This is a genomic window from Sulfitobacter sp. L-8 (assembly GCF_056859255.1).
This window is the reverse complement of the sequence record NZ_JBSXOD010000042.1, coordinates 1-111844: the sequence shown is the minus strand read 5'-3', so window position 1 is coordinate 111844 and position 111844 is coordinate 1. Positions and strand designations below refer to the sequence as shown.

At 57.2% G+C, this 111844-nt stretch carries 120 protein-coding genes, 2 tRNA genes and 2 pseudogenes (1 of these 124 cut by a window edge); 40 read left to right on the top strand and 84 right to left on the bottom strand.

The window, feature by feature from the left end:
• Both AC13DE_RS06775 and AC13DE_RS06770 read left to right on the top strand, forming a co-directional pair.
• Positions 1–444, top strand: partial view of a glycosyltransferase family protein gene (locus tag AC13DE_RS06775; RefSeq protein WP_483047447.1) — the 3' portion only. Its footprint begins 696 nt before the window's first position; 444 of the gene's 1140 nt are visible here — the last part of the coding sequence; the start codon falls outside the window, past its left edge; the stop codon is at positions 442–444.
• Positions 441–1190, top strand: a complete 750-nt coding sequence (locus AC13DE_RS06770; protein WP_446313479.1) for a polysaccharide deacetylase family protein — start codon at positions 441–443, stop codon at positions 1188–1190. The genes AC13DE_RS06775 and AC13DE_RS06770 overlap by 4 nt, the downstream gene beginning before the upstream one ends.
• A gap of 83 nt (positions 1191–1273) precedes the next feature.
• On the opposite strand, the gene lepA is transcribed toward AC13DE_RS06770, so the two are convergent.
• Positions 1274–3073 (bottom strand): translation elongation factor 4, encoded by a 1800-nt coding sequence (gene lepA, locus AC13DE_RS06765; RefSeq protein WP_483047446.1) that lies wholly within the window; start codon positions 3071–3073, stop codon positions 1274–1276.
• A gap of 294 nt (positions 3074–3367) precedes the next feature.
• On the opposite strand from lepA, the gene AC13DE_RS06760 reads away from it, so the two are divergent.
• A complete protein-coding gene (locus tag AC13DE_RS06760) occupies positions 3368–3727 on the top strand; it encodes a hypothetical protein (protein ID WP_446295680.1) in 360 nt (119 codons plus the stop codon).
• Positions 3728–3810: 83 nt separating this feature from the next.
• On the opposite strand, the gene AC13DE_RS06755 is transcribed toward AC13DE_RS06760, so the two are convergent.
• From AC13DE_RS06755 to AC13DE_RS06730, 6 genes are all read right to left on the bottom strand, one after another.
• Complete coding sequence (locus AC13DE_RS06755) at positions 3811–4275, bottom strand: arsenate-mycothiol transferase ArsC (protein ID WP_446295679.1); 465 nt, start codon at positions 4273–4275, stop codon at positions 3811–3813.
• The gene (locus tag AC13DE_RS06750) at positions 4276–4755 is read right to left on the bottom strand and encodes a UPF0262 family protein (RefSeq protein WP_446295678.1); all 480 of its coding nucleotides are present in this window, start codon (positions 4753–4755) and stop codon (positions 4276–4278) included.
• Positions 4756–4843: 88 nt separating this feature from the next.
• On the bottom strand, positions 4844–6145 hold the full coding sequence (hisD, locus tag AC13DE_RS06745) for a histidinol dehydrogenase (RefSeq protein WP_483047445.1): 1302 nt from the start codon (positions 6143–6145) through the stop codon (positions 4844–4846).
• 114 nt (positions 6146–6259) lie between these two features.
• Positions 6260–6730, bottom strand: a complete 471-nt coding sequence (locus AC13DE_RS06740) for a DUF2948 family protein (protein WP_446313481.1) — start codon at positions 6728–6730, stop codon at positions 6260–6262.
• Positions 6730–7998 (bottom strand): UDP-N-acetylglucosamine 1-carboxyvinyltransferase, encoded by a 1269-nt coding sequence (gene murA, locus AC13DE_RS06735; RefSeq protein WP_483047444.1) that lies wholly within the window; start codon positions 7996–7998, stop codon positions 6730–6732. The genes AC13DE_RS06740 and murA overlap by 1 nt, the downstream gene beginning before the upstream one ends.
• 3 nt (positions 7999–8001) lie before the next feature.
• A complete protein-coding gene (locus AC13DE_RS06730) occupies positions 8002–8172 on the bottom strand; it encodes a hypothetical protein (RefSeq protein WP_483047443.1) in 171 nt (56 codons plus the stop codon).
• Positions 8173–8256: 84 nt separating this feature from the next.
• On the opposite strand from AC13DE_RS06730, the gene AC13DE_RS06725 reads away from it, so the two are divergent.
• Positions 8257–8331, top strand: a tRNA-Thr gene (locus tag AC13DE_RS06725).
• 106 nt (positions 8332–8437) lie between these two features.
• Here AC13DE_RS06725 and AC13DE_RS06720 read toward each other — a convergent pair.
• From AC13DE_RS06720 to AC13DE_RS06690, 7 genes are all read right to left on the bottom strand, one after another.
• Positions 8438–10018, bottom strand: coding sequence for an FAD/NAD(P)-binding protein (locus AC13DE_RS06720; protein ID WP_483047442.1), 1581 nt, complete (start codon positions 10016–10018; stop codon positions 8438–8440).
• Positions 10019–10263: 245 nt separating this feature from the next.
• Positions 10264–11289, bottom strand: a complete 1026-nt coding sequence (locus AC13DE_RS06715) for a c-type cytochrome (RefSeq protein WP_483047441.1) — start codon at positions 11287–11289, stop codon at positions 10264–10266.
• The gene (locus tag AC13DE_RS06710) at positions 11286–11861 is read right to left on the bottom strand and encodes a cytochrome c oxidase assembly protein (protein ID WP_446313482.1); all 576 of its coding nucleotides are present in this window, start codon (positions 11859–11861) and stop codon (positions 11286–11288) included. Before AC13DE_RS06710 ends, AC13DE_RS06715 begins: the two co-directional genes overlap by 4 nt.
• Positions 11858–12253, bottom strand: coding sequence for a hypothetical protein (locus tag AC13DE_RS06705; RefSeq protein WP_446313483.1), 396 nt, complete (start codon positions 12251–12253; stop codon positions 11858–11860). The genes AC13DE_RS06710 and AC13DE_RS06705 overlap by 4 nt, the downstream gene beginning before the upstream one ends.
• Complete coding sequence (gene ctaD / locus AC13DE_RS06700) at positions 12250–14814, bottom strand: cytochrome c oxidase subunit I (protein WP_483047440.1); 2565 nt, start codon at positions 14812–14814, stop codon at positions 12250–12252. The genes AC13DE_RS06705 and ctaD overlap by 4 nt, the downstream gene beginning before the upstream one ends.
• Complete coding sequence (locus tag AC13DE_RS06695) at positions 14811–15809, bottom strand: cytochrome c oxidase subunit II (protein ID WP_483047481.1); 999 nt, start codon at positions 15807–15809, stop codon at positions 14811–14813. Before AC13DE_RS06695 ends, ctaD begins: the two co-directional genes overlap by 4 nt.
• A 200-nt stretch (positions 15810–16009) precedes the next feature.
• On the bottom strand, positions 16010–16996 hold the full coding sequence (locus AC13DE_RS06690) for a Gfo/Idh/MocA family protein (RefSeq protein ID WP_483047439.1): 987 nt from the start codon (positions 16994–16996) through the stop codon (positions 16010–16012).
• A 231-nt stretch (positions 16997–17227) separates the two neighbouring features.
• On the opposite strand from AC13DE_RS06690, the gene AC13DE_RS06685 reads away from it, so the two are divergent.
• The 8 genes from AC13DE_RS06685 (at position 17228) to AC13DE_RS06650 (ending at position 25390) form a co-directional block, all read left to right on the top strand.
• Positions 17228–18820 carry a BCCT family transporter gene (locus AC13DE_RS06685; protein WP_483047480.1) on the top strand — a complete coding sequence of 531 codons (1593 nt, stop codon included), beginning with the start codon at positions 17228–17230 and terminating at the stop codon, positions 18818–18820.
• 364 nt (positions 18821–19184) lie between these two features.
• Positions 19185–19349 (top strand): hemin uptake protein HemP, encoded by a 165-nt coding sequence (gene hemP, locus AC13DE_RS06680; protein ID WP_446295667.1) that lies wholly within the window; start codon positions 19185–19187, stop codon positions 19347–19349.
• Positions 19346–19822: a hypothetical protein gene (locus AC13DE_RS06675; protein WP_483047438.1), complete on the top strand. Its 477-nt coding sequence runs from the start codon at positions 19346–19348 to the stop codon at positions 19820–19822. The genes hemP and AC13DE_RS06675 overlap by 4 nt, the downstream gene beginning before the upstream one ends.
• 242 nt (positions 19823–20064) lie before the next feature.
• Positions 20065–22506 carry a TonB-dependent receptor gene (locus AC13DE_RS06670; protein WP_483047437.1) on the top strand — a complete coding sequence of 814 codons (2442 nt, stop codon included), beginning with the start codon at positions 20065–20067 and terminating at the stop codon, positions 22504–22506.
• Positions 22507–22569: 63 nt separating this feature from the next.
• A complete protein-coding gene (locus AC13DE_RS06665; RefSeq protein ID WP_483047436.1) occupies positions 22570–23253 on the top strand; it encodes a Fe2+-dependent dioxygenase in 684 nt (227 codons plus the stop codon).
• A gap of 1 nt (position 23254) precedes the next feature.
• On the top strand, positions 23255–24109 hold the full coding sequence (gene exbB, locus AC13DE_RS06660; protein ID WP_446313489.1) for a tonB-system energizer ExbB: 855 nt from the start codon (positions 23255–23257) through the stop codon (positions 24107–24109).
• Between the two features lie 4 nt (positions 24110–24113).
• Positions 24114–24578, top strand: coding sequence for a TonB system transport protein ExbD (gene exbD / locus AC13DE_RS06655; protein ID WP_483047435.1), 465 nt, complete (start codon positions 24114–24116; stop codon positions 24576–24578).
• Positions 24575–25390, top strand: coding sequence for an energy transducer TonB (locus AC13DE_RS06650; protein WP_446313490.1), 816 nt, complete (start codon positions 24575–24577; stop codon positions 25388–25390). Before exbD ends, AC13DE_RS06650 begins: the two co-directional genes overlap by 4 nt.
• Here AC13DE_RS06650 and AC13DE_RS06645 read toward each other — a convergent pair.
• A complete protein-coding gene (locus tag AC13DE_RS06645; protein WP_483047434.1) occupies positions 25371–26450 on the bottom strand; it encodes an alpha-hydroxy acid oxidase in 1080 nt (359 codons plus the stop codon). The genes AC13DE_RS06650 and AC13DE_RS06645 overlap by 20 nt on opposite strands.
• Positions 26451–26721: 271 nt before the next feature.
• Here AC13DE_RS06645 and AC13DE_RS06640 point away from each other — a divergent pair, with 271 nt between their 5' ends.
• Positions 26722–27735, top strand: a complete 1014-nt coding sequence (locus AC13DE_RS06640; protein WP_483047433.1) for an Ldh family oxidoreductase — start codon at positions 26722–26724, stop codon at positions 27733–27735.
• Between the two features lie 108 nt (positions 27736–27843).
• Here the strand turns inward: AC13DE_RS06640 and AC13DE_RS06635 are convergent, their stop codons facing one another.
• The 5 genes from AC13DE_RS06635 to AC13DE_RS06615 all read right to left on the bottom strand — a co-directional run bounded on the left by AC13DE_RS06635 (position 27844) and on the right by AC13DE_RS06615 (position 34232).
• Positions 27844–29838 carry a TRAP transporter permease gene (locus AC13DE_RS06635; protein WP_446313493.1) on the bottom strand — a complete coding sequence of 665 codons (1995 nt, stop codon included), beginning with the start codon at positions 29836–29838 and terminating at the stop codon, positions 27844–27846.
• 76 nt (positions 29839–29914) lie between these two features.
• Positions 29915–31051, bottom strand: coding sequence for a TAXI family TRAP transporter solute-binding subunit (locus AC13DE_RS06630; protein ID WP_446295284.1), 1137 nt, complete (start codon positions 31049–31051; stop codon positions 29915–29917).
• A 193-nt stretch (positions 31052–31244) separates the two neighbouring features.
• On the bottom strand, positions 31245–32318 hold the full coding sequence (locus AC13DE_RS06625; protein WP_483047432.1) for a malate/lactate/ureidoglycolate dehydrogenase: 1074 nt from the start codon (positions 32316–32318) through the stop codon (positions 31245–31247).
• A 316-nt stretch (positions 32319–32634) separates the two neighbouring features.
• On the bottom strand, positions 32635–33963 hold the full coding sequence (locus tag AC13DE_RS06620; RefSeq protein ID WP_483047431.1) for an MFS transporter: 1329 nt from the start codon (positions 33961–33963) through the stop codon (positions 32635–32637).
• Complete coding sequence (locus tag AC13DE_RS06615; RefSeq protein ID WP_446313496.1) at positions 33960–34232, bottom strand: hypothetical protein; 273 nt, start codon at positions 34230–34232, stop codon at positions 33960–33962. Before AC13DE_RS06615 ends, AC13DE_RS06620 begins: the two co-directional genes overlap by 4 nt.
• A gap of 86 nt (positions 34233–34318) precedes the next feature.
• Here AC13DE_RS06615 and AC13DE_RS06610 point away from each other — a divergent pair, with 86 nt between their 5' ends.
• The 3 genes from AC13DE_RS06610 (at position 34319) to AC13DE_RS06600 (ending at position 36693) form a co-directional block, all read left to right on the top strand.
• Positions 34319–34999, top strand: a complete 681-nt coding sequence (locus tag AC13DE_RS06610; protein WP_483047430.1) for an ArsR/SmtB family transcription factor — start codon at positions 34319–34321, stop codon at positions 34997–34999.
• Positions 35000–35697: 698 nt separating this feature from the next.
• A complete protein-coding gene (locus tag AC13DE_RS06605) occupies positions 35698–36198 on the top strand; it encodes a hypothetical protein (protein WP_483047429.1) in 501 nt (166 codons plus the stop codon).
• A gap of 39 nt (positions 36199–36237) precedes the next feature.
• Complete coding sequence (locus AC13DE_RS06600; protein ID WP_483047479.1) at positions 36238–36693, top strand: DUF6236 family protein; 456 nt, start codon at positions 36238–36240, stop codon at positions 36691–36693.
• A gap of 363 nt (positions 36694–37056) precedes the next feature.
• Here AC13DE_RS06600 and AC13DE_RS06595 read toward each other — a convergent pair whose 3' ends face one another.
• The 5 genes from AC13DE_RS06595 to AC13DE_RS06575 form a co-directional block, all read right to left on the bottom strand.
• Positions 37057–37356: a hypothetical protein gene (locus tag AC13DE_RS06595; RefSeq protein ID WP_483047428.1), complete on the bottom strand. Its 300-nt coding sequence runs from the start codon at positions 37354–37356 to the stop codon at positions 37057–37059.
• Between the two features lie 213 nt (positions 37357–37569).
• Complete coding sequence (locus tag AC13DE_RS06590; protein ID WP_483047427.1) at positions 37570–38103, bottom strand: hypothetical protein; 534 nt, start codon at positions 38101–38103, stop codon at positions 37570–37572.
• A 58-nt stretch (positions 38104–38161) separates the two neighbouring features.
• A complete protein-coding gene (locus tag AC13DE_RS06585) occupies positions 38162–38329 on the bottom strand; it encodes a hypothetical protein (protein ID WP_483047426.1) in 168 nt (55 codons plus the stop codon).
• A 202-nt stretch (positions 38330–38531) separates the two neighbouring features.
• Positions 38532–38741 carry a hypothetical protein gene (locus AC13DE_RS06580; protein WP_483047425.1) on the bottom strand — a complete coding sequence of 70 codons (210 nt, stop codon included), beginning with the start codon at positions 38739–38741 and terminating at the stop codon, positions 38532–38534.
• A 337-nt stretch (positions 38742–39078) separates the two neighbouring features.
• The gene (locus AC13DE_RS06575) at positions 39079–39207 is read right to left on the bottom strand and encodes a hypothetical protein (protein ID WP_483047424.1); all 129 of its coding nucleotides are present in this window, start codon (positions 39205–39207) and stop codon (positions 39079–39081) included.
• 562 nt (positions 39208–39769) lie between these two features.
• On the opposite strand from AC13DE_RS06575, the gene AC13DE_RS06570 reads away from it, so the two are divergent.
• A complete protein-coding gene (locus AC13DE_RS06570) occupies positions 39770–40267 on the top strand; it encodes a hypothetical protein (RefSeq protein ID WP_483047423.1) in 498 nt (165 codons plus the stop codon).
• A 343-nt stretch (positions 40268–40610) separates the two neighbouring features.
• Here AC13DE_RS06570 and AC13DE_RS06565 read toward each other — a convergent pair whose 3' ends face one another.
• The 8 genes from AC13DE_RS06565 to AC13DE_RS06530 are packed head-to-tail and all read right to left on the bottom strand — an operon-like array spanning position 40611 to position 47030.
• Positions 40611–42992, bottom strand: a complete 2382-nt coding sequence (locus AC13DE_RS06565; RefSeq protein WP_483047422.1) for a hypothetical protein — start codon at positions 42990–42992, stop codon at positions 40611–40613.
• Positions 42993–43004: 12 nt separating this feature from the next.
• Positions 43005–44663 (bottom strand): terminase large subunit, encoded by a 1659-nt coding sequence (locus AC13DE_RS06560; RefSeq protein ID WP_483047421.1) that lies wholly within the window; start codon positions 44661–44663, stop codon positions 43005–43007.
• The gene (locus AC13DE_RS06555; RefSeq protein WP_483047420.1) at positions 44664–45065 is read right to left on the bottom strand and encodes a P27 family phage terminase small subunit; all 402 of its coding nucleotides are present in this window, start codon (positions 45063–45065) and stop codon (positions 44664–44666) included.
• Positions 45062–45382 carry a phage head closure protein gene (locus tag AC13DE_RS06550; RefSeq protein WP_483047419.1) on the bottom strand — a complete coding sequence of 107 codons (321 nt, stop codon included), beginning with the start codon at positions 45380–45382 and terminating at the stop codon, positions 45062–45064. Before AC13DE_RS06550 ends, AC13DE_RS06555 begins: the two co-directional genes overlap by 4 nt.
• Positions 45383–45384: 2 nt before the next feature.
• Positions 45385–45804: a DUF3168 domain-containing protein gene (locus tag AC13DE_RS06545; protein WP_483047418.1), complete on the bottom strand. Its 420-nt coding sequence runs from the start codon at positions 45802–45804 to the stop codon at positions 45385–45387.
• Positions 45801–46217, bottom strand: a complete 417-nt coding sequence (locus AC13DE_RS06540) for an HK97-gp10 family putative phage morphogenesis protein (RefSeq protein ID WP_483047417.1) — start codon at positions 46215–46217, stop codon at positions 45801–45803. Before AC13DE_RS06540 ends, AC13DE_RS06545 begins: the two co-directional genes overlap by 4 nt.
• A complete protein-coding gene (locus tag AC13DE_RS06535) occupies positions 46204–46500 on the bottom strand; it encodes a head-tail connector protein (RefSeq protein WP_483047416.1) in 297 nt (98 codons plus the stop codon). The genes AC13DE_RS06540 and AC13DE_RS06535 overlap by 14 nt, the downstream gene beginning before the upstream one ends.
• Positions 46497–47030, bottom strand: a complete 534-nt coding sequence (locus AC13DE_RS06530) for a hypothetical protein (protein ID WP_483047415.1) — start codon at positions 47028–47030, stop codon at positions 46497–46499. The genes AC13DE_RS06535 and AC13DE_RS06530 overlap by 4 nt, the downstream gene beginning before the upstream one ends.
• Before the next feature lie 86 nt (positions 47031–47116).
• Here AC13DE_RS06530 and AC13DE_RS06525 point away from each other — a divergent pair, with 86 nt between their 5' ends.
• Entirely contained in the window at positions 47117–47512 is a 396-nt protein-coding gene (locus AC13DE_RS06525) for a hypothetical protein (RefSeq protein ID WP_483047414.1), read from the top strand.
• Positions 47513–47532: 20 nt separating this feature from the next.
• Here the strand turns inward: AC13DE_RS06525 and AC13DE_RS06520 are convergent, their stop codons facing one another.
• Positions 47533–47622 (bottom strand): hypothetical protein, encoded by a 90-nt coding sequence (locus AC13DE_RS06520; RefSeq protein WP_483047478.1) that lies wholly within the window; start codon positions 47620–47622, stop codon positions 47533–47535.
• 21 nt (positions 47623–47643) lie between these two features.
• Between AC13DE_RS06520 and AC13DE_RS06515 the strand changes: the two genes are divergently transcribed.
• Positions 47644–47877 (top strand): hypothetical protein, encoded by a 234-nt coding sequence (locus tag AC13DE_RS06515; protein WP_483047485.1) that lies wholly within the window; start codon positions 47644–47646, stop codon positions 47875–47877.
• On the opposite strand, the gene AC13DE_RS06510 is transcribed toward AC13DE_RS06515, so the two are convergent.
• From AC13DE_RS06510 to AC13DE_RS06475, 8 genes are all read right to left on the bottom strand, one after another.
• On the bottom strand, positions 47868–48506 hold the full coding sequence (locus AC13DE_RS06510) for a hypothetical protein (RefSeq protein ID WP_483047413.1): 639 nt from the start codon (positions 48504–48506) through the stop codon (positions 47868–47870). The genes AC13DE_RS06515 and AC13DE_RS06510 overlap by 10 nt on opposite strands.
• A gap of 6 nt (positions 48507–48512) precedes the next feature.
• The gene (locus tag AC13DE_RS06505) at positions 48513–50084 is read right to left on the bottom strand and encodes a phage major capsid protein (RefSeq protein WP_483047412.1); all 1572 of its coding nucleotides are present in this window, start codon (positions 50082–50084) and stop codon (positions 48513–48515) included.
• Entirely contained in the window at positions 50081–50410 is a 330-nt protein-coding gene (locus tag AC13DE_RS06500) for a gene transfer agent family protein (RefSeq protein WP_483047411.1), read from the bottom strand. The genes AC13DE_RS06505 and AC13DE_RS06500 overlap by 4 nt, the downstream gene beginning before the upstream one ends.
• Positions 50407–50589, bottom strand: a complete 183-nt coding sequence (locus AC13DE_RS06495; RefSeq protein WP_483047410.1) for a hypothetical protein — start codon at positions 50587–50589, stop codon at positions 50407–50409. Before AC13DE_RS06495 ends, AC13DE_RS06500 begins: the two co-directional genes overlap by 4 nt.
• The gene (locus tag AC13DE_RS06490; protein WP_483047409.1) at positions 50586–51593 is read right to left on the bottom strand and encodes a phage portal protein; all 1008 of its coding nucleotides are present in this window, start codon (positions 51591–51593) and stop codon (positions 50586–50588) included. The genes AC13DE_RS06495 and AC13DE_RS06490 overlap by 4 nt, the downstream gene beginning before the upstream one ends.
• 90 nt (positions 51594–51683) lie before the next feature.
• Positions 51684–53249: a DUF6538 domain-containing protein gene (locus tag AC13DE_RS06485; RefSeq protein ID WP_483047408.1), complete on the bottom strand. Its 1566-nt coding sequence runs from the start codon at positions 53247–53249 to the stop codon at positions 51684–51686.
• 90 nt (positions 53250–53339) lie between these two features.
• Positions 53340–53423, bottom strand: a tRNA-Leu gene (locus AC13DE_RS06480).
• A 100-nt stretch (positions 53424–53523) separates the two neighbouring features.
• Complete coding sequence (locus AC13DE_RS06475) at positions 53524–54384, bottom strand: NAD(P)H-hydrate dehydratase (RefSeq protein WP_483047407.1); 861 nt, start codon at positions 54382–54384, stop codon at positions 53524–53526.
• 254 nt (positions 54385–54638) lie between these two features.
• Between AC13DE_RS06475 and AC13DE_RS06470 the strand changes: the two genes are divergently transcribed.
• The 4 genes from AC13DE_RS06470 to AC13DE_RS06455 all read left to right on the top strand — a co-directional run bounded on the left by AC13DE_RS06470 (position 54639) and on the right by AC13DE_RS06455 (position 57989).
• A complete protein-coding gene (locus AC13DE_RS06470) occupies positions 54639–54977 on the top strand; it encodes a P-II family nitrogen regulator (protein ID WP_446297551.1) in 339 nt (112 codons plus the stop codon).
• Positions 54978–55011: 34 nt separating this feature from the next.
• Positions 55012–56418: a type I glutamate--ammonia ligase gene (gene glnA, locus AC13DE_RS06465; protein ID WP_446313499.1), complete on the top strand. Its 1407-nt coding sequence runs from the start codon at positions 55012–55014 to the stop codon at positions 56416–56418.
• 146 nt (positions 56419–56564) lie between these two features.
• On the top strand, positions 56565–57368 hold the full coding sequence (locus tag AC13DE_RS06460) for a lytic murein transglycosylase (protein WP_483047406.1): 804 nt from the start codon (positions 56565–56567) through the stop codon (positions 57366–57368).
• 249 nt (positions 57369–57617) lie between these two features.
• A complete protein-coding gene (locus tag AC13DE_RS06455) occupies positions 57618–57989 on the top strand; it encodes a glyoxalase superfamily protein (protein ID WP_483047405.1) in 372 nt (123 codons plus the stop codon).
• Between the two features lie 11 nt (positions 57990–58000).
• On the opposite strand, the gene AC13DE_RS06450 is transcribed toward AC13DE_RS06455, so the two are convergent.
• The 15 genes and pseudogenes from AC13DE_RS06450 to yajC all read right to left on the bottom strand — a co-directional run bounded on the left by AC13DE_RS06450 (position 58001) and on the right by yajC (position 67940).
• A complete protein-coding gene (locus tag AC13DE_RS06450) occupies positions 58001–58297 on the bottom strand; it encodes a hypothetical protein (protein ID WP_483047404.1) in 297 nt (98 codons plus the stop codon).
• Positions 58297–59952: pseudogene (gene tnpC / locus AC13DE_RS06445) on the bottom strand (IS66 family transposase). Before tnpC ends, AC13DE_RS06450 begins: the two are co-directional and overlap by 1 nt.
• A 62-nt stretch (positions 59953–60014) precedes the next feature.
• Entirely contained in the window at positions 60015–60362 is a 348-nt protein-coding gene (tnpB, locus tag AC13DE_RS06440; protein WP_483047403.1) for an IS66 family insertion sequence element accessory protein TnpB, read from the bottom strand.
• Complete coding sequence (locus AC13DE_RS06435) at positions 60359–60733, bottom strand: transposase (RefSeq protein WP_483047402.1); 375 nt, start codon at positions 60731–60733, stop codon at positions 60359–60361. Before AC13DE_RS06435 ends, tnpB begins: the two co-directional genes overlap by 4 nt.
• 55 nt (positions 60734–60788) lie before the next feature.
• Entirely contained in the window at positions 60789–61010 is a 222-nt protein-coding gene (locus tag AC13DE_RS06430; RefSeq protein ID WP_483047401.1) for a hypothetical protein, read from the bottom strand.
• 141 nt (positions 61011–61151) lie between these two features.
• Positions 61152–61691 carry a DsbE family thiol:disulfide interchange protein gene (locus AC13DE_RS06425; RefSeq protein ID WP_483047400.1) on the bottom strand — a complete coding sequence of 180 codons (540 nt, stop codon included), beginning with the start codon at positions 61689–61691 and terminating at the stop codon, positions 61152–61154.
• Positions 61684–61833 (bottom strand): heme exporter protein CcmD, encoded by a 150-nt coding sequence (ccmD, locus tag AC13DE_RS06420; RefSeq protein ID WP_446297546.1) that lies wholly within the window; start codon positions 61831–61833, stop codon positions 61684–61686. Before ccmD ends, AC13DE_RS06425 begins: the two co-directional genes overlap by 8 nt.
• Positions 61833–62567: a heme ABC transporter permease gene (locus AC13DE_RS06415; RefSeq protein WP_483047399.1), complete on the bottom strand. Its 735-nt coding sequence runs from the start codon at positions 62565–62567 to the stop codon at positions 61833–61835. Before AC13DE_RS06415 ends, ccmD begins: the two co-directional genes overlap by 1 nt.
• A 52-nt stretch (positions 62568–62619) precedes the next feature.
• Positions 62620–63276, bottom strand: coding sequence for a heme exporter protein CcmB (ccmB, locus tag AC13DE_RS06410; protein WP_483047398.1), 657 nt, complete (start codon positions 63274–63276; stop codon positions 62620–62622).
• Positions 63273–63890 carry a heme ABC exporter ATP-binding protein CcmA gene (gene ccmA, locus AC13DE_RS06405; protein ID WP_483047397.1) on the bottom strand — a complete coding sequence of 206 codons (618 nt, stop codon included), beginning with the start codon at positions 63888–63890 and terminating at the stop codon, positions 63273–63275. Before ccmA ends, ccmB begins: the two co-directional genes overlap by 4 nt.
• A 1-nt stretch (position 63891) precedes the next feature.
• Positions 63892–64245, bottom strand: coding sequence for an Mth938-like domain-containing protein (locus AC13DE_RS06400; protein WP_446313505.1), 354 nt, complete (start codon positions 64243–64245; stop codon positions 63892–63894).
• Between the two features lie 4 nt (positions 64246–64249).
• Positions 64250–65005, bottom strand: coding sequence for a sulfite exporter TauE/SafE family protein (locus AC13DE_RS06395; protein WP_446297541.1), 756 nt, complete (start codon positions 65003–65005; stop codon positions 64250–64252).
• The gene (gene secF / locus AC13DE_RS06390; protein WP_446297540.1) at positions 64998–65963 is read right to left on the bottom strand and encodes a protein translocase subunit SecF; all 966 of its coding nucleotides are present in this window, start codon (positions 65961–65963) and stop codon (positions 64998–65000) included. Before secF ends, AC13DE_RS06395 begins: the two co-directional genes overlap by 8 nt.
• Positions 65964–65975: 12 nt before the next feature.
• Positions 65976–67625: a protein translocase subunit SecD gene (gene secD / locus AC13DE_RS06385; protein WP_483047396.1), complete on the bottom strand. Its 1650-nt coding sequence runs from the start codon at positions 67623–67625 to the stop codon at positions 65976–65978.
• A gap of 36 nt (positions 67626–67661) precedes the next feature.
• Positions 67662–67940: a preprotein translocase subunit YajC gene (gene yajC, locus AC13DE_RS06380; protein WP_446297538.1), complete on the bottom strand. Its 279-nt coding sequence runs from the start codon at positions 67938–67940 to the stop codon at positions 67662–67664.
• Positions 67941–68257: 317 nt separating this feature from the next.
• On the opposite strand from yajC, the gene serS reads away from it, so the two are divergent.
• Positions 68258–69550 (top strand): serine--tRNA ligase, encoded by a 1293-nt coding sequence (gene serS / locus AC13DE_RS06375; protein ID WP_483047395.1) that lies wholly within the window; start codon positions 68258–68260, stop codon positions 69548–69550.
• Positions 69551–69611: 61 nt separating this feature from the next.
• Positions 69612–70319, top strand: a complete 708-nt coding sequence (locus AC13DE_RS06370) for a hypothetical protein (RefSeq protein ID WP_483047394.1) — start codon at positions 69612–69614, stop codon at positions 70317–70319.
• Between the two features lie 65 nt (positions 70320–70384).
• On the opposite strand, the gene der is transcribed toward AC13DE_RS06370, so the two are convergent.
• The 3 genes from der to AC13DE_RS06355 are packed head-to-tail and all read right to left on the bottom strand — an operon-like array spanning position 70385 to position 74057.
• Entirely contained in the window at positions 70385–71860 is a 1476-nt protein-coding gene (gene der, locus AC13DE_RS06365; protein WP_446297535.1) for a ribosome biogenesis GTPase Der, read from the bottom strand.
• 50 nt (positions 71861–71910) lie between these two features.
• On the bottom strand, positions 71911–73287 hold the full coding sequence (locus AC13DE_RS06360) for a PQQ-binding-like beta-propeller repeat protein (protein WP_483047393.1): 1377 nt from the start codon (positions 73285–73287) through the stop codon (positions 71911–71913).
• A gap of 56 nt (positions 73288–73343) precedes the next feature.
• Complete coding sequence (locus AC13DE_RS06355; protein ID WP_483047392.1) at positions 73344–74057, bottom strand: hypothetical protein; 714 nt, start codon at positions 74055–74057, stop codon at positions 73344–73346.
• A 227-nt stretch (positions 74058–74284) separates the two neighbouring features.
• Between AC13DE_RS06355 and AC13DE_RS06350 the strand changes: the two genes are divergently transcribed.
• The 3 genes from AC13DE_RS06350 (at position 74285) to AC13DE_RS06340 (ending at position 79938) form a co-directional block, all read left to right on the top strand.
• Positions 74285–75514 carry an efflux RND transporter periplasmic adaptor subunit gene (locus tag AC13DE_RS06350; protein WP_483047391.1) on the top strand — a complete coding sequence of 410 codons (1230 nt, stop codon included), beginning with the start codon at positions 74285–74287 and terminating at the stop codon, positions 75512–75514.
• Entirely contained in the window at positions 75511–79317 is a 3807-nt protein-coding gene (locus AC13DE_RS06345; RefSeq protein ID WP_483047390.1) for an efflux RND transporter permease subunit, read from the top strand. Before AC13DE_RS06350 ends, AC13DE_RS06345 begins: the two co-directional genes overlap by 4 nt.
• A gap of 165 nt (positions 79318–79482) precedes the next feature.
• On the top strand, positions 79483–79938 hold the full coding sequence (locus AC13DE_RS06340; protein ID WP_446313512.1) for a DUF302 domain-containing protein: 456 nt from the start codon (positions 79483–79485) through the stop codon (positions 79936–79938).
• A gap of 26 nt (positions 79939–79964) precedes the next feature.
• Here AC13DE_RS06340 and AC13DE_RS06335 read toward each other — a convergent pair whose 3' ends face one another.
• Together AC13DE_RS06335 and AC13DE_RS06330 are read right to left on the bottom strand one after the other, a co-directional pair.
• A complete protein-coding gene (locus AC13DE_RS06335) occupies positions 79965–81821 on the bottom strand; it encodes an ABCB family ABC transporter ATP-binding protein/permease (RefSeq protein WP_446313513.1) in 1857 nt (618 codons plus the stop codon).
• Between the two features lie 95 nt (positions 81822–81916).
• The gene (locus AC13DE_RS06330) at positions 81917–83086 is read right to left on the bottom strand and encodes an Ig-like domain-containing protein (RefSeq protein ID WP_483047389.1); all 1170 of its coding nucleotides are present in this window, start codon (positions 83084–83086) and stop codon (positions 81917–81919) included.
• 262 nt (positions 83087–83348) lie between these two features.
• Here AC13DE_RS06330 and AC13DE_RS06325 point away from each other — a divergent pair, with 262 nt between their 5' ends.
• A complete protein-coding gene (locus AC13DE_RS06325) occupies positions 83349–83900 on the top strand; it encodes an LOG family protein (protein WP_446313025.1) in 552 nt (183 codons plus the stop codon).
• Positions 83901–84162: 262 nt separating this feature from the next.
• Here the strand turns inward: AC13DE_RS06325 and AC13DE_RS06320 are convergent, their stop codons facing one another.
• The 7 genes from AC13DE_RS06320 to AC13DE_RS06290 all read right to left on the bottom strand — a co-directional run bounded on the left by AC13DE_RS06320 (position 84163) and on the right by AC13DE_RS06290 (position 91251).
• On the bottom strand, positions 84163–84618 hold the full coding sequence (locus AC13DE_RS06320) for a host attachment family protein (RefSeq protein ID WP_446313026.1): 456 nt from the start codon (positions 84616–84618) through the stop codon (positions 84163–84165).
• 119 nt (positions 84619–84737) lie between these two features.
• The gene (locus AC13DE_RS06315) at positions 84738–85337 is read right to left on the bottom strand and encodes a superoxide dismutase (RefSeq protein ID WP_446297525.1); all 600 of its coding nucleotides are present in this window, start codon (positions 85335–85337) and stop codon (positions 84738–84740) included.
• A 205-nt stretch (positions 85338–85542) separates the two neighbouring features.
• Entirely contained in the window at positions 85543–86118 is a 576-nt protein-coding gene (locus AC13DE_RS06310; protein WP_483047388.1) for a sarcosine oxidase subunit gamma, read from the bottom strand.
• Positions 86111–89128, bottom strand: a complete 3018-nt coding sequence (locus tag AC13DE_RS06305) for a sarcosine oxidase subunit alpha family protein (RefSeq protein ID WP_483047387.1) — start codon at positions 89126–89128, stop codon at positions 86111–86113. Before AC13DE_RS06305 ends, AC13DE_RS06310 begins: the two co-directional genes overlap by 8 nt.
• A gap of 79 nt (positions 89129–89207) precedes the next feature.
• Positions 89208–89540 carry a sarcosine oxidase subunit delta gene (locus tag AC13DE_RS06300; protein WP_446313030.1) on the bottom strand — a complete coding sequence of 111 codons (333 nt, stop codon included), beginning with the start codon at positions 89538–89540 and terminating at the stop codon, positions 89208–89210.
• 93 nt (positions 89541–89633) lie between these two features.
• Positions 89634–89909, bottom strand: a complete 276-nt coding sequence (locus AC13DE_RS06295; protein WP_483047386.1) for a hypothetical protein — start codon at positions 89907–89909, stop codon at positions 89634–89636.
• Between the two features lie 97 nt (positions 89910–90006).
• Complete coding sequence (locus AC13DE_RS06290) at positions 90007–91251, bottom strand: sarcosine oxidase subunit beta family protein (RefSeq protein WP_483047385.1); 1245 nt, start codon at positions 91249–91251, stop codon at positions 90007–90009.
• 223 nt (positions 91252–91474) lie between these two features.
• On the opposite strand from AC13DE_RS06290, the gene ccmI reads away from it, so the two are divergent.
• The 3 genes from ccmI to AC13DE_RS06275 are packed head-to-tail and all read left to right on the top strand — an operon-like array spanning position 91475 to position 93433.
• A complete protein-coding gene (gene ccmI, locus AC13DE_RS06285) occupies positions 91475–92701 on the top strand; it encodes a c-type cytochrome biogenesis protein CcmI (RefSeq protein ID WP_446297554.1) in 1227 nt (408 codons plus the stop codon).
• Positions 92698–93183, top strand: a complete 486-nt coding sequence (gene ruvX, locus AC13DE_RS06280) for a Holliday junction resolvase RuvX (RefSeq protein ID WP_446297519.1) — start codon at positions 92698–92700, stop codon at positions 93181–93183. The genes ccmI and ruvX overlap by 4 nt, the downstream gene beginning before the upstream one ends.
• A gap of 10 nt (positions 93184–93193) precedes the next feature.
• On the top strand, positions 93194–93433 hold the full coding sequence (locus AC13DE_RS06275; RefSeq protein WP_446297518.1) for a DUF1289 domain-containing protein: 240 nt from the start codon (positions 93194–93196) through the stop codon (positions 93431–93433).
• 23 nt (positions 93434–93456) lie between these two features.
• Here AC13DE_RS06275 and AC13DE_RS06270 read toward each other — a convergent pair whose 3' ends face one another.
• The 3 genes from AC13DE_RS06270 to dusA form a co-directional block, all read right to left on the bottom strand.
• On the bottom strand, positions 93457–93660 hold the full coding sequence (locus AC13DE_RS06270; RefSeq protein ID WP_483047384.1) for a hypothetical protein: 204 nt from the start codon (positions 93658–93660) through the stop codon (positions 93457–93459).
• A gap of 298 nt (positions 93661–93958) precedes the next feature.
• Positions 93959–94780 carry a sulfite exporter TauE/SafE family protein gene (locus tag AC13DE_RS06265; RefSeq protein ID WP_483047383.1) on the bottom strand — a complete coding sequence of 274 codons (822 nt, stop codon included), beginning with the start codon at positions 94778–94780 and terminating at the stop codon, positions 93959–93961.
• A gap of 34 nt (positions 94781–94814) precedes the next feature.
• The gene (gene dusA, locus AC13DE_RS06260; protein WP_446297516.1) at positions 94815–95828 is read right to left on the bottom strand and encodes a tRNA dihydrouridine(20/20a) synthase DusA; all 1014 of its coding nucleotides are present in this window, start codon (positions 95826–95828) and stop codon (positions 94815–94817) included.
• A gap of 256 nt (positions 95829–96084) precedes the next feature.
• Here dusA and AC13DE_RS06255 point away from each other — a divergent pair, with 256 nt between their 5' ends.
• Together AC13DE_RS06255 and AC13DE_RS06250 are read left to right on the top strand one after the other, a co-directional pair.
• Complete coding sequence (locus AC13DE_RS06255; RefSeq protein WP_446297515.1) at positions 96085–97395, top strand: site-specific integrase; 1311 nt, start codon at positions 96085–96087, stop codon at positions 97393–97395.
• Positions 97396–97540: 145 nt separating this feature from the next.
• Positions 97541–97801, top strand: coding sequence for a pyocin activator PrtN family protein (locus AC13DE_RS06250; RefSeq protein ID WP_335754805.1), 261 nt, complete (start codon positions 97541–97543; stop codon positions 97799–97801).
• Between the two features lie 47 nt (positions 97802–97848).
• Here AC13DE_RS06250 and AC13DE_RS06245 read toward each other — a convergent pair whose 3' ends face one another.
• Positions 97849–98136 carry a helix-turn-helix domain-containing protein gene (locus tag AC13DE_RS06245; RefSeq protein ID WP_418896413.1) on the bottom strand — a complete coding sequence of 96 codons (288 nt, stop codon included), beginning with the start codon at positions 98134–98136 and terminating at the stop codon, positions 97849–97851.
• Between the two features lie 291 nt (positions 98137–98427).
• Between AC13DE_RS06245 and AC13DE_RS06240 the strand changes: the two genes are divergently transcribed.
• Positions 98428–98979: a hypothetical protein gene (locus AC13DE_RS06240; protein ID WP_335754804.1), complete on the top strand. Its 552-nt coding sequence runs from the start codon at positions 98428–98430 to the stop codon at positions 98977–98979.
• Positions 98980–99166: 187 nt separating this feature from the next.
• Positions 99167–99751 (top strand): DUF433 domain-containing protein, encoded by a 585-nt coding sequence (locus tag AC13DE_RS06235; protein ID WP_335754803.1) that lies wholly within the window; start codon positions 99167–99169, stop codon positions 99749–99751.
• A gap of 314 nt (positions 99752–100065) precedes the next feature.
• On the opposite strand, the gene AC13DE_RS06230 is transcribed toward AC13DE_RS06235, so the two are convergent.
• From AC13DE_RS06230 to AC13DE_RS06195, 8 genes are read right to left on the bottom strand one after another with little or no spacing between them, the layout of a single operon-like run.
• Complete coding sequence (locus tag AC13DE_RS06230) at positions 100066–101424, bottom strand: dihydrolipoyl dehydrogenase family protein (RefSeq protein WP_335754802.1); 1359 nt, start codon at positions 101422–101424, stop codon at positions 100066–100068.
• Positions 101425–101480: 56 nt separating this feature from the next.
• Positions 101481–102170 carry an organomercurial lyase gene (gene merB / locus AC13DE_RS06225; protein WP_483047382.1) on the bottom strand — a complete coding sequence of 230 codons (690 nt, stop codon included), beginning with the start codon at positions 102168–102170 and terminating at the stop codon, positions 101481–101483.
• A gap of 32 nt (positions 102171–102202) precedes the next feature.
• Entirely contained in the window at positions 102203–103633 is a 1431-nt protein-coding gene (merA, locus tag AC13DE_RS06220) for a mercury(II) reductase (protein WP_335754800.1), read from the bottom strand.
• Position 103634: 1 nt separating this feature from the next.
• Positions 103635–103772 carry a hypothetical protein gene (locus tag AC13DE_RS06215; RefSeq protein WP_335754799.1) on the bottom strand — a complete coding sequence of 46 codons (138 nt, stop codon included), beginning with the start codon at positions 103770–103772 and terminating at the stop codon, positions 103635–103637.
• Positions 103769–104203: a mercury resistance system transport protein MerF gene (gene merF, locus AC13DE_RS06210; protein WP_335754798.1), complete on the bottom strand. Its 435-nt coding sequence runs from the start codon at positions 104201–104203 to the stop codon at positions 103769–103771. The genes AC13DE_RS06215 and merF overlap by 4 nt, the downstream gene beginning before the upstream one ends.
• On the bottom strand, positions 104152–104406 hold the full coding sequence (locus AC13DE_RS06205) for a hypothetical protein (protein ID WP_335754797.1): 255 nt from the start codon (positions 104404–104406) through the stop codon (positions 104152–104154). The genes merF and AC13DE_RS06205 overlap by 52 nt, the downstream gene beginning before the upstream one ends.
• A gap of 17 nt (positions 104407–104423) precedes the next feature.
• Positions 104424–104729, bottom strand: coding sequence for a heavy-metal-associated domain-containing protein (locus tag AC13DE_RS06200; RefSeq protein ID WP_335754796.1), 306 nt, complete (start codon positions 104727–104729; stop codon positions 104424–104426).
• A 15-nt stretch (positions 104730–104744) separates the two neighbouring features.
• Positions 104745–105152, bottom strand: a complete 408-nt coding sequence (locus AC13DE_RS06195; RefSeq protein WP_335754795.1) for a mercuric transporter MerT family protein — start codon at positions 105150–105152, stop codon at positions 104745–104747.
• A 70-nt stretch (positions 105153–105222) separates the two neighbouring features.
• Between AC13DE_RS06195 and AC13DE_RS06190 the strand changes: the two genes are divergently transcribed.
• Together AC13DE_RS06190 and AC13DE_RS06185 are read left to right on the top strand one after the other, a co-directional pair.
• Positions 105223–105642, top strand: a complete 420-nt coding sequence (locus AC13DE_RS06190) for a MerR family transcriptional regulator (RefSeq protein WP_335754794.1) — start codon at positions 105223–105225, stop codon at positions 105640–105642.
• Between the two features lie 109 nt (positions 105643–105751).
• Positions 105752–106078 (top strand): YnfA family protein, encoded by a 327-nt coding sequence (locus tag AC13DE_RS06185; protein ID WP_335754793.1) that lies wholly within the window; start codon positions 105752–105754, stop codon positions 106076–106078.
• Between the two features lie 1226 nt (positions 106079–107304).
• On the opposite strand, the gene AC13DE_RS06180 is transcribed toward AC13DE_RS06185, so the two are convergent.
• The 3 genes from AC13DE_RS06180 to AC13DE_RS06170 all read right to left on the bottom strand — a co-directional run bounded on the left by AC13DE_RS06180 (position 107305) and on the right by AC13DE_RS06170 (position 109789).
• On the bottom strand, positions 107305–107460 hold the full coding sequence (locus AC13DE_RS06180) for a hypothetical protein (protein WP_483047381.1): 156 nt from the start codon (positions 107458–107460) through the stop codon (positions 107305–107307).
• Positions 107461–107814: 354 nt separating this feature from the next.
• Positions 107815–109002, bottom strand: a complete 1188-nt coding sequence (locus AC13DE_RS06175) for a GIY-YIG nuclease family protein (protein ID WP_335754792.1) — start codon at positions 109000–109002, stop codon at positions 107815–107817.
• Positions 108992–109789 carry a hypothetical protein gene (locus tag AC13DE_RS06170; RefSeq protein ID WP_483047380.1) on the bottom strand — a complete coding sequence of 266 codons (798 nt, stop codon included), beginning with the start codon at positions 109787–109789 and terminating at the stop codon, positions 108992–108994. The genes AC13DE_RS06175 and AC13DE_RS06170 overlap by 11 nt, the downstream gene beginning before the upstream one ends.
• 98 nt (positions 109790–109887) lie before the next feature.
• Between AC13DE_RS06170 and istA the strand changes: the two genes are divergently transcribed.
• Both istA and AC13DE_RS06160 read left to right on the top strand, forming a co-directional pair.
• Positions 109888–111420: an IS21 family transposase gene (gene istA, locus AC13DE_RS06165; RefSeq protein WP_483047379.1), complete on the top strand. Its 1533-nt coding sequence runs from the start codon at positions 109888–109890 to the stop codon at positions 111418–111420.
• Positions 111410–111706 (top strand): annotated as a pseudogene (locus AC13DE_RS06160) (ATP-binding protein); the annotation flags it as partial. The gene istA and the pseudogene AC13DE_RS06160, both read left to right, overlap by 11 nt.
• Between the last annotated feature and the right edge of the window lie 138 nt (positions 111707–111844).

Genomic DNA, 111844 nt, shown 5'->3' with positions numbered 1-111844 from the left:
AAGCGTGATCCGAAGCGCCGCTGGCGATTACTGTTGGGAGGCCGCGATGCAGCCACCAAAAGTGCGCGGCTCATGCGCACCGCCCCGGCAAATATCACGATTGAACCGGCACGCCCCGATTTCCGGCAAATGCTGTATCATGCTGCCGCCTCGGTTTCGCTTTGTGGCTACAACACTGCGCTCGATGTGCTGCAAAGCGGCGTTCGCGCGGTCTTCATCCCCTTTGATGCCGGCAACGAAGTGGAACAGGGTCTGCGCGCCGACGCATTGGCGGAATTGACGGGAATAGCAGTCCTGCGCAACGCAGAGCTTACACCGGATGCATTGCTCGGCGCACTTGACCGCGTTGTGTCTGACACCCCCCGCGCCCCCAGAACCACGGGCTTTGACGGGGCAATCGAAACCGTGCGTTGGACTGAAACCATGCGAAAGGCCATGCAATGAACATTGACTGGACCCCCCTTCGCGCGGAGCTGTCCCAATGGCGCAATCAGGACCTACCGTTAGCGATCTGGTGGCGCGATGACGATGCGGTCGCACCGACCCCCGCGCTGGACCGCCTGGCCGCGCTGGCAGAGGATCTGACCCTGCCCGTTCATATTGCGGTAATTCCAAAAGCCGCTGACCCGTCTTTGCCGTTATTCACGCGCAACAACGACATGATCGTGCCGCTGGTTCATGGCTGGCAACATGTCAGCCATGCGCCGCAAGGGGCCAAGAACGCCGAATTCGGACATCCCCGAGAAGGCGCTGGACTTGAGCTGGCAGAGGCGTTGCAGCGGATGCACGACCTGTTCGGCAAGGGTTTGCTGCCGATATTCGTACCGCCGTGGAACCGTCTAGATCCGGCTTTGTTACCCAAATTGGCGCAAACGGGCTATGTGGGCGTTTCGACATATCTGCCGCGCGACAGAAGACAGGCAGCACCGGGTCTGGTGCAGATAAACACGCATATCGATCCGATATTCTGGCGTGGGGATCGGGGTTTGGTACCACCAGAAGACCAGATTGCGCATATAGTTCGGCTGTTACAGGATCGGCGATCAGGGAAGTCCGACGCCACCGAACCTCTGGGGTTTCTGACCCATCATCTGGTTCACAACGAGGATATCTGGAATTTTACCCGTGCGTGCCTCAAGACCTTTCTGGATGCAGGTGCATTGCCCGCACATCTGCACGACCTGCCCTGAAGCGACGCCCGAAAACCTAAGGACGCCCGCGTCTGCGATACGGATATGGCAGATACGATCAGTGTCGATCCGCTCAGCCGCGCTTAGCCATCCATCTTGAGCGCGGAAATGAACGCTTCCTGGGGAATATCCACCTTGCCGAACTGGCGCATCTTCTTTTTACCGGCCTTCTGCTTGTCCAGCAGCTTGCGTTTGCGCGATGCGTCACCGCCATAGCATTTCGCGGTCACGTCCTTGCGCATCGCGCTCAGTGTTTCGCGCGCGATCACCTTGCCGCCGATGGCCGCCTGGATCGGAATCTTGAACATGTGGCGCGGGATCAGGTCTTTTAGCTTTTCGACCATCGCGCGGCCCCGCGATTCCGCGCGGTCGCGGTGCACCATCGTGGAAAGCGCATCGACGGGTTCGTCGTTCACAAGAATCGACATCTTGACCAGATTGTCTTCTCGGTATCCGATCATCTGATAGTCAAAGGAAGCGTAACCCTTGGTAACGGACTTCAGGCGGTCATAGAAATCAAACACCACTTCGTTCAATGGCAGGTCATAGACCACCATCGCGCGGCTTCCCGCATAGGTCAGATCCATCTGAATGCCGCGGCGGTCCTGACACAGCTTCAACACGTCGCCCAGATAATCATCCGGCACCAGTATCGTCGCCTTGATGCGGGGTTCTTCGATGTGATCCACGAACGTCAGGTCAACCATGTCGGCAGGGTTGTGCAGCTGCGTGACCGTTCCGTCTTTCATGTGGATATCGTAAATAACAGACGGGGCCGTGGTGATCAGGTCGATGTCATATTCGCGCTCGATCCGGTCGCGGATAACCTCGAGGTGTAGCAAACCCAGAAACCCGCAGCGGAAACCGAAACCAAGCGCGGCCGAGGTTTCCATTTCAAAGCTGAACGACGCATCATTCAGCGCCAGCTTCTCGATGCTGTCGCGCAGGTCTTCGAATTCGGCGGCATCTACGGGAAACAGGCCACAGAAAACCACCGGCTGCGCAGGCTTGAAGCCCGGCAGCGCTTTTTCGCACCCCTTTTTCTCGTGGGTGATGGTATCGCCGACGCGGGTATCGCGGACCTGCTTGATCGACGCAGTCAAAAACCCGATTTCGCCCGGGTTCAGTGAATCAATCTCGGTCATCGCGGGACGAAAAACGCCGATCCGGTCGACGTGATGCACGGACCCGTTTTGCATCATGCGGATGCGGTCGCCCTTTTTCAGCTGACCGTCCATAATCCGTACAAGGACGATAACACCCAGATAGCTGTCGTACCACGAATCCACCAACATCGCTTTCAGCGGTGCGTCCAAGCTACCCTTGGGTGCTGGCAGACGGTGCACGATCGCCTCAAGCGTTTCAACAATTCCCTGCCCGGTTTTGGCGGATACCCGAATGGCCTCGGATGCGTCGATGCCGATTACATCCTCGATCTGCTCGGCCACGCGGTCGCAATCGCTAGCTGGCAAGTCGATCTTGTTGAGAACCGGCACAATTTCATGGTCCGCGTCCAACGCATGATAGACGTTTGCAAGCGTTTGCGCCTCGACGCCTTGGGTCGAATCGACAACCAGCAACGACCCTTCGACGGCGCGCATAGACCGTGATACCTCGTAGGCAAAGTCCACGTGACCCGGCGTGTCGATCAGGTTAAGAATATATTCCTCGCCATTTTTCGCGGTGTAGTTGATCCGCACGGTCTGGGCTTTGATCGTGATTCCACGTTCACGCTCAATATCCATCGAGTCGAGCATTTGCTCTTTCATATCGCGTAGCGAAACCGTGTTGGTCTCTTGGATCAGGCGATCGGCGAGCGTGGATTTACCATGGTCGATATGCGCGACGATGGAGAAATTGCGGATGTGTGAAAGTGGTGTCATGGGAAAACGATATGGTGCGCTTTTCTGATTTGGTCAATGGGCGGAACAGTGTTGTACGGGGTTGATGAGAGTGTTTGTGCGCAAAGGCCGCCGATTGTTGCCGGCCGACCCGCATTTCTGCTGATATCGTTCGGCCGGGGAAGGTAGAACGCCATGGACAGCGGCTTGAACACGGTGGCAGGGCTTTGCATTCGTGAATTGCCCCAGCACGCGATTTCCGGCATAACGCGTACAGCAGTACGGGCACAATCAGGGGAAACCTGATGCCCGATATCGGTTAGTGAGGCATAAATAATGATCAAAAATTTGACGATGATGTTTGCGCTTGGCGCGCTGGCGGCGTGTGGCGGACCCAGAGGGTACAACCCAAGCGGCGGCTTCGGCTCTGGGGCTGTCTTGTTCGCCCAGGGACCATTGAACACCGCTTGCATGCAATCAGGGCGCAAAGAGGCCAGCAGCGCAAGATGTGGCTGCATTCAGGCCGTCGCGGACCGTGAGCTTTCAAACAGACATCAACAGCTCGGCATCAAGGTTTTTCAGGACCCCCACATTCTTCAAGAGGCGCGGCAGTCTGACAATGCGAACGACAATTCGTTCTGGGCTGCTTGGAAAGCATTCGGCCAGACCTCGGCCACGCTGTGTTCGGCCACCTAAGCAGATACGTGCACTGCCCGCCCCACCCGAGGCCTGCGCGACGAGCGGGCCCGAACGGTCGCGTCAACTAGATGAACCAGGCCTTACGTCTGGGGACGGGTGGGTTCGCCGAACCGGTCGATCAGACGGTCTTTGATCTGGTCACGGGCGGCGCGGTATTGGGCCAACTTGGCCTCTCGGGTTTCACCCAAACCAGTAGGGTCCAGGATGGGCCAGTATTCCACAATCAGATGATAATATCGGGTCAGTTCAAGCGCGCGGCGTTGGCTGGCCGGGCTCAGCGCAATAACCAAGTCGAACGAACTTAGATCGTCACCCCAGTTTTCCATTTCGTCAAAGCTACGAGAGCGGTGCCGTGACAGTTCCACATTCAGTTCCTGGCAGACCGCGATGGAAAAGCCGTCGATCTCCATATCGTTCATCACACCGACTGACTGGACATAGGTGCCTGTGCCATAGAATTTCTTCATCAAGCCTTCGGCCATCGGGGACCGCACTGCGTTGTGATCACAGCAAAACAGCACCGATTGGGGCAGCGTTTCTATCATCTATCCGCCGTAATGCAGGACGCATATCAATGTGAATAACCGTCGCGCTGTGTCCGAATCGATTTCAGCTTTACCTTCCAGGCGTTCCTGAAGAACCCGAGATCCTTCATTGTGTATGCCGCGCCTGGCCATATCAATGGTTTCGATCTGGGCCGGGGCCGATTTCTTGACGGCCTCGAAATATGATTCACAAATTTGAAAATAGTCTTTCACGACTTGCCGGAATGGCCCCAGCGACAGGTGAAATTCAGCGGCCTTTTCGGCATTTTCTGTATTTACGTCGAACACCAGCCGCTTGTCACGGATCGACAAGCCCAGATGATACGGCCCTTGGGGTATCGGTCTGTCGTCGCGGCTTGGTATGGAAAAAACGTTGGCTTCCAGCAGATCGAACATCGCGACCTTGCGCTCCTGTTCGATTTCGGGCGTGGGTGGTGGAAGGTTCGCATCGTCTAGTACGATATGCGTAATCCGGGACATGTGGGGTCTCAATTCATCTGTTAATTCCATCGACCTTAAACCCCGAAACAGGGTTGATCAATCAGGCTACGCGTGACGTGCCGTGCCGTCATTCGTTCAGCTTTTTCAGCCGAGCGGTAACCGACAAGCCGTGCGCCTCAAGGCTTTCCGAGCTGGCAAGCCGCTCGGCGGAAGGGCCAATGGCGCGCAACGCTTCGGGGGTCATCCGTGCCAGCGTCGTGCGCTTCATGAAATCAAGAACCGAAAGCCCGGAGGAAAACCGTGCGGATCGCGCCGTTGGCAAAACATGGTTCGGGCCACCAATATAATCACCGATGGCTTCGGGCGTCCATTGTCCCATAAATATCGCCCCTGCATGGGTAATCATCGCGCTGAGGCTGTCGACGTCCGAAACGCACAGCTCAAGGTGCTCTGGCGCGATACGGTTGCTTAGCATGGCAGCAGTGTGAAGATCAGGGACGACGATGATCGCGCCGTTTTCGCGCCAACTGGCACCGGCAATCGCGCGACGTTCAAGGGTTTCCAACCGTGTCGAGACGGCATCGGCCACGGCCTGCGCGAAACCCGCATCGGTGGTGATCAGGATGGATTGGGCGCTTTCGTCATGCTCCGCTTGGCTCAGCAGGTCAAGCGCGATCCAATCGGCGTCATTATCGGCATCGGCGATCACCAGTATCTCGGACGGGCCCGCTATCATGTCGATACCAACCTTGCCAAACACCCGCCGCTTGGCCGCCGCAACATAGGCGTTGCCGGGGCCGGTAATCTTGTCGACAGGAGCGATCGTTTCAGTTCCATACGCCAGCGCGGCGACCGCCTGTGCCCCCCCGATACGATAGATTTCGTCCACACCCGCAATCCGTGCCGCCAGCAACACCAGTGGGTTCAAGATACCGTCGGGTGTGGGAACGACCATTGCCAGTCGCTCGACACCGGCGACCTTTGCGGGGATCGCGTTCATCAGCACGGACGACGGATAGCTGGCCAGGCCTCCGGGCACATACAGTCCCGCAGCCGACACAGCGGTCCAGCGCCAGCCCAAAGTCGCACCGGCATCGTCCTGCCATTCGGCATCCTCGGGGAGCTGTCGCCGGTGATAGGCGCTGATCCGCGCGGCTGCGAGCTCTAGCGCGGCCCGATCTTTTGCTGACACTTCCGCCACGGCCGCGTCCACCTCTGCCTTGGTGATCCGCAGCGTTTCGGGGGTGAGTGTGATGCGATCAAACTTTGCCGTCAGCGCGATGACCGCCGCATCACCGGTTGCACGGACCTGCGCAATGATGTCGGCGACCGTATCATCCACATCGGGGCTGTCCTCGCGCTTGGCTGATAAAAGAGCCGAGAACGCCGTTTCAAAATCCGCCTGATCAAAACTAAGAAACTGGGGCATGATATTTCCTTTGCCGCCGATAGGCCGACGAACCGGCCCGAGCATGGGTTGGAAAGCGCGCACATGACGTAGCGTGCAGGGAGGCAGGCGCGAACACCTTAACCGAATGTCTCCTCAGTCCGGATGCGAGGGAAAGCTGCGCGATGGGGCCACATAAGGCTTGGTCACGTCCTTCAAGGTCACCTCGATCGCCTCCACGGTCAGACGGATCACCCCATCCCCCGCAAGCGTCAGCAGGATATCCCCCGACGGGGCGTCGCTCTCCACGAATTCGATCTGAAGCAATGACAGGATCGTGTCGGTGTCACCCTTGTTTATGCCCTGGCTGGAAACCCGCTGCACGTTATTGAACATGAGTACTGATTGCACGCGTTCGGCGGCATGGCGCGCTTTGCCCGCGTCCTCCCACCGCACACGATTCAGAAGCAGTGCAAATCGGGCACCTTTCTGGTGCCAGCGCATTTCCGTGGCGGGAAACACTGCATCCTGCGTCAGCGACGAAATCACCTTGAGGTCGTCGGCATCCAGGGCACCCAGATTCAGCGGTGCTTCGCGGCCATCTTCATACCGTGCGTCATCAGTCATTATTCTTTGATCCGTTCGATGTTTGCGCCTACACCGCGCAGCTTCGCCACAACGTGTTCGTAACCGCGATCCAAATGGTAAACGCGGCTGACCTTGGTTTCGCCTTCCGCCGCCATCCCCGCCAATATCAATGAAACGGAAGCCCGAAGATCGGTCGCCATGACAGGCGCACCCTTGAGCTTGTTCACCCCCGTCACAGTGGCGGTACCGCCGTGGACTTCGATATCGGCCCCCATGCGGATCAGTTCAGGCGCATGCATAAACCGGTTCTCAAAGATTTTCTCTTCCAGGACGGAGGTGCCTTCGGCCGTACACAACAGTGCCATCATCTGGGCCTGAAGGTCCGTAGGAAACCCCGGAAACGGTTCGGTCGTCACATTCACCGCTTTGATCTCTCCGTTTCGGCGGGCGACTTTCAGACCCGTTTCCGTTTCGGTTACATCAACACCGGCGGCGTCCAGCTTTTCGCAAAACGCAGCGACCAGATCAATCCGTCCGCCCAGAAGTTCGACTTCACCGCCGCACATGGCGGGGGCCAGCATGTAGGTTCCAAGCTCAATGCGGTCGGTGACCACGCGATGGGTCGCACCGTGCAGACGGTCAACGCCCTGTATTTCGATGCGGCTTGTTCCGTCACCGTCGATCTGTGCGCCCATTGCGCGCAAGCACTTGGCAAGATCTACGATTTCCGGTTCCCGCGCGGCGTTATTGATGACTGTGGTACCTCTGGCCAAGGTCGCTGCCATCATGATGTTTTCGGTCGCGCCGACAGATGCGAAAGGAAAGTCGATCACTGCACCCTTCAGGGACCCACCGCTGGCCTTGGCGTGCAGATATCCGTCGCGCAGGTCGATATCCGCGCCCATAAGCGCCAAGCCGTCGGTGTGGATATCCATCGGACGCGCCCCGATGGCGCAGCCACCGGGCAACGAGACTTCGGCATGACCTTCGCGGGCCAGCAAAGGTCCCAATACCAGATTGGATGCACGCATCTTACGCACGATATCGTATTCGGCGCGGGTATTGATCTGACCGTGACACGACATCGCCTGGACCTGGCCGTCCTGCATCGACGTAACTTCAGCCCCGAGAGAGCGCAGAAGCTCCGTCATGGTTCGGATATCAGACAGGCGCGGCGCGTTGGTCAACGTCAGCGGCTCTTCCGACAGCAGGGTCGCAGGCATCAGCGTAAGGCAGGCATTTTTCGCCCCGGCAATCGGAATTTGTCCCGACAGCGTGCCGCCGCCTTTGACCACTATCGAATCCATCGTTCAGTCTTCCTTGTCTTGGCCAGATTGGCCGTTGCCGGTCTGCGCTTTTGGTTTGCGCGCTCGTGCCTGCGCCTTGCGGCGGGCCATATTGGCCTTCAGCGCGGCCTTTAATCTGTCTTCCCGAAGCGCATTGGGTTTCGGGGGCTTTTGAGGGGCGGTATCCTTTGACATGTCGATTGTCTAGCGTAGCGGGACCACATGGTCCAGATTACGCTTGCACCATATTGCGAATGCGTCTAATCAGCCGCCGATAGTGCTGGAGTAGCTCAGTGGTAGAGCGCGTCATTGGTAATGACGAGGTCGGGAGTTCAATCCTCCCCTTCAGCACCATTTTTCGAAAAACGCGGCCAAAGTCAGTCGGTTTGAAAATATCACCCAGCCTCACAAGTAGCACCCGCGAGGCGTTCTTGCCGAACCCTTTGCATCCTGCGCACGGTCAACCATTGTTCACCCGTTCCAGAATGGACTGACCGGCACCGGCACCAAGCTTGGCGCAGCTTGCCAGCCCTTGCACGAACGGGCGTCGTGCCAGCAAGATCGGGAGCGCCACGCATTGAATGTAGCCCGTAGTCGGCACCAGGGGCGTGAGGTGTACCCCTGCGCCCTGCCCCATCTCCTTGACGGTCTTGTCAATCACGAGGCCCGCAAACCCCAGTTCGTTGATTCCCAATGGACGCTGGCCGCGCGCGTCGATCAACGCATCAAAACTATGACAGAACTTGCCGTTGGAAATCTTTACGCCGCTGCTGGTGTTTTCGACGTCATAGTGATTCCCCAAGGCGATGACTTCGAGCACGCCGATATCGTGCAACGCCAGCATCCGTTCAATCGAAGGGTGCGGCACGCTAGAATAGTTGTCAGCGAATACCGACCCTAGCTTCGACTTTAGCACCTCCAGATCGGCTTCGTTCAGATAGGGCGCTGCCATCTCGAAGACCTCGTGCGCCTTGAGAATGGAAATGCGCCAAGGGCATGGGGTACGATTAGCGTGACCGGCACGCGCTTCGGCCAGATTACTGCGGGCATACTCGAACGGGTCGGTCGCCATACGCGTCGAAAAATACGTATCGACGAAATCATCGACACTCATATCATCGCGTAAGACGGGGCCATCTTTGCCGACTACCGCGCGCAAATCCTTGATAAACAGCGAAAACAACCGGTCAAACAATCCTGTTTGTCCGTGTTGGCTTTCTTCCAGAACACGGTCCTCTGTCAGGGTGTTCAGCTCGGGCAGTGGAAATGGATAATAGTAATCCGCTTCGGGAAGAAGACCTTTTCGCGACAACATGGCGATGCGCGGTAAACTGTGGCCCGCACGCAAAGCCCAGCGCATGCCGTTCTTTTCCTCGATGAAATCACCATGAAGATCCGCTATCGCGACGACCGCATCGATACCGCTCAACGAGGTTCCCAGCACCCCGATATAGTCGCCGGCGATGGCGTGAACGTCCTTGATCGGCCAAAGTGGAATCAGATTGGTATCAGTGGCTTCGTCCTTTGGCAGCCGGGTCCAACTGTGCCCGGTAGCGATGACCACTTCATCAAACAGATCATCCCCCTTATCCAGAGGACTGGCCCAAAAGACGGATATGCCGTTTCGTTTGATGAGAACATCGGTAACCTTGGTGCGCCGGCGTAGTTCGATCTGGTGTCCGGCACCACGTGCACGTGACACCATCTGTGAAAGCTGGGCCTGAAAATAGCGCCCCAGAACCAGACGGCCATAGTAAGTTTTTGCGTCGATCTCTTCAGCCGATAGGCGCATGTCAGCGAGGCTCTTGCGGTCTAGATCGGCGAGCCAATCGCGAAGCGGTGTTATCACCGGTGGGATTTCAAATCCGGCGATATTGGACATCATGCTCGGCGTTGCGGTATCGCTGCTATAGGGCATGCCACTGCCAATTTCAGAACATTTTTCAAATATAACGACCCCGATGGGCGTTTTGGACGCGATCAAGGCAGCCAGCGTATATACCGCTGTTGGCCCTCCGCCGATAATGGCTATGTTTTTCACCCTGTGCGCCCCTGAACTGCTCAAGGTTGAACGTCGGAGCACCGAATTGGTTGCGCGGACACACAAAAGAAATCGTAAAGGGTGAAACATCGCAGCCTGCGCATAGGCAGGCCAACGCACGACCCTTTATACCCGACCATCCAGATCGTCCGACGAGTAGCGTCAAGGCGCGTGATACGCTCTGAAGCCCGCCCAACCACGAGATGCAGTTGCCGCACGTTCGTCGGACGGCACTTTGTTGAAAGTCACTGCCCCGCGTACCATTCGGCCAGTATCTTGATTTGCTCGTCGGTCAGATCTTGCGCCGCCTTGCGCATCTGTTCGGCGCGTTTGCCATCGTTTCTCTTTCCGTCGCGCCACAACTTCAGCTGGGTGATCAGGAACCCCCGGCTCTGGCCCGCCAATGCCGGTGAGATTGGTGCGTCAGCGGTGCGATTCGACCCATGGCAGCTACTACAGGCCGGTAGGTCTTTGGTGCCCTGATTGGCAAGAACATACCCTGCGGTCTCTTTATCCTGAGGCGATGTTTCTAAGCGGGTAGCCCCGACGTCCGTCCCAAATCTACCTGCAAGTCGATCAATCGTTTCATCCTCCATGCCAAGCGCGACCTGTTGCATAATTCCGCTTCGCCGGGTGCCATTGCGATAATGTTCAAGTGCTTCGCCAATATACTCCGGTGTCAGAATGTCCAATCTCGGCACATAGCTGTTTGTGCTGCGGCCATTTTCGCCGTGACATGCGCTGCACGATGCCGGCCCGGGGTTTGTGCCCGTCAACGCGGCCTGGTCTTGCGCGGTCAAATCGCGCACTGCTTCAAGATAGGCCACTACGGACCATACTTCGTCATCACGCTCTCTTGCGGGCCAATAGGGCATGCCGCTCATCTTGACACCTTCCCGCACAATCCAGAACATCTGCTGAGGCTCCCATCTGCTTACCGCTTCGACCACATGCGGTGGGCCGGGGTTCAGCGACTGAGCCGTCGCGGTCTGCTCCTGCCCCGGCACCGCATGGCAAAAACTACATGCGTCTTTGAAATGCAGCGCGCCCAAGGCGACCCTGTCGGGATCAGCAAGATCATCCGGAATTTCCGAGGCCGCCGGTGACCGCAGGCGCACCGATTGCTTGTAGGTGGTGTGCAGCACCCACGTCACCCCCGGCCAATGGCCCTTCCGTGCAGAAACGTTGTAAAGCCCGAAACCGACCACCGTAGCCCCGGCGAGGCCCGCCAGCACGCCTAAGGCCACGATTGTAAGTAACACCCGCTTCATGCGGCTTCCTTTCCTTGTTCAAGCACCTGCCTGACCAGCGCCAGACCCGCGATCAAATAGACAGGCGTACCGATACCGAGCATCAGCAGCCCCCCTAACTGCTGAGCGGTCAAGTCAGCTAGTCCCCCATAGGAACTCGCGTAAAGATCACGCGGGGCAAGGATGATAAGTGCCCCCAAAAGCGTCATGTGCATCGAAGTAAGCAACAGCCCGCCTGCCCCGGCAAGCGGTTGATGGGCGCGAAACGCACCGGCCCACACCAGTAGTCCGGCCAGCAAGAAACTGGCCTGTTCCGCTGCCATCCCCACTACATGCAGCTTTGCCATGCCGTAGAGATAGGGGATGTGCCACCCCCAAACGACGGCAAATTCAACCACCGTGCCGACCAGCGGTGAAACGGCGAAAACCGATGCCAATCGAGGAAACCCAAGCACCAGCAATGGCGCGACAACCGCAACCAGGCCCATATGCCGCAGCATGTGATGCGGAAAATCCGCGGCCAGCCAGCCTTGCATGGGCAAGGCCCAAAGCCCCGCCAGAACCAGCAGACCGATATAGCCCAAAGCAGTCATTGGCAGGTCTGGATCAACAGGGGCGGCAAGGAAACATAGGCAACACCGATGAACGAGATAATCGCCAGCAAGAAAGCCGCGTGTCCCAGGAACTGATGCCTGTCTTCGTTTGTGCCCGCGTCGTTCTCCCAATCTCTGTCCCGCACGATATCCCAATGCCGCCATGCTCTCCAAGCCAGCCAGATGATCGCCAGGAGGGCCACAGCGGTCACCCCCCCGAGCCCGAGCCTGAGCGCTCCTACCTGTCCACCTTTCGCGCAGACCAAGGCCGTGGCCCCGTAGGAGATCGCAAAATGCAGCGCCCACACCAATGGGGCAAAGGTAATCCGCCATACACTTGTGGTTTCGGAAGGGTAGACGGAAGTGTTTTTGATCTGCCGGATATCGGTCATGACAGCCACCCCGGGACCAGCCCCAGTATGACGGCGGTTGTCACGGCCTTCAGGGCCATAAAGTGCCAATACAGCGTCACATTGCGAAGATCGGCATCGTATTTATCCGTGAGCTTACCCCAGACGGAACCTGCCAGGCAGTAACCTTGCATGATCACTCCAGCGAGAACATGCGCGACCAACCAAATCATCAATGCCCACATGATCGCCGGATAGACATGGCTTGTCGGATCCATCTGACGCACTGCCATATACGCCGCGGCCGCACCCGCCAGCGCAAGGATCGGCGCGACCAGCAATGCGGTTCGGGCGATAATGATGCGCCCGCGTGAGTTTGCTTCGCGCGCCGCCACCGTGGAGGCCCAAGCGGCAACAAGCAACACGCCCGCAGCGACCACCCATACCCCGATGGCATGGTCAGCCCCCGCCGGCGGGAAGTCCGGTCGCGCGGTCCAGTAGAAGAAGAACCCGAATATCAGCGAAGCGAACGCCGTGGCATCACCCAGCATCGTGATCCACATCGCCCACCATCCGACGGAATCGGGACCAGAGGCGTAGGTTGGCAACCGTAGCCCAAGCCCCGCTTCGCGAAGATCGTCCTTTGGGGGGCGCGCTGTTGACGTCCACAACCAATACAGCACACAGACGATGGCGAAGGCACCCGAAATTATGGCGGGTGTGTAAATGTGAAACGTCGGGAAGATGAACGCTCCGCCAGTGAACCCCGCAGCCAGTAAGGTTATCCACGCCGGGCCGGTGACACGCTGCACATACATCGGGGTGCCGTCGATCACCGAAGTTACAATGGTTTCGCGCTGATGGTCAGGCGCGTCCTGGAGGTAAAACCGCCCCGCATCCATACGCTCCACCAGCTTGGGTTGATCCCACAGCGGATAGCGGCTGTGAATATAGGGTACCGATCGTACACCCCATGCCTCGGCTGGTACTTCGTGGCTAAACTCCAGCGTGCCCGCGCCCCAAGGGTTGCGCGGTATCTGGGGTTGGTCCTTTTTGGGGCGTAGCAAATCATAAAGGAACACCGCAAACCCCGCTGCGATCACGAATGCACCTATCGTCGAGATCAGGTTCAGCCAGCCCCACCCCGAACTCTCCGGATATGTGAATACGCGACGCGGCATCCCCTTGAGCCCGGTCAGATGCATCGGCAGGAACGTCACGTTGAACCCGGTAAAGATCAGCCAAAATGCCCAACGTCCCAGGGTTTCGGACAACAGCTTTTTGCGCAGGAACGGATAGAAATAATAAACCCCTGCGAGGACCGGAAATACCATCCCGCCAAACAGCGTGTAATGCAGGTGCGCCACGATGAAATACGTGTCGTGAACCTGCCAGTTGAACGGCACGATGGCAAGCATGACACCGGTCAGCCCCCCCGCGACAAATATCGCGAGCGCGCCTGCGATCCACAACATCGGCAGCGACATCTTTACCCGTCCCACCATCAAGGTTGCGACAAAGGCAAAAAGCTGGATGCCGGTCGGTATCACCACCGCCTCGGAGGCCGCGGAAAAGAAACCCAGCGATATCTGCGGCAAACCCGTCGTGAACATGTGGTGCACCCACAGACCAAACGACAAGAAGCCCGTGCCGACAGCGGAAAGCACGATCCAGGAATATCCCACGATAGGCCGCCGGGCCACGGTCGGCACGATCATTGACGCAATCGCGATCGAGGGTAGAAAAACGATGTACACTTCAGGATGCCCGAATATCCAGAACAGGTGCTGCCACAAAATCGGGTCGCCCCCGCGTGTCGGGTCAAAAAACGGCCAATCGAAAGACCTTTCCAGTTCGAACAGGAAATCGCCGGCAATCAGCGGCGGGAACGCGAACAGGATCATCCCGCCTACGACCATCACGTACCAGGCGTACAAGGGCATGACGTTGACCCGCATTCCCGGCGGTCGGCATTTCAGCGCCCCGACGATCAATTCCACCGCTGCGGCAATACTTGCCACTTCGATGAACGACAGGCCAAGCAACCAGATATCGGGGCCGATACCGTCCTCTTTCGTAGCCAGCGGCGGATACATGAACCATCCGGCTTTGGGCGCGGCATCGAACAGCAGCGATCCAAGCACGAAACACCCACCGATCAAGAAGCACCAATATCCATAGGCGCTAAGCCGTGGAAAGGGCATGTCGCGCGCGCCCAGAAAGGCAGGCAGCAGCAAAATACTGATGGCTTCGAACATCGGTACGGCGAAAAGGAACATCATCGCCGAACCATGCATGGTGAAAAACTGGTTGAACCGGTCCGCATCCAGGAAGGTGCTGTCGGGAAAGGCCAGTTGCACCCGCATGGCCAATGCCAGCAACCCGGCGATCAGCATGAACGTCAGCGCGGTCAGCGAATACCACGTGCCCACCTCGCTGTTGTTGACCGCAGACCAGTAACGCCACCCGGTGGGGGTTTTCCACGCCGCCCGCAGTTGGTCTGTTCCGCGCTTTTGTTCGGCTTCGGGTACTGGTTGCGCCAACATCTCCTCCGTCGGGGGAAACGGGCCTTGCGGAAGGGGCAACGAACGTCGTCCAGTCATTTCAGGCCCTCCAGATAGGCGGCAAGTGCGATCAGATCATCCTGAGACAGAAAGTCATATGTGGGCATGTCGACTTCGGGCTTCAGAGCATCGGTGTGACCAAGCCAATTCGCGAAATCGTCAATCGTAACGCCCAGTATTCCGGCCCCCAGCGACACGCGGCCACCGACATGAGTGAGGTCCGGCCCGACCAGGCCGGTGGCCGGGGTACCGCGCACGGTGTGACACGCACCGCACCCTTCGCGGGCAAAAACCTCGGCACCGCGAATTGCCGCAGGTGTTTCGGGTACAAGAGCATCTTTTGCCTGTGCATCCAGCCACTCTGCAAAGGCATCTGGGGTCATGGTCACGGCCTCGAATGCCATCAATGCGTGCGACGCTCCGCAGAATTCGGCACATTGTCCCCGGAATATCCCGACCTTTTCCGGCAGAAAGGACAGATAGGTCTCGCGACCGGGGATCATATCTGCCTTGCCACCCAACGCCGGGATCCAAAGCGCATGAATGACGTTTTGAGCGTTCAGCACCAAACCGGTGCGCTGGCCTACAGGTAGGCGCAGTTCGTTGGCAGATGTGACCCGGCTACCATCAGGCAGTTCGTATTCAACTCTCCACCACCATTGTTCTGCGGTAACATGAATCCGCATCCCGTCGGGCGCACTGCGCTGCGCCGACATCAGCGGTAGGCTGTAGATCAGCAGCCCGCCCAGCAACACCACCGGAAAGATAACACCCCCCCCGATGATCAGGGCCTCGGCGGCACGACGTGACATCGCGCGGGGGTTGATACGGGTGACATAAACGAACAGCCCGCCCACAAGCAGCCACAAAACGGCAGCCCCGACAAACAGGACAAGTGCGAGATCATAAAGCCTTCGTGCATCAGCACCAGACGGATCAAGCACGGACTGTCGCCCTTCGCATGCCGAAACAAGAAACAGCGCAGGCAGGATGAACCAGGCCCGGCGGCGGAACGTCCACTTGCACCAATGCAGCGCCGTCCGCCCCAGAGATAAGAATGATCGCCTTGTGCAATGCACAATCGTAAAAATCGTGTACATAAAGGGCCCGCCAACCGAAGAATAAAAAATGTCTGTCGAATAATTATCCAAGGTTAACGCACCTTATGGCGACCTGTCCACGCTCCGTTGAAAAGGCAGGTATTTTTCCTACCGCCGTCCAGATCGCGAAACCTTTAGGCAGTCGTGGCATCGGATTTTGTGCGGTGGCCAGCTAAGATTGCCTCGACAAGAACCTGAACGCGCAGTGCTTCGTCCAACGTGGCCAACCGGTTTGGCTTACCCGCACAGAGCAATGCCAGATCATCCAGCTGCGCCTTCAGGCTGACAGCGCGCGGGTCCGCGTCGTCCTTGTGAAGGGCGGTAAAATTACCGCCCGTGGATTGCGCATCTCGGTAGAAATCCGAGACCCGGCGGCTTGCTTTCGCACCCTTGATTGTCAGCTCTTGCCGGTCGGGTTGCGCCCCGCCTATGCTGCCCATGACCGTCACGATCTGGCCCTGCGCCGACGTGAGCCGCGCTGCGATATGAGTTTCGCATAGGTCTTGATCCAAAGGATAGTCGGGTTGGGACCACACCAGTGTCAACGGGCCGAGGATACGTTCTGAGAAGAACAGAAAATGCGAGATCACCTCGCGGGTCATGCCCCCTTCGCTGCGAAAACGCAGCCAATCCGCCGTTTGCTGCCAGCCGCGCGGCCATTGCGCATAGGTCAAGATAATGTCCGCGCCGACGAGGTCACCCAGATCGCCTGCTTTTACCGCAGAGCCGGTATCGGCAAGTGCCGCCCCCGCAGCCTGTGTGAAATTCACCGCCACAGGAACGTCAAATGCCTTGAGCCTCTCGACCATATCGCGACTTTCCGCGACATCGACACCCAACGGTTTTTCAAGGAAAATCGCCTTGCCACTCGCCGCGGCCGCCAGTGCATAGGTTTTACGGGGGATCGGTGGGCAGGCCAGATACACCAGATCTGCGGCTTGAATGGCTGCATCTGCACTGGGCACAAGGCGGGCGTCTGGTGCAAGGGTCAGTGCGGCATCGCAGGCCCCCTTGTCCGGGTCCCAGATTGCAGTGACGGTGTAGTGGGGATGTTTCTCAAGATGTTCCAGCATACGTCGGCCCATGATACCAAGGCCGATAATTGCAGTTCTGATTGTCATCCTCGATTTCCTCTTGATGCGGGCATGTGCAGGATTGGCCGTATCGTTGAAAAAGAAAAGCCAAAACCCCGTATTCGCGGCCGACGATTGGGTTTATCGCCCAAAAAGGTTCTAGGCGGTGGCGAACCGGGGGAATTTAATCTAAGCTTGTATAAATTCACATAAAACGGAGGGCATCTTGTGACAGATGTGACGACGGCGGGTATTCCTGCTCCCGACGGTGCGGCGGATATGATCGATACCGATTACGAAATCGGTCAGGACAACCATGAAGGCAGCGTAGGTCCGATTGGTTTTGACATTCACAATCCGGTTTTTGCAATCTCCGGTGTCAGCATCGTGGCATTCGTATTCTACACCCTGGCGTTGCCAGAGCAGTCCGGTGCGCTGTTCAGTTGGCTATTCTCTTCGGTGACAAAGAACTTTGATTGGTTCTTCATTTCAGTGGGTAACATATTCGTCCTGTTCTGCCTGTTTCTGATCATCACCCCGCTGGGCAAAGTCCGACTGGGCGGCTCTGACGCGACACCGGATTACACGTACCTTGGCTGGTTTTCGATGTTGTTCGCCGCCGGCATGGGCATCGGGCTGATGTTCTACGGTGTGTCGGAACCGCTGTCGCATTTCTCAAGCTCGCTTGGCGGTACGGCGTTGGGCGAAAACGGCGTGCGCACCGACTGGGCCCCCTTGGGTGCCGCGGCTGGCGATCAGGCAGAGGCCACGCGCCTGGGAATGGCCGCCACCATATACCATTGGGGCCTTCACCCCTGGGCGATTTATGCGGTGGTCGGGCTGGCCCTGGCGCTGTTCAGCTACAACAAAGGACTGCCCCTGACGATCCGATCGGCCTTCTATCCAATTCTGGGCGAACGTGTCTGGGGTTGGCCGGGTCACGTTATTGATATTCTGGCGGTTTTCGCGACGCTTTTCGGGCTGGCCACGTCACTGGGCTTTGGGGCCACTCAAGCCAACGCAGGTTTGAACGAATTGTTCGGGCTACCAGTCGGCTCGACGGCTCAGGTCCTTTTGATCACAGGTATCACGGCAATCGCCACCGTGTCGGTGATGAGGGGCCTTGATGGCGGGGTAAAGATCCTGTCGGAACTGAACATGGGGCTGGCTTTCTTGCTGTTGGCGTTTGTGCTTCTTGTCGGTCCGACATGGACGATCCTTGCAAATTTCGTGACGTCGCTTTTGGCATACGGAGAATACTTGCCCGCCCTGTCCAACCCTTTCGCGCGCGAAGACGTCAACTTTAGCCAGGGCTGGACCTCGTTCTACTGGGCGTGGTGGATCAGCTGGTCCCCTTTCGTGGGTATGTTCATTGCCCGTGTCAGCCGAGGCCGGTCGGTGCGGGAATTCATCACTTGCGTACTGCTGATTCCCAGCCTGGTCTGCGTCCTTTGGATGAGCGTGTTCGGCGGCGTAGCCATTCAGCAAGTCATACAAGACGGCTATACCACTGCACAGGACGCAGAATTGCCGCGTCAGCTGTTTGCGATGCTTGACCAGCTTCCGCTGGCGGGGATCACCTCGGCGATTGGTATCGTTCTGGTCATCGTCTTCTTCGTGACATCGTCCGATTCAGGTTCGCTGGTCATCGACACGATCACAGCCGGCGGCAAGGTGGATGCTCCGGTTCCACAGCGTGTGTTCTGGTGCATTTTCGAAGGCGCGGTTGCGATGGTGTTGCTATTGTCCATCGGTGGTTTGCAATCGCTTCAGTCAATGGTGATTTCCACAGGCCTGCCCTTTGCCATCGTCCTGCTGTTCATGTGTTACGCAATCTACAAAGGTTTGCGGTCCGAACGAAAGAACGCTTGAAACCGCCCCCCCCCGCGAGGATCGTCTTGCGGGGGTGCGACCTTTGACATCACCGGGCAACCGTCGTTCAAAGCGCCGGCAATTCTCCGCCTTTGACAGCGAAACAGACGGTCTACATGGCCGGCTTGTTATCCGACAAAAATTGTCGGGTTGACTTAACATACAGTTTCAGTCAGGAATATCTGACGTCAAGCCACCCCTCGACCCATGTGGGGAAGCCCGACACCGTTCAATGTTAGGTTTTCCAGATGACACATCCCCTCCCGTACCAACATGTCTTGCAACCTGCCCTGACCAGCGCCGGTTTTCATGCATCGTCGTTAATCGGTGCCGGAACGTCACCTCTTGCGGGTGCAGGTGCGCAATGACGTTTCATTCTCCGCCCCGTAAGCAAGCGAAGCTGGATACCCTGCCCACCTATGCCGCCAAAGACCTGACTGAAGGCGGGGATCTGGCCCAGATCGTCCTGGACGAACAAACTTACACCTTGCGCATCACACGCGCCGGCAAGCTGATTCTGACGAAATGACCCGTGGCGCTTATAAACGCGGCGGCGCATCTGTTGGTCTCATCTCGGATTTAAGCGATATCGAGGCCGCGTCGGTATTGTATTTCCGCATGTGGTTTGACGGTCCGGTCACACAGGCCCAGGTTTCAGCGGATATAATGGCGGTACTGGGTCAAACGCATGGCGAATCTGCTCTGCGGGCATTCGATCAGCTATGCAGCCTTTGTTCCAAATATGGTCGGCGCCCTTTGATGCGGCATTCAGTGATGTGCAAGTGTTTGGGATCCGACGAATCCTGTTTCGCCAATTTCATCGCAACCGCGACTGATGGTGACCACGAAGATGCGATGTTGATCGCGACCCTGTTCGTCCGGGGGGACATGGCTCCGCTCATCGCGTCGCTCGCCGCGGACTTTGGGGTGGCATTAAAGAAAATGCGGCTTGGGGCGTCTCGGGGTATGCGCGGAGTCGATGCGCGACCGACGCTCCACTAGGCTTTGCGCGGTTGAAGATAGCCACTGCCCCGCACCCTCTGCCAGGTCAGGCAGCCTGTGCAATCCGTCAACCCGACCCCGTATATCTTCACTTTTCTTTTATAAATTACATGGCGCATTTCTGAAGGTTTAATAGTTGACTGTTTTAATAAGACTTGATAGCTCGCCTTTAAATTAGGTAGCCAATCGTCCGCGACACAGCCCCCGAACAACAGCCCACAACGGGCACTTACGAGGGCCGTATGACACAGACCAGAATCCCCAACTCGCTCCGAAATCCAACAAAGACGTATAAGATCGGTATTGTGACCGCCGCCGCGATCGGCGCGGCATCCCCCGCAACACTTTATGCGCAATCGACCAGCGATCCGCTTTTACTGCCGGGAATCGAGGTGGAAACATCCGAACCGGTAGCACCGACACCAAAGCCGGTAGCAAAAAAACAACGTCGCGCCGCCCCCGCAGCGCCCCGGCGTCAGGCACCTCGTACGCAGGCACCTGTGCCGACGCCTGCGCCCGTGGCACCCGTTGCCGCGGCGGCTCCCTCCCCCAGCGGACCGGTTGCGGGTGAGAACGGTCTTTCGCCCTATGCCAACCCCGACGCCGGATATCAGGCTGTGCGTTCAGGCAATTCGTTGCTGAGCCAGCCACTGGTCGACACGCCGCGCTCGGTCACCGCGGTGACCCAACAAGTATTGCGCGACAAGAACGCTACCTCGGTACGCGAACTTGCCCGCACGACGCCCGGCATCACACTGGGCACCGGTGAAGGCGGAAATGCTTTTGGTGATGTCCTGTTTATCCGCGGATTTCAGTCATCCAACGATGTGTTCATCGACGGCATCCGCGATTCAGGCGTCGCAGTACGTGAAACATTCATGACCGAACAGGTCGAGATTACCAAAGGGCCGTCAGGGTCCATTGCGGGGCGCTCCACCACCGGTGGTTCCCTTAATCTGGTGACAAAGAAGCCCCAGGATACCGATTTTTTAGAATCCACCACCACGTTCGGTACCGCCAAACTGGCGCGTCAGGAGCTGGACTGGAACAAGGTCTGGAATGACCGTTTCAAGACCCGGATCGGATCATTGGCGCAAGTCAGCGACGTCGCCGGTCGCGACAATAGCCAGGATGACCGTCTGGGTCTGTCGGTTGCCGCAGAGTACAAGGCGACAGAAAAGCTGACCTTCAACCTGGAAGCATACCGGTTGGAGATGAAGCAGATGCCGGATTGGGGTGTCCCTTGGGATGTAAAAAACGGGGTACCCTTTACCGAACCAGGCGCAGGCCGCCCTACGCTGGATCGGTCGACCTTTTATGGCAATACCAATCGCGATTTTCAGGACGCCACACAAAGCGTGGCGACCCTGGGCGCGACCTATGAAATCAGCCCCGGCATGACCTTTTCCAACCGGACCCGCATCAGCAAAACCGAGAACGATTATATCGTGACCGGCCCGGAAGACCCCGATACCACCAACCCCGATCCATACCAATGGACGCTGGTCGCGCACCCGCAGGCCCGGTATCAGGTGAACGACGTTCTCGCCAATACCAGCGAACTGTCGTTCGGTTTCGATACCGGCAGCGCAAGTCACGATTTTGTCGCCGGCTTTGCCGTGGTTCGAGAAGAAGTCAGCCAGCAGGGCTATCTTGAGCGGACAACAAACAGCGCAGGTGTTACGACAACACGCGGGCTTTCCGACTGCACCGTCGCGATCTACAATCCTGACCCCAACAGCTGTCCGAACCCGACGACGGTGCGCGACCCCAATGCCACGCTGACCAAGGTCACGACGAAATCGTTCTATCTGAACGACACGATCACCTTTAACCCGCAATGGCAGTTGAACCTGGGCGCACGGGTAGACGACTATAGCATCAGCCGCACCACCACGGCAGCCGGGTCAACCACCTTCAGCCGCGATGACGTGATGTTCAACTGGAACGCCGGTGTTGTCTGGAAACCGCGCGAGAACGGGACCGTCTACCTTTCCTATGCGACGTCAAGCAATCCTTCGGGGCAAGAGCTTGACGCGGGTGCCGCCTATGGCGGGCTGGGGGCCGCAAACGCACCCCTTTCACCAGAGAGGAACACCGCATTAGAACTCGGAACGAAATGGCAGTTCGGTGATTTTACGGCCACCGCCGCGGTATTCCAGACCGAAAAAAACAACGCTCGCGAAACGTCGGGCGGCGGCTCCACCCCGTTGGTCATAACCGATACCGGTGAATATCGCATTCGCGGCATCGAACTGGGCATGGCCGGCAAGATGACCGAAAAGCTTAGCGTGTCCGGTGGTTTGACGTGGATGGATAGTGAGGTTCTGAGCAGCAGCAATCCCAACAACATCGGAGCAGACTTCGCCAATATTGCGCATGAACAGTTCAACCTGCTTGCCCGCTATGAATACAACGACAAATGGAGCTTTGGCGGCCAAGCCACGTGGCGTGGCCCTGTCCAAGGCGGGTTGTTTGCGGCGACAACCGGCAACAACCTTCCCAGCTTCTGGCGGTTTGATCTGATGGCCGAATACGAGATCACGGATGCCGCTTCGGTAAACTTCCGCGTCGATAACGTGTTGGATGAAACCTACTATGACGCTGTGTACCGCTCGAGTGCGCCGTTTTCCTACATCGCGCCGGGACGCTCTGCATCGGTTTCGGTCAGCATGAAGTTCTAACCCACCACCCACGTGGCAGGCGGTGTTCTATCGCCTGCCGTTTTCCAACCGAAAGGACATTTTATGTTGGTCTGCGTCGAAGATATCCTGTCTGCGCAAGAACTGTCCGATATCCGGGATGCGCTGAGCACTGCTGAATGGGATGACGGTCGCGCAACAGCAGGTGCGCAATCTGCGCAAACCAAGCGCAACCGGCAAATTCCGCTCAACAGTCCGGTGCTTCCCGATCTGCAAACGCTGGTGCTGCAAAGGCTGATGGCCAATCCTACGTGGGTTTCCGCGTCGTTGCCGCTGCATGTTCTACCGCCAATGTTCAATCGGTACGAACAATCCGAGACCTTCGGCGTTCATGTCGACAATGCCATTCGGGTCAACCCTCAGACCGGCCAGCGGCTGCGCACCGATCTGTCCTGCACCCTGTTCCTGAACGACCCTGACGACTATGACGGGGGCGATCTGGTCATCGAAGACAACTACGGCACCCAATCTGTCAAACTGCCCGCCGGGCACTGCGTTCTTTACCCATCTACATCTTTGCATCAGGTCACACCGGTGACGCGCGGTGCCCGTGTGGCATCGTTTTTCTGGGTGCAATCCATGATCCGCGACGGGGGGCAGCGTGAAATCCTGTTCGACCTTGATCAATCCATCCAAGCGCTGTCAGCAACTGCGGGGTTGAACGACGCCACCGCTGTGCGTCTGACCGGCATTTATCACAATCTTATTCGGCAATGGGCGGAAACGTGACATGAAATTTGCAGCTGTTCTGACCACCGCGATAATGACTGCCCTGCCACAGGTTGCCGCCGCCGATACCGCATCGGTGAATGTTGCGTTGATAAACTTTGCTGACCAATGGATCGGCCCTGCCCTGTCGGAACCGATGCGGGACGCGGCGCAGGGGGGCGGCCATTCACCGTTGGCCATGTTCATGGGTGCCGACATTGTCGTGAAATCGGTAATGTTCGGGTTGGCGCTTGCGTCAGTGCTTGGCTGGGCTGTCTGGGCAGGCAAGATGCTTCAAGTCTACGTGGCGAACAACCGGCTGCGCCGGTCCTACAGGCAACTGGCGCGCGCCGGTACGTTGACCGGTGCGCACCCAAAGACCTATTCAGGGCCGGTGCGGGTCATGGTTGACGCGGCACAGGCTGAAATCGAGATATCGTCCGGACTGGGGAAGGACGGTGTCAAAGAACGGATGGCCTCGGAACTGTCGCGTATCGAAGCCGGTGCCGCCCGGTCAATGCAGTCGGGCGCGATGGTGCTTGGCTCCATCGGGTCGACGGCCCCTTTCATCGGCCTGTTCGGCACCGTCTGGGGGATAATGAACAGCTTTATCGGCATTGCCGAAAGCGGCACCACCAGCCTTTCGGTTGTTGCCCCCGGTATCGCAGAGGCGCTTTTGGCGACCGCGATCGGGCTGGTTGCCGCCATTCCGGCCGTGCTGCTTTACAATCATATCACGCGGGTGGTGTCAGGGTATCGGGCACGGATCGGTGACGCAGCCGCATTGGTAGAACGCTGCCTGTCGCGCGATCTTGACCGTCGTGCCGCAGAGGCGGTACCCGCGCGGACCACCTTGCGCAATTTGGCGGCGGAGTAGAGCAATGGGTGTGCGACTGTCCGACGGCGGCGATGAACTGGCACCGAATGCTGACATCAACATCACACCATTTATCGACGTGATGCTGGTCCTGCTGATCATCTTCATGGTGGCCGCCCCCCTTTCCACCGTTGACGTAAATGTCGAACTCCCGGTGGCGACCGGCACCCCCGCTGCGCGCCCCGCTGACCCGGTGTTCGTGACGATCCACAAGGATCTGAGCCTAAGCGTCGGTGACGGCGATGTGACGCTGGCCGATCTGAACATGCAGCTCGGCATGCTGACCAAGCTCGATTTCAGCACCCGCATTTATATCAATGCAGACCGGTCGGTCCCTTACGGCGAAGTGATGGCGGTGATGAACCGCATGCGAAGCGAAGGCTACCTGAAAATCGGGTTGGTCGGTCTTGAGGACGAGGGCAGCCGAGCCCCGGGCGTCGCGCCTCCGGCGGAGAATAGCGCGAAATGAGCTTTGCCTATGCTGCTTCGCCTAAATCGGGCCTGATGCTTGGTATTGGCCTGAGCATTGGGGTTCACGGGGCCCTGATCGCATTGTGGTTGACACAAGCCGCCGCCACCGAACCCTTGCAGGACCAAGGCATTCAGGGGCGCGAGCTGATTGATCTGGCCGAGATTGAAATGATCATGGCCGCCCCTGAGACCGATCTGCCCGACGGCGACCCGGCCCAGGACAGTCAGGCAGTGATGGAAAGCCCGTCAGAGCGTATAGAGGCCAAAGCGTCCAACGACCCGCTGTTGGCCCAGGTTCCACGGGCCCCGGATGACCCGGAACTACAGTTCAAAATTGCCAATCCGGACCAAAAGGTCGAAACCGAGAAGGAAGCAAAGGAAATCCCCACCGAAGTGCCCAAGGAAACCGCGCAGGAAAGTGCGCCTCAAAGCGTCGCGGCCGCCCCCAAGGCCAGTGCGGGCCAAGACGAACAAGACCAGAGTGCCGCGCAGGAACAAGGGCTGAGCGACGCGGAACAGGCCGAGATTACCGACTGGCAAAAGTCACTGGTGCTGGCGTTGAATGCTGCCAAGGATTATCCGCGACGCGCCCGCAAAGCCCGCGCCGAAGGCACGGTATCGGTCGCGTTTTCCCTGGATCAATACGGTCGCATCAAAGCCCGCGAGGTATCGAAATCATCGGGATGGCCGGTACTGGACAAAGCGGCGCTTGATATTTTTGACCGGCTCAAGGCTTTGCCCGCGCCGCCGGCGGCAATGGGGGCCGGGCCGTTTGATCTGGCGATCCCGATCAGCTACAGGTTCCGCTGAATTCAGTCACTGCATCGGGGGTGATATCGGCGACCGTCGCACAGCCGCAAAGTGCCATCGTCACCTCGAGCTCGTCGCGCAATCGGCGCAACACCTGGCTTGCACCGCGTGCCCCGTTCACTGTCAGGCCATGCATCACGGGGCGCCCCACCAGCACTGCCTCGGCGCCCAGTGCAAGCGCTTTGAACACGTCGCTACCGCGCCTTACCCCACCATCCAGATAGACCGGCACTGCGCCTGCTACCGCCTTCGCAACGCCAGCCAGACGGGTGATTGGCGCAGGCAATGTGTCAAGAACCCGACCCCCGTGGTTTGATACGATGATACCTTGCGCGCCTGCCTCGACCAGCCGTGTCGCATCCGCCGGGCGCAGGCATCCTTTGATGATCACCGGCACCGGACTGTCCTTGATCAATCGCAGCAGGTCCGCCCACGTCGGCGCAAAGACCATCATGCCATCGAACACAACGCTTTGCCCCTCTTGCAACTGGGGGCGCGGCGGCTGGGGTAGCACGTCAAGCATGACCGGGCGCACTTCGGCCGGCAGCGCAAAGCCCGCGGCGACTTCACGGTCGCGCAAGCCGTTGATCGGCGCGTCCAGCGTCACCACAAGCGCTTCTGCACCGCAGTTTACCGCGCGGTCGACCAGCATCATCGTCGTATCGTGATTGCCCTGCATGTAAAGCTGAAACCAGCGTCGCCCCGGTATCGTCGCAATGTCTTCCGGGGGGGTACTGGTTTGGCAGCTCAGTACCATCGTCGCATCTTGGGCGGCAGCCGCCATTGCGGTTGCGGTTTCGCCGTCGGGGTGGAACAGAAGTTGGAACGCCATCGGTGCAACAATGATGGGATGTGCCGCTGCACCCCCTAAAATTCGGGTCCGGGTGTGCCCCCCGGCGCAAGGGGTCAGCAGCTTGGGCAACAACCCTATCCGTGCGAAAGCCGCACGGTTCTCGGCCACGCTGTGCTCTGCTTCCGCGCCGCCTTCGAGATAGGCAAGTGCGTCTGGCGACAGTTGCTTTGCCGCCGCGATTTCGAAATCTGATAGGGTCAAGGGCATGGCGCACGAATACCTGACAGTTTCAGTTTTACAAGTCATTTAATCGTCGCTTCTCCCGCCCGTCAGCGACGCCCGAGCCCAAGATCAGGCCCGCCTTTCCCTGTTCGATCCGCTTCACAAAGTGACAAGAGAAACCCGGTCAGCGTTCCTGCTCCCAGATTGGCGTTGGCCAGCAGGTCAGGCGGCTTTGATTTGGCCAGACCGAAGAAATACATTCAATGATTGTCGTGTGTGCTATTTTTCGACTTAATGGCCGAAACGAAAGGACCACATGGAACATTCATTTTCTCTCGACGACGTCGAAGCCCTCGCTTTTGAAACGCTCGCTGCTGCCGGTGCCGCGCGCCCGGCAGCCCGAGCGGTGGCGCGTTCCACAAGACTGGCCGAGCGCGACGGTATCCGCAGTCACGGCTTGTTGTACCTTCCGATCTACGCCGAACATCTGATGTGCGGGAAGGTTTCGGCATCGGCCACCCCATCGGTCACAACACCGCGCAGCGGTCTTGTCCATGTCGATGCCGATCACGGGTTCGCCCATACGGCAATCGACGCCGGATGGGACAAGCTGGTCGAAGCGGCGCAAAACAACGGCATCGCTGCGATGAGCGTCAAGAATTCCTATAACTGCGGGGTACTGGGGCATCACGCGGAAAGGCTTGCCACAGACGGACTGATCGGGCTGTGTTTTACCCATGCGCCCGCGTCAATTGCCCCGCCGGGCGGCAAACTACCCGTCGTGGGAACCAATCCGTTTTCCATCGCGGTACCAGGTGAAAAAGGCGAAGCGTTGCTGGTAATCGACCAATCCGCCAGCGCCATCGCCAAATCCGAGATCTTGTTACGCAGCCGCGAAGGCGTGCCGATCGAACCCGGATGGGCTCTGGATGCACAGGGGAATGAAACCCTTGATGCGGATGCCGCGCTTGCGGGATCGATGTTGCCATCTGGCGGCTACAAGGGGTTCGGCGTCGGTCTGCTGGTCGAAATCCTTGCCGCGGCACTGACCGGGGCCAATCTCAGCACCGAAGCCAGCCCGTTTTCCGGACCAAAGGGCGGTCCTCCGGGGACAGGGCAATTCTTCATTGCGATAGATCCCGCTGGTTCAGGGGAAGCCGGGTTTTGGGGGGCTATGGCGCGGCTTGCCGCGTCGATCACCGACCAACCCGGCGCTAGATTGCCGGGCAAGCGCCGCGCCGATAACCGAGCCAGGATTGAAGCCGAAGGCGTAAAAGTCAGCGATGATCTGTTGGCCCGGATCAAGACCATCGCTGCTTCACCGTCGTGACCGCCGCCGTCGGATTAGGCGGGGCATGTCGGCCACAGGCCGGTTTTCATCGTGCGATTCACCCGGATCGCGCGCGGGCGCAGCTGGATCGTGCTCAGCCCCGTTGTTTCATGCCGGACTGGGGCTCGCGGCATTTGCCCGCCATGCCATCAGTATAGGCAAGGCGCACAGGGCCATTCCGAATGTGAAGGACAATAGATAGCCAAGGTTTGCCAAGCTGTTTTGCGGCATCGCGATCAGGACACCACCGAAAAACAGCATCACCCTTAACGGCAATGCCGTGCGTCCGAGTAGCGGGCCAACGAGTATCACATAGCCTTGCAAGGCGGATGAGATCATCGCAACCCCGAGCAACGCGCAACTTAACGCAACCGTGATCTCCCATGCCGGTGCCTGACCGATCAATGCCGGGTTCAACACAAAAAAGAACGGAGCGATATAGATGACCCCGCCCAAGCGCATCGCCTCAAACCCTGTGGCGATCGGGTTGGACCCTGCCATCGTAGACGCCGCGAACGCACCTAGCGCGACGGGGGGGGTGATATAGCTGACCATCCCCCAGTAAAGAATGAACAGGTGCACCGCCAGCTGATTGAGCCCGCCCGCCTCGAGAGCTGGGGCAAGAACCACCGCAAGGAAGATGTAGCAGGCTGTGACCGTCATCCCCATGCCAAAGATGAACGCGGTGATCGCGCCCATGAGCAACAGAACCAACGTGTTGTCCCCGGCCAGAAACACCAGTTCGTTTACCAAAGTCCCCGCCAGCCCCGTCGCCGAGAACGAGCCTACGATAAGGCCAACGCCCAACAAAATCGCTGTAAGTTCAGCAAGGCCCATGCCGACGCCGACGATCATATTGCCCAAACGTTCGAGGTTCAGCCGGTGGCTTGCCCGGAACTGGTTGACCACCAGCAGCAGCACAGTCGCATAAAACGGCGCAGAGGATTCCTTGCGCAGGACAATCATCATGTACAGCAGCAGTGCGAATACAAAGATATAGGGCCAGCCTTCAGTCATCACGACCTTTAGCCGCGGCAGGTCCGGCTTTGGCAGGCCGCGCAGACCACGTTTGGCTGAATACGCGTCGATCTGGGTGAAAAGACCCCAATAGAACAGGATGCTGGGGATAGCTGCCGCCAGGGCGATCTCAACATAGGGGCGCGACAGAAATGACGCCATCACAAAGGCCGTGGCACCCATGATCGGCGGCATCAACACGCCACCGGTTGATGCGCATGCTTCGGTTGCGGCCGCCGTTCTGGCCGAAAACCCGGTTTTTCGCATTGCGGGAATGGAAACTGCGCCGGTGGTCAGGACGTTGGAGATAACCGAACCCGACATCGACCCCATGAACCCGCTGGCAAAAATCGAAACCTTTGCCGCACCGCCACGATACCCGCCGACCAGCCCCAGGGCCAGGTCGTTGAAAAATTGGCCGCCTCCGGTGCGTTGCAGTACCGCACCGAACAGGATGAACCCGATGACAACACCGCCGAATGCTTTCATTGGGATACCAAATGAGCTTTCGGCCGAATAAATGTGGTAAGCCACTGTCTGAATAAATGTGCTTTGGAAGCCCGAGAACGGATCAGGCACCTGCCCCGCGAACGTCGGGTAGAATGCAAACAGCGTGACGATGCAGAAAAGCACCAGCCCCCCCGCCCTGCGTGTCGCCTCGAGTATCAAGAGGAAGAAAACGATCGACACATATTCGGCGGTTTTAGGGGCTGCGTATTCCCATCCCTGCGACAGGTTCAACTGCGCCGTCTGAGCCAGATACCCCGTGCTTGCCAGGGCGAGTCCGAAAAGCGACCAGTCCAGCCAGGTCGGCACACCGCCCTTGCCGCCACGCATCTGAAAAATCAGGAAAGTAAGCGCCAGAAACAGGCCGCCCAATACATACAGATAGCGCCCCTCAATCAGCACGATCCCGAATAGCTGGGCGTTAAACAACTGATTTATAACCAATACCAGCGATAGCAACGTCCCGATGACAACCACCCAACGGGCGGGCCCCGCGAGGCGTTCCGCCGGCGTAGCGCCATCAATGGCGACTTGTTCCAGCCCCTTTATCACGGGGGCATTTGTCTTGGGGTCAGTCATCGGTACACTCGTGCTTGGGGTAAACATAGCGAACCAGCCGACGAGATCGCCGGCTGGTTCACGTTGGTGACAAAGGTCAGAATACGACCGAGAACCCGCCGTCTTTCAGCGCCTTGCGCCGCGCATCGGACCAGGCGGCTTCCCAATCAGCAGGAGAAGCGGCCTTGGTTTCTTCCCAAGCAGCGGCAAGGGCCTCCTGGCGTGCAATCAGTTGGTCGTTATGCGCTTGCGCTTTATCGGACCAGACACCGGCTTCTTTGAAATAGCGGATAGCGCCTTCGTGATAGGGGACGACCCATTCCATGTTCTGCTTGTCGAGAGCCCACCCCCCGATACCGGGTGAGTTACCGTCGTATTTGGGGAACAGTTCGACCATGGCTTTGGTCATATTGTAAACCAGGCCTTCGTCTGCCGCCGCCATCGCTGTCAGCACCGGATAGGCATAGCCTGCCCCTTGGTATCCATCGGTTCCGTCGATGGTCGCACCGACCGAAGCTTTATTGATCGTGAAGAAGGGCGCAATTTCCTGCATCCGCGCAAAGCCTTCGGTGTCGGCCGGGTCGATCGGTGGCCAGAACAGCCCGCGCGGGCCCGCTTCGGCTTCGTACGCCTTGCCCGAGTTGGTCGAAGCGAATGCGGCATCCACCTGACCTTCGATCAAGCCGGTCCAGCTTGCGCCGAAACCGCCGAATTCCACGCGCTCGACATCATCCCAGGTCAGGCCGCCATACGCCATATACGCTTCGGTGTTTACGTTCAGCGCCGGGGCCCCGACGATATAGGCGACGCGCTTGCCTTTCAGGTCGGCATAGGTCTTGATACCCAGATCTCCGGCAACGCCAACGGCCAGATTGATGGCCCCGCCATTATTGGCCATCAGCACACGGATCGGCTGCGGGCCCCAGTTTTCGGCACCAAAATCAAACACGCCCTCTTGCGCCATGAAGCTGCCGCCCACACCAGTCGCGGAAAACTCAACACGCCCCTGCCGCAGCGGTTCAGTGCGTGACACATCGTTCTTGCCGGGCAGTACGCGAAGGTTCACCCCCGTGGCATCCTGCAACGCAGCACCGATCGCCACCGCCTGATTATAGCCAGCCGATCCGGTATCATATGCCGTCCAGCTTAGCTGTTTGGGTAGTTCGATCTCTTGCGCCGCAACCATCGTCGTCGACAGCCCGAGCACCGCAAGGGTGGTAGTAAAATAGTTCATGGTTTCCTCCCAAAAAATTGCCAGTCCAGCGAAGATCTCTTGACGCCGGGCGCATCTGGCGGCTCGTTTTCTTACGAAACGCAGTTCCGCTCTGTGGAAAAGGATACGGAGTTTGTTTTTGCCCTGTCAACCGAAGTTAACAACTTTGGCCAATTGAATTGTGCGGCGAAGGTCCAGTTCAACCTTCGCTTTCTTATCTGTCCTCGACAATCCCGCGAAGCGCTTCGTGCGGCACGCCTACGCTTTTTGCGGTTTCGACAAGCTGCGCCACGGTTCCCGCATCAACGTATATTCCGCTGGCAAGCCTGTCCTGGGTACTGCGGCGCTCCGGGTCACCGGGAAACAGCACCCCCGGGGACCCCGGTGCGGCGGGCGACGCCTTGACCCAGTCGGTGTATTTATCGAGGTCTTCGTTGAATTCGTCGACCAGCCCAAAGACATCAGGATCAATAAGGATCGCCATCATATTATTGAAAATGCGCGCCGGAGCCTCGTGTTCGGGTGAATACGCCCCGCCCCCGCTGAACGATCCACCCAGCATGTCACCCAACAATGCCAACCCGAACCCTTTGTGCTGACCAAAGGTCGTCAACGCGCCGATGGGTTCGTCGAACATGACCGCCGGATCGTTTGTCGGTTCGCCGGCTGCGTTGATCAACGCACCCTCGGGCGCTGTTTTACCGCTAAGATGCGCGACGCGGGCCTTGCCCATGGCGATGGTGCTGGTCGCCATATCCAACAAAAACATCGGGTTTTTCGATGTGGCCGGTATCGCCGTACAATAGGGATTGGTCACAAACCGCGCGTCGCTTCCTCCGAAAGGGGCAACCAAGGGTCTTGGCGACTGTACATTGGCATAAAGAATGCAGATGAACCCTGCGTCGGCCGCCATTGCGCCCCAGTCCCCCAGGCGCCCCAAGTGGAAACTGTTGCGTAGCGACAGCACGGCGAAGTGACTGCTTTTAGCCCGATCTATGGCCAAATCCATCGCCTGCTCAGCTATCACGTGACCGAAACCCTGTTGCCCATCCACCAGCAAAAAAGGCCCCTTGTCCTTTACAACTGCAATCTCTGCATCGGGTAACAGTTCGCCTGCCTGAATACCCTCGACGTAGGCGGGCACCATGCCGACGCCGTGGCTGTCATGACCGGTGAGGTTGGCATGAACCAAACGCGTAGCAACCTTTGTCGCCGCGTCGCGGCGCGCGCCGGCATGGCTCAGAATTGATATCGCGATATCGGTAAGGTCTTCGGCGGTGATTCTCATAAGTTTTGCTTTCTATGGATACGGTCACAGGCAACAGATCGGGAAGGCCGACACGACGCCTTACCAGCCATTTCCGTGCTGAAAGCACACCAACGGACCCGAGCCGAGAAAGCTTTCGCTTCAGCGCGCGACCGACAAACCATCAGCCAGGAAATGTCGCCGGATGTTCCGCAATAAAGGCGCACATGTCCACACCGTGTGTGAGGCGCTGTTCAAATTCTGCAAAAGCGGGGTACGACATAGCCGATGACCTTGCTGGAAACAGTTTGAGCACATGAAATTCGCCCCGCTGCCATCTATATCCGCCGCCGGTATTTCAATGACCCATACCGGCGTCGAACGTCGGTGGGTGCGGTGGATCGGCGGGGTTCAGTCGTGGGTGGGTTTCCTCGGAGAGCCAGAGCACCAAACCACCCGATGCGAACATTGATATCGCCACGAACCAAAACGCCGCTTCCGCGGCACCGGTCAGGCTCGCCGTCAGGCCGAGCGCCAGAGCGCCGATCGCATAGCCAAGATCGCGCCAGAAGCGGTAGATGCCGATAGCCGAACCGCGCCATGCCGGTGGGGTGATATCGGCCACGGCCGCCGAGAGGTTGGGATACAGAAGCGCCATACCGAACCCCGCCACCCCCGCCGAGACAGACCACCAGAGCGTCCCTGTGCCAAGCACCACCATTGCGACACCAGCGCCGCAGATCCACATGCCAAGCACATTGGGCCAGAGCCGCCCGACATGGTCCGAAAGCCGGCCCGTGAACAGTTGCGATCCGCCCCAGGCAAAGCCGTAGACGCCGACGATCCATCCAATCTCAGTCAGGCTTGCACCGCGGCCTACCAGAAAAACCGGGAACAGTGCCCAGACGAGCGCATCAACGAATTTCTCGACCAGCCCTGCCTGACAGATGGCGAACAGACGCCGATCACCCCAACTCATCACTGCGAACACCTCGGATGTTGTGGGGCGTTCGGCGACGCCACGGGGATAGCGCGGCAGGTTCTGCGGCGGCGCGGCCTTGTGCGCCGCAGTTTCGGCCACGGCCCATGGAAGCGTGTCTTTCACCCAGAACACTGTCAGCACCAGCGCCGTCACAACGACCCCCATACCGAAAACAAGGAGCCCGTTCCGCGCCCCTAACCACTCGGCTGCGTAGGCAGTCAAGATGCCGGCCAGCGCCACCCCCACGTACCCTGAGAATTCATTGAGCCCCATCGTGAGACCACGTTCCTCGGCACGGGTGATGTCAAGCTTCGCGGTCTGGGTCATCGACCAGCAAAGCCCCTGATTGACCCCGAGAAGCACCGTCGCCGCGACGATCCAGCTCCAGTCCGGTGCGTACCAGATCATCACCGGGATCGGCAACGCGATGACCCAACCCCAAAGCAGTACCGGTCTACGCCCTATCCGTTCCGACCAGCGACCCGCGACAAAGTTCATCACTGCCTTTACCGCGCCAAAAGCCACCACGAATGACGCAAGCATCATAAAGGATCCGCGCTCGAGCCCGAATTCGCTCTCGGCCATGACCGGAATCACTGTACGTGTCATGCCTATCGCGAAGCCCACCAACATCACCTGAATAAGCTGATGGGTAACCTGGCCGATATTTTCCCTGACGCCGTACCGAAGATTGTCCATGTTCATGATGCAGGTCCCTTCATAGGAATACGCAGATTGACTGTGTTGCCGGAAACCGGACACCGTAGAGGCTGGTTCAGCATCCCGCCAAGCCAAACCATGCGGCGGATGTAGAACGGTGCTGTCCTAATGCCGGTATAGGTCCAGCAGATTTGTGGCTGGATTTCTCGCCGCAGACGTAGCATTGAAACGTCGCAAAGCGCCTTTGCCTTGCGGAAGGTGGACATTCTCACAGGGCTTTCGGCGGATGCAGCGCACACAGTGGTCTTGGTCATCGGTATTCGGCCTTCGGGGGTTGAGTGGCAGTCGGAAATCGCTATCATTCAATCAATCACTTGATTGATATATCGATAGGGAACACATGCTGTCAATCAGCCCCAAACACGCCCTGCTGGAAGAATATGCCCGCGTTGCGCATGCCCTGTCTGCGCCGGCACGGCTGTCGATTCTGGAACAACTGGCACAAGGAGAGCGGGGTGTGGAGGCGTTGGCCCAAAAGACCGGTTTATCCCTCGCCAACTGCTCCCAGCATCTCCAGCAGCTACGCCGCTCAGGTCTGGTCACCAGCCGCCGTGACGGAAAGGCCGTGATCTACCAGATATCGGACGCGAAGACTTTGGACCTGATGGACCTTCTGCGCATCGTTGCCGAACGAAATCTGGCACAGGTCGACCACATCCTGCGCGGCCTCGCAGGGGACGAAGACGCCCCCGAACCGGTTAGCCGCGCTGACTTGGCTATCCGGTTGGCCAAAGGCTCAGTGATCGTGCTCGACGTGCGACCGGCCGACGAGTACGCTGCTGGCCACATCCCGGGTGCTCTCAATACGACGGTAGCGGAGCTTGATCAGCTTGTTCCCAAGTTCGCGGCCGATGCCGAAATCGTTGCCTATTGCCGCGGGCCCTATTGCGTCTACGCCCACCAAGCCGTCGCTGCTTTGCGACGGCACGGGTTGGATGCGCGCCGCCTCGAGGGCGGTCTGCCGGAATGGCGCGAGGACGGAAGACCGGTTCTAACTACTCCAACGCGAGCGCAAGCATAATTCTCGCGTTCTCGCTACAGATCAGCCCGATACGCGGCCACGCAACAACCCGCATATGGCGACGATGTCTTTGGGGTGCAAAAAATGTGGCCGGCGTTTCCCAACAGGGTCCCGCCGCGGCCTTACCCATTCAATACTTGATCCAACCGATCAATGGTCCGGGGTTGAAGAGTGATAAGGGAGCGGAGTGCCATATTAAGGCGCTACATAAAATAAACGCGATTACGACAGTCAAGAAAGTGGTGCGGGTGAAGGGACTCGAACCCGACCGCGCCTAATATAAATCAATGGGTTATGAGGCATTTTGTAACCATGTAACCGACTTCGAAATGGATCAAGTGACGCTACGTCAATTACGCTTAGGCCGGTCGTGAACCACGCACGAGTTCCTTGGCACGCGCTATAGTTTCCTGCTCAAACTCTACAGTGGCAATTTCGCGCTCCAGCCGTTCGAATATCGGCAGATATACCCATCGATCTGCACGATCTGTGCCACGTTTTGTCTTGCGGTTTTGAGGCTCTCAGGCTTGGCAGGCAAGTTTCCAAAATTGGCAGTAGACAGATTGATTTAGCACAGATTTACTGAATTCAATCTGTTTTATAATATCTTATATTTTCAGTTAACTTTTTCACGAGTATTGGTCGAAAATTTTAGAGCTAAAGATCCACTAACAAAACGTTAAGTAAAGGAAAAGACGATGGGTAAAAAAAATGGCTTCCTCAGAAACACAAGTTCGCTTGTATCCCCAAGCTTCCAAAAAAGGCGAAACGCTTCGCACTCAGTATCCAATGAAGCAAAGGGTCGTTTTAATGGCACTACTTCTATAAATGCAATCACTTCTTCTTTTGGGGCGAAATTGAAAGATAATTTCAGAGGGATTATACTTTCGTCGCCTTTGGAGATAAAGGAAAACTCAGTTTTAATCAAAAATTCTAATTTGGATCCAATTGAATTGATGAGATCCATTCTTTTCTGGGATGTGGTTGCTTGGCCAGAAACAAATGGAATACGCCTTGGAAGCAATGAAGATGAAAAGTTTTTGCAGTCTGCAGAAAAATTGATTCGTCCAAGCTATCAGGTTAATGGAGAGGTCGCCACGGCGCTTGCTTTAGCTGCTACAGACGCCTTTGCTCAACTAGATAGCCGTGATCCAGGCCAATGGGCGATGTCAGACAGTCATAATTCAATCATTGTTTAAGATCAGAGATTTGAAAATGATCGAGGGCTCCTCACTCGGCTGTCTAGCGCGATCCCAATACCGCAACGCGATGTTCCACTTAGCGATATTTTGGAGTTTAGGGAAAAACGAAAAGATGAAGTAGATGACCTCAATCGAGTTCTCGATGAGTTCTATCAAACTTGGGTGAACTCTGAAGATCGAGACCATCAACTTAAATTGGCTCTGAACTCAATCGATGCCGCGTGTTCCAGTCTTATTCGCACATCAAAAGAAGTTGGGTTAAGATCACAACTATCAAGTTGGGAGATGAGTGTATCATTCACAGCACGGGATGTTTACAATGCGACAGTGGCGTATGTTGCGGCTGAGTCATTCATATTAGGCTCAACAACCGCATTGCTAGTAGGTGCATCCAGTTTTATCTCTTTTAGCAAAGATATCGGGATGAAGATTTCGAACAGAGATTTGTCCCCCTTTAGATTTGTAGCGTCAATGGAGAAAAGCATGTGGTAGCGTAATTAGTGCAACGTTTCTGCAGGGTCTACTAAATACTCTCTGGAAACATCGATCGGTAAGAGCTTTCGCAGTGTATACAAAACTAAGAACCCGCCGGATTACACCGGCGGATATCTTTGCCACGCTTTCACTTGCCTAGATGAGACAGAACGAGCTTTGCAGCACTTGCATAAGTCAGCGCTATATAGGGCAACCTCTGACTTTTCAACTTAGCGATCCGACGACCGCAGAACGGATCCGTAATCGCATTCTCGTCAGCTACCACCGCCTGTGCAGCCCTCTTCAACCGACTGCTGTCCGCCCCGACTTCATCGACATAGCATTCGAGAGATTCATTAAATTCTACCTGCGCCCCGCTTTTCATGCTGCGTTACTTTCTGTCGCCGCGAGGACATAGAGAGGGTTCTTTTCCCACATGCGGAATTCTTCGTCTGTGGCGTCTTCGCCTGGTTCCGGCGTGCGCGTTTCCTTGGCAAGCTGTTCAAAACTACTGCGAAGAATCCGCAGGTTCTGGGCCATGCTTTCCAGCCCATCAATGACCTGATCCAACTCGTAGCGAGGATCATCACAAGTCCGTAGCTCTGCAGTTATATCATCGGCAAGATCATGAGCGAGACATACGGAGTCGAAACCGTAGTAGGAGAAGTAGCGCTCCAACATGGTATCCTCGCTATCCGTTGCTTTAGACAGAGCGGACAGGCCCTCTCAGCGATATGGAGCGTCGAGGAACCTATTGAACAACTCGCTTTCAGACAGAGTTGTAAATGTAGATACGTTGGTGTTAGATTTCGTCATCTGTTCATTCCTTTTTTTGAACATTCAGCCGCAACTCGGTGCTAGTTCTCACGCCGGTGCCTTGTTGCGGTTTTGGGCTTAGATGCCCGTAACCTTCCACTGTGGGAAAGGTCTCCTGACCGGTTTATCTAACTGGTTCAGAATCTTATTGAGCTTTACGGCCTGCTTCATAGCGGCTGCTCGATCAATCTCAGTCGACTGCTCAAGTTCTTTTAGGCGCGCTTGAATCTCATTGCGTTTGTATTCGTTGACCGAATTCGCCAGCGTCACAACCGTATCTAGCATACAACTAATTATCAGCTCGGCGCGTCCGATTGCCCCCTTGGCGTCTTCAACGTGATCAGCTCCAAATATTTCAATGTCACCGAACGCTTCGAGATCAATGACATAGTCTTGCGCGTCGCGTTCGTCGTCAAATCCCGGGAACTCCATTCCGGCGAGCGCCATATACATATCGCACTCACCTATGTTCGCGTCATTTTCCGCCCACTGAGAGAAAGGCTTCCGGTAGAGACTTACCGCGATATCCTTCCCTTTTGTTTGAGCGACCTCGGCCTCCGCCTTTTTCCGCGCGCGATACGCCTTTTGCTTTTCTGCAGGTGTAAGTGCCATCAATTCCTCCTAAGATGAGTAACTATAACATAGTTACCGTTACTCTGCCAAGAAGTATTTACGCGTTCACTAAAGATTTGGGCCAAAGCCCCCCGATTTCACCGATGACCTCAGCTATTCGATCACGCAATGGGTGTGGGTGTGCCGGATCACGGTCCAGCTCAGTAAGTGCGTTCAGCAGCTCGTAATAGTCGGTATCGGGTAGGTAGATGTCAGATGTGGCCATCTCAGGCACTCCAAGGTGTTACAACACCACCAGACTCCCTGATCTGGAATCTCTGCACAAGAGAGAAAACTAATTAAATTATTTATTTTCAGATACTTAAATCCTTACTTACTTTTCAACATACGCGCAAACATGGTCGCGAACGTGAGGGTTAAGCGGCCTGCCCGAACGCAAACAGGCCGCTTACTTTACTTGGTCAAGGTTATTTGGTGGGCAGCACACCTGTGTCGTCGGTCTTATTCAACAGATCACCGATGGTGGTGCCGGACGGGCAGTTCTGCAGGTGCTTTGTGATGAGTTCACCGGCCTTGATCAGCCCGTAAAATTTTGCACGATGGATGCCGTCGGTGAGGTGTTTGAACCCCTGACGCTCAATCCCATAGGCCATGTGCGCACATTCGTTAGCGGTCATATTAATCCTTCTGAATTTTGTTTCACTCTGCGAAAAAGCTCGCAACTCATTTATAGACAGCGGCCAAGTGGGATGCGCACAATTGTGCTTTGATGATAAAACCCACCTACTCGGCCCTGCGGGCCTCCCTGCGCGGCCTTCGGCCTTGCCCGTCTCGCTTCGCTCGCCGGACGTTTTATCTGGTCTGACCGAAGGGTATTCGTGCGTATGTTCTGACTTTAATCAATATGTATTTATATGCTTACAGAGATGACTTTCCCCCCTGATCTGATCATACGTGTAAAGGACCAAGGGTTTGCCTTGGTGTGTATGACCAGATCAGGGGAAACGATGTAGCTTACGTCGAAGTGGTGAACCGAACCTTGGCCTGTCGTGACCAAACTGGGCGGCGTCCATTGTCCCAGCGATATCCGGCGTTTCCTGACCGTTCGGTCAACGCGGTCGCAATCCGAAGATTGCGCGACATGGGCGGCTTACCTTCAACCTAACCCATGTCCAGCGGTTGAGACGATTACCTCAGAGCCGCTATCTTTGCTCGTGCTATTCGGCAATGCCGGGGAGCAACCTTACCGGCTTGCGTCCATCATCTAAGACGGGGAGCATCCGGGGATACAACCTGCGACCTATGGCTGGTCGGCTCTCCGCGCCGTCTCGTATTCGGTGTTCTGGAGGTTCTTTAGCAGGGCCATAACATTTTCCTGTTCAGCGTGACTGGCTGACTAGGTAGGCTTGGCGCTGGTCTGATCGTCATTGAAATTAGAAGATCGACTCTAGCTGGCAGGTGCTTTCGTGGGACAAAATATCACAGCTAATGATAACTGCCTACCTTATTCTTGCGTATACTAGCTATTATTGCGCGTCTGCGTCCTCATAGCCTTCTAATCAATACACAGTTTATTTCGACACCTAGCATCACGTTATGACCTGAGAACGCGATGTAACTTGATCGATGCTTTCGCGCCATGCCAGTTGTAGCACTCAAGCATTCAGGTATAGGTTGCACCGGACTGAACTAGCATGGGGGCCTAATGCCGTTTGTTCTTGATGTTTTCCACGATCAACCCTTCGAGATGCGCATTCTCAAGAATGACTTGGAAATCATAGCAATCAACCCTCTCGGACATGACGCGCTGAGCGATGTGCTTTACAGCGCTCACGTTGCGCTTGTCAGACTCGAGCCCTTCACAGGTGACTTTACAGCTGAGCTCATGTTTGACATCGTAGAAACCACTCCAGATGGTTCGAGATACATAGATAATGGGCTGGAAACGAAGAGTTTTCTCTCAGATCAAGACCGGCGAATTACACTCAGTGTAGTTTGTGAAATGACCGCCCACATCGTGAAGCAACAAGATCCTCACGTAATTGTGATGACGACCTCTCAAACCAACTTGCCAGATAAGGCGTTATCTAAATATCAATATCTTTGCGATGCTATACGATCTGTTGGATATGTCGGTGGCGAGAGCAACACTTACGAGGGCAGACATATTTGGATGTTTGTAAAAAGCAACGATGTATCCTAAGTGTATGTCAGTCGCGTGAACGAATCGTTTATTCGAAGTGGGAATTTGTCATGGGTCAAGCACCTTTGAATCGAGATGATCAGATTAAGTTTATGAAGAATGCCAGCCAACGTCGCGAGGCATCCAGGGAGCGTTGGTCTAAAAGCGCAATGCATCAGGATGCCTTACATGAACCGGCGCAACATGACGCTCACACTTCACAGTATTCTCGTCAAAATATTTTAGCACGCCGCTGTGCTTAAGTAGGTTGAACGACAAGCTCTTTGGAAGGTCGCCTCTCGGCGACCTTTTTTCTAATCAAAGCAACCTATTTATATTATTTTACTAACGTCGATAGCGCCCGCTACGTTCTCCTGCATAGCAAATTTCCCGGCCTCATCTTCCGCTGGATTTCAGTTGCCACTGTCCCGCGCATCGTTTGCTCCAGCTCCCGAGCCATTTTGCGCGCCAGATCGTTATTCTGGTCCGGCGCGCCTGCCAATCCGTTCACCGTCACCGGGGCGCTGATCGAAATTGTGGGCGCAGAGGCGCTGGCATGGCCCTTAGGACTCAATGACGGCGTGCGGGCAGCACCTACAAGGCCGCCGCCTGCATAGCCCCTCTGAGCGCTCTGGTGCAGCGCCTCAAGTGCGGGCACACCGATGGCCTTCGTTGCTGCTGCGCTCAGGACATACTCGCCTTTGTGGACTATGCCCGCAGGCTCAAGCTTGCCCCCTGCGCCCGTGTATCCACCCGCTGCAAACCCGCCACCGACTACCCGCAAGACTTTGCCGAAGACTGATCCACCTGCCCCGCTGGCAGCTTCAAGCAGCCGCTTCTTGAGCGCCAGCTTGATCAACTCAAGGATCAGCTGACCTACGGCCTGCTTGGCAGTCATTGCCCCGGTCGCCATACCTTCAAATAGGCTGGCAATCCGGTCTGCACCGGCGCGGCTGGAATTTTGGACCTCTTCGATCTTGTCCGCCGCCAATTCGGCTGCACTGCCCGCGTCGGTGTATTCCTTGGCTAATGTGTCGATCTGGGCGGCAAGCTGTGGCGTCACCTCCACGCCAGCACGTTGCGCCGCCGCCAGCAGCTCAGCTTTAGTGCGGGCAAATTCCATAGCGTCACCATAGCGAAGCTGCGCCCCGGATACTTCTGCCAGCGCTTGAGCCTCAAGACGAAGGGCATTTGTCTCAAGCACGATATTCTCGATTTCGCGTTCAAGCTCGCTCTGCCGCGGCGCACCAGCGCCACCCTTGCCACCACCACTGCCGGAAACCGGCTCTGGTGCGCCAAAGCTGGCATCGACGCTCGGCAGCGCTGGGCGCAGAGATGTGCCAACCGCCAAGCCGGGTGTCGCGGCGCGGTAGCCATTGCGCGACTTCGGGCCGGGGTCCATGTATGACGGCGCAACTGTCTCACCACCCGGCAATGCACCGGGCAGGCTCGCGCGCAGGGCACGAGCGTTCGCCGCCGCTGTGGCAAGTGCCTTCACCAAGCGGCTAAGGCCCCCGATGACATAACCAAAATCAACACCGTCGATGGCGTTCACTTCGGCAAGTGTCGCCTGCGCTGTTGCGGTTGTCTCCGCCAGCCGCTGTTCAAACTCATCCGCGCCGATGGCACCGCTTGCTAGATCGTTGACCAACTTGCGCATCTCGGTCGCTACCCGATCCAATGCGCTTGCCGCTTCTGTCTGCCCCATAGCGCGCAGCTCTGTCGCGACCTTGGCAAGACGGGTCGCATTGCGCTCAGCGATATAGCCGGTTTCATCATAGGCACTTGCCAGCGCCTCAATCTCTGTGCGGTGCGTCTCTACCGCGCGGGCATCACGGTTTAGCTCATCATAGATACCCGCGCCTAACAGCGCGTTGCCCTGCCGTGGGTTGTCAAAGAGGTTGTCGATATGACTGCGCACCTCTCCAAGTTTAGGCATAGCCTCAGCAATGCCGATCACGAGCGATTTCATGAACACATCGGCGCGTGTCTGCAGTGCTGCAAAGCGTTGGTCGAGTTCAGCAGCCTTTTCGATCAGTTCGCTGTCCAGCACCGCGCCGGTGTCATTCGCTGCGCGGATGGTATCGCGCAACTTGGCCTCGCCACGGCTGACCAACTCGGCAAAGCGCTCGCCAGCCGATCCACCGAACAATTCGTCGCTGATCCTGATCCGCGCAGCCTCATCCATGCTTTCCATGCGCCCGATGATCTCAAGCAACAGTTTGGAAGGGTCTGCCAGTTTGGCCTTAAGTTCAGTAGCTCCATACCCCAAGCGGGCAAACGCTTCGGCTCCCGCGCCCTGCCCCGTCACGACAAATTCGTCAGCCCGCAGGTTCAGCTCTTTCAACCCGTCAACGATCTGATCAATGCCGATGCGGTTCTGCGCACCTACAAACTTCCATTCCTGCAAGGCCTGAACGCTAACCCCTGCCCGTTTGGCCTCATCCCCGATCTGCGCTGTCTCGCTTACGATCCGGCCAAGGTTCTGTGACAAACCAGACAAAGCACCTACGGTCAGGCCACCCACCAGACCACCGGCCAAGCCGGGGCCAAGGCGCTTGAACGTGGCACGGATGCTGTCACCGGCCTTGCCGTAGGTGTCGCGCAGCTTGTCAGCACTCTGGCGGGCACGGCGCTCCATTTGGTCGCTGGCGCGGTTCTGCGCAGCGTTGGCGCGCTTTAATCCTTTTTCGAGTTTGTCGATGCGGGCTTCTATATCGACGACAAGGCCGGGAAGGTCAGACATGGGGTAGTATCCTTAGAATATGAAAAGCCCTTCGGCTTCGGGTGCGTTGTATTTGCTCAGCTTGGTTTCAGCGGCGCAGGCTCGGGACACAGCCATCGCGGCGGCGATAGCCCCGTCGATCCGGTCAGTCTTCTTGCCTTTGTGCATCCTGATCAGGCCGGATGTGGGGTTCCGCGATGCGACCACGCTGTCGAAGTGCTGGCGCAGCGCCGCATGACCAGAATGCCGGATAAGTTCGCCGTTCACTGTGCGTTCGAGATCACCAGCGGCCACGCCCATGCTCAAAGGTGCCTGTCTAAACTCGATTGTTGGCAGGCCATCGTCATAGAGCCGCTGCATGGTGGCGCGGGCAAGGTGTGGGTCAAAGGCGACTTCCTCTACATCGAAACGCGCACACAGTTCCCTGATCTGGTCTTCGATCATGCCGTGGTCGATGATCGGGCCGGGGCAGACAGTGATCAGGCCTTCGTCGCGCCATTGTTCATAGGGCAAGCCGTCACGATCTGCGCGGCCTTTGAGGTCATCACCCGGCACGAACAGCCACGGGTGAATGCTGATCTGGTCATCGTCGTGCCGCCAAGCCGCGACAATGGCGGTCAGGTCGCCGCTGATACTCATATCAACTCCGATGTAGCAGGGCAGTTCTTCGAAGTCGGCAAGGTCGATATCAAAGGCGCGGGAATCAAAGGTCGCCATCGAAAAAAGCGGATCACGGCTGTTGGCCTGCCAGACGTTGAGGTTGAATTGCAGGAATGCGGCCTTGTCGGCGGGCTTGTTCTTGGCTTCTTTCGCCAGACCGCGCAGACCTTCCAAGCTCGGGAAGCCGTGGGTAAGGCCGGGGTTTGCTTTGTGCCAGACCGCTTCGTCCTGCCAGTCGTCATCCGGTTCGGCTTGGAACAGGATCGGCAGGTACGCGGGGTTGTCGATCTCGCCAAGGGCAATACGGCGGGCATAGTTGTACTGCTCTGCGGCCAGCGTCTCGGCACCGCGTCCGGCGGTAGTGGCGATCACGGTCAGGCTATCATCTACCTTGGCGGCACCTGATCTAAGCGCTTCCCATAGGTCGCGCCCCTTCCACACGTGGAGTTCATCTACAAAAGTCATCGCCGGGGTTTGGCCGTGGGCGGCGGCGGCGTCGCTCGATAATGTCTTCAGCGTGATATCCTGCGCTTTGAAAACCAGCTTCTTTGGGGCGTTGTGGGCGTCGTAAATCTTCGTCGCCGCGATTAGGTTGCGGTCTTCGCGGATGATGTTTGCGGCTTCCCGGAATAGGATGCCCGCTTGATCCCTGTCAGCCGCCGCCGCGACCACCTGACCAGCGGGGCGGCGTTCTGGGCCTATGGTGTGCAACAGCGCCAGCCCAGCTGCCAAGCTGGTCTTGCGACCACCCCTGCCAATGAGCATGAACACCGTCTGCACGATCCTGCGGCCATCGGGGTGGCGCGGGCCATAAATCCGGCGAATTATTCTTTCCTGCCATGGTGCGAGTTGAAAGGCACGGCCCGGTGCATCGGATGCCGGGTGTCTTAGGGCGCGCAAGAATTGCACGGCGCGTTCACCATGTCCTAGCGGGTCAGGGATAGGCGATGTATCATGCACCCACGCCGGATAGGTCGAGGGCAATTCGACGGATTCCGCCTGTGTCGCGTCTATGATCCCTGAGCCGTCCATTCACTTGATACTGAGCGGGTTGACGTAGCCGCTGTCTGCGTCGTCATCCCTTGCGGTGCCAATGCGCGCACGGCTGACCGGGGATAATCCCAGCTCTGCGGCAAGCTGGCGTGCGGTCTGTGCTGCGCGGTTCTGGACGCCGAACAGCTTGGCGTCGATCTCGCCACCATTCAAGGCGCGGTTGGTTTCAATCTCGCGCACAACGCCACGCATAAGACAGTATTCTTCCACACCGCCAAGGTCGCCTTTGGTCAGGATGCGCGCGGCGATCAGACCAGGCATGATGCGTTTCCACTCAGCCGCGGCGAATGGGCTAAAATACTCAGGCACCCGCGGTGCTTTTGTGAGGGCGTCTTTTGAGGTGGATACTTGCGGCTTCACACCGCGCAGATGTACGCTCATTGCGTCACCGCCCTGATCTCCAACCCGCGACCGTTGGCGATCTCCAACACGCCGGAGATTGCATAGGTCGCACCGTTGTAGGTGATCCGGTCAGCGGTCGAGACGTTCGGTACATACCAGAGCCGGAAAGCGATCGTGCCGGTCGTGCCTTCGCCAGCGCCGGACAGATAGTCCGTAAGCTCTTGTTGGACCACCTCGGCACGCGGTGTGGCGTAGCTGGCCCATATCTGCGTAACGGCACCGGAGGGTTGCACCGTTTCTGTCATCCGCTCCAGTGTGATCTGGTGGCGCATTGCGCCTGCTTTCATCATGGTCATGGTCAATACCGCCACCGGATTACGGCTTCGATCTCAATCACGCCGTGTGTGTAGGCAAGCTCAGGCTGTGGGTCGCGCAACCAGATCACGCGGGGTTGGTCCAATTGATCAATGTCGAAACCGTCCTGAGCGTCGGCCATGCCAATCACCGCGCGGCTCACTGCAAAGCCGATAGCCTTGGCAGTGTCCGGACCGTCTTCAATCGCCCAGACGTGGCAATCGAGGTTCACGCGGGCAAGGTGCTGATCACCGGACGCGCGGCCCAGATATTGAGTGCTGGCACCGGACATAATCACGCAGGGAAAGCGGTCAGCACGGCCTGCGCGGATATGCTCAGGCTGCACCAGTGCGGTAACTGCCGGGTCTGCGATCAGGGTGGCGCGCAGGGCGGTTTGCAGGCTTACAGATGGTTCAATCATCATTTGCCACTGTTCGCTTTTATTGCCTTTGTGATGGCGCTCTGGATACGGCGCAGTACTTTGGCCTTTTTGAGCCGGAACGCAGGCCGCATGAATGGCTGCGCTTCCATCTTCACGCTGCCAAACTCAACGATATGACCATACCGCACGTCGGTATTGCCCACAGTGACCGCCGCCTGATTTTCTTTCAATGTGACGCTGCCACCGCCCTCAGCATAATCAGATGTCGTTTCGCCGGGTCCGGTGACTTGAATGCTGCCTAGCAAGTCGCCCTGATCTTCTGGCACTAGCATTTCCATAGCAGATTCAATGTCCTGCGCGCCTTTAACCAACGCGGGGCGCAGTTCTACCAATACCCCACGGGGTATCGCCAGCAGGCGCTTTTCGAGTTCCGCTGATCCTTTAAGTCGCGACATGGCCGGTCACACTCTCGCGGTAAGGGGCAATCAGTTCTAGCACACCAAATGGCACGGCGCTCAGGCGCATGTCTGTCGCGGCCTCACGATTGACATACCAGAAGCTGGCCAGCTGTAGCGCGGCCTCTATGAAGGAAGCCGGAATAGGATCAACAAAGGGCTTACCAGTGTGGTTCGCAATCCATTCTTCAGCGACGCGCAATTTGTGCCGCAACAGGCCGTCGTCAAGATCGTGTTCGAGGTTCAGTTGCGCCTTGATCAGCCCCAGCGTTACGTTACTCACTGTTGGGTTTCCTTTGTAAAATCTATTTCACTGCCATCTTGTGCGGCTGTCATCGCGCCGGTCTTCTGCCCCTCCCCAAAGTCTGGACCTACCCCCCGGCGGCGTGACCTTGGCGGTGTGGTCACCGTGCGTTCAACTGACCAACCCCATTTGAGCCGTGCATGGATGGTCTGAGTGCTCACACCGATGCGCTTCGCCCATGCACTTGCGCGCATGGCTTCACCGTTGTGAGTGATCAGCTTGCCTGAATGCTCATCGCGGGATGCTTGGCGTTTAGTTGCGCTCAAGCCTCTTGGTGATGGTGCATCAAGCAGGCGCTTGGCTATCGCGTCACGCACAGCAACCGGGTCGAGGTCAGCCATCGTGCAGACCAAATCAAAGTCAGGGTTGGCAATGGTCAGGTAGTGCCGCGCCTCTTGGGTCGCCTTCAGCTTCGCAGACTTAGGCTCACCTGAACTGGTGCAGCCGCTTAGGGCGTCCTGCACCGTGACCAACAGCACTTCGCGCGAGAGGTTTTGTTCTGCGCTCATAGCGAATGCTTTCTATCTTGATTGCGCAATAAGCTTAGTGTGATGTCCAGCTGTTGGCATTCCGCCCTCAGAATCAGAGACTCATAATGAAACGATTTTCCGTGTTGATTTTGGCTACCGCATTGTTTGGGTGTGATACCCAGCCTGCAGAGAATTACAGTGGGGCTATTGCCGCATCTGTTCCCGTAAGCTCTTCGATAAAAGCGCAGATCGTCCGCGATGCACGTGATTGGCTTGCGGATCCTTACTCCGTTAGAGATGCGGAAATATCCAACGTCGCTACGTTCGCGAATGGGACGCAGGGCGTCTGTGTTAAAGCAAACAGCAAGAACAAGATGGGCGGATACACTGGACGCCAATCGATGGCGATTTCCATCCGAAATGGGCAGCTCGTCGGACATACTCTGAATAACCCGCTCTGCGCTCGACCCGATGTAGTTTACCGACCCTTTCCCGAGCTTGAAGCATTGAAGCAGCTTTAAGATATTTGCGTATTGCTGGGTCATGTAGCACGCTCCTGCCGTTGTTTGCGCCGGTTGTGGCAAGGGGCGCAGAGGCTCTGGAGATTGCTCTTGTCCCAGAACAGCACCATGTCGCCTTTATGCGGGATAATATGACCTACTACGGTGGCCGGTGCGTTGCACATTGCGCACCGTGGAAATGCTGCAAGGAAAGCTTTGCGCAATGCGCGCCATGCACCGTTGTAACCGCGCTGTGCGGCTGTGGGGCGATTGCCGTCGTGGCGCTTGTTACGGGCACGGGTGCTGGCGATCTGACAGGCGCAGCGGGTGCCGTGTGGCACGATCTTACCGCAACGGCAAAGGTGTGGCGGGCGGCTCATAAGTAGCGCGCCTGTGAATGCCGCACCTTTAGTGCGCGCAAGCCTTCCCGGTCGAATTCAGGATCAAGGCCAGCGTCGATGTTTGCTTGCCGCTGATCGGCTGACATCGCCGGGGTACTGTTGGTGTTATCCTCTGTGCTACCATGTACGGCTTTCAGCTGGTCGATGTGACCGTCGAAGGCTCGCAGTATTTCAGGTAAGGTGGCTGACCATGCCGTGTCCGGTGTCCAGCCAAGCCAGCCGGTCGCGATCTTGTAGGCGTCGGTGTAGAAGTCAGCCCATTGAACAGGCTTACCGGTCGGTGCCTTCGTGGCCTCTGCCTGACCTGTGGCGAGGTCGGGCGTCATCAGCGCTGTGAGAATTGCGAAGGCAGGTATGGTCAGCGTTTCTTGCACGTCCTTCAACTTGGCACCTTTCAGGGCGTGTAGAAGACGCTGACCAGCTGCGCGATCCGTAGCAGAATTAAGGACAATTTCGCGCAGCATTCCGATATGGCCTTGCTGAACCTTTTGCAGCAGCGGCACAAAGCCGCCGTGCATGCGCTCTAACACAGTAGCGGCCCGCAAAGACGGCCTGAGCCATACGGTGTGATCACCGTAGGTCAGGGTAACGTCAGTTGCGGGCCGGGTGTTCATAGTCGCTTACACCGCGCACTTCAGCTTAACGAAGCGGTCTTTGTGCGTTATGTCAGCACCGACACGCTTGCGGGCATGGAACCGCACTTGACCGTTGGTGGCCAAGCTATAGGGGTCGCGCAGCGTGGTCAGGCCAACGCGGTCGATGATCCGATAACCGGACATATCACCGAACAGGATCGGGTTTTTGTCTGCGCCGATATCGTCCATATCCACCATCTCAACAACAGGGCGGCCCAGCAATGTCGAGGGTGCGCCCGCGGTGATCGGATCAAGCACGAGATAGCGGCCATTGCCATCCTTCCACTGCCGGACGATTGCCAGCGTGTTGCGGTTCATCATCCAGACACCGGACTGAGCGTAGGTCGTGGCGATCTTGTGATACATGGCGACCAGCACGTCAGCAGGGTTTGACGCGGGGAAGTTCGCCGCAACGCCGGTTTTTAGCTCGGCAATGCCAGACTCGGCCATGATGCCGAACGGCTGACCAGCGCCAGTACCTTTGACGAATGCCAGCCCTTCTGTTCTCGCGAATGACTCCGCGAAGTCAGACAGCAGCTCGCCTTCAAGATCATAGATGTTGTCTTCAAGCAGCGCGTTCGACACGTCCGTGAATGTCGCTAGCTCGTGCGGTGTCATTGTCACCTGTTCAAACGTCATGCCGGATGCGGTGCGGCTGGCGATCTCGGCGACCCATGTCGCAGCTGTGCCGGTGACGCGGCGCGGGTAGGTAATCGACGGGGCGCTGATCTGGATCACCTTCGCATACTGGCGCAGGGGTGAAAACTCGTTCAGCAGCTTAATCAGCTCACTGCCAAATTCCTTGGGTGCGAGAAAACCACCATTGGCGTCTGTGCCAACCGTCAGGGCTTTGACTTCCTCTGGTGCGATACGTTCAACGCCACGGCGCAGGAAGTTGCCGAATGCCTTGGTTTCTTCGTCAGCTACGGGGCCGGTGATATGAACGCCTTGGGGCCGGTTGGCCTTGGCTTCCATAGCGTCCAGCCGTTTGACTACCGCGTCAAAAGCCTTTTGATCGGCTTTGGGCGCGTCATTGGCCGGAATGTTTGCGATTGCGTCTGCAATCATTTGTTCGATTTCTTCGGGTTCCATGTGGGTTTCCTTGTTCATGGTGGTGTCATCGGACTTGATGGACGTGATCTGCGCGCCCGGATGACACGGGATGGCGACAACAGAGATTTCATGAAGGGTCAGCGCGGTGATCGTGCGGCCCTTGGCGCGGGGGGTGGCCTTGTTCGTCACAAAGCCGATACTCAGGCCGGTGACGGCCTTGCTACGGATCATAGCGCGCACTTCACGCGCACGCTCTACGTCATCCACCAGCAAGCGCCCCTTTACGGTCAGGCCGGTGTCAGATTCTGTGATAGTGTCCCAGACGCCGATGACCTGACCCTGATCGTGCGCGAACAGCATGGGCAGGGTTGCAGGTGTGGTGATAGCGCCCTTTTCGATCATGTCGCCTACGCGGTCTGGTGTGCCATAGGGCCATGCTGTACCGGTGATCTCGCCGGTGTCAGTGACGGACAGTACCGCCTTGATTTCAATGCGGTCTGTCATTGTGGTATATCTCCGGTTGCCGGGGCGTTTGTGCCGTTCCACCGGGCGTCAAGAATATCTAGCGCCAATGGGAAAATTTCGGACATGGGGCGATTGCGCGCATAAGTACCGACAAGCTGCATCGCCTCTTGCGGGTGCATCCCAGCACCGATGAGGCTAAGCCGGATGATCTCGGCAAGGTCTGCGGCTTTGAAGTGCATCGCGATGATGCGTTGATAGAATGCACCGATGCCAATGTCCGTGATCCGTTCCAGTTCGGTGATCATGTCATCGGTCAGGCAAAAAGCATGCTCGGCAGTGCCAAAGAAAGCGCGGTGCGTGATCATACTGTGTCACCTTCTGGTGCCGGGTCAGCCGCGCCGGACGTTGTGTAGGGGTTGGCTAAGCTGTCACCGTCTGGCAGGGGTGCGAGGTTTAAGCCGCTGCGCACTTCGTTGGCTGTCATCGCGCCCATGCTGCGGTATTGCCCATAGGCACCGGCACGGGCGGCGGCGTTCGTGGTCAACAGGTCATCGGTGACAAATTCCACATAAACGCGGCGCGTTCCTCTGGCGTGAACAGGACGCGCGCATAAGCCCATGCCCAGCTTGTCAGCCATGGCTTAAGGGTAATGGCATAAAACTGGCGCGCCATTTCCTCAGTGTTGGACCATGTGCCGCGTGTCAGTTCAAAGAGCATGGTAGGCGGCACCCGAAAGACGCGGGCGATCTCGCGTATCTGTTCAAGGCGGTTCTCTGCGAACTGCGCGTCGGCAAGGGTCATAGAAAGCTGATCGTAGCTCATGCCCTCGTCCAAGATCGCGGTGCCGCCGGCGTTGCGCCCCGCATGAGTGTTGAACCAAGAAGCCGCGATCTTTTTCTTGGCCTCTACGTCCAGCACCTTTTCGCTTTTGATGATGCCAGAAGGGCGCGCGCCATTGGCAAACAGGCTGGCGATGTGCTGTTCGAAGGCAAGACTGAGGGCGATAGCTTCACGGCCAAGGGTGATCGGTGAGACGCCACCGAACGGCTGGATATGCAGGATATCGCGGTAGCTGTAGCGGCGCGGTCCCTGATCAGTCTGAACGATGTAGAAAGGTTCACCGTCCGGCTCATAATCAGTGCGCACCGTAGCCGGGTCCAGCCGGTGCAGCCCAAAGGGTGTGCCATCTGTCAGCCGCGCGACATGGGCAAAGCCGTTGCCGGTCAGTAGGGCGTCGATGGTGAGGGCTTCACGCAGCTGGCCTGCGCTGGTCCACTCATTTGCCTCACCATGCACCAGCTTATACGCGGTACTGTCCTTGGCGGCTTCTTTGGTGGCGCTAAGGTGCACCTTAGCTGGCATGGCACCGATGGTCTCAGAGATCAGCGCCACGGCGCACGCAACGGCTGGAACGCGCAGGGCTGAGTTTCCGCTAACATGAATGCCGGAAGCCGTAGGGGTCAGGCCGAACAGCTCGAAAGCTGTTGGGTCCGATAGAGTCAAGGCTTTAGTTTCGGGCTTGCTGAAAAGTCGTTTAATTATGGACATGGATAATCCGAAAGGTGCTAAGCGTGGTATCTATATACCACACCTTGTAACCATCGGTAATCCCTAAAATGTTATGTTATTACATTTCATTTAGATCAACTGGTACCGTGGAAGCTTCGCGATTGCATCGGCCTTGGTCTTGATTGTGACATCGCCATAGTTATCAGCGGCGGTCCTACCCGCATGGCCTTGGATTGCATCAGCGACACGATCCGAGATACCAAGTTCGCGGCACTGTGTTTTGAGCCGGTGCCGCCATGCGAGGTTTGGTTGAACTCCATCAGGCACCAGACCGTTCTTGCGTAGCCAGTCGGATAGCTTGTTTGAGACAATCACAGCTGCACTTCTAAACTTCTCAGCCCTCGTCGCATTGTGGAACAACGGGCCATTGTCGGAACCCTCTACAAATTCGATAAACCCCGCTTCTATTATCTGTGCATGCAGCGGCACATCACGATATCCACCGGCCTTCACTGTACCTGCGTCCGGTGTGATCCGCACCACCCAGTAATCACCTACCTTTGTCACGTCCTCTTTGCGCAGTTGGATGATTTCGGAAACACGCGTACCGGTAAATGCGCAGATGATCGGCACCCATCGCTTCACGTTCGCCATTTGCGTAGATTCACGCACACGTCCAAACTCGTCCGGTGTCGATTGATACGTGCGTGACGCCTTCAATACCTTCTTGGCTTCGTCATCGGTGTATCCACGTTCACGGCCATACACTTTCCGCGGCTTTGGCTGTCGCACTGTTGCGGCCACGTTCTCGGGCAACCGATCATTTTCTACAGCCCAAGCGATCACGGATTTTAAAGCTGAGAGGTAGATATCGTTCACTGTCTTTGGCGATAGCGTTTTCATAAGGTGGTCTCGCCAAGCCAGCACGTCTTTCTTCGTCACGCGACCAGCGTCGTTGTGCTTGAGAAACTTGCGCAAGTTGTCGATCACTGGGCGCAGCCGCTGCCCCTTGTCACGCATGAAGCCCGCCTGCATGCGACTATTTAGGTAATCGGTCCATAGCCCTGTGAGGCTGACCGGCGTGGGTGCTTTATCGGCCTGTGCAGCATTTTTAATGAGCGGCGTTGTAGGGATGCCGCTAAAGTCGCCTTCGTCGCGTTCTGCGGCCCGTGCCAGTGCCTCTAACTCTGCGCTGCACAATGCACGGGCGATCACGCGCCATTCATCACTGCCCTGCGCTGCATCGATGTTACCTGCGGCTCGGAACCTTTCAAGCTGGTCACCGATCAGCGCGGCCATCTCGTCGTTACTGGCGCGGCCTGCAATTGCATCGCGCAGCCTGTGGACATAAAGATCATCAATGCCGGTTGCCACGTAGCGCGGATCGTTTCGCAATTCATCATCAAACGCCAGCCGCTGCATGTAATGACTTAGGGCAATCTGGTCGGGTGCCAGCGGGTAACGTGCGGGGCCGGTCTGTGCGCGTCCCTGCCCTGCGCTGCGCTCCGCCTGCGCGATCTGGTGCTGTAGCTGCGCCACCGCACCGGGTAGCAATCTCAAAGCCTGCCGATAGTCAGCACCCAAAGGGCTGCGCAGTTCAGTCTTACCTACGATTCCGCGCAGGTCTTTGGGAACCACAAGCCGCGCATGATACCTGCCGGAACGATTGATTAAGTGCCTGACCTTGCCAGCCATTGAAAACCCCGATTGTAACCAAAACTGTAACCGTTGAACGGCCAAAGTGCCTTATTTGCAAGGGATTTATTTGATTTCAAGGGGTTACAGTGGTGCGGGTGAAGGGACTCGAACCCCCACGCCATAGGCGCCAGAACCTAAATCTGGTGCGTCTACCAATTCCGCCACACCCGCATTGCAGGCTCATTATCAAACAAGTTCACTGGTGGCGAGAGGTAAAAACACCGAAACTTGATAGTTTTTTCGCACATTCCTGAACCGCACTGACCTTCAGTTAACAGCCCAGTTCACGAAATACCCTAGGTAGCTCTTCGGTCAAATCTTCGGCGATCAGCCCCGGTCCAAAACTTAGCGCTGCCTCGACATGCAACCAGGTTGCGTATTGCGCCGCCACGAAGGGCTCAATGCCCCGCGCGATCAGTCCGGCAATCATTCCTGCCAGAACGTCCCCCGCCCCCGCCGTGGCAAGCCATGGCGCGGCGCGTTTACCCGAGGCGTGATGCACCGCCACGCGTCCGCCGGGATCAGCAATGGCAGTGATAGCCCCCTTGTACAGCACTATCGCCCCCGCTGTCTGTGCGCTCGCCAGACACATTTGCGCCTTGCGATCCGACGCATCCGCGGCGGGCACATCCCTGGTTCCGCTTCCAAACAAACGTTGAAATTCTCCGGCATGAGGCGTCAGCACACAATGTGGCCCAAGCAGCTTTTTCAACGGTTCATTCCGCGCCAATATCGTCAGCGCATCAGCGTCAAGCACGCAAGGCTTTTTACTTTCTAGAACGGCTTGCAGCAGCTCTCCCTGTGATGCAGCGACACCAAGAGCCGGCCCGATACACACGCTCGAGATCCGATCGTCAGCCAATATGCCGTGCAAGCTGTCAGCGTCTGAAACCCGTCGCTGCATCAATGCGGTGATATGCATCGAAACCTCAAGTTGCGCCGCAGGGGGTACCGCCAGGGTCACTGCCCCCGCCCCGATCCGCAACGCGGCCCTGGCCGCCAGCCGACTTGCACCGGTGCGCCCGGACCCGCCGCTTACCACAACTGCGTGTCCATGTTCGTACTTGTGACCCTGCCGCTTGTTCAACAGTGCGATATCAAGCGTTTCACGAACAATCCGACTCGGCTTCACACGGTTTTCCTTCTGTTATCTGTTCGTAAAAACACCCTAAGGGACGGCATAATCAAAGAGCAATCGCGACACCGGCAAACACAAGTTTCCAAATTGCTTATTTTTTAATCTTAACGCTTAATTTTCAGGCCAACCTGTGAATTTTTTGGCACCCCATGTGGACTTCCTGCTGTGGTTGCTAGACCGTCAGCCTGCATAGTGAAATGACGCTGATGTAATACGATTGAACACCGTGTCTGGCAGGGAGGCCTCAAATGAAAAAGATCGAAGCTGTGATCAAGCCGTTCAAGCTTGATGAAGTCAAAGAGGCGCTTCAGGAAGTTGGCGTTCAGGGCCTTAGCGTTATCGAGGTCAAAGGCTTTGGCCGTCAGAAAGGTCACACCGAACTGTACCGCGGCGCTGAATACGTCGTCGACTTTTTGCCGAAGGTAAAAATCGAGATCGTTCTTGATGATGATCAGGTAGACGCCGCCATCGAAGCCATCGTAAACGCTGCGAAAACCGAAAAGATTGGTGATGGCAAAATTTTTGTCAGCCCCGTCGAACAGACAATCCGCATCCGCACCGGCGAAACCGGTTCAGACGCGCTGTAAATATTCCGAGATTTAAGTAAAAGGATATCATCCAATGAGCACCAAGGACTTCCTGAAGAAGATCAAAGACGAGGACATTGAATACGTTGACGTGCGCTTTACCGATACCCGCGGTAAATTGCAGCACGTCACGATCGTCTCTGACTTGGTCGATGAGGACTTTATCGAAGAAGGCTTTATGTTCGATGGCTCTTCGATTGCGGGCTGGAAAAGCATCGAAGCCTCGGACATGAAGTTGATGCTGGACACGGACACTGCCTATGTAGACCCGTTCTATGCCGAAAAAACAATCTGCGTGCATTGCTCGATTGTTGAGCCGGACACCGGCGAAGCCTACGATCGTGACCCCCGCGGCACGGCGCAAAAGGCAGAGGCCTACCTGAAGTCCTCTGGCATTGGCGACACGGCCTATATGGGTCCGGAAGCCGAATTCTTTCTGTTCGACAACGTGAAATTCTCAAACACCATCAACAAAGTATCCTATGAGGTGGACGCATCAGACGCCTCTTGGAACTCCGACACCGACTATGAAATGGGTAACATGGGTCACCGCCCGGGCCTGAAGGGTGGGTATTTCCCGGTAAACCCTACCGACGAAGCGCAAGACCTGCGCGCCGAAATGCTGTCGACAATGAAGCGTCTTGGCATGAAGGTCGACAAGCACCACCACGAAGTGGCGTCTTGCCAGCATGAACTTGGCCTGATTTTCGGCACCTTGACGCATCAAGCCGACGAGTTGCAAAAATACAAGTATGTGATCCACAACGTGGCCCACGCTTACGGCAAATCCGCGACATTCATGCCCAAGCCGATCTACGGCGACAACGGGTCCGGCATGCATGTGAACATGTCGATCTGGAAAGACGGCAAGCCGCTTTTCGCAGGCGACAAATATGCGGATCTCAGCCAGGAAGCGCTTTGGTTCATCGGTGGCATTCTGTCCCACGCAAAATCGCTGAACGCCTTCACCAACCCGGCGACCAACAGCTACAAGCGACTGATCCCCGGCTTCGAAGCGCCGGTCCTGCGCGCATATTCCGCGCGCAACCGCTCTGGCTGCGTCCGTATCCCGTGGACAGAAAGCCCCAAGGCCAAGCGCGTCGAGGCCCGGTTCCCCGATCCCGCAGCCAACCCTTACCTGTGCTTTGCTGCGTTGCTGATGGCCGGCCTTGACGGGATCAAAAACAAGATCGACCCAGGCGAGGCCATGGACAAAAACTTGTATGATCTGCCCGCAGAAGAGCTTGCCGATATCCCAACGGTTTGCGGATCGCTGCGCGAAGCACTGGAAGAACTGCAAGGCGATATGGATTACCTGCTGGCCGGTGACGTATTCACCAAAGATCAGATCGACGGGTATATCGAACTCAAGATGGAAGAAGTTCACAAATACGAACATACTCCGCACCCTGTCGAATTCGGCATGTACTACAGCTGCTGATCTTTCGGGCGTCAGCCCGACAGTTGACCAAATGCAAGGGCATCCCACTCCGGGGTGCCCTTCGTTTTGAGAACAGCCCCCCCTTTGCAGCCCGTGGCGCACACGATAGTATCAAGAAAGTTTATTCGATTATGCAGAGGTTATTTATGCGCCCATTTCACGAATTCGCCACGGCATGCCTTGTGGCAATAGCCGCCGCCAGCCCTCTCGTCGCAGCCGAATGCGGCAATGACGCGGCGGGTTTCAACGCCTGGAAACCTGCATTCGCCGCAGAGGCCGTGGCGGCCGGTGTCGGCCAGAAGGGCCTGGATGCCCTGGCGTCCGCGAAGTACGCCAGCAGCACGATCTCTGCGGACCGCAACCAGAAGTCATTCAAATATTCACTCAGCAAATTTATGCAGGTGCGTGGTGCTGAAACCATCGTGGCACAGGGCCGCAAACGCAAAGCGCGCGACGCGCAGTTTTATAAATCCATCGAAGCCCTTTTCGGGGTGCCTGCTGGTGTGATCATTGCGATCCATGGCATGGAAACGGCCTTTGGTGGCTTCATGGGGGACACATCCGTGGTGTCAGCGATCACGACCCTGACCTACGATTGCCGTCGTTCCGATTTTTTTGCGCCCCACGCGATCGGCGCGTTGAAACTGGTGGATGCTGGCGCAATTACAGGCACCACCAAAGGTGCCAAACACGGCGAACTAGGCCATACCCAATTCCTGCCAGGCAATGCCCTGCGGTTTGGAGTGGATGGCAACGGCGATGGGCGCGTGGACTTCTATAATCAATCGGATGCACTTGCCTCAACCGCGAACTTCCTGCGCCAGAAAGGCTGGCAACCCGGCGTAGGTTATCAGGAAGGGCAAGCAAATTTCAACGTCATCAAGCAATGGAACGCGGCAGGTGTCTATCAAAAGGCGATCGCCCTGATGGCCGCACGCATCGACGGCTGATACGAAAGGGGGCGCGCCAGAATGGTACGCCCCCTTAAATTCCAAATGGTCTTAAATCCTCGCCGAAGGCATCTCACATTTTCTTACGTGTTGCCCATTGCAGTTCAAGCGCAATATAGTCATATTTTCTCCAGGGAGAGGCCCCTGCCGTCCGCATCCAGGTGAAGCCTTCGTTTATCAACACGCCCAATCTCGCGATTATCAGGCAATGCGGACCCCTTTTGAATTTGCGGGAACCGGAGCGTTGACATGGACACCACACTACCCTCGACGGATTTTCTGAAGTCTCAAGCCAAACGTTTACGTGTGGACCTGACGAACCTGGGCTATCCGGTGACACACGCCACGACGCTCGAAATGGTCGCGCACCAGTGGGGCGCGCGCGACTGGAATACCCTTAGCGCCAAAGCCGGCGCGCCAAAGCAAGGCTGGGCCCCGGGCGACCGCGTGTCGGGACGTTACCTGGGCCAACCTTTTCAGGGTGTTGTAAAAGCGGCAAAAACCTCAGGGCATGGCATGTGGTCGATCACCTTGCGCTTTGACGAAGCGGTCGACGTCGTCACATCATCGCTTTTCAGCAACTTTCGGCGACAAGTGAACGCTCTCATTGATGCAAAGTAACCGCCCGGTTGCTACCGCGGGCCTTTGTCCTTGACGCGGGTCGTGATGTCTTGGTCTGACACGAAGTCTTCGAGGAAGTTGTGCCATTCTTGGGGGGAGCGTCTGGCGTCGAGGGTCATTTCACTCAGCTCTTCGATCCCATGATCGGTGACGGCGGTGATCGCCTCGTCCGTTCCCGTATATACACTGACGATGTTGCCGTAGCTGAGGTTGTCATCGTTGCTGACGATCGCCTGCAGCATTTCCGGATCCTCGCCAAGCATGCGGGCGACCTCGGCGAAGGTGTAAAACTGCGTGACGGCAGCCATCAGGCGGCCTTGGCTTGCGGGTTGGCCATCGGTGCCCACTTCCATGGCAGCAATTCGTCGAGCCGGTTGATCTTGTGATCATGGATGCGGTTCAGGATGTCGGCGAGATAGGCCTGCGGGTCGAGGCCGTTGAGCTTTGCGGTCTCGATGATCGTCATGGCGCGCGCCAGGGTTTCCGCGCCGGTGTCGGCCCCCGCGAAGAGCCAATTCTTGCGCCCAATGCCAATCGGGCGAAGGGCGCGCTCGGCCGGATTGTTGTCGATCGCGACGCGGCCATCGGTCAGGAACAAGCTGAAGGCATCCCTGCGGCTCAGTCCATATCTGAAGGCTTTGGCCAGATCGCTCTTGCCCGGAATACGCAGGAGCTGCTGTTCGGACCAGGCGAAGAAGGCCGCGACCTTTGGTTGGCTCAGCCTTTGGCGCGCCGCGTGGCGGACCTCAGCGGGCTGGCCGTTGAGGTCGCGCTCGATGTCGTAGAACTTGCCGATCCGGTCGAGCGCTTCGCGGGCGACCTCGGACTTGGTCGATGCCCAAAAATCGTGGAAGTCGCGCCTCAGATGGGCCCAACAGGCCGCCTCCTGCAAACGGGGCGCGCCATCGGGTTCAGGCTGGTAAAGCTTGGTATAACCCTTGTAACCGTCGGCTTGGAGAATGCCGCGAGCATTGGCCAGATGGCCGAGGACATGCTCTTCCTTCCAGTCCGGTGCGAACCGATAGACAGCACCGGGTGGTGAAGTCCCCGCCCATGGCCGTTGATCGCGAACATAGGCCCAGATGCGCCCTTGTCTGACCCCTTTACCAAGGCCCTTGTTGCGCAAGGAGCGATCCAGCACTCGGATCGGCGTGTCGTCCACTGCCCGGCAGGGTATTGCATAGCAATATCCCGAGAGAGGGCATGCAGCAGATCACTCCCCATGATTTCAGCCTCGATCCGCTCTATCAGCGGCGACAGGGTTTTCATGGCGCGGCCACACCAGCCGACCAATGTGGTCTCAGGAATGTCAGCCCCCATGCGGGCAAATATCTCGTGCTGACGATACAAGGGAAGGTGATCGTCAAATTTCGAGACCAGAACATGCGCCAGCAGGTTTGGACCTGCCATGCTGCCCGGGATCGGACGGCTTGGCGCAGGGTCCTGCACCATCCGCTCGCAGCGGCGGCAGGATTTCTTGATCCGGGCGATCTGGATCACCTTCATCTGGGCGGCGATCATATCGAGGGGTTCGCTGACATCTTCGCCCACCACACGCAAATCGCCGCCGCAGTCGGGGCAGCAGGCACCGGGATCAAGCTCACGGCGCTCCCGCAGGGTCGCATCCGAGACGCGTGGGCGGCGGGCGTAGCGCGGGCACCGAGGGCTACTCCGGCGACGGTTCGTCCTGCCCTTCGTCGATCAGCGCGTCCTAGTCTTCGGCCACGGCGACCAGCAGGTCTTCGAGTGCCAGTTCCAGCTGTTCAATCTCGCGTTCGATCTTTTCCGAGGATTTGCCGAAGGCCAGCTTTTGCAGTTTGGCGATCCGCAAACGCAGGGCCTGAACCAGTTGGTCATGGACGCGCAACGTGGCCGACATCTTGGCGTTTTCCGCCTGCAAAGCGGCGATCATCGCCTTCAATACAGCGGGGTCATCGGGCAGGTTTTCGGCTGGTCTTGACATGCGGTTGACTACCAAGAATCAGGTCTAATCACCATATAAATAACGCAAAATCAGAGGAACAATCACCCCGCACGTGCGGGCGGGGCACCCCAATCCGGACGCCGCCAATCAACCCCCTCCCAAAGCATTGCAAGCTGCGCAGAGTTCAATCGTATCGATCCATCTTGCGAGTTTGGCCAAGGGAAGCGCCCGCGCTCCAAAACCTTATAGTAGAGGCAAAAGCCTTGCCCGTCCCAATACAGCAGCTTCAGCCGGTCACCATGCCGGCCCCGAAAGGCAAACACCGCACCGCTCGCAGGCTTTTGCCGCAGCACATCCTGGGCAAGCGTGGCCAACCCTGCACTTCCCTTCCTAATATCCGTCACGCCGCAGGCCAAATAAACACGAACGCCAGTCCCGGGTCCGATCATGCCGCTTCCACCGCGCGGATCAGGGACGTCAGCGCGGCCAGATCCATTGTGCTGTCAAAATGCAAGCAGCGACCACCCCGAAGCCGCAATTCCATCACGGTCGGTGGCGGCGTTTCGACGCCTGAGAGCTCCGGCACCCCGGTTGCAACCGGAATATCAACAGAAAAAAAGAGCGCCCCAGTATCCGGCGACCACAGACCTTTCTTCTTCAACTCATGGCACCATACGTAGATCTGTTGTCGTGCAATCTCGTGACGCTGCGCCACCTGGGTCACCGTTGCCCCGCCGATACCCGCCGACGTGACAATCTCAAGCTTGTCCTCATCGCACCAGAAACGCCGCCGTTCCACGCCCAGAATTTCGCCACGCATCGCAGACCCCGAATCAGACACGTCGCTAACGACGTCGTTAAACACGTGTCTTAGATCAAAGCCCGATGCTCAGGCAGGCGGTGCCGATGGCGCGGTTACGATGCAAATGGCACATCGCTCCGAAAAACTTCGAACGGGCAACCGCACCTGGTCTTGGATATCCAGTAAAATCAAGAAGTGCTGAACTGCCGTGGAATTCGACCGCTACCACAACCACGCGCACGCCCAAGGCAAGGTTACCAATGACCATTGCCCCCGGACGCGGCAAACGCACCATGAACGCCGTTCAGAATATATCGTTCAGAACGGCGCAAACGGCGTGGGCGCACAAACGGACAGACTCATTGCCAAAAATTGCGGGCACCGTTTTTTGCAAGCGTGCCTTCGGCGAGGATTTTGGGCCATTTGGAATTGCAGGTCAGTGCGACAGAGCTTTATTGAGTTCAGGCAAGAAACGTTGTTCGTAGTCGCTGCCGACCAACGGGCCTGAAAACCGAAAAAGGACGGTGCCTTTACCGTCAACGATAAAGGTTTCAGGCGGTGCCGTCACGCCCCAGTTAATCGAGGCGCGGCCCTGCGGATCAAAGGCGACGCCTTTGAATGGGTTGCCCTCGTCGGTCAGGTATCTGGAAGCAGCGACTGCAGTGTCTTTGAAGTTGACACCCATGATAGCCAACCCGTCTGCCTGCATTTGTAAAAGTTGCGGGTGTTCTGCACGACAGGGGGGACACCAGCTGGCCCAGAAATTGACTATGGTTATGTCACCGCGGGTAAACACGTTATCCGGCACTGGCGCGAAACCGTCTAGTGTCTGCGCGGGCAAGGCCGGGGCCGCCCTGCCAACCGGTGCCGGCGGGGATCCGGCCAGTTCACTTCGGGGCGTTCCCAACGCTGCGAGCACAATGAACCCCGAGAACAGGGCAAGAGGTGCAAGTATCAGCGGTGCGATCCTAGGCATTATTCTCGTGTTCGATTCGTGCAAGTTCAGCCCGGGCCTTGCGCCCTTTGTGCAGGCTGAGCAGTACCAGGCCAACAAGAAGCGCCGTCGAGATTCCGTAGGCAGAAATCACCTCTAACGCGTATTTTCCCAAGTCCGGCATCACAGGTTCCTTTTGCTGCGTGCGATAAGCGCCCGAATTCGGCGCAAGCGAATTTCGGTGCCCGTACGATAGAACACCAGAGCGAGGAAAAGGAGCCCGAAGCCGATCATACTGATCACCAGGGGGTAAAAGAACACATCCGAGACTGTGCGCCCGCCGGTGGCCATGGGTACCGAGGTACCCTGGTGCAGTCCCTGGTTCCAGAATTTCACTGCATATCGCGACAGCACGGCGAACACCGAACCGACGAGGCACAGCACCGAGGTCAGGTCTGCGGCAGTGTCGGGGTCTTCGATCGCCTCCCACAGGGCAATATAGCCGAGATAGAACAGGAACAGGATGAGAAACGATGTCAGGCGCGGGTCCCATGCCCACCAGGTCCCCCACATTGGTTGACCCCAGATTGCACCTGTAATCAGGGCGATCAGCGTCATCGATATGCCAACCGGTGCTGCGGCCTTGGCCGCCAGAGCACTGACATGATGGCGCCGGATCAACCAGATAAGCGAAGCGACAAGCATCATGAACCATGCATTGATCGCCATCAGCGCGGCGGGGACATGCAGGTAGATGATCTTGACCGTAGACCCTTGGCGGTAGTCATCGGGAGTTCCGAAAAACCCCCACCCCAAGCCCACGATAATTCCCAGAGCCGCAGCCCCCCACAAGAATGGTTGCAACCGAGCCGACAGGCTCAAAAATTTCACCGGATTGGCGTATTCCCACAAAGACATGATTGGTTTCTATCGCTCCGCTACGAGGCTCTCAATGGGCAAATGACATTGATCACCGTAAGGTCATTCTTAACACTGCGGCAGAGGCGAACGGCATGAGACCGATGGTAGCAAGGGTGATGCCAGCCAGTAGTGTCAACGGGGTTCCCGCTTCAAGCCCGGTTGCGCCGCGGCGGGCCACCTCTGCCCCGAAGATCAGCGTCGGTACATACAGCGGCAGCACCAGCAAGGACATAAGCAGCCCGCCGCGCTTGATGCCGACGGTCAGGGCCGCGCCGAACGTGCCGATGACAGAAAGGGCCGGTGTGCCCAGGGCAAGTGAGGCAACAAGCCAGACAAACCCACCCGGCGCGAGATTGAGCATCACCCCCAAAACCGGGGAAGCGACCACCAGGGGTAACCCTGTCGTCAGCCAATGCGACAGCGCCTTGATGCTGAGCGCGGCTTCCAGCGGGAAGGGGGCGGTTGCCAGCAGATCCAGCGTACCGTCTTCGAAATCAAGTGCCAACAGGCGGTCAAGCGATAACAAGCAGGCAAGCAGTGCGCCCAGCCACAGCACACCGGGGGCTATGATGGTTAACAAATCGGATTGCGGCCCAACCGAGAACGGCACCAGAACCGTAACGATCAGAAAGAACGCAAGCCCGAGGCCAAAGCCTCCGCCGGCCCGCAGCGCCAACAGAAGATCGCGACGCAGCAAGGCGATCATAGAAATGCCTCGTCACTGGCACCGATACGAAGGTCCACGGCAGAACGGTACTGCGCAAGGTCTAGGCTCCCGGCGTCAAGCCCAAGGTCGATATGCGTGGCGATCAACGCCGAACCGTTGGCTGCAAGATGGTCGGTAACAGCAGCGGCAAAAAGCGCGACGGCGTCGGTATCGAGCGACACGGTGGGTTCGTCCAACACCCAGATCGGACGTCCGGTTACCATCAGGCGTGCCAGCCCCAGACGCCTTTTTTGGCCCGCAGACAGGGTACCTGCCAGCCGATCCTGGAGAGGTTGAAGCTGATACGCAGCAATCGCAGGTTCAATATCGTTCTGGCCAAAGACCTGTGCCCAAAAATCCAGATTTTCCCGCACGCTCAGCATCGCCTTGAGTCCGTCGGCATGGCCGGCATAAGCAATGGTTTCGTGGGCACCGGCAATATGCCCGGACAACGGTGGCTGCAACCCCGCAATGGTGCGCAGAAGGGTGGTTTTACCAGCGCCGTTCGGTCCGCGCAGGATCAACGCCGCGCCCGCCGCAACCTCGAACGACACGCCGCTTATCACAGATCGGCCGCCTCGCGCTACGGCCAGGTCAGTCACAGTTAATGCCACGCTAGACAGGTATCATTGCAAGAGCGATACGGCGACCCTCGCTCAGCAGCACATTGTAGGTACGCGCAGCGGCAGGCGACGACATGACATCGACACCGATCCCCGCCTCTTCCAGTGCACTGCGCATCTCGGCCGGGATATGAGCGGTGTCGGCACCGGTACCGATGAACAGGATGTCGATTTTGGCGGCCAGTGCCAACAAAGGGTCAAGATCATCAAACCCGCCCCAGGCTGTGGTGCCCGCCGTTCCTGCCAGAACGGGACCGTGAAATACCTTGCCGCCAATGCGGAAAAAGCCTGGTCCGTACCCTTCGACGGGCTTTGCGTCTGAATACACGACCTCGTTCAAGCGCATGTTGTCATCCTCTCCACAGTGGCAAGCCTATAATAGCTGAAGCGGCGATGACAATATAGGCCACGTTGCGGAAAAGCTTTTCGGCGTTCGGATCGAAAAGCCAGGCACCGATGATGTTTGCCGCGATACTGGGTATGCCCATAAGCAATCCTAGCGCCAGCGCTGGCCAGACCAGCATGTCGCTGATCCAGAGCATCCCGAACAGCAAAATGTCGATGCCCATGAGATACAGCATAAAGTTTGCCCTGATGACGGCAATCGGCAACTTGCTGGCCATATAGAGCATGATGACCGGCGGCCCCGCTATCCCGGCGAAACCGGTCATGAAGCCCCCCAACGCTCCTGTACCGATCATCAGAGAGGTGCTGAGCCGCCCGTGATAGCGCCAGCCGGACAGCAGCAATGTGACCAGGATCAGCACCACGGTCGAAACGACCCAGCCGAAAGGTTCGGGTGATATGTGCGACAGGAAATACAGGCCTAACGGCAACGCGACCAGCACACCCAACATCAACAGCACGATGTCGCGACGGGTGCCCTGTCGCAAGGCACCCGGAATATTCGGCAGCGGGCCCAACAGCTCGGAGGCTGCCAGAAAAATCACCGCCTCGACCGGGCTGAGGATGCTGGCCGCAACCGGCATCAAAATCATCGCACTGCCAAAGCCCGCAAAGCCACGAACCAGCCCCGCTATGATCACTGTCGCGAATAGCCAGACCAGATCAATTGGCGATCCGGCAGCCGCCAATATATCAGGCATCGATGTTTGCGTATTGACCTGTATTGTTGTCTTTCTTGGACCAGTCTCGCTTGACCCCCAGGAAAAGCACGATGTTCTTGGCCACATAGACCGAGGAATATGTCCCGACGATGACGCCCCAGGTGATCGCAAAGACAAAACCGCGAATCACATCACCGCCCAGAAACAGGAGCGCGAGCAGAGCCAGCAGCGTCGTGCCGGATGTCATCAAGGTACGGCTCAGGGTCTCGTTGACGCTGAGGTTCATGATTTCGCGCAAGTCTCGCTTTTTATATTTCCGCAAGTTTTCGCGCAGGCGGTCGAAGATCACCACCGTGTCGTTGATCGAATACCCGATGATCGTCAGGATCGCGGCAATAACCGGTAGGTCAAAGCGGATCTGCAACACCGAAAAAATACCGATGGTCAATATGACATCATGAAACAGCGCCGCGACCGCGCCCAAGGAAAACTGCCATTCAAAACGCAGCCAGATATAGATCAGGATCGCACCCAACGAAGCGGCCACCGCCAGAAACGCGGTCTGGATCAATTCGCCCGAAACTTTAGGCCCCACTGATTCAACCGACGTAAAGACAATGTTCGGCGCTACGGTTTTCAACGCACCTTCCACTTGGCTGATCATTTCAGGCGTCGCGGCTTCTTCGCCTTCCTGTGCCTGTATACGGACCATGGCGACATGCTTTTTACTGTTGCTGGCCGGGTCGTATACTTCGGAAATCGAGATGTCGCCTAGCTGAAGCGGGGCCAGAGCGGTCCGGTAAGCGGCCACATCGACGGGGGCATCGCTTTGGGTGCGCAACGTCGTGCCGCCCCGGAAATCGATGCCATAGTTCAATCCCATGGTGAACCAGACAACCAAGGCGAGCAACACCGCTACCATTGAGGCACCAAACGTGAGTTTGGCATGCTTGAAGAAGTCGATATTCGTATCGTCGGGGATCAGTCTCAGGCGCATGACGTGAGGTTCCTATACCGTAATTGTCTTTGGGCGGCGGCGTTCAAACCAAAAGACCACCATCAGACGTGTGACGAAATATGCCGTAAAGACCGACGTGACGATGCCCAGCCCAAGCGTGACCGCAAAGCCGCGTACCGGGCCGGAACCCAGCACGAACAAAATGATGGCGATGATAAAGGTTGTGATGTTGGCATCAAGAATGGCGCTCAGGGCGCGTTCATAGCCCAGGCTGATCGCGCGCGCCGGCCCTTTTGCGGTCTTGAGCTCTTCGCGGATGCGTTCAAAGATCAGAACGTTTGCGTCAACCGCCATACCGACCGTCAGCACGATCCCTGCGATACCTGGCAAGGTCAGCGTGGCCCCGATCAGGCTCAGCAGGCCAAAAATCATGCCGACGTTGATGATCAGCGCGATATTGGCAAAGAAGCCGAACAGCCCATAGCTGGCCCACATGAAGAACAACACGGCGATAAACGCGACGCTGGTTGCGATCTTTCCCGCGTCGATACTGTCTTGACCCAGTTCCGGTCCGATCGTGCGTTCTTCGACAAAGGTCAGACCGGCAGGCAAGGCCCCCGCACGGAGCAACACTGCAAGATTGGTTGATTCCTCGACGGTAAAGTTACCGGTAATGATGCCGGAACCGCCCGGTATCGCACTTTGAATTGTCGGGGCGCTGATGACCTTGTTGTCCAACACGATGGCAAACGGTGCCCCGATGTTTTCTGCCGTATACGTCCCGAACTTGCGCGCGCCCGTGGTGTCGAAACGGAAGCTGACCGCCGGACGACCGTTTTGGTCAAAGCTGGGCTGTGCATCGACCAGTTCCTCGCCGGTGACCACCGGTGCGGTTTCGATGACATAGAATGTCCCCGGAGATTCGGCATCGGGCAGCAGCGAATTCCCAAGTCCAGGTGCGGCATTTTCATCTGCCCCCCGATTGACCACAGGGTTGAACGTCAATTGTGCGGTGGTCCCGATGATCGCCTTCAGTTCGGCAGCCGAACCGATGCCGGGCACCTGGATCAGAATCCGGTCCGAACCCTGACGCTGGATGGTCGGTTCGCGCGTGCCCACCTCGTCGATACGGCGGCGGATAATCTCGAGCGATTGTTGCATCGTCCGTTCATCGGTCGCTTGTTTTTCGGCGTCCGACAGGGTGATGGTGATAATGTCACCCGAGCCGGTTACCACGATATCGTTTTGGCCCGCACCCGTAATCGTCTGAACAGGACGTGCCAAAGCACGCGCCGCTTCCAGCGCTGGTGCCATCTGAGCAGCGTCGCCGATCCGAACGCGCAATTCGCCCTCGGGGGCCTCTACCCGGCGCACCGGTGTGATCGACCGCAAGCTGTCGCGCACCTCGGGCCAGGTGGCCTCCATGCGGCTGGCATAAACATCAGCGACCTTTACCTCGGCAAGCAGGTGTGCACCGCCGCGCAGATCCAGCCCCAGATTGACCAGCTGTGACGGCATCCAGTTGGGCCACAGTGCCCTTTGCGCTTCCAGCTCGGGGGTGGAGCCCGCCACGTCGATCGCCTTAACGGCGTCATTGTGTTGCTCTACGGGGCCGTAAAATGCGTTGGGCAGTGCCAGCCACAGGCCAACGGCGCAAGTGAGGATGATCAACACCCGTTTCCACAGATCAATCTGAAGCATGGTACTGCCTTTTTTAGACGTGGCCGCGAAGGGCGCTTACTTGGCCGGTTCGGTCTTGGAAACAACGGTTGCGATGGTCGATTGCACGACGCGCACCTTGACGTTGTCGGCCAGTTCGACTTCCAGCTCGCCGTCGTCCTTCACCTTGACGACTTTACCAATCAGCCCACCTGCCGTGATAACCTGATCGCCACGGCGCAGACCGTCGACCATCGCCTTGTGCTCTTTCACCTTCTTCTGCTGTGGACGGATGAGCAGAAAATACATGATCGCGAAGATCAAAATCAGGGGCACGAATTGCTGAATGCCTTGCATGGAGGTCGTCCTTTTGATGGGGGTGCATGCCGCAGTCGGCCTGCCGTCGAAGTTTGGCGGAACCTATGGTCAGACGCAGAGCTTTGCAAGGAGCCTTCGGGTGCTATTTGGCCGCAGTCCGTTCTTGCCTGCGGTGTGCGGCGCAGTCAGCCCCCATCCCACACGCCACCATCACCGGCAAAAAGCCTGCAAATGATGAAAAACCGTGCCTGAACGCAATAATCATGCGCTACGCCACATCTAGCCCCCTGCGCGACAATCGGGCATAACGCCGCAAACGCAAATCGCGCGACTCGGAAGCCAGAAGGAACAGCCCCATGCACGACATCAAAGCCATCCGCGAAAACCCCGATGCTTTTGACGCCGCATTGGCGCGGCGCGGGGATGCGTCTGTGACGGCTGGGGTATTGGCGCTGGACGAAGCGCGGCGCGCCAAGATTTCGGCGGCCGAAACGGCGCAGGCCGAGCAGAACAAGGCGTCGAAACTGGTCGGCGCAGCCAAGGCCAAGGGCGACGAGGCCGAATTCGAACGGCTGCGCACCTTGGTCAGCGACAAGAAAGCCGAAGTCACCGCCATGCAGGCAGAGGCCAAGGATCTGGACGCGCAGCTGAATGACATGCTTGCCCGGATTCCCAATTTGCCTGCCGACGATGTTCCGGATGGCGCTGATGAAAATGACAACCTCGAGGTAAACCGCTGGGGCGATGTGCCCAGCTTTGATTTCATCCCGAAAGAGCATTTTGAGATCGCCAGTGTCACACCCTCGATGGATTTCGAGACCGCGGCCAAGACCTCCGGTGCGCGGTTCGTCATGCTGAAAGGCGCTGTCGCACGGGTGCACCGTGCGTTGGCACAGTTCATGATCGACACGCATGCGGATCATAATGCGCTGACCGAATATATGACGCCGGTGCTGGTGCGCGATGATGCGATGTACGGCACCGACAAACTGCCGAAATTCGGCGAGGACAGCTATCAGACCACAAATGGCTGGTGGTTGATCCCGACTTCAGAGGTTACGTTGACCTATTCGGTAGCCGGTGACGTTCTGGAAGAGGCCGCCCTGCCCCGCCGCATGACCGCCCATACCCTGTGCTTCCGTTCCGAGGCGGGCAGCGCGGGCCGCGACACCTCGGGCATGCTTCGACAGCACCAGTTCGAGAAGGTCGAGATGGTGTCGATTACCCACCCCGATCAATCGGACGACGAACAAAAGCGCATGTTGCGCTGTGCGGAGGATTTGCTGGAACGGCTGAACATACCCTATCGCACCGTGCTGCTGTGTACCGGTGATATGGGGTTCGGTGCCCGCCGTACCTATGACATCGAAGCGTGGCTACCCGGTCAGAACGCCTATCGCGAGATCAGCTCGGTCTCGACCACGGGGGATTTCCAGGCGCGACGCATGAATGCACGCTTCAAACCCGCCGACGGGGGCAAACCTCAGTTTGTCCATACCCTGAACGGGTCGGGGCTCGCCGTCGGGCGATGCTTGATTGCAGTTCTGGAAAATGGCCAGCAGGCTGACGGTTCGGTGAAGCTGCCCGAGGTCCTGGCCCCCTATCTTGGCGGCAAAACTACGTTGGATATAGACGGCAATCTGCGCTGATTGATACCGATCTTGGTCGGGCTATCTATCGCGCAGAGTGATTTCCACGCAAGGTAGCCCCATGTCCCGTTCCTTCATTGCCCTGTTGACCTTTTTGCTGGCAATCGGTTTTGCCGCATCGCCGCTTTTCGTGTCTGGCTTTAACGGTTTTTCGCCCGACCAATTCCCTATCCCCCAGGATAACCCACCGGTCCAGCCCGCGGGATACGCGTTTTCGATCTGGGGGCTGATTTATCTGTGGCTGATCGTCGGTTTGGCCTGGGGCCTTTGGAAGCGGCGCGAGGACTATATCTGGCACGATATGCGCCTGCCGCTCAGTATCTCACTGTTTATCGGGTGTTTCTGGCTGGCGGTAGCCGTCGCTAGCCCGGTTTGGGCGGCGATACTGATTTGGGCAATGCTGATATCGGCGCTTTATGCGCTGTTTCGTTCCCCGCGCGATGATCGCGGTTTTGCAGCGCTTCCGGTAGGCTTGTACGCGGGCTGGCTAAGCGCTGCGTCCTGCGTTGCATTGGGCCTGTTGGCCGCTGGCTATGGCTGGATGAGCGCGAACACCGCCGGGCTGGTGTTCGTCGGTCTGGCCATCGTGATCGCTGCCGGCGTGCAATCAACCCTGCGACGCGCACCGACCTACGGGATTGCGGTAATATGGGCGCTGGTCGCCGTGATCGTGCAAAACGTCAACGCGTCGCCCACGGTGGCAGCGCTCGCTGCGGGCGGAGCAATTGCGCTGATCCTGCCGACCTACCGTGCTTGGCGGCGGGTTTAATCCGTAAAAAAAACCGGAGCTGTCGAGGGCTCCGGCTTTGGGTTTATGAGAGTTATATCAGCGCTCTAACGATCCTTGCGGTGACCGTCGGTATGCTTACGCAGTTTTGACGGCTTGGCCTTTTTGCGGCCCTTATAGGGGTTGGCATCAGATTGCCCGCGCATCCAAAGCCGGATCGGCGTGCCGGGCATATCAAAATCGATCCGCAAGCCGTTGACCAGATAGCGGTTATAGCTTTCCGGCACCTTATCTGGATGGCTGCACATCACGACAAACCCCGGAGGCCGCGTCTTTGCCTGGGTCATGTAGCGCAGTTTGATGCGTTTGCCTTGTGGGGCGGGTGGCGGATGCGCCTCCATCATCCCGGCCAGCCAACGGTTCAACTGCGCGGTGGTGATCCTGCGGTTCCACACATCATAGGCGCGCATGATCGCCTGGTGCAAACGGTCCAGCCCCCTGCCGGTCTTGGCAGAGACCGTCACCAAAGGCGCCCCTTTCAGCTGCGGCAACAACCTTTCAAAGCTTTCGCGCAGGTCTTTCAGCTTGCCTTGCTTGTCTGTCTCAAGATCCCACTTGTTGACCGCGACCACCACAGCACGGCCCTCGCGTTCGGCCAGGTCGGCAATGCGCAAATCCTGCTGTTCAAACGGAATCTCGGCATCCAGCAACACAACAACGACTTCGGCGAACTTTACCGCCCGCAAGCCGTCACTGACGCTGAGTTTTTCCAGCTTTTCCTGAATTTTCGCTTTTTTGCGCATACCGGCGGTGTCAAAGATCCGCATCGGTACGTCATCCCAAACAGTACGCAGGGAAATCGCGTCGCGGGTGATGCCAGCTTCGGGGCCGGTCAGCAGACGGTCCTCTCCCATGATCTGATTGATCAGCGTCGATTTACCCGCGTTAGGCCGACCGACAACAGCCACTTGCAGCGGCTTGGCATTGGTTGGGACCGGCACCGGCGCGTCTTCGTCCCCCAGTTCGGCTTCTTGCTCGGTCAGATCCACATCTGTGTCAGGTTGATCAGTTTGGGCACGCTCGGCGAATCCGTCGGCGATCGGCATGAGTTGCAAATAAAGATCGTTCAGCCCTTCGCCGTGTTCCGCGGACAGGCGGATCGGCTCTCCCAGACCGAGGTTATAAGCCTCGATCACTCCGGCATCCGCAGCTTTGCCTTCGGCTTTGTTCGCCGCAAGAATAACATGCGCAGATTTTTTGCGCAGAATGTCGGCAAAGACCAGATCAGAGGGGGTCACCCCCACGCGTGCATCGATCATGAACAGACAGATGTCTGCCATATCCACCGCGCGTTCGGTCAGACGGCGCATCCGGCCCTGAAGGCTGTCATCCGTCACTTCTTCCAGCCCTGCGGTGTCAATAACGGTGAAACGCAGATCCGCCAGCCGCGCAGCGCCTTCGCGCAGGTCGCGTGTCACACCGGGCTGATCATCAACCAAAGCCAGCTTTTTGCCGACAAGGCGGTTGAATAACGTGGACTTACCGACGTTGGGACGCCCCACAATGGCGAGGGTGAAAGACATGGAATGGCTCCGAAGACAAGGTCAAGCCTGCGCTCTAGCCTATTTGGCGGTCAACGGAAAGCGTGCAATTGCCCCTTGGACGATACAACATAAAGCACACCACCGGCCACAACAGGTGACGAGGATGCCCCGCCCGGAATATCGGCGCTTGCCACCATCGCCCCGTTGGTGGGGTCAAAACTGCGCAACTTGCCGTCGTTCGATGCGACGATCACCCTGCCCCCGGCGACAATTGGCCCGTAATTCGCAAAGACTTCCGACCGGCGTTTAGGCTTCTCCTTGACAAAGTTCGGCAACGGCGTGCCCCAGATACGAATGCCGGTCGACGCGTCCAGCCTCACCAGTTCGTTCAGGTCTGTCACCGCAAAAATACTGTCGCCAGCCGGCCACACCGGGCCGATGGCACCTTCGCGCGCGGTCCAAATCCGCTCACCACCGCCGAGCGTCAACGCCGCCAGTCGGCCCGAATGGTTGCCCACATAAACGGTATCACCGGAAATTACCGGACTGCCGGTAATATCGGAAATATTCGCAACAGCCCGCCCGGGGCGTTTGCCCACGACGGATGTGCTCCACCGGTCCATGCCGCCCTGACGGAACAAGCCCTGCACTTCGCCCGAACCAAAAGCCATTACCGCAATCTGCGCGCTTATGGCGGGTGCCGGGCCACCAAGCACATTGGTCATGCTGGTGCTGGAGCCGGTTTGCCACTTGATGCGACCGTCGGACTTGTTGAGCGCCCAGCCTGTGTCATCACCGCCGGTAAAGTAAACCATGTCCTCGTACACGGCAGGCGCGCCCGTTCCGCTGGCGTCAAGGTCCTGCGTCCACCTCGTACCGCCGCTTTCCATATCGAGTGCGGTAACGGTGCCGAACCCCAATGACACATACAAAGTATTTCCGTCCGCAGCCAGACCGCCGCCCGACGCTTCACCCGCGCTATCCATTTCCGGGGTCAGGTCGCGGGCCCACAATGTGGCACCGGAGGCAGAGGTTGCCGTCACCTGTGCACTGGAATCGATGGTGAATATACGCCCGCCCACTACCACGGGGGATGCTGTTATACGCTGTTTCCGGCTGTCGCCGCTTCCGATGTTCGCGCTCCAGGCCAACCGCGGCGTGGCGCTCAAAGCGGGGTTTGCGATACGGGTGCTCGGGGTGCCGTTGCTTTGGGCCCAGTTGGTGTTTGCTGTGGCCGCTGGCAGCGAGATGCCGCGCACCGTGTTTGCCGGAACAGGAAGATCGGCTTGCGCCACAAACCCGTCATCCCCCCGCAATACCGAGCGTACGTCGAAGCGTTCGCCGGGTAAGATTGCCTCGGGCTCGGCACACGCGGACAGCAACAACGCGCCAGCGACGGCTGAAACTACCAACGCAGAACGTCCCGGAACGGATCTGGTTACGAAGGTGCTGTGAAGTTTGGTCATGGCGCTGCTCACTTCTGCTCTTAACTCGTGTTTTTGATCACATCGGACGATCGATTTCAGTTGCCGCCAACGCCTGCTGATGGAGAGAGCTCTGGCGACATCACCGCAGCGGCGGAACCCAAGTCAGGCTCGCCTCCCAAAGCAACAATCACCTGAAGGGCACGCTGTTGCAAGTCCGAGGTGACCTCGGCATCCTGCAATATCTCCTGGTAGCGATCAATCGCCGCCTGGGGCTGGTTTTCTTCGATGTCAATCAATGCCAGTTGTTCCTGCGCCAGCAATCGCAAAGGACTGGCCGACTGTATCAATGCCTCAAGCGCGAGCCGCCGATCCGCGGCCGGGGTGTCGGCCCCTTGCAGGGTCAGCGCCTTGAACTGGGCGATTTCGCGATAGATTGCCGGCACATCGCCGTTCGCGCCCAGACTGTTGAGCGTGTCGATGGCGGCTGTCTTATCCCCGGCCTCGGACTGCTCGGCGGCTTTCAAGAATGCCAGCATCGCGACCGAACGCGGGTTGTCTGTTTTCACCGCCGCCAGAGCTTCGACACGCCCGCCCGCATCGCTTCCCGCCAATGCCGCGAATATCGCGTCACCAAGCGCTTGGGCGCGAGTGCGGTTCTGGGCTTTTTGATACTCATTCCAAGCAGCGCCCCCGACCAGCAAGACAACCGCCAGTATGGCGATCCAGCCATAGCGTTTGAGCAACAGATAAAATCTGTCCCGGCGAACCTCGTCATTTACTTCGTCGATGAAACTGTCTGTATCGCTCATATCTTAATGGTCCCGCCCTTTTTCAACGCCTCTCTTACCCTGCGCCTGCGGGCCTGCCAAGGGCTAGGCTGCATCGCACCCAGCCACCGCGGGGGCAACAGGGCCGCAGATCACTGATTTTTTCAAAACTGAACTATGCAGTTCAGTTAATTTCACTTACATAGCCCCCAACATACTCTCCTGGAAGTGGTCTGACGGGCCGCACCTACAATTTGCCGAGGCTCAGAATGCGCATTTTTCCAATCCTGGCGGCGATTGCCGTGTCTGCATTTATGTACATGGCGATATTTGAGCGCGAAGCGCTGTTGAATTCACTGGGGTTCAACGGTGCCGCGCCTCCGTCGGAAGACACCGCCAGCCTGTCACACGTTGCCGATCAGTCGCTCGTCAAGGTTGTGGTGCAGCGCAGCCAGGCCAAACAGCTCGATTCGGCAATTGTCGTGCGCGGCCAGACCGCGGCGGCGCGTCAGGTTGCCGTTCAGGCCGAAACCTCGGCCATCGTCATATCGCCGCCATTGCGCAAGGGTGCGCGGGTCGCCGAGGGTGAAACCCTGTGTAAACTGGATCTGGGCACGCGGGATGCGCAGCAGAAAGAAGCCGTGGCCCGCCACGCCGAAGCCGAATCGCGTGTCCCCGAGGCGGAAGCGCGTGTTGAGGAAGCCCAGGCGCGTCTTGATGAAACACTGATCAAGCTGAACGCCGCGGAAAAGCTCGGTGAAGGTGGGTTTTCTTCGCAAACCACCCTGGCCAGCGCCGAGGCTGCCGTCGCGGCGGCACGCGCCAACCTGAGCTCGGCCCAAGCCGGATTGAGCGCGGCCAGATCCGGCATCCAATCAGCGGATGCCGCCGTGGCGATGGCCAACGCCGAAATTGACCGCTTGACCCTCAAGGCTCCGTTCGCCGGGCTGCTGGAAAGCGACACCGCGGAACTGGGTAGCCTGCTGCAAAAAGGGTCCATTTGCGCCCAGGTAATCCAGCTTGACCTGATCAAGCTTGTGGGCTTTGTCCCCGAAACCGAAGTTGATCACGTCAGCCTTGGCGCACCGGCGCGGGCGCGACTTGCGACAGGAGATCGGCAATTGCAGGGGAAAGTGTCTTTCATTTCCCGGGCCTCCGACCCGTCCACGCGCACTTTCCGTATCGAAATCGACGTTCAGAATACCGATCTAAGCATCCGCGACGGCCAGACCGCCGAAATCGTCATTGCCTCCGAAGGCGTAGACGCACACCTTCTGCCCCAGTCTGCCCTGACCCTGAATGATGAGGGAGCCTTGGGCGTACGATTGATCGACGACGCCGATGTGGTCAATTTTGCACCGGTCGAATTGATTCGCGACACAGCCGAGGGCGTTTGGGTCAAAGGGCTTCCCCAAGAGGCCAATGTCATCGTGCTGGGTCAGGAATACGTCACCGCAGGCGTCACCGTGATACCGACCTACCGTGAGGCCATACAATGAGCGGGATCGTCGATTGGGCGGCAGGGCGTGCCCGAATGGTCATGGCTTTTATCCTGCTGAGTCTCGTGGTGGGGGGATACGCCTATTCGACCTTGCCCAAGGAAGGTGAACCTGACATCGAAATTCCCGCACTGTTTGTATCGGTGCAATTCCCCGGCATCTCTGCTGCCGACAGTGAAACCCTGTTGGTCAAACCGATGGAAACAGAACTGTCCGATCTGGACGGGCTGAAAACCATGACAGGGACTGCGGCAGAAAACTATGCGGGGATCGCGCTGGAGTTCGAATTCGGCTGGGACAAGACCAAGATCATGGCCGACGTCCGCGATGCCATGAGCACAGCAGAGGCGAAGTTTCCGGACGGATACGAAAAATATTCGATCAACGAGATCAACTTTTCCGAATTTCCCATCATCATCGTCAATCTGACCGGACCGGTGCCTGAACGTACGATGGCCCGCGTCGCCCGCGACCTGCAAGACGCTCTCGAGGGCATCGACGCGGTTCTAGAAGCCGGGCTGGCGGGAAACCGTGATGAAATGCTTGAGGTGGTGATCGATCCGCTCAGGCTTGAGGCGTATGACGTCACCGCCGGCGAATTGATCAATGTCGTGCAAAACAATAACCAATTGATTGCCGCGGGCGAGGTGCAGTCCGCGCAGGGCAGTTTTTCCGTAAAAATTCCGTCGTCGTTTTCGGATCCCCGGGATGTCTATAATCTGCCGGTCAAAACCAACGGTGACCGCGTGGTCACATTGGGCGATCTGGCAGCGATCAATCTGACCTTCGAAGACCGCGCCGGCACCGCCCGTTTCAACGGGCAGAAAACCCTTGCGCTGCAAGTGGTCAAACGCAAGGGATACAACCTGATCGACACCTCGGCGCAGGTCAAGCAGGTCGTGGCTGATCAAAGCGCCTCGTGGCCTGACGAATTGAAAGCGGCGGTGACCCTCGGCACATCGAATGACCAAAGCCGCATCGTAGACAGCATGGTACAGCAATTGCTGGGATCCGTGTTCACGGCAATCGCATTGGTGATGATCGTCGTGTTGGCCGCGCTCGGCATTCGCGCGGCGCTATTGGTGGGCTTCGCTATCCCCACATCGTTTCTTCTGTGCTTCGCGTTTCTGGCGCTTATGGGTATCTCGATCTCGAACATCGTCATGTTCGGGCTGATCCTGGCGGTCGGCATGTTGGTGGACGGCGCAATCGTCGTGGTCGAATACGCCGATGCGCGGCAGCAACAAGGCGAAGGTCCGATGGCCGCCTATGTCGAAGCCGCCAAACGCATGTTCTGGCCGATCATATCATCGACAGCGACCACGCTTTGCGCGTTTTTACCGATGCTGTTCTGGCCCGGTGTGCCTGGCGAATTTATGGGAATGTTGCCTGTCACACTGATATTCGTGCTATCGGCGTCGTTGGTCGTCGCGTTGATTTATCTGCCTGTCATGGGTGGGGTAACCGGACGGTTGGAACGCTGGATGGCCGGCAATATGGAAGCGATTGCCAAGTTGCCGTTATATATGCACCTGCTGCTTTTCCCCATAGTGCTGGCGATGGTTGCATTGCCGGTATTGTTGATGCAACCGCTGTTCGCGGTGATCTCAACGCAGTTCGCTTCGATGGACGGGTTGGATATTCTCGGGTCGGTTATCCCGGTATTTGCGCTGATCTTCGCAAGCATCGCGGCCCTGTGCGCTTTGCTCGCGATCGCCGTGTCGGGCGTGATGTTGGGGCTTATCAGCTTTTTCGCATTGTTCACGCGCATGGGGCGCGGCGGGCGCTGGCTGACATCGCGGCTTTTCCGCAAAGAACCTAACGTGATCCACGCCGGTTATCGCCGGTCTGGCTTTGGGCGGCTGATCGAATTCATCACCGGCAATCCGGTCATGCCATTGGTTGTGACGGGCGTGGTATTCATTTTTGTCGGCACCACGCTGATCTTCTTCAGCAACAACAGCAAGGGCGTCGAATTCTTTGTCGAAAGCGAACCGGAACAGGCGATCGTGTATGTTCTGGCCCGAGGCAACCTGTCGTTGACCGAAAAGGACAACATCATGCAGCAAGCCGAAAAGATCGTGCTGGCCCATCCCGGGGTCGCCACGGCCTTTGCCTTTGCGGGCGAAGGGGGGCTGGACAGCAATACCGGGGGCGCTCAGGCCCCCAACGACAGCATCGGTCAAATTCAGCTAGAGACAATCCCATGGGAAGACCGCGCCCTGCGTCCGGAACTTGACGGCGATATCGTCATCGCGGAACTGACAGAACAGCTTAGCGCCATCCCCGGCATCAAGATCGAGATACTCGCCCAGTCCCGTGGTCCCGCATCCGGCAAGGCCGTGCATCTGCGGCTGAAGGCCGACAGCTTTACCGATCTGGTTGATGCGACGGCTCTTGTCCGTAACGAGTTCGCCATGACACCCGGCTTGACATTGATCGAAGACACGCGCCCCCTGCCCGGTATCGACTGGCAAATCGACGTGGACGTTGCGAAAGCCGGACAGTTCGGTGCCGACGTGCTAACCGTCGGTGCGATGGTTCAGCTTGTCACCCGGGGGTTGCTGCTTGACAAGATGCGGGTCGACAGTTCGGACGAAGAGATCGAGATCAGGGTACGCCTGCCTGAAAAGGATCGCGTTCTAAGCACCTTGGACACGCTGAAGGTGCGAACAGTCGATGGCTTGGTGCCACTGTCAAATTTCATCACGCGCACGCCGGTACCAAAGTTGGCCGAAATCAACCGCATCGACCAAAAGCGCCATATGGACATCAAGGCGGATGTTTTCCCCGGTCTGGTGAAACTGGTCAAGACTGACAAGGTTGGCGGCAAAGATGTGGATTTGACGTTGGCCACGATGCGCCCCGCTGCAGACGATGCCGATTTCACGGCTCACGATGGCAAGACCTACAAGATCACGGATCGCACTACCGCAGCGCGTGGGCTGGATCTTCAGCAACAGTTTTCGGACGGCAGGGTGCGCATGGTCCCGATCAACGCCAATGAACGGATCGCTGAAATCACCAAGTGGCTCGAAACCAACCCCCTGCCTGACCGCGTCAGCTATGAATGGACCGGCGATCAAGAGGATCAGGCCGAAAGCCAGGCATTCCTGAGCTCGGCCTTTACGGCGGCATTGGGGCTGATGTTCATCATTCTTCTGGCCCAGTTCAACAGCATCTATAATTCGATCCTGGTGCTGCTGGCAGTCGTGCTTTCGACCACCGGGGTGCTGATCGGCATGCTGGTGATGGATCAGACCTTTTCCATCATCATGACCGGCACTGGTATCGTCGCCTTGGCAGGGATTGTGGTTAACAACAACATCATCCTGATCGACACCTATCAGGAATTCAGCCAGTACATGCCGCGTATCGAAGCAATCATCCGCACTGCACAAGCTCGTATCCGTCCGGTGCTGCTGACCACAATCACGACGATGGCGGGGCTTGCACCCATGATGTTCGGGCTTAGCCTGGATTTTGCGAATGGGGGCTATACGATTGACAGCCCGACGGCGCTTTGGTGGAAACAACTGGCGACGGCGGTTGTGTTCGGGCTTGGCATCGCAACTGTGCTGACATTGATGGTGACGCCTTCGTTGCTGGCGATCAGGGTATGGGCGACCACATACGCCCGCTGGTCTGCACGGCTGCTTGCCAAGATGTCGCTGGGCCGGGCCAGCAAGGCGGCCCAAGACTGGGCGCTGCAAAAGGACGCGCGGCGGCTCAAGTCGGGCCTGATCATCTGGGACGATCAAGTCAACGACGACAACTGGACCTCGCAGAAACCCGCAGAGTAACCCCCCGGGTCCACCGTGCTGGCTGCGGTCTCGGCTACCCGTCACCCGGGTAGGTTCAGACCCGGCCGCGCGGGTGGCGCGCGCCCCCTCCGGATAAATACCTCGCATTCATCGGTCAGCACTCTACGTCTGAGTCAGCGACACTTAACATGAACAAGGAGAAACATGATGTTTCGAGGTATACTTTTTTCACTTGCGGCAATGACCATGGCAGTACCTGCCCTTGCTGCGGAGTTGATCACCAAAACCAGCCCCTATTCAGTGCACGAAACCGTGGACCGGTTGGAAGCCGCTGTAACTGAGGCGGGGGCGACTGTCTTCGCCCGCGTGGACCACGCAGAAGGTGCCAAGAAAGTTGATATGGAGCTTCGCCCGACGATGCTGCTTATCTTCGGCAACCCAAAGCTGGGCACCCCTGCGATGCAGGATGCACAAACCGCCGGGCTTGATCTGCCCCTGCGCGTGCTGACCTATTCGGATGCCTCGGGCGATGTGCACGTGACCTATCGCGATCCCGTGGCTTTGTCAGAAGATCATGGCATAGCGGCTGATGCGGACTATCTTTCCAAGATGGCCGGCGCATTGGACAAGCTGACATCGAAGGCCATCGCCAAAGACTAAGGCCATTTCAACCCTGCGCAGCGCCGTCAGTCCGTTTCAGATTGCTGGCGCTGCCACAGCTGTGCATAACGGCCATTGCGAGCCAAAAGATCATCGTGGGTTCCCTGTTCGACCACGCTGCCTTGCTCCAGCACAACGATCCTGTCTGCTTCCGCAACTGTCGAAAGACGGTGCGCAATCGTCAGGACTGTACGACCTTTGCCAGCCTGCCGCAAAGCATCCTGAATCTCGTATTCGGTTTCGCTGTCCAGTGCGCTGGTTGCTTCGTCCAGCAGCAAGATCGGAGGATTTTTCAGCAGCGTTCTGGCGATGCCCACGCGCTGTTTCTCGCCACCCGAAAGCTTCAGGCCCCGCTCGCCTACCGCCGTGTCATAGCCCATGGGCAAACGTTGGATAAAGTCGTGTATCTGCGCGGCTTTTGCGGCAGATTCGATTTCAGCCTGTGTCGCACCGTCGCGGCCATATCCGATATTATATCCGATGGTGTCATTGAACAGTACCGTATCTTGGGGAACGACACCGATCGCGCGGTGCAGGCTTTCCTGTGTCACATCGCGTACATCCTGCCCATCAATGCGCAATGCACCTGCCTGCACATCGTAGAACCGGAACAACAACCGACCGATGGTAGATTTCCCGGAGCCGGTCGAGCCGACAATCGCAACCATCTCTCCCGGGGCCGCTTCGATGGACACGCCCTTGAGGATCTCGCGGTCGGGATCGTAGCCAAAACGCACGTCGTCAAGGGTCACTCGCCCGCCGGTAACTTGCAGTTCCGGTGCCGCGGGTTTGTCGGTGATTTCGGCCGGTTGATCCAGCAAGGTGAACATCTGCCCCATGTCCACCAGCGCCTGCCGAATTTCGCGGTAAACTGTGCCGAGAAAATTCAACGGTACGGTGATCTGCACCATGTAAGCATTGACCATGACGAAATCCCCGACAGTCAATTCACCTTTCTGCACACCAATCGCCGCCATCACCATAACCCCCACCAACCCGCAGGTAATGAGCAATGACTGACCAAAATTCAGAAATGCGAGCGAATAATTGGTCTTGATCGCAGCTTCTTCGTACCCCGCCATCGCATGGTCATAACGCCCGGCCTCGCGGTTTTCCGCGACGAAATACTTGACCGTTTCATAGTTCAGCAGACTGTCGATGGCTTTTTGGTTCGCATCGGTGTCTTGGTCGTTCATCTGGCGGCGCAGCCTGACCCGCCATTCGGTCACAGCGAAGGTGAACCAGACGTAAAGCGCAATCGTGACGGCCACCACCAGCAGGTACCACGCATCGAACAAGATCGTCAGGATCACGCCGATCATCAACAGTTCCAGCACCAGCGGGCCGATCGAAAGCAGCAAGAAACGCAGCAAGAAGTCAACGCCCTTGACGCCACGTTCGATAATCCGGCTTAGACCACCGGTTTTGCGCGTGATGTGATAGCGCATCGACAGCTTGTGAATATGCTGAAAAGTCTCAAGCGCCAGCATCCGCAAGGCACGTTGCCCAACCCGCGCGAAAACCGCATCGCGCAATTGTTGAAAGCCCACATTCATCGCGCGTGCGACACCGTAAGCTACGGTAAGCCCAACTGCACCGAGCGCCAGGAACGGCACGCCTTCGTTCGCCAGCGCATCAACCGCATCTTTGTAGAGAAGGGGAATAACAATGGAAATCAGCTTGGACACCACCAGGAAGATCATTGCCCAGACCACCCGCCTTTTCACCCACGGCATATCCTTGGGCCAAAGATACGGCGCTACTTTCTTGAGAACCAGAAGGTTGGACTGACGTTCGGCAGCGTTGGCAATCTCTTCTTCGGTCAATGGGATTTGCGCGGCGTTTTTAGGTGCCGTGGTGGCGCGAGTTCTATCGGCTGACATAATGATCCTGAAATGCTTGGGTCACTACATATGCCGGGCGAACGGATGTTGCCAGTGCTGTCGGACGATTTGAAGGCGCGTGCGCCCGCGTCGCATCAGTCGGGAAGGTCGAAAACCTGGCCAGGATAGATCAAATCAGGATCGCGGATCGAATCCCGGTTTGCCTCGAACACCCTGACGTAAAGAAACGGGTCGCCATAGCGTTCCCTTGCGATCGCCCAAAGTGTGGCCCCTTCTTGAACGGTGATCGCGCTTATCGGTCCATTATGGCTTGCCGACGCGCGTTCCAGTGTTGCCGCGGATTCACGTTTAAACGGGGTCTCTACCCGGCTGATCACCTTTCCCGCCCCATCCAGTTCGTCAACACGCAGCGTGTATATGCCGGTATCGATGTCCTTGAGGTCACCGCGCCACCGCCCCTCCGGGTCCACTGCCAACGCAACCACCGGGCTGTTGTTCAGGTAAACGCGCACCGATTTGCCCAACGACTGTGCCCTTCCTCCCAAACGGACTTCGCCGGTCTCGGAATATGAAATGGTATCAAGCGCGATACGGTCCGTAACCTCTGGGGCCGATCCAGGCAAAAGCTCTACGCCGTCTGGGGTCGATTTCAAAACTGCCACTCGCGGCGGAGCCTCTGCAACCGGTGTTTCGGGTGCGGCTGACGGAACGGTCGTCGCGGCCGTCATGGTCGCCGGGACTTCCGGCGCGTCGGGGGTCTGCGGTGCGCGTACCGGACCTAGCGTAGACGGTTGACTGACCGAGGGCGCTGCGTCCGATGGCGCGTTTTCCGTCACTTTGTCTGGAACCGTCGGCGAACTGGGGGCGGTGATCTCACCGGGCAAACCGGCTACGACGCTGTTCTCTATCGCCGCGGCGGCGGGCATTGAAGGAGTGAGCGGCGCAAGGATAATCTCTTCATCGGACACCGTCGTCGTCGCATCCAACTGCGCGGCCAAGCTCAGAACCTGCCCCGTCCCGTCCGGAGGCAAGATCGCCAGCGTTGCAAATTTTCCTGCACTATCCGCGGTAGCAGTCGCAATTTCCGCGCCGTTGCTCATGACCCGAACATTGCTGCCCGGGCTGGCGCGACCTGCGATTACCGTCACCCCATCCACCTCTCGACGGACCTCGTCAAAGCTTGGGCTATTTGGCGACGCCATGATTTCCGGAGTATCGGCTGCCTTTGGGGCAGAAAGTGCGGGCGCGGCGCGCGCCGCCTGAGCGTCATCGACCGCCGCAGCCGTCAGCGGTCTGGAGGTCATCTTTGTATCTGATATGATGGTCTGAGGGGTTACGCGCGCCGTGACGTGCGAGGGAGCCGTCCAATATAGCCAAAGATAACCGGCACCAAAAATTACAGTAGCGGCCAGGATTCCGCCGCCAATCTGCGCATTTCTAGTTCGGAACATCGGCATCGTGATAACCCTCTGGCCTCGGCTCATTGAGAACTTGTAGCAAGCGCTCTATCAAGGGTCAAAATGCAGCTGCATTTCTTCTGCACATTCAATGGCGAGGATAACCTTGATGAAGCAAAAATCCGTGTGTGTATATTGCGGATCGCGCCCCGGTAACGACCCCGAATACATGGCTCAGGCCCACGCCGTCGGACAGGGTTTGGCAAGAGAAAACTGGCGGCTGGTGTACGGTGCCGGGGACGTAGGTTTAATGGGGGCTGTCGCCCGCGCGGCGCAATTGGCGGGAGGGAATACGTTCGGCGTCATTCCTGAACATCTGGTGAAATGGGAAGTCGGCAAGACCGATCTGACGCGGTACATCGTCACCGAAACGATGCATGAACGTAAGAAGGTCATGTTCATGAACTGCGATGCGGTCGTGGTGTTGCCCGGCGGTGCCGGTTCGTTAGACGAATTGTTCGAGGTGCTTACATGGCGGCAGCTTGGCCTGCACAGCAAGCCAATAATACTAGTTAATACAAATGGTTACTGGGATCCGCTGCTTGCGCTTCTCGCCCATGTCGTCGCCGAAGGATTCGCTGATGAAACGTTGCTTGGCTATTTCACGTCAGTCCCCGATGCAGATGCCGCCGTGGAATTGTTGCACCAACTTTTAAGCTGACATTTGTCTGGGATGCCAACGCGCGGGAACACAGCCGCATTGCCGCATCTATGTCCCCGCGCATTGGCGTAATTCCCAGAGTCAGGCAGACTTCCCCCGGCAATTAGGCAGATGTTTTCCCCGTATGCACATGCAAGCTGACCAGCGTAACGCGAAAAGAGCGCTGGAATTCCAGCGCTCTTTCAGCGTCGATACTGGCGGGGCAATACACTGAAAACCAAAGCTGATCGCGCCTTGTCAGGCGTTGCAATTTAGATACACATTAGTTCGAATTCAACTCGGACTTGATGATCTCCTCGATCTCGTTGACCGGATGGTTTGTCAGGGTTTTTGGAATTTCTCCTACAACCTTGCTCGACACCTCCTGGTGGAATGCATCGCGCAATTCACCCAGCGTGGAAGGCGGAGCCACGATCACGATCTTCTCAAACCGCCCCTTATGGGCTTGCTTGTACAAGATTTCCGCTAATTCGTGCGCAAAACGATCCTTTGAAAGTTGATGCCAATCCGTATCGGCCACCGCAGATCGGTGCACGGAAGGGCCATCGTTGAAACGCCCCCGGCGATTTGCTGCTTGCTCGCGGTTGGGAGGGTTATCTTGTTCCTCCTCGCGGAAAACCTGCAAGAACGGATTTTCGTCATCAGTTTCGTTGACCATGAATAATGCCTTTTCGCCATCTGCGATCAGCACCCAAGTCCCGTTATCAATCTTGGTCATCATGTTCTCCTGTAATCTGATTTGTTCAACGGACAAACGCGTGACCTCGGATCACAGTTCCCACAAAAAAGGCCCCGCCACGTGAACGGGCGGAGCCTTTCTGTAGATATATCAAAAGATTACATGCGCGACGCGACGTTTTCCCAATCTACAAGATTATCGAGGAAGTTTGACAGATAGTCAGGGCGCGCGTTGCGATAGTCGATATAGTAGGAATGCTCCCACACGTCGCAGCCAAGCAGAGCTGTCTGACCGAAACAAACTGGGTTCACGCCATTCTCTGTCTTGGTAACCTTCAGACCGCCATCTTTATCCTTGACCAGCCATGCCCAACCAGAACCGAACTGGCCGCCACCTGCGGTCTTGAATTCGTCCTTGAACTTGTCGACCGAACCAAAGCTTTCGTTGATAGCCTTTTCGAGTTCGCCGGGCATCGCGACAGAGTTGGGGGTCATCATTTCCCAGAATTGGTTGTGATTCCAAAGCTGAGAGATGTTGTTGAAGATCCCATTTTGGGCCACGGCATCGGGCTTATATGTACCCTTGATGATCTCCTCGAGGGTCTTCCCCTCCCACTCAGTGCCCTCGATGGCCTTGTTGCCATTGGTCACATAAGCGTTGTGGTGCTTGTCGTGGTGGTATTCCAGCGTTTCCTTTGACATGCCTTTGGATGCAAGCGCGTCGTGGGCATAGGGAAGGTCAGGAAGAGTAAAAGCCATGAGAAAAGCCTCCGTTATTGAAATTGCTTCTGGGCCACATGAAGCGCGTGACCCCGCAAGGTCAAGGGCAAGATAGGAAACCGAGCTTCGGTCTGCGCCCAATTATGTATGTACACACGCTTCTGGCAACTTAGACCAAAACCATCCGGAATGGTTGAAGGTTCCGCCGATACGTCTTGCCCGGAGCCTATCGGCGACCTTTAGCCTAGCTGCGATAGAAACCGACCTCTGATCCCGGTTGCGCGGCGGTTTTCAGCAAATCAAACACGTATTGGGCGACCGAGCGGAAACACACAAGCTGTGCGGTGTCAGTATCCTCCATCCAGAAGGCTGCCGGGACCTGAGCCAGACGGGTGCGTCGGATCATGCCGGGGCCGAAAGCCTGAGGTGACAGGTCGACGGGGGCTAGTTTGGCCAGCACCTCGCGCGTGTTCGGCCCCTTGATACGGAACACAGCCCGGGCATCGGACACATTCACGGCCAGAGCATGGTTATCACCAAAGCCTTTTTTCAGGGACACAAGCGCATTCGCGGCGTCGGTATATGGGCATATCAGCAGCAGTTCGTCTGGCGACATCCACGCGACGCCCTTGTCCCCCGCCAGTGATATTTCCCGGATGCCCGGCATGCCGACACCAACTGCCTTTTTCAAAGCTTTTTTCATATAGCTCGCGGATAGATCGCCCCGGATCGAGATCATTCCGATCGGGTCAAGGCCCAGAATTTCCGCTATGCCTTCCTTGAAGACAGCACCGTTCAATGCACTGATCGCTTCAGACATTTTGCTTCGCCCCCTCTTTGTCATAGAAAATCGGATCGACGATTTTCGCCTGATACGTCTTGCCATCGGTCCCGGGAAAATCCAGCACCTCGCCCATGCGGTCTGGCCCGTTCAGAACGAGCCCCATCGCGATGCCCTTGCCCAGTGTCGGGGAGTGATAGGTTGACGTGACACGGCCAATCATGGTGCGCTGGTTGTTCTCGTTCACACCGTCGCCAACCGCATAGGCCCCGTCAGGCAGCGTGCTGCCGTCTGTGGTTTCCAAACCGACGAGTTTCCAGCGGTTCGGATCCACCATATGCGATCTCTCCTGCGCTCGTTTTCCAAGATAGTCGTCCTTTTTCTTGGAAATCGCCCAATTCAATCCGAGGTCTTGCGGAATGATCGTGCCGTCGGTTTCATCGCCAATCATGATAAAGCCCTTTTCGGCGCGAAGTATATGCAGGCATTCGGTGCCATAGGGCATCACGCCCAGGTCATTGCCCGCCACCATCAACGCATCCCAGAACGCTTGGCCCTGCCCGGCGTCAACCGCGATCTCGTAGCTCAGCTCGCCCGAGAAAGAGATGCGGTAGATCCGGCAATTGAAGCCACCCAGCGTGCCGTCCGCCCATTCCATGAATGCCAGCGCGTCCTTGCTGACATCCATGCCGCCCAGCTTTTCCAGACATTTGCGCGCATTGGGGCCGACCACGGCGATCTGCGCATATTGTTCGGTGACATTGGCGACGTAGACGTCGAAATCCCACCATTCCGTTTGCAGCCATTCTTCCATGTGCTGATGGATGCGTTCCGCGCCACCGGTCGTGGTGTGACACAGAAAGGTGTCGTCATCGATACGGGCGACGACACCATCGTCGATCAGAAAACCGTTTTCCGAACACATCAAGCCATAGCGGCATTTACCCGGTTTTAAGCTGCTCATCATATTGGTGTAGAGCAGGTCGAGAAATTTGCCCGCGTCCGGCCCCTTGACGATGATCTTACCCAGCGTTGACGCATCGAGAAGCCCCATCTTGGTCCGGGTGTTGGTCACTTCGCGCATTACCGCGTCATGGGTGGATTCACCGGGGCGATTATAGGAATAGGGCCTGCGCCACTGGTCCACCGGTTCCCATTCGGCACCGTTGGCCTCGTGCCAATCATGCATAGGGGTACGACGAACCGGTTGAAATACATCGCCTCGCGCCTCGCCACCAATCGATCCCATGGAAATCGGGTGGTATGGCGGGCGGAACGTGGTGGTTCCAACACTTGGGATATCGGCGTTCATCGCCCCGGCGAGCGTTGCCAGCCCGTTGACGTTGCTGAGCTTTCCCTGATCGGTGGCCATCCCCAGCGTGGTATAGCGCTTGGCATGTTCCACGCTGACGAACCCTTCTTGTGCCGCCAGACGGATGTCGGAGACCTTGACGTCATTTTGATAATCCAGCCACGCCTTCTCGCGCAGGTTTACGCCCGCACCTTGCGGCATCAACCATACCGGTGTCAGGGGAGCCTCCTCCTGACGGCTGGCATTGGGCGACACGATCTCGGAGGGCAGCTTGAACCCAAGAGCGGTCGCAACGCCATCCGCAGCCGCGTGAGCGTCATGCAAGATGTCATCCAGACCAAAAAATCCAGCGGCCGCACCAGCGGCGGTGACGAAACCGTGACCATCAGCCCCAAGGGGTGGGTTATCCACATCGGGGCGGAATGTCGCAAGCGTCGTATCCCATACCAGTTTTCCGCCGCAATGGGACCACAGATGGACCACGGGGGCCCAACCACCCGACATGGCAACGGCCTCGCAGGCGATGGTTTCCAGCACGGCACCTTCTCCGGCCTGACTGCAAACCTCGACGGCTGTGACCCGCTTGGTCCCTTTGACCCGCGAGATCGCATGCCCCATCATGACGCGGATACCCAGTTCCTTGGCACGCACCATCAACGGTGAATCCTGCGGCAACACACGGGCATCAAGAACCGCAGGGACGCTCAAACCCGCTTCGACCAACGCAATAGCCGTGCGGTAGGCATCGTCATTGTTGGTGACCACGACGGTACGGTCGCCCACCGAAACCCCGTAGTTCACCAGATAATCGCGGATTGAGGCGGCGAGCATCACACCGGGGATATCGTTTCCGGCAAAGGACAAGGGACGCTCAATGGCACCGGTGGCGGTGATGACATGACCCGCCCGGATGCGCCACAACCGATGGCGTGGCCCGGCGGCCTGCGGAGCGTGATCGGTCAGACGTTCATAGCCAAGAACATAGCCATGATCATAAACGCCCGCCCCCATCACGCGGGTCCGCATTTCGACGTTGCTCATGGTGGATAACTCGGCCACCAGATCGTCGACGAAGCTGTTGACGGGGGTGCCTTCGATTGTGCCTCCGTCAACCGGCGCACGCCCGCCCCAATGGGCTGTTTGTTCCAGCAGGATCACCCGTGCGCCGGAACGGCCAGCGGTACGCGCCGCCTCGAGCCCGGCGACGCCACCACCGATAATCAGAACGTCGCAAAACGCATAAAAATGTTCATAGCTGTCTGCGTCCTGGTCCTTGGGGGCTTTTCCCAGCCCGGCGGAATGACGAATGATCGGTTCGTAGACATGCTTCCAGAACGGGCGGGGATGGATGAACATCTTGTAATAGAAGCCCGCCGGTAAAAACCGGCTGAGATATTTGTTGATCGCCCCAACATCGAATTCGAGGCTGGGCCAGTGGTTCTGACTTTCGGCATTCAAACCGTCGAACAGTTCTGTTGTAGTCGCCCGCTGATTGGGTTCAAATTTCCCGGCCCTGCCCAGGTTCACCAACGCATTGGGTTCTTCGGGGCCAGCGGCCACCACGCCCCTGGGACGGTGATATTTGAAGGATCGACCGACCAGCATCTGATCATTGGCCAAAAGAGCTGACGCGAGTGTATCGCCTTCGAAACCGCGCAATTGCTTGCCATTGAATGAAAAGCTGACAGCGTTGGATTTGTTCAGCAGGCGACCACCTGTGGCAATTCTGGTGCTCATAACGGCGAACCTTGGCGTTTGCGGAGAGCATTGATGCCTCCGGCGGGAGTTTTCAGGCAAAATGAAATTGAACGGTGTGTCATCGAGGGGCACCCTGACCCTGCCAGTTCGGGCGACGATCACGAACCTTGTCGAGGATGTCTTGAGGTATGGTGCTGGTCTGCGCCGTGTAAGTACCGAAAACCTCAAGGGTTACGGTGTCTCGGGCGGCGTGAAACCATTTACCGCACCCGTAGACGTGGCGCCATCTTTCAAAGTGCACCCCCTTTGGATTTTCGCGCATGAAAAGATAGCTTTCGAATTCCGCGTCCGTTGCGCCGGGGCCAAACCGCTTCAGGTGAGCTTCTCCGCCGGCGTGAAATTCGGTTTCCTCGGCTGTGACACCGCAATTCGGGCATGTCAGGATCAGCATGCGACGTTCCTTTTGAAGGGTATCGAAAACGCAGAAAGGCCAGCCCCCGCGATGAGGCTGGCCTTGATCGATAAAACAGTTCTGCGCAGCGTTTTAGTTGCCAGAAGGCTGGTTGGTTGTACCCGTTGCGGGTTGATCGGCAGGGGCCGCAGGTGCGGGTGCGGGTGCAGGGTTGCCCGCTGGATCTGCCGCGCCCTCGACGGTGACGTTGACGTCGCTGGGGCCGCCGACTGGGTCGCTGCCCGAGAAGAAATAAAAGCCGAAGCCAATGACCAAGATGACAAGTATCCCGATAATGATACCCGATCCCGTGCCGCTGGTTTTGTTGATCGTTTTGTTAGGCGGTTGGTGGTGTTCTGGCGTAGCCATTGTGTTGCTCCTTCGTTTCGTTCGTATGAAGGTGCAACAGTTTGAACAGCAGAAAGGTTCCTGCGGGGGGGGGATGCCGCCTGTTTCGGTGAAATATTCAATGTGCCACTCCTGCCGCGACACTTTCGTCGATGAAGCGCCCCTCTTGGAAGCGGTTCAACCCAAAGGCATCGGCAAGCGGAGAGCGGCCTTTTGCGATTAGTTCGGCCATTGCCCAGCCTGATCCCGGGATCGCCTTGAACCCTCCCGTACCCCAGCCACAATTGACGAAAACCCCGTCGACGGGCGTTTTTGACAGGATCGGAGAGCGGTCACCCGTTACATCGACGATACCGCCCCATTGGCGCAACATCTTGAGGCGCGATACCATGGGAAAGGTTTCGACCAAGGCGCGGACGGTTTCTTCGATGTGGTGAAAAGCCCCGCGCTGTGTGTAGTTGTTATAGCCGTCGGTACCGCCGCCGATGACCATTTCGCCCTTGTCCGACTGGCTCATGTATCCGTGCACGGTATTGGCCATGACCACGACATCCATGCACGGTTTGATCGGCTCGGACACCAGCGCCTGAAGGGCAACGGATTCGATCGGCAACCGAAAGCCCGCCATGTCGGCGAGATGTCCCGAATGCCCCGCAACCACTATACCCAGCTTGTCACAATCGATATCGCCGCGGTTGGTCGTGACGCCGGTCACCTTGCCGTTATCCTGACGTATCCCTGTGACCTCGCATTTCTGGATCACGTCCATGCCCATGTCGGAACAGGCCCGCGCGTAGCCCCATGCCACTGCATCATGGCGCGCTGTTCCTCCGCGTTGCTGCCACAGGCCGCCCAGAACCGGATAGCGTGGCCCGTCGATATTGATGATCGGGACGAGCTGCTTGACCTTCTCGGGGCCGATGAATTCGGTCTGCACGCCCTGTAACGCATTGGCGTGGGCGGTGCGCTGATAACCACGCACCTCGTGATGGGTCTGCGCCAGCATGATCACACCGCGGGGCGAAAACATGACGTTGTAGTTCAAGTCCTGGCTCATGGTTTCATAGAGCGACCGCGCCTTTTCATAGATCGCGGCAGATGGGTCCTGCAGGTAATTCGATCTGATGATCGTGGTGTTGCGGCCGGTATTGCCCCCGCCAAGCCAGCCTTTTTCGAGGATTGCGACATTGGTGATGCCAAAGTTTTTACCCAGATAATAGGCAGTAGCCAGACCATGCCCCCCTGCCCCGATGATAATGACATCGTACCGCTTTTTGGGTTGCGCATCGCGCCAGGCCCGCTGCCACCCGGTGTGATGGCGGATCGCTTCGCGAGCGACGGCAAAGGCTGAGTATTTCTTCATAAAAGCGGTTCCCGGCATGGATTCGCGCAACGACCGTCGCGCTTGGGTTCTTTCTGGGTGAGCGGGCGAAAAAGAGGATACCCGGCGCGGCATTCCTTATCAGTTTTACGACATCAATCGCAATCTAGCAAAAACCACGCCCAGGTGCAGCAATATGGCCCCTTTTGTCACCGGCCCGCAGCGTTTAGATATACGGAAAGAATAATGATTGGACCTAGACTATATGAGCTTTTGGATCATTGCCGTCACAGGCGCAGCCCTGGTAACCCTTATGCTGATGCGTGCCGTGCGCCGTGGCGTACCTTCGACCACCGACGGCCAAGTCGATCAGGGCCTGAAGGTCTATCGCGATCAATTGGCCGAAGTCGAGCGCGATGTGAGCCGTGGCGTCTTGTCAGCGTCAGATGCTGCGCGGGTCAGAACCGAGGTTTCGCGTCGGATACTGGCGGCAGATACGTCGCAAGACCCAAAGGTAGCACCAGAGCGCGGACCGTCCAAATTGATGATCGCGGTGATGATCGTGGTGCTGATGGGGGGGACGGCGGCGCTTTACCTAAAGCTCGGGGCACCGGGGTATGGCGATCTCGCGCTCAAGGACCGGATCGCCTTTGCCGAGGAACTGCGCCAGACCCGCCCCAGCCAAGCGCAGGCCGAGGCAGAGTTGCCTGTTCCCGAAGTCGCACCCGACCTTAGCCCCGATTATGCATCCTTGCTGAAACAGTTGCGCACAACAGTTGCCAGCCGCCCAGATGATATCCAGGGGCACGTTCTTCTTGCCCAGAACGAGGCGCGGGTCGGAAACTATATCGCGGCGGCAAAAGCCCAAAGCACAGTGGTTCGCCTCAAGGGGGCCGACGCGACGCTGGAGGATGTCTCGGGCTATGCCGAACTGTTGGTGATGGCGGCGGGTGGCTATGTATCACCTGAGGCCGAGGCGGTGTTACGTGCCGTGCTGAAGCGTGACGTCGAAAACGGAACAGCGCGATATTACTGGGGTTTGATGTTGATCCAGACAGGTCGACCCGATTTGGCATTTCGCATGTGGGACGGTCTTTTGCGCCGTGGCCCGGAAGATGCGCCCTGGATTGCGCCTATCCAAGCCCAGATCGGCCCCGTGGCCGAATTGGCCGGGGTCGATTACACTCCGCCAGTGGTTGGTAGCGGAGCCTTGCGTGGCCCGTCATCAGAAGACGTCGAGGCCGCAAAAGACATGACACCGGCTGAGCGGATGGAAATGATCAGTACGATGGTCGACGGGCTTTCTCAACGGTTGGCGACCGAAGGCGGGCCGGTGGAAGACTGGGCGCGCTTGATTTCGTCACTGGGTGTGTTGGGCGAAACCAAACGCGCCCGTGCCATCTTTGAAAACGCACGCGAGGTATTCGCCAACGATCCCGCGGCGATGGACGATATCAATCGCGCGGGAGAACGCGCCGGGGTCAAGGAATGATCTACGAAGACATCGCCGATTTCGAAGCATCGCTGACCCCGATGCATGCCCTGATAGGGCTGGACCTGGGGGAAAAGACCATCGGCGTGGCGGTTAGTGATAGTTTTTTATCGATTGCGACCCCCCTTGAAACCATACGACGCAAGAAGTTCGGGATCGACGCAGCGCGCCTCTCGGAAATCATTGCAGCCCGGCGTATCGGCGGGGTGATTTTGGGCCTGCCGCGCAATATGGACGGCTCCGAAGGTGCCCGCTGCCAGTCGACACGCGCGTTTGCGCGAAACTTTGACCGCCTTGGCACCATACCCATCAGTTATTGGGATGAGCGGCTTAGCACCGTGGCGGCCGAGCGGGCCCTGCTGGAGGCGGATACGTCACGCAAACGTCGTGCAGAAGTGATCGACCATGTAGCGGCAGGGTATATCCTTCAGGGAGCGTTAGATCGGGTGCGGTTCATCCGGGCGAAAGCGGGTGCGGAATGAGGCGATCAACATGAGCGACGAAGTGTGGCAGCGAGATGAGGTCGAAAGCCCCTGCATAAAACTGTGCGTGGTGCACCCCGCGACACGGCTGTGCACCGGTTGCTTTCGGTCCATCGACGAAATCAGCGCGTGGTCGCGGATGACAGCCCAAGAGCGCCGTACAGTTTTGGCAGAACTGCCGGCACGGGCCGCAATACAGCCGGTACGGCGCGGTGGTCGGGCGGCGCGGCTGAAAAGACAGCAGGATTGATCAGGTTTACGGGCCTGTCCGTTTTAGCGGGCCATCCCGTATAGAAATTCAAGTAAGTGATCGCTGGTTTGGGCACCCTCATGATGGACGGGACCAAAATTATCGTTATCGGAAGGCTTGGAATCAATTGCGCCGAAATGCTGACCTGCTGTCCAATAACGCGACCCGGGCCGAGCCGCCGTCAAAGTGAAGACGTTGTTTCTGTATTTTTCAAACTCAACTGCCATTTCTGTATCTCTCATATGAAGCCGGGGTGATTCTCTCGATTCTGTCCCGGTATTATGGCTCCGATTTTGTTATATAACCCTTAAGTTAAGGCAGGATTGCGGCAAGACAGAGGTTTTGCTGCCCCATTGCGAACCAATCCCATGCAATTGTTTCTATAATGCTACATCTTATACGTGCGAGCGCAACAGAGGTTCCCGCCGATGCCGCAGGTCATCAAGCGGCGATGGCCGGAATTCGCCTAGCGCTATGCGAAGGCCGAGTTGCTGGTGAAAAGGTGTGCTGTCTAGCGCGACACCCTCAGTAACCCAACGATTTGCGCAGCATGTTCAAGGCGACCAGGATGAGGAACACGGCAAAGACCCGCTTCAACGGTTTGGGGTCCATTGAGTGCGCCAGTTTCACACCCAACGGTGCGGTGAGCAACGTCATCGCGATGACAATGACGAAGGTTGGCAGGTTCACCGCTCCCACAGTCAGCAGCGGGCTGTTGTCAGGCGTATCAACCAACAGAAAACCGATGACCGACGGTACTGCGATCAACACACCAAAACCAGCAGCCGTCGCGACAGCGCGGTGGATCGGCACGTTGAACAGGCTCATCAACGGTACTCCGAAACTGCCGCCACCGATGCCCATTAACACTGACAAGAACCCGACCGCTGGGGATAGAACAGCACGCCCCCCCCCTTGTGGCATCATTGGGCCAAGCCGCCACGACGCCTTGCCAACCGCCATATAGGTGCCCACGACCAGCGCCAATCCGCCAAAAATCCCCTGCAATACAGCGGTTCGCAACTGGGCGACGACCAGCATGCCAATGATGGCCCCGATCACGATTCCAGGTGCCCATGTCCGCAGGATCGCCCAATCTACGGCCCCCTTCTTGTTATGACTGTGCACCGACCGCAGCGACGTCACGATGATCGTGGCCAGCGAAGTCGCCAGACAAATCTGCATCAGCTCAGGCCCGCCATAGCCGAGGGTCTGGAACGCGTAAAAGAATGCAGGAACCAGAACAATGCCGCCCCCTACTCCCAACAGGCCTGCCAGAACGCCAGCAAAGGCACCGATGACCATGATAAGGATGATCATCTCGATCAGGAGGGTGGTATCCGGCATCTTTATCTGCTCCGTAGGTATGGTTGACGCATTGCTATACGGCTTCTTGGGCCGCTGCCAGTGTTTGCATTGCATCAAGAGCATCCAGCAGAACCTGCCGGTCCGCGCTCGGGGCTGAAGCCTGTTCGGACAACAAACGCCGCCAGATACGGGCGCCGGGGCGACCTGCGAACAAGCCCATCATATGCCGGGTGATCTGGTTCAGGCGGCCGCCGCCTTCGATATGCGCATCCACATAGGGAAGCATTAGTTCTACGGCGGCTTCGGGGGTTGTATCGTTACCGGTGCCGAAAACGCGCCGATCCGCCTGACTAAGAATGTCTGCCGGATTGTGATAGGCGCTGCGTCCGATCATCACGCCGTCCAAACCCGCATCCAGAAACGCGTTTGCCTGGTCAAGCGATGTAATACCGCCGTTGATCGAGATGTGCAGGTTCGGAAAAAGCCCTTTCATCTGCTTGACGATCTCGTAATCCAGTGGCGGGATATCACGGTTTTCTTTGGGGCTAAGCCCTTGCAGCCAAGCCTTGCGGGCGTGAACGGTTACACGTTCGCAACCAGCGCCGACGATGTGCGCCAAGAACTCGGGGAGAGCGACCTGAGGGTCCTGATCATCGACGCCAATGCGGCACTTCACCGTAACCTCAACATCTACGGCACGGCGCATCGCTGCCACACAACTGGCAACCAACGCCGGATGTTCCATGAGAACCGCGCCAAAGCGACCTGACTGCACCCGATCCGACGGACACCCGACGTTTAGGTTTATTTCATCATAACCGGCCTCAGCCCCGATCCGCGCGGCTTCGGCCAGTTCGGCAGGATCGGAGCCACCAAGCTGAAGCGCCACCGGATGCTCCGAGGGGTGATGGTCCAGCAGATGCAATGCCCCCCCGCGCACCAGCGCGGGCGACGTGACCATTTCCGTATATAACAATGTCTGCCCGCTCAGAAGGCGGTGCAGATAACGGCAATGACGGTCCGTCCAATCCATCATGGGTGCAATACTGAGCCGAGCGGCTAATTCTACATTTGAATTCAAAGACATAACAGGAATTCCGTGGTTTCGTTACTTTGACGCATTTCCTGTGATTCACCCCGATTTCCGGTGGTTTCCGTGGGTTTCCCGAGAACGCTTGCTACCGAATAGCAGCTTTGTATGTGGTCTGCATCCCCAAGTGAGGGGCCCACCAGGGACGTCATCTCCCCAATTTTCCGGTCCGGCTTTCAAGAAATTTAATCATGGGACTTCCGGCCGGAACAAACCGGCGCAAGCTACTAATAATAGATCAAGGAAGAAAATCATGTCTCAACCTTTTCAACATAGTTCCGCAAGCCTTCTCGAAAGCATCTCGCGCAATCGCTCTGTCGGCTCACCTTTCACGCCCCCAGCAACTTCGTCCCGCAGAAGCGCACCAATGAGTATGAAAGGCTCTAAACCAGTCACCTCACCCACCCGCTCAATTGCCAAAAGCAAAAAGGAAGGTCTGGGGTCAGTCACGAAGGCTCCCAAGCTGGCAGATTGCTCTACGGAACCATTTATTTCTGCCCGGTGTCCCAAAGGCGGATCGACGCGATACTGCGTGCAAATTCGACGGAGAACGGATCAAGGGTCAGTCAGCGCGAGCAAGACTTTTTCAACTCTTGTTGAAGCCAAAAAATGGCGTGACGACACACTGGCCAAAATTCAATTAGGAGAGATGGTTCCCAAAACGAATAAAGATGAAACAAACCAAGTCCTTGTTTCCGGACTATTGCAGCGAAAAATAGAAAACGGTCGGTCGATGGAGCGGTCGGCCATCCAAACCTTGGAATTGCTGATCCAACATGATCGTTGCCAAGTATCAGCATCCACTATCGACATTGATTGGTTCATGGCCATGGCCGATGATCTTCTCGACACAGGTATGCTTCCTCAGACTGCCGCCAGTTACATGAGCATGCTGGCCTCTTCACTAAAATGGGCAGCAAAGCGTAAAGCAGATGTACCATATAACGTCATTGTTCAGGCGATGGAGATACTATGGGAAGATGAAATTCTTGCCCGCTCTGAAGAACGTGAACGCCGACCATCTTTGGAAGAGCTGGATCAAATATTCAATGCTGTGCTTGCCAACAAGCGGCAAAAGATTCCTGTGATTACTATCAGCGTTTTCGCAATTTACTCGTGTCGACGCCTTAGCGAAATTTGTAGGCTTCGCTGGAGCGACCTGAATGTTTCCGAGAGTACAATTTTGGTCCGCGAGATGAAGCATCCGCGCAAAAAGAAAGGTAATAATGTCACCGTGAATTTGCCCCCTGAAGCGTTAAAAATCATCCTGTCCATGCCGAGGACGTCAGAGTTCATCTTCCCGTACAACCCAAGATCTGCAGGAACCGCGTTTCGTCGTCACCGGAAATTGGTCGAAATTGAAGATCTTCGGTTTCATGACTTGCGCCATGAGGGGATTAGCCTGCTGTTCGAGAAAGGTGAACGAGATCACTTCGTTATGAAGACGTCGGGACATCAGTCACGACAATGCTTGGATCGCTATGTCAACGTACAAAGAGCCGGTGACAAATTCGAAAACTGGCACTGGCTGGATTGGGTGATTAGCTACTGGAACACCAATTAAGGCCCTTGTTATTTTGGGGTCGGCGCCGTCTTCGCGTCGGCCTCAAGTAAAATTATCGACCACTGACAAACCTTTTCCCCTGATAACCTTTCCGCTCACAGAAGAACGTTCCCACCTCCTTCAAAGAGAACAATTGGAGGCGAAAATGACAACATTCGAAATGCTCTTGGCACATTTTGGCGGCATCCCGATGATCCCATTGGAAGCAGCAGCGCCGTATTGGGGCTATGAACCTGATACCTTAGCCAAGAAGGTAGAAGCCGGCGACGTCCGCCTTCCCTTTTTTCGTCTCGACAGAAGTCAGAAAGCTGCCCGCCTTGTGATGTTGATCGACGTAGCTAAGCTACTCGATGAGCATCACCGCGCTGCCAGCGATGAGTTCTTCAGAAAATGGGATCAGGGGTGACCGGCGGCTATTTACCGCGGAATTTGGTATTGGAGCAGAGGTCAATGTCACGTGACGGGCCTTCCCGGACCATGGCTCCCGTCAGTACCCTTGCTTAAAAGCCCTAAAAGATGGATCCGAATAAATTCTGCTGGGTCAAAGCTGAGCGCATTCACCCATTTACAAAACTCGACAATATCAAGACGACGCTCACAAATTTCCACCTTTGCGACGTATGACCGGTGGCGCCCCAACAGCTGGGCAAGGTCTGTCTGTGACAATCCCCGCTCCGACCGCAATTTGACAAGAGCCGTCACAACCGCCTTATATTCTTTGGTGTGTTGTGCCCCGGCCATGACGCCCCTTTCGCTATAGACACAACCACTTAGCCTATGCTACTCACTGCTCCCAAAATGGGAGCATTAGGTGCGCAATTACAATTATGGTTACCCAAGTGCCCGATGGCCGCTGCACAGTTGCTATCGCCATAAAGGGCGACTTCTGACAGCCTCAGATAGCGAAAGTGTAGGTAGGGAAAATATCGAGGGATCCATGCCGAGAATCGTATTTTCGGAGCGACGACAGCATGATGTCAGAAGTGATAATTTTTCACCGTCGTTTCAGATTCCAACATCGCAGGCGTGCACATGACAAACCATTTTTTAGACAACTACGTGATCCTGGATTTTGAAGCTTCCAGCCTGTGGATCGAAAGTTGGCCAATCGAAGCCGGCATTACAAGGTTTGAGCAAAGCAAACCGAATACCTGGTCTTCACTAATCAAACCTGCAGCCAGCTGGAACAAACAGGACTTCAACATGTTTTATTCTGCGACACACAGATTGTCTGTAAAGGATCTCCAAGACGCCCCAGAAGCCACGCAAGTTGCCCTGACACTCATCCCGCACATCGCTGGTCGTACAGTCGTGTCCGATCAGCCAGACTACATACAGCACTGGCTCGCTAAACTGCTTCAAACGGCACATTTGGTACACACGCAGCCAGTCACTTCATTTGACGAAGCCAGCATAGAGAACTTCTCCGATGACGGGCTTCGTATTATCAAAGAGACGCTATCAGGACAGGCGGAACCGGGTCGTGCAGGCCCTGACAGTGCGCGGCTTGCATCCGGATGGGAGGCGGCGCTCAGGGAGGAAAACAAGCGTTCTACACTGGAAGATACCCCCCCTAATCCGTGACCTATGGTAAGACTTACACATGCCTGCGGGATACTCTGTACCCTCAGACCTTAAATTGCCAACTTTCCGGCTTTGTCGCAGTATCTTAGTCTTCGCGCGCGCCCAGAATACCCTTTTTCCGGTGTAATCCGTTTACCGTTCGGCAACGTGAGATGCATATCTATCGCACGACCCGAAAGGCTTCTCCATGTCGTCAGACTATCTAAACTTCTCGGAATTGCCCCAAGCCATGCTTCGCCCGGTTGCGGTCGATGAGACTGCAGCAGTCATTGGGGTATCACGCGACACCATGATATGTGTGGTCAAAAATGGCACCCTGCCAAAGTCGGCATTTCACCGGTCCAAGGGCACCTCAACACCAAGTGCGCGGTCCATGACGAGGCACATTACTTGTCCAATGGCGTATTTCGATGCTACCACGGGTCCGCTTCTTAGCATTCATATGCGACGTCGGATGATCCAACAAATTGCCAAGATTCTGCGAGGAAGTGTGCCCAACGAGGTCTTTGAGATAGGAGCGATGCGCATCGACCTCCCGTCGTCGATCTCACAAGCCATATCTAAGATGGCCGCCCTGGCCGCCGCTGAGTCTGAGGTGATCTCTGACCCAAGAACCCGGGATGGCCTGCCAGTGATAAGGGGAACCAGAATTGGGGTTTATGAAATGGTCGACCTTTGCAAGGCTGAGGCTGACCATTATATCCTTGAAAAATTTCCCATCCTCACGCGCACGCTTCTTGAGCATGCAAAGCTCTACGCAAATGGGGCCTGACCTGGCCATAAGGTCGGCGGAGCCTCAACGGCAGCTTCGAGCCCTTCTTGCCCGCGCTGAACATGAAGCTCTTCGCAGTTGCAGCATAGTATCCTGTGCCGCAGACGGCCTTTTGCGGACCTTGGACATGGCTTCAAGATGCTGCGGTGCAGCTCATCATTGCGCGCATTCATTCATCGTGCAGCATTGTATTAATTGAAACGTCGGTCAGCCGAAAAAACTGACCTCGGCCTTCCAGATGCCAAGATCCGCTTTGGGGAATCAATGCACGAATGTGCGGCCTTCAAGGTGCGCGACGGTTATCCCATCCCAGTTCAAATAAGTGATCCTAAATCTGATCCAACGCTGGGATAGGCAGCCGTTGTCGATTTGAGCTGTTTTGCAGTCAGCCCCAGTTTTATCGCCAGCCCGAAAAAGTTGATCAACTCGCCATATTCCGGTCCAAATAGGTGTGCGCCCAAGATCCTACCGTCCGACTTGTCCACCAAGATCTTCGCGGCCGCTGATGCTTCACCGATCCGGTAGTTCGAATACCAGCCGCCTGTGTCGGTGAATCGGACGTCGACATCGTGACCGGCCGCTTTGGCCTCGGCCTCTAACATGCCGACGCGGGCAAGTTCGGGCACCGTAAACACTGCCGTTGGAATGCCCGAATAGTCCGGCACGATCTTCTGCTCCTTGAGCATGTTCGATGCGGCGACCTTGCCCTCGATTACGGCAACGGGCGTCAGTGGCATGCCCTTCGTGTCGGCGGAATCTCCGGCGGCAAACACGGCGTCGTTCGTCGTACTTTGCAGATGCGAGGCCACGATAATGCCCTTGTCGCCATAAGAGACGTCAGCGGCCTCAAGGTTCAGGTCTGCAAGGGCGGCGATGCGACCCGCGCCATGCACGACCAGATCTGTCTCGATGGTCGTCGTTTGGTCGCCTGTTTTCACTTCAACGGCAAAGCCCGCATCAGATGCTGTGATCGAGACGATCTCGGTTTGGCGCCGCAAGTCCACACCGACAGCGGCACTGCGCGCGATGAGCATTTCGACCAGATCGGGGTCAAAAGCGTTTAGCGGGCGGGCACCGCGATCTATGATGACAGGATCGACCCCAGCGCGTGCGGCGATATGTGCAAACTCGAAAGATACGAAGCCGCCGCCGACAAACAGGATACGTTTGGGCAAGGCTTCGAGGTTGAGAAAGCCCGTGCTGTCGATCATCAGATTGGCACCGGTGAAGTTGACCGGTCGCGGTATTGCACCAGCGGCGACAAGGAAACGTTTTGACTGATAGAGATGCCCGTCAACTTCGAGCGTGTTGGCACCGGTAAACCGCGCGGCACCGTGCAGCGTCTCGACACCGTTTCCGGTCAGACCTTTCTCCATCTTATCTGGAACTGGATCGGTAAATCCGCGCTTGTGGGCCATCAAATCCGACCAGTTAATCTTCAGCCCGTCCGGATCGATCCCTTTGCCGCCCATAAGCCGCGCGGCATCGACGATTTCAGCGCCACGCCGCAGGATTTTCTTGGGATCACAGCCCCGCAAGGCGCATGTCCCGCCGTAGGGCAATGCATCCACAATAGCTACACGCCAGCCTGCTGCTCCACATTTATTGGCGGCTGCAACGCCGGCCATGCCCGCGCCGATGACGATCAAATCGTATTCATCTGAATTATTCATGGTTAGTCTCTTTCGCTAAGGGGGGCCTCATGTGTTTGCGCAACACGACAGGCGTCTTATTCGCTTGGCTGCAGTATCGACTGAGCATCTCTTGCCATGAACGGTCGGAATGTCGCTGAGCCCGCTTGCAGCGCCTGAGCCGCACTGAACGAAAAACCAACCGTGTCGCCAGTCTGTTGGCTTCGCCAGCACTCAAGGTGAGCTTCATTGCAAAACCCGATCATTGACTGACACTGATTGGAGGCTGCACATCCGCCATCCTCAACTATACCCGCCCAGATCCGGGCATCTTGCGGTTCGGCCTCCAACAGGGTCAGCCCCTGATCCCCGATCTTGACCGAAACGCAATCGCCGCACGCGCCGCAGTCGAACCAAACCTCCCCTGAGAGGCCCACCATCGCAGATGCGCCAAACGCATCGATCGCGCAGACCGTATGATTGGTTATGCCGGCTATTGTCACGCTATGCGGCATGTCACTGTTGGAGAAAGGATAGGCGTGCTGGATGGTTTCACCGTCCATGACGATCAGATCCCGCGCCTCAAGGTCGTCAAGCAGAGCCTTGTCTTGCGGGTCAACCTTTGGCGGTTGGCCGTGGTTCAAAAATGCCTTCAGGATCGCCAGATGCAGGTCACGTGCTGGCACGGACATTGTGTCCCATTGCTTGCGCGCGCGCCAGTCGGTCAGCAACTGCGGCAGGGCGTGTGTAACATCAGGATCGGTCACAACTGACATATCCAAACTCATGGAATGAGGTTCTTTGGTCATCATTTTCTCCATTACCCTGCGCAACAGCTGAGTTTTGCGACATCCATATCGAAGGTCTGGGCCGCGAGCTTCAGGCCTTCTACGGTGGTCAGATACGGAAAGATCGTTGCGCCGAGGTCTTTGGTCGTCATGCCAAACTTTAAGGCCATGACCAGCGTCTGGATCGTGTCAGAGCCTTCGGGCGCGATGATCTGGCCACCCAGCAGCTTATCTGTAGCCCGATCAGCCACAAGCTTGATCAAACCACGTGTGTCGCGGGCAGCCAAAGCGCGCGGCACCTGATCAAGCGGAACAACCGATGTCTTCACGTCGAACCCTGCGTCCCGCGCCTGTTGTTCGCTGAGGCCGACACCGGCAACCTGCGGATCGGAGAACACGACCCAGGGCATAGCGGCGTTGTCATAGCGTTGATCATCGCCCAGAACGGCGTTTTTCACAGCCAACTTTGCCCCGTAGGCTGCCATATAGACGAACTGATCGCGGTCGGTCACGTCGCCCGCCGCATAGATGCCGGGCACTGACGTCTGCATGTCGTCGCCGATGACGATGGACCCACGCGCGTCGGTTTCTACGCCGACCTCTTCCAAGCCCATTCCTTCGGTATTGGCGCGTCTGCCAGCGGTGGAGACAAGATGATCCGCGGTGACCTCGACAGGCTCGCCGCTCTGCATCACACGCAAGGTTACGCCCGCCGCATCACGGCGCACACTTTCGTAGCTCAGCCCGGTCAGCAGGGTGATCCCCTCGGCCATGAAAGCATCTGCCAAAGCCTCAGACACTTCCGGTTCGGCACCCGGCAACAGATGCGAGCGCGCGACGACCGTAACCTTTACGCCCATCCGGCTCATCATTTGCGCCAGCTCCGCACCAATATACCCCGCCCCAATGAAGATCAGGCTTTCGGGCAAGGTTTTGAGCTCAAGCATGCTCTTGCTGTCCAACGCACCTACACCCGCAACACCGTCAATGGTTGGCAAGATAGAGTGGCCGCCCGTCGCGATAATAATCTTGGGCGCAGTCAGGGTGCGGCTTCCAATCATTACGCCGCCCTTGACCAGTTTTGCCGGGCCAGCGTCGATGTAATCGACGCCCGGATACTCAGGTAACAGGTCTGCGTACTTCTTCTGCCGCATGTTTGCGACCAAGTCGCCCTTGGACTCCACCAAGGTGCGCCAGTCATCAACTTGGGCCTGTCCTGATACACCGGGGAACCGCTTGGCCGCCTGTGCGCCGTGGATCGCCTCAGCCGCGCGGATCATCGCCTTGGACGGCACGCACCCGAAGTTCACGCAAGTACCTCCGATGGTGCCATGCCCGACCAGTGCGACACGCTTGCCAGCATCGGAGGCTGTAATGGATGCGGAGAAACCCGCCGAGCCTGCGCCGATGACAATCAGATCATAGCTTCCGTTACCGTGGTCATTCATGTTGATATCTTTCATTTCAGCGTACCTCGTGCAGATCAGGATTTTTTCGTTTGGCCACAACCAAATAGATGATCGCACCGATGGCTATAAGCGGCGTCAGTATGCCAAGAATTCCAAATAACATGCCGATCGCAGTGCAAGATCCCATCATCATTGCGTCGCTCCTTTTGATTTCATTTTATTGATGAAAAGGGCGTAGACCCCGACAGCTACAAAAGCGCCGACCGTGATGCGCAGAGCAAAGCGGAACTCGATCCAGATGATGAGGATCGACAGAGCAGCGGCAATCGCAGAGGCCCAGATTTTTGGAGCCGGGCCCGGCTTGCCCGCACGCAACCAAAGCGCCTGCGACACAACGGCGAGACAAAAGAAAAGGAGGGGAAACAGCGCGTAATCAAGCCAGCCGGTCAAAGCCGACAGGCCGACACCGGCTACAACGACGACCAAGAGGGGGGTGAAGCAGCACAGGGCCGCAAAGACTGCACCGCCCAGCCCCCACTTCAACATGCGGTCAGGGTTTTTAATGTTCTGGGTCAAAAAGCGCTCTTTCTTTCTGGAGAATGATTGGAGATCGAGGTGCGGCAATTGGCGGACCGGCGAAATTCACGAACAACAAGGAAGGCGAGCGCCGCCACCAGTGCAACGACTATCCAGCCAAGCCCCGACAGCCACGTTCCGAGACCGCCGAAAGCCGCAGCAAGCAGAGCTGTGCCGCCACCGCAGCACACGATCACGACCGGAGCCGCAACTCCGAAGGCCAGTAGCCCGCCCATCAAGTTGTCACCCATTGCAAAGTTCCCCGTGTTTAGGACGCAGTGTCGGGCAGAGCCTGGGCGGGATAGCCATTTGCCGCCACAGCCTTGATGATGTCTTCCACGCTGGTTTCAGCATCATCAAAGGTAACACCGTAAATGCCCTGTCCAAACTCGGGACCGTCAACGAAATCATTAATCTGGACCGATGGGACGCCGCGCATCGAACTGGCAACGATGAACGAACAAGAGGGACAGGTCAGCTCACTGACCGCGATCTCGATTGTGCGCTCCTCGGCAAAAGCCGCTGGGACAAACGCAGCAATGGCCAGCGCTGACGATAACAGTATGTGTTTCATGAGTTTGTTCCTTGCTCAGAATTTGAGAATGAAGGGTGTGATGTAGGGAAAGGCCATCGCCACGGCGACGATGGCGGCTGCGGCCCAAAGTGTCACCCGCATCCCCGTCCGGTTGATCGGGCGGGCACAAGTGCCATCGGCGCAGGCTTCCGGGTCCACCGGCTTGTAGGCCTTATAGAATCCGTATCCGAGGAACACGGCACTCAGCGCGAACGTGTACCATTTATAGGCATAGAGCGCCCCGAGCTGCGCGATGAAGACGCCAGTCACGCCGAAACTCACCAGCACAAGCGGCAGGATACAGCACGATGTCATCGCCAGCGCACCGAGAACGCCAAATCCGGTAGCACCCCAGCCTTTCGTGGCATCATCGCCGGCCTGGCGCGGTTGATCGGATGTCTGGTCAGAAATAGCTTGGTCCATCGAATCGCCCTTGTCCTATTCTTTCCACCGTTCTACGGTCTGTAGGAAGTACAGGCTCAAGGAGTTTCTCATGAAAGGGGATAACATAAGCGTGACATCGTTGCGGCGCGTTGACGTCGCCAGAGCAACGGGCTGTAACCTTGAAACCATCCGCTATTATGAAACGGTTGGCATCATGCCGGACCCGCCACGCAGCGCAAAGGGGTACCGATGCTATGATGATGCCCATGTCAGACGGTTGAAGTTCATCATGCGCTCCCGCGATCTTGGCTTTTCATTGGAGGAGATCAGGGGATTGTTGGGATTGGTCGATGATCGGACCCAGACCTGTGCCCAGGTTCAAACTGTTGCCGAGAGCCATCTTCAGGATGTGCAGGAGAAGATCGCCGATCTGAAGCGGATCGAGCACGTCCTGTCAGTGACCGTTGCGCGCTGCACCGGTGATGCTGCCCCGGAATGTGCTGTCATCGACGCGCTTCTCGAAACATAGATGGAAGAGCGATTGTGAGACAACAGAGTGGTTGACCGGAAGCGATCCGTTATTAGCGGATGAGTGAGCGCAAATTGATCGACCACTCTGTGAAACGGATAAATTATAAATGCAGACGGTTCTAATTTACTTCTTAGCGGCGCTGGCCGAAATTGCAGGATGTTTCGCCTTCTGGGCTTGGTTTCGATTGGACAAAAGCGTGTTCTGGTTGATGCCGGGGATGTTGCTTCTCGGGGCATTCGCCTGGCTGTTGACCTTCAGTCCCGCCGATCAGGCAGGACGCGCCTATGCCATTTATGGTGGGGTATACATTGTTTCGTCCCTGCTCTGGCTCTGGGTTGTCGAGGGTCATAGGCCTGACCAGTGGGACGTCATAGGAGCCATCATTTGCCTTGCCGGTGCAAGCGTAATCCTTTGGGCTCCGCGCAGTATGTGAGGATTCTCCTGTGGCAACTTAAGCAGATTCAAACACTGCGCCAACTTGTCTACTTACCTGGCTTAACGATTCAACTGATCAGAAAGCTTCGTATTGAAAGCTGGAACTAAAATTGCGGTGACTGCCAGTTTCACTCACTGACCTCGAAAGCTGCCATTTAAGTGTTCTGCAGCATGTAGAAATTTGGGCTCGGAGCTGCCTTACGCACCGCAGAAAGGATCTCCGATCCATTACCGCTTGAATGTCGGCTGTCGCCTTTGACCTAATCTTACCGCGTAGGTGCAGCGAATGTCGGCAATCCGCCCTTACAACAAGACCTCTCGCTCCTGCGGAACAGATCGAGCGATTGCAGCGAACGGCAGGAAGGTCCGCATTGCGGTCCTTTACAGGATGTCACATGCGGTCAGCGCGTTTGGCCCCGGCTTCGTTTGGTGGATAATTGGGAAAATCTATTGTCCTGATCGGGTCATGCCGCTCCATCCATTCAACAGACGTCGTGTGAATGGCTCGGAGTGCATTCGCTTGTTTCACAGGTAAATGGTGTCGAAAGACTTTGGATGGAAATGGGATTTACGGATGCGAAGACAGAGCTTCCCAATCGTTTCAGACAGGCTTCAGCGCCTGACACTCAGCGCGCAATAGTCAGTGTTTCCAGGAGCTGCCGGCCGATGGGGTCTTCACACGGTATAAAAGCTTGGCAGCGGTTCCCCCTTGTCTTGAAAAACCGATCATGGTTGGCTTGGCGCAGTCGTGGCCAAACGCGGTATTCTTCAGTATTCTCGGCTCTATACCAGTATGGAACGCAGCATACCGGGGCATACTGACACTCGAAGGCAAGGGACCAAACAACTTGCAAATGAATAAAGCACAGATCCGGGAACTGCCGACGTATTGAATCCCTCTGTCCGATCGATGATACTCAGTTCCGCTGCGTTTCGAGCCCCCATTCATCTGAATGATATAGTGCCTTACAGCCGCATTAAGAAATACCCTAAAACAATTTCAAAGCTTCTCACGCAAAGACACCGGGGAGTTTTTGCGTCATTGCGGGGAATTTCTGCGTCGAATCGGGGGTTTTTTGCGTCATTGTGGGGGGTTTCTGCGTCGCAACGGGGAATTTCTGCGTCGCGTCCCCTGTAAGGTTATGATTTCAAATACCTATTCAGCCCCTGAATCAAGAGGAATCATGAATCTATTAGAAAGAGGCGGCTGAATAAAAATTGCGCTCACCATTTTGGCTTTTTGGAAAAGAACTTCATATACTTTTTGTGTTCAGCAGATGCATCCGCCAGGCGGGAATCTGGGTTGAAGCGTTGCGGCGCGCAGCAGTGTGACAACTCGGGATCTTGCTTGAAAACACCAATGTCGCTTTTTGCGACCATGCGAGTGCTTTTTCCCTTTCGGGGCGAAGCAAGTTCGGGGCCTCGTGCCTCATACCGTGGCGAAGTCGAACCGGCCGGAGGCTTTCGGGGGAAACAAGCGTTTAGGGCGCGCACTGAATGCAGGTTTCCCCTGCCACACCTATAAAGTCACAAGGCTGTTTTACCATGACTGATTTCCTTAAAGGTCAGGAGCAGGCAACAGAATAAACTCTAAAATAGATCGGATGTCAGACTACCAGCAGCGGACTTGGGTGATTTCCTACTCAGTTACAGACAAATCTGAATTTTTTTCTGTAACTTTGGTCTTCGGTCCAAGGTCCCCAGGTCATGCTCTCTACTGTTCCAAGGGACCGCTCACGAGGGCCGTAGTACAAGCTTTGCTTGCTGAGGGTCATACACAAACTGGGTGATCGTACCGTCCTTGATCTTCTGAACGGCTTCATCGATTGCGAAGAGTGGCACCAGGAACCATTCTCGTGGAACAACAGGGCGGCCAAATCGGTCTTCGATTTGAATGTCGAGCCGTGCACTGTCAAATATCCGGTGGATCAGGTTTTCGAGCCTGGTTTGGTTGATGTTGTAAAGCTCGTATGTTGCCACGATGTCGACCGGTGCCATCAGAAATGTTGGCTGCAAATGTGCTCCCGCGATCCGTTTTTCGACGCTCATTGTCGTGACGCCAATCTTGTGCACTAAATCACGGTTCGCAGCAACGGTCGGATTGTTTGACCTACTGCGCAGCACGTAGATTGCGCCGGTGGTATCGTCCCCTTCCTCGGGAGCGTCAGAGAACAGGGGGCCAGCCAGGGGTTCTGTGATGCGCCGGCCTGCTTCATCGCTGTTCAACGCACGTTGCAAAGAACGCATAAGCATTTTGCTTTCGGTACCATTGTCAAAGACAACCCGTAGCCGGGCATCCGTTCGACCTTGATCGGTGAGGGTCACCTCGCCCATGTCGGCAACATAGGCTTTCTGTCCGTGGACAATGAAGAACCGTCCGGGCTCGATTTCAGCTTTCAGCTCAAATGGGCGGGTCTCCCTTTGACCACTGTCCAAATCACGCTGAACCATTTCGAATAAAGGCTGGAACTCGTCAAAATCTTTGCATTCCGCACGATTGGCAACATTCTCTGCAGCCTTCTTTTCCGACGCGGAGCGGACATGCTTGAGCTCGGTTATTGTTGATGGGGCGATGTCCACACCAAGTTCCGCGAGCAAGGCGTCGTCGTCCATATCATCGCTCTGGTCCATAGCAGGGGGCGCGCTCAGCAGCCCCTGATGATCAAGAGGTTCAAGGAGATCACGTGCTTCCGACAACTCACGCAGGCGGTCTAACCTGACTGCGTATAGTCGCTCGAAGATATCCCCACCTGGTGAATGCCCAGGCAAGCGCTCATGATCTGTGACGAACTTCTGGACATCCTCAAACCCCGCGATGATGCGCTCTTCACGCGGCGTTCTTTTGACCCGTTTCTTCTGCTCGATCTCAACGCCGAGCTCAGCAAGAAGAGCATCATCGTCATCTGTGAAATCACTGGGCATTCATCGCCTCCTGCTTCATCCGCGCCAGATATGCGACACCTTCAGCCATTTTCTTTTCCCACGCGTCCGAAGAGGTCATTGACGGCAAAACGCCCCGTTCTTGCTTAAACTTCAAGGCCCGCTTGGCGAGATCCCGGGCCTCCTCTGGGGTAAGCTTGATCTTCTTGGCCTCGATAACAGCAGCGACCTGTTTGAGGCTATCTTCACTCATGGTCTTAGCCAGGATCGCATAGGCCTCGCTGAAGGGGTTGATACGATCGATGAGGTCGATATCAAGATCGCGGACATTCATTGCGAACTGCCGGACCCCAGTCACAAAGGCGGTGCTGGCCTGCGCTTCTGTGTCATCACCCAGCAAGGTCTTTTTGGCTTGTTGCGTGAAATTCAGCGCCGCGACAGCATGTTGCCGCACGGCCTCTTGATCCTCCGCATCAAGTTCGGGAAATTTGGATTGCACGATTTTGCCCATCCGGACTTGGGTGAGTTCTTCCGGTACAAGCTCTTCATCAAACAGCCCGCGCTCTATGGTGGTCTTATCCTGGACAAAGGCCGTGATGACCTCGTTCAGATCGTTCTCGCAGATCCGGCTGGCCTCCGGGCTCTTGGGTTGGGTCAGACCCTTGATCTCTATCTGGAACTTGCCGCTGTCCTCGTTGAAACCGACATTGCACTTTTCCGGATCGAAGCCCCCCTCACCGTAGTCAAAACCCTCCTGCGCCGTATTGGTGGCAACCTTGGGCTTGAACTCGAACTTGGGTGTCAGCACCTGCTCTGTAGATTTCCACACAGAAGTGAACCGGATAGACGGAAAATTTCCACTGAGATTTGAGCCATGTGACCCTTTCCCCAGCGCGATGCGCAACGGGGAGCAGCGGAGTGATACACATGGGACTTTTGAACATTATTCGACGGATGTCTTTGCGGGAGAAGCTATCGATCCGTGAGATCTCGCGACGCACTGGTTTGTCGCGCAATACGATTACAAAATATCTGAACGCGGGCACGATAGAGCCGCAATTCATGACCCCGGAGCGTCAAAGTAAGCTTGATCCTTTCGCTGAGAAGCTTGCCGGTTGGATGAAGACGGAGGCGGGCAAGTCGCGCAAACAGCGGCGAACGCTGAAGCAGTTGCACGCAGATTTGGTGGTTCTCGGCTTTGACGGGTCCTATGGCCGGGTCGCGGCTTTTGCGCGTGACTGGCGGGTTGATCGGCAGCGGGAGCAGCAAACGACAGGGCGCGGCACCTTCGTGCCCCTGTCGTTTCGCCCGGGCGAGGCCTTCCAGTTTGATTGGAGCGAGGATTTTGCCGTTCTGGGTGGCGAGCGCACCAAGCTGCAAGTCGCCCACATCAAGCTGTCGCACAGCCGAGCGTTTCTGGTTCGGGCCTATCTGCTGCAAACGCATGAGATGCTGTTTGATGCCCACTGGCACGGATTCCGTGTCTTTGGCGGCATCCCGGAGCGCGGGATCTACGATAACATGCGCACTGCGGTCGACCGCGTCGGTCGCGGGAAGGAGCGACAAGTCAACATGCGTTTCCTCGCGATGGCGAACCATTATGTGTTCGAGCCTGCGTTCTGCAATCCTGCGGCGGGCTGGGAGAAGGGGCAGATCGAGAAGAACGTGCAGGATTCTCGGCACCGTCTGTGGCAACCTATGCCGAGCTTTCCCGATCTTGCGGCGCTGAACGACTGGCTGGAACAGCGCTGCGTTGCGCTGTGGAACGAGATCCCGCATGCAGCACTGCCCGGGAGTGTTGCTGACGTCTGGACCGCAGAGCAGACCGCGCTGATGCCGTTGCCACCCGCCTTCGATGGGTTTGTCGAGCACAGTAAACGGGCCTCCCCAACGTGCCTGATTAGCTTCGAGCGCAATCGGTATAGCGTCCCGGCGTCGTTTGCGAACCGCCCCGTCAGTCTGCGCGTCTATCCGGACAGGCTGGTAGTCGCTGCCGAGGGTCAGATTCTGTGCGAGCATGTGCGGGTGATTGAGCGAAGCCATCAACTCCCACCACGGACAATCTACGATTGGCGGCATTATCTGGCGGTCCTTCAGCGCAAACCAGGGGCGCTCAGGAACGGCGCGCCTTTTGCGGAATTCCCTCCGGCCTTCAAAGAGCTGCAAGACCTCATGCTGCGCCGCCATGGCGGTGATAGAGAAATGGTCGATATCCTGGCGCTGGTTCTGCATCACGATGAACAGGCTGTGCTGGTCGCCGTGGAAATGGCCTTGGCCGAGGGTGTCGCCACAAAAACCCATATCCTGAATCTTCTGCACCGGCTGATCGACAGAAAGACGACCGGCGGGCCTAACATCGACACACCGCAAGCGCTTGCTCTGCGCAGCGAGCCAGAGGCCAATGTCGAACGCTATGACGATCTGCGTGCACTGAGCGCAGGAGGCCGCCATGCGTCATGATCCTGCCAGCGGCGCCATCATCATCATGCTGCGCAGCCTGAAGATGCACGGCATGGCACAGGCCGTCACCGACCTGATGGAACAAGGCGCACCGGCATTCGACGCCGCGGTGCCTATGCTCGCCCAGTTGCTGAAGGCTGAGGTCGCAGAACGTGAGGTCCGGTCCATTGCCTATCACATGAAGGCGGCCCGCTTCCCAGCTTACAAGGACCTCTCCGGCTTCGACTTCGCGGCCAGTGAGATCAACGAGGCCACTATAAGGCAGCTTCATCGCTGTGAGTTCGTAAACCTCCGCCGAGGGCCGTCTGGCTGCTGGGCTGTGAGATCGTTTATCGAGTGTCCTTATGGACGCACACGAAGACACCCCCCGCATTCAAGTTTTGTCGGTCTCTGATACTGGCCGTCGCCGCCGTTGGTCAGATGA

Excerpts from the sequence above, each read along its gene's own strand:
- AC13DE_RS06770 (WP_446313479.1), top strand. The coding sequence starts at position 441 with ATGAACATTGACTGGACCCCCCTTCGCGCGGAGCTGTCCCAATGGCGC.
- lepA (WP_483047446.1), bottom strand. The coding sequence starts at position 3,073 with ATGACACCACTTTCACACATCCGCAATTTCTCCATCGTCGCGCATATC.
- AC13DE_RS06760 (WP_446295680.1), top strand. The coding sequence starts at position 3,368 with ATGATCAAAAATTTGACGATGATGTTTGCGCTTGGCGCGCTGGCGGCG.
- AC13DE_RS06755 (WP_446295679.1), bottom strand. The coding sequence starts at position 4,275 with ATGATAGAAACGCTGCCCCAATCGGTGCTGTTTTGCTGTGATCACAAC.
- AC13DE_RS06750 (WP_446295678.1), bottom strand. The coding sequence starts at position 4,755 with ATGTCCCGGATTACGCATATCGTACTAGACGATGCGAACCTTCCACCA.
- hisD (WP_483047445.1), bottom strand. The coding sequence starts at position 6,145 with ATGCCCCAGTTTCTTAGTTTTGATCAGGCGGATTTTGAAACGGCGTTC.
- AC13DE_RS06740 (WP_446313481.1), bottom strand. The coding sequence starts at position 6,730 with ATGACTGATGACGCACGGTATGAAGATGGCCGCGAAGCACCGCTGAAT.
- murA (WP_483047444.1), bottom strand. The coding sequence starts at position 7,998 with ATGGATTCGATAGTGGTCAAAGGCGGCGGCACGCTGTCGGGACAAATT.
- AC13DE_RS06730 (WP_483047443.1), bottom strand. The coding sequence starts at position 8,172 with ATGTCAAAGGATACCGCCCCTCAAAAGCCCCCGAAACCCAATGCGCTT.
- AC13DE_RS06715 (WP_483047441.1), bottom strand. The coding sequence starts at position 11,289 with ATGAAGCGGGTGTTACTTACAATCGTGGCCTTAGGCGTGCTGGCGGGC.
- AC13DE_RS06710 (WP_446313482.1), bottom strand. The coding sequence starts at position 11,861 with ATGACTGCTTTGGGCTATATCGGTCTGCTGGTTCTGGCGGGGCTTTGG.
- AC13DE_RS06705 (WP_446313483.1), bottom strand. The coding sequence starts at position 12,253 with ATGACCGATATCCGGCAGATCAAAAACACTTCCGTCTACCCTTCCGAA.
- ctaD (WP_483047440.1), bottom strand. The coding sequence starts at position 14,814 with ATGACTGGACGACGTTCGTTGCCCCTTCCGCAAGGCCCGTTTCCCCCG.
- AC13DE_RS06690 (WP_483047439.1), bottom strand. The coding sequence starts at position 16,996 with ATGACAATCAGAACTGCAATTATCGGCCTTGGTATCATGGGCCGACGT.
- AC13DE_RS06685 (WP_483047480.1), top strand. The coding sequence starts at position 17,228 with ATGATCGATACCGATTACGAAATCGGTCAGGACAACCATGAAGGCAGC.
- hemP (WP_446295667.1), top strand. The coding sequence starts at position 19,185 with ATGACGTTTCATTCTCCGCCCCGTAAGCAAGCGAAGCTGGATACCCTG.
- AC13DE_RS06675 (WP_483047438.1), top strand. The coding sequence starts at position 19,346 with ATGACCCGTGGCGCTTATAAACGCGGCGGCGCATCTGTTGGTCTCATC.
- AC13DE_RS06670 (WP_483047437.1), top strand. The coding sequence starts at position 20,065 with ATGACACAGACCAGAATCCCCAACTCGCTCCGAAATCCAACAAAGACG.
- AC13DE_RS06665 (WP_483047436.1), top strand. The coding sequence starts at position 22,570 with ATGTTGGTCTGCGTCGAAGATATCCTGTCTGCGCAAGAACTGTCCGAT.
- exbB (WP_446313489.1), top strand. The coding sequence starts at position 23,255 with ATGAAATTTGCAGCTGTTCTGACCACCGCGATAATGACTGCCCTGCCA.
- exbD (WP_483047435.1), top strand. The coding sequence starts at position 24,114 with ATGGGTGTGCGACTGTCCGACGGCGGCGATGAACTGGCACCGAATGCT.
- AC13DE_RS06650 (WP_446313490.1), top strand. The coding sequence starts at position 24,575 with ATGAGCTTTGCCTATGCTGCTTCGCCTAAATCGGGCCTGATGCTTGGT.
- AC13DE_RS06645 (WP_483047434.1), bottom strand. The coding sequence starts at position 26,450 with ATGCCCTTGACCCTATCAGATTTCGAAATCGCGGCGGCAAAGCAACTG.
- AC13DE_RS06640 (WP_483047433.1), top strand. The coding sequence starts at position 26,722 with ATGGAACATTCATTTTCTCTCGACGACGTCGAAGCCCTCGCTTTTGAA.
- AC13DE_RS06635 (WP_446313493.1), bottom strand. The coding sequence starts at position 29,838 with ATGACTGACCCCAAGACAAATGCCCCCGTGATAAAGGGGCTGGAACAA.
- AC13DE_RS06630 (WP_446295284.1), bottom strand. The coding sequence starts at position 31,051 with ATGAACTATTTTACTACCACCCTTGCGGTGCTCGGGCTGTCGACGACG.
- AC13DE_RS06625 (WP_483047432.1), bottom strand. The coding sequence starts at position 32,318 with ATGAGAATCACCGCCGAAGACCTTACCGATATCGCGATATCAATTCTG.
- AC13DE_RS06620 (WP_483047431.1), bottom strand. The coding sequence starts at position 33,963 with ATGAACATGGACAATCTTCGGTACGGCGTCAGGGAAAATATCGGCCAG.
- AC13DE_RS06615 (WP_446313496.1), bottom strand. The coding sequence starts at position 34,232 with ATGACCAAGACCACTGTGTGCGCTGCATCCGCCGAAAGCCCTGTGAGA.
- AC13DE_RS06610 (WP_483047430.1), top strand. The coding sequence starts at position 34,319 with ATGCTGTCAATCAGCCCCAAACACGCCCTGCTGGAAGAATATGCCCGC.
- AC13DE_RS06605 (WP_483047429.1), top strand. The coding sequence starts at position 35,698 with ATGGGTAAAAAAAATGGCTTCCTCAGAAACACAAGTTCGCTTGTATCC.
- AC13DE_RS06595 (WP_483047428.1), bottom strand. The coding sequence starts at position 37,356 with ATGTTGGAGCGCTACTTCTCCTACTACGGTTTCGACTCCGTATGTCTC.
- AC13DE_RS06590 (WP_483047427.1), bottom strand. The coding sequence starts at position 38,103 with ATGGCACTTACACCTGCAGAAAAGCAAAAGGCGTATCGCGCGCGGAAA.
- AC13DE_RS06585 (WP_483047426.1), bottom strand. The coding sequence starts at position 38,329 with ATGGCCACATCTGACATCTACCTACCCGATACCGACTATTACGAGCTG.
- AC13DE_RS06580 (WP_483047425.1), bottom strand. The coding sequence starts at position 38,741 with ATGACCGCTAACGAATGTGCGCACATGGCCTATGGGATTGAGCGTCAG.
- AC13DE_RS06575 (WP_483047424.1), bottom strand. The coding sequence starts at position 39,207 with ATGTCGCGCAATCTTCGGATTGCGACCGCGTTGACCGAACGGTCAGGA.
- AC13DE_RS06570 (WP_483047423.1), top strand. The coding sequence starts at position 39,770 with ATGCCGTTTGTTCTTGATGTTTTCCACGATCAACCCTTCGAGATGCGC.
- AC13DE_RS06565 (WP_483047422.1), bottom strand. The coding sequence starts at position 42,992 with ATGTCTGACCTTCCCGGCCTTGTCGTCGATATAGAAGCCCGCATCGAC.
- AC13DE_RS06560 (WP_483047421.1), bottom strand. The coding sequence starts at position 44,663 with ATGGACGGCTCAGGGATCATAGACGCGACACAGGCGGAATCCGTCGAA.
- AC13DE_RS06555 (WP_483047420.1), bottom strand. The coding sequence starts at position 45,065 with ATGAGCGTACATCTGCGCGGTGTGAAGCCGCAAGTATCCACCTCAAAA.
- AC13DE_RS06550 (WP_483047419.1), bottom strand. The coding sequence starts at position 45,382 with ATGACCATGATGAAAGCAGGCGCAATGCGCCACCAGATCACACTGGAG.
- AC13DE_RS06545 (WP_483047418.1), bottom strand. The coding sequence starts at position 45,804 with ATGATGATTGAACCATCTGTAAGCCTGCAAACCGCCCTGCGCGCCACC.
- AC13DE_RS06540 (WP_483047417.1), bottom strand. The coding sequence starts at position 46,217 with ATGTCGCGACTTAAAGGATCAGCGGAACTCGAAAAGCGCCTGCTGGCG.
- AC13DE_RS06530 (WP_483047415.1), bottom strand. The coding sequence starts at position 47,030 with ATGAGCGCAGAACAAAACCTCTCGCGCGAAGTGCTGTTGGTCACGGTG.
- AC13DE_RS06525 (WP_483047414.1), top strand. The coding sequence starts at position 47,117 with ATGAAACGATTTTCCGTGTTGATTTTGGCTACCGCATTGTTTGGGTGT.
- AC13DE_RS06520 (WP_483047478.1), bottom strand. The coding sequence starts at position 47,622 with ATGGTGCTGTTCTGGGACAAGAGCAATCTCCAGAGCCTCTGCGCCCCT.
- AC13DE_RS06515 (WP_483047485.1), top strand. The coding sequence starts at position 47,644 with ATGACCTACTACGGTGGCCGGTGCGTTGCACATTGCGCACCGTGGAAA.
- AC13DE_RS06510 (WP_483047413.1), bottom strand. The coding sequence starts at position 48,506 with ATGAACACCCGGCCCGCAACTGACGTTACCCTGACCTACGGTGATCAC.
- AC13DE_RS06505 (WP_483047412.1), bottom strand. The coding sequence starts at position 50,084 with ATGACAGACCGCATTGAAATCAAGGCGGTACTGTCCGTCACTGACACC.
- AC13DE_RS06500 (WP_483047411.1), bottom strand. The coding sequence starts at position 50,410 with ATGATCACGCACCGCGCTTTCTTTGGCACTGCCGAGCATGCTTTTTGC.
- AC13DE_RS06490 (WP_483047409.1), bottom strand. The coding sequence starts at position 51,593 with ATGTCCATAATTAAACGACTTTTCAGCAAGCCCGAAACTAAAGCCTTG.
- AC13DE_RS06485 (WP_483047408.1), bottom strand. The coding sequence starts at position 53,249 with ATGGCTGGCAAGGTCAGGCACTTAATCAATCGTTCCGGCAGGTATCAT.
- AC13DE_RS06470 (WP_446297551.1), top strand. The coding sequence starts at position 54,639 with ATGAAAAAGATCGAAGCTGTGATCAAGCCGTTCAAGCTTGATGAAGTC.
- glnA (WP_446313499.1), top strand. The coding sequence starts at position 55,012 with ATGAGCACCAAGGACTTCCTGAAGAAGATCAAAGACGAGGACATTGAA.
- AC13DE_RS06460 (WP_483047406.1), top strand. The coding sequence starts at position 56,565 with ATGCGCCCATTTCACGAATTCGCCACGGCATGCCTTGTGGCAATAGCC.
- AC13DE_RS06455 (WP_483047405.1), top strand. The coding sequence starts at position 57,618 with ATGGACACCACACTACCCTCGACGGATTTTCTGAAGTCTCAAGCCAAA.
- AC13DE_RS06450 (WP_483047404.1), bottom strand. The coding sequence starts at position 58,297 with ATGGCTGCCGTCACGCAGTTTTACACCTTCGCCGAGGTCGCCCGCATG.
- tnpB (WP_483047403.1), bottom strand. The coding sequence starts at position 60,362 with ATGATCGGACCCGGGACTGGCGTTCGTGTTTATTTGGCCTGCGGCGTG.
- AC13DE_RS06435 (WP_483047402.1), bottom strand. The coding sequence starts at position 60,733 with ATGCGTGGCGAAATTCTGGGCGTGGAACGGCGGCGTTTCTGGTGCGAT.
- AC13DE_RS06430 (WP_483047401.1), bottom strand. The coding sequence starts at position 61,010 with ATGGTGCGTTTGCCGCGTCCGGGGGCAATGGTCATTGGTAACCTTGCC.
- AC13DE_RS06425 (WP_483047400.1), bottom strand. The coding sequence starts at position 61,691 with ATGCCTAGGATCGCACCGCTGATACTTGCACCTCTTGCCCTGTTCTCG.
- ccmD (WP_446297546.1), bottom strand. The coding sequence starts at position 61,833 with ATGCCGGACTTGGGAAAATACGCGTTAGAGGTGATTTCTGCCTACGGA.
- AC13DE_RS06415 (WP_483047399.1), bottom strand. The coding sequence starts at position 62,567 with ATGTCTTTGTGGGAATACGCCAATCCGGTGAAATTTTTGAGCCTGTCG.
- ccmB (WP_483047398.1), bottom strand. The coding sequence starts at position 63,276 with ATGATCGCCTTGCTGCGTCGCGATCTTCTGTTGGCGCTGCGGGCCGGC.
- AC13DE_RS06400 (WP_446313505.1), bottom strand. The coding sequence starts at position 64,245 with ATGCGCTTGAACGAGGTCGTGTATTCAGACGCAAAGCCCGTCGAAGGG.
- AC13DE_RS06395 (WP_446297541.1), bottom strand. The coding sequence starts at position 65,005 with ATGCCTGATATATTGGCGGCTGCCGGATCGCCAATTGATCTGGTCTGG.
- secF (WP_446297540.1), bottom strand. The coding sequence starts at position 65,963 with ATGCGCCTGAGACTGATCCCCGACGATACGAATATCGACTTCTTCAAG.
- secD (WP_483047396.1), bottom strand. The coding sequence starts at position 67,625 with ATGCTTCAGATTGATCTGTGGAAACGGGTGTTGATCATCCTCACTTGC.
- yajC (WP_446297538.1), bottom strand. The coding sequence starts at position 67,940 with ATGCAAGGCATTCAGCAATTCGTGCCCCTGATTTTGATCTTCGCGATC.
- serS (WP_483047395.1), top strand. The coding sequence starts at position 68,258 with ATGCACGACATCAAAGCCATCCGCGAAAACCCCGATGCTTTTGACGCC.
- AC13DE_RS06370 (WP_483047394.1), top strand. The coding sequence starts at position 69,612 with ATGTCCCGTTCCTTCATTGCCCTGTTGACCTTTTTGCTGGCAATCGGT.
- der (WP_446297535.1), bottom strand. The coding sequence starts at position 71,860 with ATGTCTTTCACCCTCGCCATTGTGGGGCGTCCCAACGTCGGTAAGTCC.
- AC13DE_RS06360 (WP_483047393.1), bottom strand. The coding sequence starts at position 73,287 with ATGACCAAACTTCACAGCACCTTCGTAACCAGATCCGTTCCGGGACGT.
- AC13DE_RS06355 (WP_483047392.1), bottom strand. The coding sequence starts at position 74,057 with ATGAGCGATACAGACAGTTTCATCGACGAAGTAAATGACGAGGTTCGC.
- AC13DE_RS06350 (WP_483047391.1), top strand. The coding sequence starts at position 74,285 with ATGCGCATTTTTCCAATCCTGGCGGCGATTGCCGTGTCTGCATTTATG.
- AC13DE_RS06345 (WP_483047390.1), top strand. The coding sequence starts at position 75,511 with ATGAGCGGGATCGTCGATTGGGCGGCAGGGCGTGCCCGAATGGTCATG.
- AC13DE_RS06340 (WP_446313512.1), top strand. The coding sequence starts at position 79,483 with ATGATGTTTCGAGGTATACTTTTTTCACTTGCGGCAATGACCATGGCA.
- AC13DE_RS06335 (WP_446313513.1), bottom strand. The coding sequence starts at position 81,821 with ATGTCAGCCGATAGAACTCGCGCCACCACGGCACCTAAAAACGCCGCG.
- AC13DE_RS06330 (WP_483047389.1), bottom strand. The coding sequence starts at position 83,086 with ATGACCTCCAGACCGCTGACGGCTGCGGCGGTCGATGACGCTCAGGCG.
- AC13DE_RS06325 (WP_446313025.1), top strand. The coding sequence starts at position 83,349 with ATGAAGCAAAAATCCGTGTGTGTATATTGCGGATCGCGCCCCGGTAAC.
- AC13DE_RS06320 (WP_446313026.1), bottom strand. The coding sequence starts at position 84,618 with ATGACCAAGATTGATAACGGGACTTGGGTGCTGATCGCAGATGGCGAA.
- AC13DE_RS06315 (WP_446297525.1), bottom strand. The coding sequence starts at position 85,337 with ATGGCTTTTACTCTTCCTGACCTTCCCTATGCCCACGACGCGCTTGCA.
- AC13DE_RS06310 (WP_483047388.1), bottom strand. The coding sequence starts at position 86,118 with ATGTCTGAAGCGATCAGTGCATTGAACGGTGCTGTCTTCAAGGAAGGC.
- AC13DE_RS06305 (WP_483047387.1), bottom strand. The coding sequence starts at position 89,128 with ATGAGCACCAGAATTGCCACAGGTGGTCGCCTGCTGAACAAATCCAAC.
- AC13DE_RS06300 (WP_446313030.1), bottom strand. The coding sequence starts at position 89,540 with ATGCTGATCCTGACATGCCCGAATTGCGGTGTCACAGCCGAGGAAACC.
- AC13DE_RS06295 (WP_483047386.1), bottom strand. The coding sequence starts at position 89,909 with ATGGCTACGCCAGAACACCACCAACCGCCTAACAAAACGATCAACAAA.
- AC13DE_RS06290 (WP_483047385.1), bottom strand. The coding sequence starts at position 91,251 with ATGAAGAAATACTCAGCCTTTGCCGTCGCTCGCGAAGCGATCCGCCAT.
- ccmI (WP_446297554.1), top strand. The coding sequence starts at position 91,475 with ATGAGCTTTTGGATCATTGCCGTCACAGGCGCAGCCCTGGTAACCCTT.
- ruvX (WP_446297519.1), top strand. The coding sequence starts at position 92,698 with ATGATCTACGAAGACATCGCCGATTTCGAAGCATCGCTGACCCCGATG.
- AC13DE_RS06275 (WP_446297518.1), top strand. The coding sequence starts at position 93,194 with ATGAGCGACGAAGTGTGGCAGCGAGATGAGGTCGAAAGCCCCTGCATA.
- AC13DE_RS06270 (WP_483047384.1), bottom strand. The coding sequence starts at position 93,660 with ATGGCAGTTGAGTTTGAAAAATACAGAAACAACGTCTTCACTTTGACG.
- AC13DE_RS06265 (WP_483047383.1), bottom strand. The coding sequence starts at position 94,780 with ATGCCGGATACCACCCTCCTGATCGAGATGATCATCCTTATCATGGTC.
- dusA (WP_446297516.1), bottom strand. The coding sequence starts at position 95,828 with ATGTCTTTGAATTCAAATGTAGAATTAGCCGCTCGGCTCAGTATTGCA.
- AC13DE_RS06255 (WP_446297515.1), top strand. The coding sequence starts at position 96,085 with ATGTCTCAACCTTTTCAACATAGTTCCGCAAGCCTTCTCGAAAGCATC.
- AC13DE_RS06250 (WP_335754805.1), top strand. The coding sequence starts at position 97,541 with ATGACAACATTCGAAATGCTCTTGGCACATTTTGGCGGCATCCCGATG.
- AC13DE_RS06245 (WP_418896413.1), bottom strand. The coding sequence starts at position 98,136 with ATGGCCGGGGCACAACACACCAAAGAATATAAGGCGGTTGTGACGGCT.
- AC13DE_RS06240 (WP_335754804.1), top strand. The coding sequence starts at position 98,428 with ATGACAAACCATTTTTTAGACAACTACGTGATCCTGGATTTTGAAGCT.
- AC13DE_RS06235 (WP_335754803.1), top strand. The coding sequence starts at position 99,167 with ATGTCGTCAGACTATCTAAACTTCTCGGAATTGCCCCAAGCCATGCTT.
- AC13DE_RS06230 (WP_335754802.1), bottom strand. The coding sequence starts at position 101,424 with ATGAATAATTCAGATGAATACGATTTGATCGTCATCGGCGCGGGCATG.
- merB (WP_483047382.1), bottom strand. The coding sequence starts at position 102,170 with ATGAGTTTGGATATGTCAGTTGTGACCGATCCTGATGTTACACACGCC.
- merA (WP_335754800.1), bottom strand. The coding sequence starts at position 103,633 with ATGAAAGATATCAACATGAATGACCACGGTAACGGAAGCTATGATCTG.
- AC13DE_RS06215 (WP_335754799.1), bottom strand. The coding sequence starts at position 103,772 with ATGATGATGGGATCTTGCACTGCGATCGGCATGTTATTTGGAATTCTT.
- AC13DE_RS06205 (WP_335754797.1), bottom strand. The coding sequence starts at position 104,406 with ATGGGTGACAACTTGATGGGCGGGCTACTGGCCTTCGGAGTTGCGGCT.
- AC13DE_RS06200 (WP_335754796.1), bottom strand. The coding sequence starts at position 104,729 with ATGAAACACATACTGTTATCGTCAGCGCTGGCCATTGCTGCGTTTGTC.
- AC13DE_RS06195 (WP_335754795.1), bottom strand. The coding sequence starts at position 105,152 with ATGGACCAAGCTATTTCTGACCAGACATCCGATCAACCGCGCCAGGCC.
- AC13DE_RS06190 (WP_335754794.1), top strand. The coding sequence starts at position 105,223 with ATGAAAGGGGATAACATAAGCGTGACATCGTTGCGGCGCGTTGACGTC.
- AC13DE_RS06185 (WP_335754793.1), top strand. The coding sequence starts at position 105,752 with ATGCAGACGGTTCTAATTTACTTCTTAGCGGCGCTGGCCGAAATTGCA.
- AC13DE_RS06180 (WP_483047381.1), bottom strand. The coding sequence starts at position 107,460 with ATGGTCGCAAAAAGCGACATTGGTGTTTTCAAGCAAGATCCCGAGTTG.
- AC13DE_RS06175 (WP_335754792.1), bottom strand. The coding sequence starts at position 109,002 with ATGCCCAGTGATTTCACAGATGACGATGATGCTCTTCTTGCTGAGCTC.
- istA (WP_483047379.1), top strand. The coding sequence starts at position 109,888 with ATGGGACTTTTGAACATTATTCGACGGATGTCTTTGCGGGAGAAGCTA.